The 112,646-nt window shown below is 65.2% G+C and carries 105 protein-coding genes, 2 tRNA genes and 1 pseudogene (1 of these 108 running past the window's edge); 50 read left to right on the top strand and 58 right to left on the bottom strand.

Annotation, left to right across the window (positions count from 1 at the left end; all coding sequences use genetic code 11):
* Together DFP89_RS10975 and DFP89_RS10970 are read right to left on the bottom strand one after the other, a co-directional pair.
* Positions 1-1,023, bottom strand: the 5' portion of a protein-coding gene (locus DFP89_RS10975) for a protein adenylyltransferase SelO (protein ID WP_114349429.1). The gene continues 393 nt to the left of window position 1, outside the view; only the first 1,023 of its 1,416 coding nucleotides appear in the window; it begins with the start codon at positions 1,021-1,023; its stop codon lies beyond the left edge, outside the window.
* A 63-nt stretch (positions 1,024-1,086) separates the two neighbouring features.
* Complete coding sequence (locus DFP89_RS10970; protein ID WP_114349428.1) at positions 1,087-1,425, bottom strand: DMT family transporter; 339 nt, start codon at positions 1,423-1,425, stop codon at positions 1,087-1,089.
* A 126-nt stretch (positions 1,426-1,551) separates the two neighbouring features.
* Between DFP89_RS10970 and obgE the strand changes: the two genes are divergently transcribed.
* Complete coding sequence (obgE, locus tag DFP89_RS10965; protein WP_114349427.1) at positions 1,552-2,583, top strand: GTPase ObgE; 1,032 nt, start codon at positions 1,552-1,554, stop codon at positions 2,581-2,583.
* Positions 2,571-3,683: a glutamate 5-kinase gene (gene proB / locus DFP89_RS10960; protein ID WP_114349426.1), complete on the top strand. Its 1,113-nt coding sequence runs from the start codon at positions 2,571-2,573 to the stop codon at positions 3,681-3,683. The genes obgE and proB overlap by 13 nt, the downstream gene beginning before the upstream one ends.
* 105 nt (positions 3,684-3,788) lie before the next feature.
* On the opposite strand, the gene DFP89_RS10955 is transcribed toward proB, so the two are convergent.
* Together DFP89_RS10955 and pepN are read right to left on the bottom strand one after the other, a co-directional pair.
* Positions 3,789-4,667 (bottom strand): 1-acyl-sn-glycerol-3-phosphate acyltransferase, encoded by an 879-nt coding sequence (locus DFP89_RS10955; protein ID WP_245948659.1) that lies wholly within the window; start codon positions 4,665-4,667, stop codon positions 3,789-3,791.
* A gap of 61 nt (positions 4,668-4,728) precedes the next feature.
* Positions 4,729-7,287, bottom strand: a complete 2,559-nt coding sequence (pepN, locus tag DFP89_RS10950) for an aminopeptidase N (protein WP_114349424.1) — start codon at positions 7,285-7,287, stop codon at positions 4,729-4,731.
* 153 nt (positions 7,288-7,440) lie between these two features.
* Between pepN and DFP89_RS10945 the strand changes: the two genes are divergently transcribed.
* From DFP89_RS10945 to DFP89_RS10920, 6 genes are all read left to right on the top strand, one after another.
* Positions 7,441-8,172: a hypothetical protein gene (locus DFP89_RS10945; protein WP_114349423.1), complete on the top strand. Its 732-nt coding sequence runs from the start codon at positions 7,441-7,443 to the stop codon at positions 8,170-8,172.
* 179 nt (positions 8,173-8,351) lie between these two features.
* On the top strand, positions 8,352-10,490 hold the full coding sequence (locus DFP89_RS10940; RefSeq protein ID WP_114349422.1) for a malate synthase G: 2,139 nt from the start codon (positions 8,352-8,354) through the stop codon (positions 10,488-10,490).
* Entirely contained in the window at positions 10,487-10,945 is a 459-nt protein-coding gene (locus DFP89_RS10935; protein ID WP_245948657.1) for a methyltransferase family protein, read from the top strand. The genes DFP89_RS10940 and DFP89_RS10935 overlap by 4 nt, the downstream gene beginning before the upstream one ends.
* Before the next feature lie 13 nt (positions 10,946-10,958).
* On the top strand, positions 10,959-11,639 hold the full coding sequence (locus DFP89_RS10930) for a D-lyxose/D-mannose family sugar isomerase (RefSeq protein WP_114349421.1): 681 nt from the start codon (positions 10,959-10,961) through the stop codon (positions 11,637-11,639).
* Between the two features lie 94 nt (positions 11,640-11,733).
* Positions 11,734-13,308: a Re/Si-specific NAD(P)(+) transhydrogenase subunit alpha gene (locus DFP89_RS10925; RefSeq protein WP_114349420.1), complete on the top strand. Its 1,575-nt coding sequence runs from the start codon at positions 11,734-11,736 to the stop codon at positions 13,306-13,308.
* Positions 13,309-13,318: 10 nt separating this feature from the next.
* Positions 13,319-14,758, top strand: a complete 1,440-nt coding sequence (locus tag DFP89_RS10920) for an NAD(P)(+) transhydrogenase (Re/Si-specific) subunit beta (RefSeq protein ID WP_114349419.1) — start codon at positions 13,319-13,321, stop codon at positions 14,756-14,758.
* 76 nt (positions 14,759-14,834) lie between these two features.
* Here the strand turns inward: DFP89_RS10920 and DFP89_RS10915 are convergent, their stop codons facing one another.
* Positions 14,835-15,104 carry a hypothetical protein gene (locus DFP89_RS10915; protein ID WP_114349418.1) on the bottom strand — a complete coding sequence of 90 codons (270 nt, stop codon included), beginning with the start codon at positions 15,102-15,104 and terminating at the stop codon, positions 14,835-14,837.
* 173 nt (positions 15,105-15,277) lie between these two features.
* On the bottom strand, positions 15,278-15,784 hold the full coding sequence (locus DFP89_RS10910; protein WP_114349417.1) for a L,D-transpeptidase family protein: 507 nt from the start codon (positions 15,782-15,784) through the stop codon (positions 15,278-15,280).
* Positions 15,785-15,969: 185 nt separating this feature from the next.
* On the opposite strand from DFP89_RS10910, the gene DFP89_RS10905 reads away from it, so the two are divergent.
* Both DFP89_RS10905 and DFP89_RS10900 read left to right on the top strand, forming a co-directional pair.
* Entirely contained in the window at positions 15,970-17,265 is a 1,296-nt protein-coding gene (locus DFP89_RS10905) for a DUF3422 family protein (protein WP_114349416.1), read from the top strand.
* 128 nt (positions 17,266-17,393) lie between these two features.
* Positions 17,394-17,738 (top strand): arsenate reductase family protein, encoded by a 345-nt coding sequence (locus DFP89_RS10900; RefSeq protein ID WP_245948655.1) that lies wholly within the window; start codon positions 17,394-17,396, stop codon positions 17,736-17,738.
* Positions 17,739-17,751: 13 nt separating this feature from the next.
* Here DFP89_RS10900 and DFP89_RS10895 read toward each other — a convergent pair whose 3' ends face one another.
* The 9 genes from DFP89_RS10895 to DFP89_RS10855 all read right to left on the bottom strand — a co-directional run bounded on the left by DFP89_RS10895 (position 17,752) and on the right by DFP89_RS10855 (position 27,525).
* Positions 17,752-18,369, bottom strand: coding sequence for a YitT family protein (locus DFP89_RS10895; RefSeq protein ID WP_114349415.1), 618 nt, complete (start codon positions 18,367-18,369; stop codon positions 17,752-17,754).
* A 52-nt stretch (positions 18,370-18,421) separates the two neighbouring features.
* Positions 18,422-19,393: an ABC transporter substrate-binding protein gene (locus tag DFP89_RS10890; protein ID WP_114349414.1), complete on the bottom strand. Its 972-nt coding sequence runs from the start codon at positions 19,391-19,393 to the stop codon at positions 18,422-18,424.
* 107 nt (positions 19,394-19,500) lie between these two features.
* On the bottom strand, positions 19,501-20,922 hold the full coding sequence (locus tag DFP89_RS10885; RefSeq protein WP_114349413.1) for a mannose-1-phosphate guanylyltransferase/mannose-6-phosphate isomerase: 1,422 nt from the start codon (positions 20,920-20,922) through the stop codon (positions 19,501-19,503).
* Between the two features lie 78 nt (positions 20,923-21,000).
* Positions 21,001-21,921, bottom strand: coding sequence for a 2-hydroxyacid dehydrogenase (locus DFP89_RS10880; RefSeq protein WP_114349412.1), 921 nt, complete (start codon positions 21,919-21,921; stop codon positions 21,001-21,003).
* Between the two features lie 3 nt (positions 21,922-21,924).
* Complete coding sequence (gene rodA, locus DFP89_RS10875; protein ID WP_114349411.1) at positions 21,925-23,067, bottom strand: rod shape-determining protein RodA; 1,143 nt, start codon at positions 23,065-23,067, stop codon at positions 21,925-21,927.
* A 1-nt stretch (position 23,068) separates the two neighbouring features.
* Complete coding sequence (gene mrdA / locus DFP89_RS10870; RefSeq protein ID WP_114349410.1) at positions 23,069-25,018, bottom strand: penicillin-binding protein 2; 1,950 nt, start codon at positions 25,016-25,018, stop codon at positions 23,069-23,071.
* Between the two features lie 3 nt (positions 25,019-25,021).
* Positions 25,022-25,552, bottom strand: coding sequence for a rod shape-determining protein MreD (locus tag DFP89_RS10865; protein WP_114349409.1), 531 nt, complete (start codon positions 25,550-25,552; stop codon positions 25,022-25,024).
* Entirely contained in the window at positions 25,545-26,480 is a 936-nt protein-coding gene (mreC, locus tag DFP89_RS10860; RefSeq protein ID WP_114349408.1) for a rod shape-determining protein MreC, read from the bottom strand. Before mreC ends, DFP89_RS10865 begins: the two co-directional genes overlap by 8 nt.
* 10 nt (positions 26,481-26,490) lie before the next feature.
* Positions 26,491-27,525 carry a rod shape-determining protein gene (locus DFP89_RS10855; RefSeq protein ID WP_114349407.1) on the bottom strand — a complete coding sequence of 345 codons (1,035 nt, stop codon included), beginning with the start codon at positions 27,523-27,525 and terminating at the stop codon, positions 26,491-26,493.
* Positions 27,526-27,773: 248 nt separating this feature from the next.
* Between DFP89_RS10855 and DFP89_RS10850 the strand changes: the two genes are divergently transcribed.
* Positions 27,774-28,613, top strand: a complete 840-nt coding sequence (locus DFP89_RS10850; RefSeq protein WP_114349478.1) for a glycosyltransferase — start codon at positions 27,774-27,776, stop codon at positions 28,611-28,613.
* A gap of 34 nt (positions 28,614-28,647) precedes the next feature.
* On the opposite strand, the gene DFP89_RS10845 is transcribed toward DFP89_RS10850, so the two are convergent.
* From DFP89_RS10845 to purD, 3 genes are all read right to left on the bottom strand, one after another.
* On the bottom strand, positions 28,648-30,210 hold the full coding sequence (locus DFP89_RS10845) for a 2-isopropylmalate synthase (RefSeq protein WP_114349406.1): 1,563 nt from the start codon (positions 30,208-30,210) through the stop codon (positions 28,648-28,650).
* Positions 30,211-30,293: 83 nt separating this feature from the next.
* Complete coding sequence (locus DFP89_RS10840) at positions 30,294-30,515, bottom strand: hypothetical protein (protein ID WP_114349405.1); 222 nt, start codon at positions 30,513-30,515, stop codon at positions 30,294-30,296.
* A 38-nt stretch (positions 30,516-30,553) separates the two neighbouring features.
* Positions 30,554-31,816, bottom strand: coding sequence for a phosphoribosylamine--glycine ligase (gene purD, locus DFP89_RS10835; RefSeq protein ID WP_114349404.1), 1,263 nt, complete (start codon positions 31,814-31,816; stop codon positions 30,554-30,556).
* A gap of 99 nt (positions 31,817-31,915) precedes the next feature.
* On the opposite strand from purD, the gene xseA reads away from it, so the two are divergent.
* Positions 31,916-33,487 carry an exodeoxyribonuclease VII large subunit gene (gene xseA, locus DFP89_RS10830; protein WP_114349477.1) on the top strand — a complete coding sequence of 524 codons (1,572 nt, stop codon included), beginning with the start codon at positions 31,916-31,918 and terminating at the stop codon, positions 33,485-33,487.
* A 99-nt stretch (positions 33,488-33,586) separates the two neighbouring features.
* Here xseA and DFP89_RS10825 read toward each other — a convergent pair whose 3' ends face one another.
* Positions 33,587-34,915, bottom strand: a complete 1,329-nt coding sequence (locus DFP89_RS10825; protein ID WP_114349403.1) for an anti-phage deoxyguanosine triphosphatase — start codon at positions 34,913-34,915, stop codon at positions 33,587-33,589.
* Positions 34,906-35,781, bottom strand: coding sequence for a glycosyltransferase family 2 protein (locus tag DFP89_RS10820; protein ID WP_114349402.1), 876 nt, complete (start codon positions 35,779-35,781; stop codon positions 34,906-34,908). Before DFP89_RS10820 ends, DFP89_RS10825 begins: the two co-directional genes overlap by 10 nt.
* A gap of 268 nt (positions 35,782-36,049) precedes the next feature.
* On the opposite strand from DFP89_RS10820, the gene infC reads away from it, so the two are divergent.
* Positions 36,050-36,589: a translation initiation factor IF-3 gene (gene infC / locus DFP89_RS10815; RefSeq protein ID WP_114349401.1), complete on the top strand. Its 540-nt coding sequence runs from the start codon at positions 36,050-36,052 to the stop codon at positions 36,587-36,589.
* A gap of 262 nt (positions 36,590-36,851) precedes the next feature.
* On the opposite strand, the gene DFP89_RS10810 is transcribed toward infC, so the two are convergent.
* Entirely contained in the window at positions 36,852-37,367 is a 516-nt protein-coding gene (locus DFP89_RS10810; protein WP_114349400.1) for a MarR family winged helix-turn-helix transcriptional regulator, read from the bottom strand.
* Between the two features lie 93 nt (positions 37,368-37,460).
* Positions 37,461-37,742, bottom strand: coding sequence for an FAD assembly factor SdhE (locus tag DFP89_RS10805; protein WP_181870312.1), 282 nt, complete (start codon positions 37,740-37,742; stop codon positions 37,461-37,463).
* 70 nt (positions 37,743-37,812) lie between these two features.
* Here DFP89_RS10805 and DFP89_RS10800 point away from each other — a divergent pair, with 70 nt between their 5' ends.
* On the top strand, positions 37,813-39,015 hold the full coding sequence (locus DFP89_RS10800; RefSeq protein WP_114349399.1) for a pyridoxal phosphate-dependent aminotransferase: 1,203 nt from the start codon (positions 37,813-37,815) through the stop codon (positions 39,013-39,015).
* Between the two features lie 21 nt (positions 39,016-39,036).
* On the opposite strand, the gene DFP89_RS10795 is transcribed toward DFP89_RS10800, so the two are convergent.
* Together DFP89_RS10795 and DFP89_RS10790 are read right to left on the bottom strand one after the other, a co-directional pair.
* Entirely contained in the window at positions 39,037-40,608 is a 1,572-nt protein-coding gene (locus DFP89_RS10795) for a phage tail sheath family protein (protein ID WP_114349398.1), read from the bottom strand.
* A gap of 331 nt (positions 40,609-40,939) precedes the next feature.
* Positions 40,940-41,200, bottom strand: a complete 261-nt coding sequence (locus DFP89_RS10790; protein ID WP_114349397.1) for a hypothetical protein — start codon at positions 41,198-41,200, stop codon at positions 40,940-40,942.
* Between the two features lie 103 nt (positions 41,201-41,303).
* Between DFP89_RS10790 and DFP89_RS10785 the strand changes: the two genes are divergently transcribed.
* Positions 41,304-42,188, top strand: coding sequence for a LysR substrate-binding domain-containing protein (locus DFP89_RS10785; RefSeq protein WP_114349396.1), 885 nt, complete (start codon positions 41,304-41,306; stop codon positions 42,186-42,188).
* A gap of 43 nt (positions 42,189-42,231) precedes the next feature.
* Here DFP89_RS10785 and aspA read toward each other — a convergent pair whose 3' ends face one another.
* On the bottom strand, positions 42,232-43,638 hold the full coding sequence (gene aspA, locus DFP89_RS10780) for an aspartate ammonia-lyase (RefSeq protein ID WP_114349475.1): 1,407 nt from the start codon (positions 43,636-43,638) through the stop codon (positions 42,232-42,234).
* Positions 43,639-43,798: 160 nt separating this feature from the next.
* Positions 43,799-44,695, bottom strand: coding sequence for a LysR family transcriptional regulator (locus DFP89_RS10775; protein ID WP_114349395.1), 897 nt, complete (start codon positions 44,693-44,695; stop codon positions 43,799-43,801).
* Positions 44,696-44,814: 119 nt separating this feature from the next.
* On the opposite strand from DFP89_RS10775, the gene zigA reads away from it, so the two are divergent.
* A complete protein-coding gene (gene zigA, locus DFP89_RS10770; protein WP_114349394.1) occupies positions 44,815-46,044 on the top strand; it encodes a zinc metallochaperone GTPase ZigA in 1,230 nt (409 codons plus the stop codon).
* Between the two features lie 14 nt (positions 46,045-46,058).
* Entirely contained in the window at positions 46,059-46,370 is a 312-nt protein-coding gene (locus tag DFP89_RS10765; RefSeq protein WP_220269830.1) for a DUF6525 family protein, read from the top strand.
* Here DFP89_RS10765 and DFP89_RS10760 read toward each other — a convergent pair.
* The gene (locus DFP89_RS10760) at positions 46,367-46,831 is read right to left on the bottom strand and encodes an Lrp/AsnC family transcriptional regulator (protein ID WP_114349393.1); all 465 of its coding nucleotides are present in this window, start codon (positions 46,829-46,831) and stop codon (positions 46,367-46,369) included. The genes DFP89_RS10765 and DFP89_RS10760 overlap by 4 nt on opposite strands.
* A 111-nt stretch (positions 46,832-46,942) precedes the next feature.
* Here DFP89_RS10760 and putA point away from each other — a divergent pair, with 111 nt between their 5' ends.
* Positions 46,943-50,347 (top strand): bifunctional proline dehydrogenase/L-glutamate gamma-semialdehyde dehydrogenase PutA, encoded by a 3,405-nt coding sequence (gene putA, locus DFP89_RS10755; RefSeq protein ID WP_181870311.1) that lies wholly within the window; start codon positions 46,943-46,945, stop codon positions 50,345-50,347.
* 505 nt (positions 50,348-50,852) lie between these two features.
* On the opposite strand, the gene DFP89_RS10750 is transcribed toward putA, so the two are convergent.
* The 5 genes from DFP89_RS10750 to DFP89_RS10730 all read right to left on the bottom strand — a co-directional run bounded on the left by DFP89_RS10750 (position 50,853) and on the right by DFP89_RS10730 (position 55,457).
* Entirely contained in the window at positions 50,853-51,680 is an 828-nt protein-coding gene (locus DFP89_RS10750) for an alpha/beta fold hydrolase (protein ID WP_114349392.1), read from the bottom strand.
* Positions 51,680-52,468: an enoyl-ACP reductase FabI gene (locus DFP89_RS10745; protein WP_114349391.1), complete on the bottom strand. Its 789-nt coding sequence runs from the start codon at positions 52,466-52,468 to the stop codon at positions 51,680-51,682. Before DFP89_RS10745 ends, DFP89_RS10750 begins: the two co-directional genes overlap by 1 nt.
* Before the next feature lie 19 nt (positions 52,469-52,487).
* Entirely contained in the window at positions 52,488-53,717 is a 1,230-nt protein-coding gene (gene fabB, locus DFP89_RS10740) for a beta-ketoacyl-ACP synthase I (RefSeq protein ID WP_114349390.1), read from the bottom strand.
* 21 nt (positions 53,718-53,738) lie between these two features.
* The gene (gene fabA, locus DFP89_RS10735; protein ID WP_114349472.1) at positions 53,739-54,248 is read right to left on the bottom strand and encodes a bifunctional 3-hydroxydecanoyl-ACP dehydratase/trans-2-decenoyl-ACP isomerase; all 510 of its coding nucleotides are present in this window, start codon (positions 54,246-54,248) and stop codon (positions 53,739-53,741) included.
* A gap of 543 nt (positions 54,249-54,791) precedes the next feature.
* Positions 54,792-55,457 carry a GntR family transcriptional regulator gene (locus DFP89_RS10730; RefSeq protein WP_114349389.1) on the bottom strand — a complete coding sequence of 222 codons (666 nt, stop codon included), beginning with the start codon at positions 55,455-55,457 and terminating at the stop codon, positions 54,792-54,794.
* Between the two features lie 127 nt (positions 55,458-55,584).
* Between DFP89_RS10730 and DFP89_RS10725 the strand changes: the two genes are divergently transcribed.
* The 4 genes from DFP89_RS10725 to madM all read left to right on the top strand — a co-directional run bounded on the left by DFP89_RS10725 (position 55,585) and on the right by madM (position 59,693).
* Positions 55,585-56,910 (top strand): malonyl-CoA decarboxylase, encoded by a 1,326-nt coding sequence (locus tag DFP89_RS10725; RefSeq protein WP_114349388.1) that lies wholly within the window; start codon positions 55,585-55,587, stop codon positions 56,908-56,910.
* A gap of 45 nt (positions 56,911-56,955) precedes the next feature.
* Positions 56,956-58,464, top strand: a complete 1,509-nt coding sequence (locus DFP89_RS10720; protein ID WP_114349387.1) for a malonate--CoA ligase — start codon at positions 56,956-56,958, stop codon at positions 58,462-58,464.
* A gap of 67 nt (positions 58,465-58,531) precedes the next feature.
* Positions 58,532-58,927, top strand: coding sequence for a malonate transporter subunit MadL (gene madL, locus DFP89_RS10715; RefSeq protein WP_114349386.1), 396 nt, complete (start codon positions 58,532-58,534; stop codon positions 58,925-58,927).
* Position 58,928: 1 nt separating this feature from the next.
* Positions 58,929-59,693 (top strand): malonate transporter subunit MadM, encoded by a 765-nt coding sequence (madM, locus tag DFP89_RS10710; protein WP_114349385.1) that lies wholly within the window; start codon positions 58,929-58,931, stop codon positions 59,691-59,693.
* 31 nt (positions 59,694-59,724) lie between these two features.
* On the opposite strand, the gene pdxR is transcribed toward madM, so the two are convergent.
* The 4 genes from pdxR to ssb all read right to left on the bottom strand — a co-directional run bounded on the left by pdxR (position 59,725) and on the right by ssb (position 63,806).
* On the bottom strand, positions 59,725-61,203 hold the full coding sequence (gene pdxR, locus DFP89_RS10705; RefSeq protein ID WP_114349384.1) for a MocR-like pyridoxine biosynthesis transcription factor PdxR: 1,479 nt from the start codon (positions 61,201-61,203) through the stop codon (positions 59,725-59,727).
* 59 nt (positions 61,204-61,262) lie between these two features.
* Positions 61,263-62,642, bottom strand: a complete 1,380-nt coding sequence (tpa, locus tag DFP89_RS10700) for a hypotaurine--pyruvate aminotransferase Tpa (RefSeq protein ID WP_114349383.1) — start codon at positions 62,640-62,642, stop codon at positions 61,263-61,265.
* A 171-nt stretch (positions 62,643-62,813) separates the two neighbouring features.
* Entirely contained in the window at positions 62,814-63,185 is a 372-nt protein-coding gene (locus tag DFP89_RS10695; protein ID WP_114349471.1) for a nuclear transport factor 2 family protein, read from the bottom strand.
* A 111-nt stretch (positions 63,186-63,296) separates the two neighbouring features.
* Positions 63,297-63,806 carry a single-stranded DNA-binding protein gene (gene ssb, locus DFP89_RS10690; protein ID WP_114349382.1) on the bottom strand — a complete coding sequence of 170 codons (510 nt, stop codon included), beginning with the start codon at positions 63,804-63,806 and terminating at the stop codon, positions 63,297-63,299.
* A 218-nt stretch (positions 63,807-64,024) separates the two neighbouring features.
* Here ssb and DFP89_RS10685 point away from each other — a divergent pair, with 218 nt between their 5' ends.
* Entirely contained in the window at positions 64,025-64,675 is a 651-nt protein-coding gene (locus DFP89_RS10685) for a lytic transglycosylase domain-containing protein (RefSeq protein WP_114349381.1), read from the top strand.
* A 214-nt stretch (positions 64,676-64,889) separates the two neighbouring features.
* Here the strand turns inward: DFP89_RS10685 and DFP89_RS20325 are convergent, their stop codons facing one another.
* Positions 64,890-65,057, bottom strand: a complete 168-nt coding sequence (locus DFP89_RS20325) for a hypothetical protein (RefSeq protein WP_181870310.1) — start codon at positions 65,055-65,057, stop codon at positions 64,890-64,892.
* A 153-nt stretch (positions 65,058-65,210) separates the two neighbouring features.
* On the opposite strand from DFP89_RS20325, the gene DFP89_RS10680 reads away from it, so the two are divergent.
* Positions 65,211-66,293 (top strand): PA0069 family radical SAM protein, encoded by a 1,083-nt coding sequence (locus tag DFP89_RS10680; RefSeq protein WP_114349380.1) that lies wholly within the window; start codon positions 65,211-65,213, stop codon positions 66,291-66,293.
* Here the strand turns inward: DFP89_RS10680 and bmt are convergent.
* Positions 66,290-67,261, bottom strand: a complete 972-nt coding sequence (gene bmt, locus DFP89_RS10675; RefSeq protein ID WP_114349379.1) for a betaine--homocysteine S-methyltransferase — start codon at positions 67,259-67,261, stop codon at positions 66,290-66,292. The two genes, DFP89_RS10680 and bmt, sit on opposite strands and share 4 nt — an antisense overlap.
* Before the next feature lie 76 nt (positions 67,262-67,337).
* The gene (gene trpS / locus DFP89_RS10670; protein WP_114349378.1) at positions 67,338-68,357 is read right to left on the bottom strand and encodes a tryptophan--tRNA ligase; all 1,020 of its coding nucleotides are present in this window, start codon (positions 68,355-68,357) and stop codon (positions 67,338-67,340) included.
* A gap of 99 nt (positions 68,358-68,456) precedes the next feature.
* On the opposite strand from trpS, the gene DFP89_RS10665 reads away from it, so the two are divergent.
* Entirely contained in the window at positions 68,457-69,170 is a 714-nt protein-coding gene (locus DFP89_RS10665; RefSeq protein WP_114349377.1) for a rhomboid family intramembrane serine protease, read from the top strand.
* Here DFP89_RS10665 and murJ read toward each other — a convergent pair.
* From murJ to DFP89_RS10650, 3 genes are all read right to left on the bottom strand, one after another.
* Positions 69,161-70,705: a murein biosynthesis integral membrane protein MurJ gene (gene murJ / locus DFP89_RS10660; protein ID WP_114349376.1), complete on the bottom strand. Its 1,545-nt coding sequence runs from the start codon at positions 70,703-70,705 to the stop codon at positions 69,161-69,163. The genes DFP89_RS10665 and murJ overlap by 10 nt on opposite strands.
* 19 nt (positions 70,706-70,724) lie before the next feature.
* Complete coding sequence (locus DFP89_RS10655) at positions 70,725-73,472, bottom strand: [protein-PII] uridylyltransferase (RefSeq protein ID WP_245948652.1); 2,748 nt, start codon at positions 73,470-73,472, stop codon at positions 70,725-70,727.
* A 65-nt stretch (positions 73,473-73,537) separates the two neighbouring features.
* Positions 73,538-74,740: a penicillin-binding protein activator gene (locus DFP89_RS10650; RefSeq protein WP_114349374.1), complete on the bottom strand. Its 1,203-nt coding sequence runs from the start codon at positions 74,738-74,740 to the stop codon at positions 73,538-73,540.
* Positions 74,741-74,851: 111 nt separating this feature from the next.
* On the opposite strand from DFP89_RS10650, the gene rsmI reads away from it, so the two are divergent.
* The 3 genes from rsmI to gshB all read left to right on the top strand — a co-directional run bounded on the left by rsmI (position 74,852) and on the right by gshB (position 77,188).
* On the top strand, positions 74,852-75,760 hold the full coding sequence (gene rsmI / locus DFP89_RS10645; protein ID WP_114349373.1) for a 16S rRNA (cytidine(1402)-2'-O)-methyltransferase: 909 nt from the start codon (positions 74,852-74,854) through the stop codon (positions 75,758-75,760).
* A 53-nt stretch (positions 75,761-75,813) separates the two neighbouring features.
* On the top strand, positions 75,814-76,170 hold the full coding sequence (locus DFP89_RS10640; protein WP_181870313.1) for a YraN family protein: 357 nt from the start codon (positions 75,814-75,816) through the stop codon (positions 76,168-76,170).
* Positions 76,171-76,237: 67 nt separating this feature from the next.
* Entirely contained in the window at positions 76,238-77,188 is a 951-nt protein-coding gene (gshB, locus tag DFP89_RS10635; RefSeq protein ID WP_114349371.1) for a glutathione synthase, read from the top strand.
* A gap of 47 nt (positions 77,189-77,235) precedes the next feature.
* Here gshB and DFP89_RS10630 read toward each other — a convergent pair whose 3' ends face one another.
* Positions 77,236-78,750: a YifB family Mg chelatase-like AAA ATPase gene (locus DFP89_RS10630; protein ID WP_114349370.1), complete on the bottom strand. Its 1,515-nt coding sequence runs from the start codon at positions 78,748-78,750 to the stop codon at positions 77,236-77,238.
* 166 nt (positions 78,751-78,916) lie between these two features.
* Here DFP89_RS10630 and coaBC point away from each other — a divergent pair, with 166 nt between their 5' ends.
* From coaBC to DFP89_RS20320, 11 genes are all read left to right on the top strand, one after another.
* Positions 78,917-80,176: a bifunctional phosphopantothenoylcysteine decarboxylase/phosphopantothenate--cysteine ligase CoaBC gene (gene coaBC / locus DFP89_RS10625; protein WP_181870309.1), complete on the top strand. Its 1,260-nt coding sequence runs from the start codon at positions 78,917-78,919 to the stop codon at positions 80,174-80,176.
* Positions 80,173-81,240: a cysteine desulfurase family protein gene (locus DFP89_RS10620; protein WP_114349368.1), complete on the top strand. Its 1,068-nt coding sequence runs from the start codon at positions 80,173-80,175 to the stop codon at positions 81,238-81,240. Before coaBC ends, DFP89_RS10620 begins: the two co-directional genes overlap by 4 nt.
* A gap of 1 nt (position 81,241) precedes the next feature.
* Positions 81,242-82,768 carry a Fe-S cluster assembly protein SufB gene (sufB, locus tag DFP89_RS10615; protein ID WP_114349367.1) on the top strand — a complete coding sequence of 509 codons (1,527 nt, stop codon included), beginning with the start codon at positions 81,242-81,244 and terminating at the stop codon, positions 82,766-82,768.
* A gap of 36 nt (positions 82,769-82,804) precedes the next feature.
* Entirely contained in the window at positions 82,805-83,587 is a 783-nt protein-coding gene (locus tag DFP89_RS10610) for an FkbM family methyltransferase (protein ID WP_181870308.1), read from the top strand.
* Complete coding sequence (gene sufC, locus DFP89_RS10605) at positions 83,584-84,342, top strand: Fe-S cluster assembly ATPase SufC (protein ID WP_114349365.1); 759 nt, start codon at positions 83,584-83,586, stop codon at positions 84,340-84,342. Before DFP89_RS10610 ends, sufC begins: the two co-directional genes overlap by 4 nt.
* Positions 84,342-85,673 (top strand): SufB/SufD family protein, encoded by a 1,332-nt coding sequence (locus DFP89_RS10600; RefSeq protein WP_114349364.1) that lies wholly within the window; start codon positions 84,342-84,344, stop codon positions 85,671-85,673. Before sufC ends, DFP89_RS10600 begins: the two co-directional genes overlap by 1 nt.
* An 18-nt stretch (positions 85,674-85,691) precedes the next feature.
* The gene (locus tag DFP89_RS10595; RefSeq protein WP_114349363.1) at positions 85,692-86,180 is read left to right on the top strand and encodes a hypothetical protein; all 489 of its coding nucleotides are present in this window, start codon (positions 85,692-85,694) and stop codon (positions 86,178-86,180) included.
* Positions 86,177-86,764 (top strand): YIP1 family protein, encoded by a 588-nt coding sequence (locus DFP89_RS10590; RefSeq protein ID WP_114349362.1) that lies wholly within the window; start codon positions 86,177-86,179, stop codon positions 86,762-86,764. Before DFP89_RS10595 ends, DFP89_RS10590 begins: the two co-directional genes overlap by 4 nt.
* Complete coding sequence (locus DFP89_RS10585; RefSeq protein ID WP_114349361.1) at positions 86,761-87,972, top strand: cysteine desulfurase; 1,212 nt, start codon at positions 86,761-86,763, stop codon at positions 87,970-87,972. The genes DFP89_RS10590 and DFP89_RS10585 overlap by 4 nt, the downstream gene beginning before the upstream one ends.
* A 69-nt stretch (positions 87,973-88,041) precedes the next feature.
* Positions 88,042-88,118, top strand: a tRNA-Arg gene (locus DFP89_RS10580).
* A 64-nt stretch (positions 88,119-88,182) separates the two neighbouring features.
* Complete coding sequence (locus DFP89_RS20320) at positions 88,183-88,347, top strand: hypothetical protein (RefSeq protein WP_181870307.1); 165 nt, start codon at positions 88,183-88,185, stop codon at positions 88,345-88,347.
* Positions 88,348-88,514: 167 nt separating this feature from the next.
* Here the strand turns inward: DFP89_RS20320 and DFP89_RS10575 are convergent, their stop codons facing one another.
* A complete protein-coding gene (locus DFP89_RS10575) occupies positions 88,515-89,087 on the bottom strand; it encodes a lipid-binding SYLF domain-containing protein (protein WP_114349360.1) in 573 nt (190 codons plus the stop codon).
* A gap of 70 nt (positions 89,088-89,157) precedes the next feature.
* Positions 89,158-90,156, bottom strand: a complete 999-nt coding sequence (gene hemB, locus DFP89_RS10570; protein WP_114349359.1) for a porphobilinogen synthase — start codon at positions 90,154-90,156, stop codon at positions 89,158-89,160.
* 169 nt (positions 90,157-90,325) lie between these two features.
* Here hemB and DFP89_RS21030 point away from each other — a divergent pair, with 169 nt between their 5' ends.
* Entirely contained in the window at positions 90,326-90,892 is a 567-nt protein-coding gene (locus DFP89_RS21030) for a hypothetical protein (protein WP_114349470.1), read from the top strand.
* Between the two features lie 45 nt (positions 90,893-90,937).
* Entirely contained in the window at positions 90,938-94,402 is a 3,465-nt protein-coding gene (gene mfd / locus DFP89_RS10560) for a transcription-repair coupling factor (RefSeq protein WP_114349358.1), read from the top strand.
* Positions 94,403-94,549: 147 nt separating this feature from the next.
* On the opposite strand, the gene clpA is transcribed toward mfd, so the two are convergent.
* A complete protein-coding gene (gene clpA / locus DFP89_RS10555) occupies positions 94,550-96,868 on the bottom strand; it encodes an ATP-dependent Clp protease ATP-binding subunit ClpA (protein WP_114349357.1) in 2,319 nt (772 codons plus the stop codon).
* A 262-nt stretch (positions 96,869-97,130) separates the two neighbouring features.
* Positions 97,131-97,877: a hydroxyacylglutathione hydrolase gene (gloB, locus tag DFP89_RS10550; RefSeq protein ID WP_114349356.1), complete on the bottom strand. Its 747-nt coding sequence runs from the start codon at positions 97,875-97,877 to the stop codon at positions 97,131-97,133.
* Between the two features lie 51 nt (positions 97,878-97,928).
* Here gloB and DFP89_RS10545 point away from each other — a divergent pair, with 51 nt between their 5' ends.
* From DFP89_RS10545 to DFP89_RS10515, 7 genes are all read left to right on the top strand, one after another.
* Positions 97,929-98,711 (top strand): methyltransferase domain-containing protein, encoded by a 783-nt coding sequence (locus DFP89_RS10545; RefSeq protein WP_114349355.1) that lies wholly within the window; start codon positions 97,929-97,931, stop codon positions 98,709-98,711.
* 317 nt (positions 98,712-99,028) lie between these two features.
* A complete protein-coding gene (locus DFP89_RS10540; RefSeq protein ID WP_181870306.1) occupies positions 99,029-99,589 on the top strand; it encodes a F0F1 ATP synthase subunit delta in 561 nt (186 codons plus the stop codon).
* Positions 99,589-101,124 carry a F0F1 ATP synthase subunit alpha gene (gene atpA, locus DFP89_RS10535; protein WP_114349353.1) on the top strand — a complete coding sequence of 512 codons (1,536 nt, stop codon included), beginning with the start codon at positions 99,589-99,591 and terminating at the stop codon, positions 101,122-101,124. Before DFP89_RS10540 ends, atpA begins: the two co-directional genes overlap by 1 nt.
* A gap of 12 nt (positions 101,125-101,136) precedes the next feature.
* On the top strand, positions 101,137-102,009 hold the full coding sequence (locus tag DFP89_RS10530) for a F0F1 ATP synthase subunit gamma (RefSeq protein ID WP_114349352.1): 873 nt from the start codon (positions 101,137-101,139) through the stop codon (positions 102,007-102,009).
* A 17-nt stretch (positions 102,010-102,026) separates the two neighbouring features.
* Complete coding sequence (gene atpD / locus DFP89_RS10525) at positions 102,027-103,451, top strand: F0F1 ATP synthase subunit beta (protein WP_114349351.1); 1,425 nt, start codon at positions 102,027-102,029, stop codon at positions 103,449-103,451.
* Positions 103,452-103,460: 9 nt separating this feature from the next.
* Positions 103,461-103,907, top strand: coding sequence for a F0F1 ATP synthase subunit epsilon (locus DFP89_RS10520; protein WP_114349350.1), 447 nt, complete (start codon positions 103,461-103,463; stop codon positions 103,905-103,907).
* Positions 103,908-104,004: 97 nt separating this feature from the next.
* A complete protein-coding gene (locus tag DFP89_RS10515; protein ID WP_245948651.1) occupies positions 104,005-104,355 on the top strand; it encodes an H-type lectin domain-containing protein in 351 nt (116 codons plus the stop codon).
* Between the two features lie 21 nt (positions 104,356-104,376).
* On the opposite strand, the gene DFP89_RS10510 is transcribed toward DFP89_RS10515, so the two are convergent.
* Entirely contained in the window at positions 104,377-105,078 is a 702-nt protein-coding gene (locus tag DFP89_RS10510; RefSeq protein ID WP_245948650.1) for an alpha/beta fold hydrolase, read from the bottom strand.
* 62 nt (positions 105,079-105,140) lie between these two features.
* Positions 105,141-105,740: a 2-hydroxychromene-2-carboxylate isomerase gene (locus tag DFP89_RS10505; RefSeq protein ID WP_114349347.1), complete on the bottom strand. Its 600-nt coding sequence runs from the start codon at positions 105,738-105,740 to the stop codon at positions 105,141-105,143.
* A gap of 80 nt (positions 105,741-105,820) precedes the next feature.
* Between DFP89_RS10505 and DFP89_RS10500 the strand changes: the two genes are divergently transcribed.
* Complete coding sequence (locus tag DFP89_RS10500; protein WP_114349346.1) at positions 105,821-106,840, top strand: ribose-phosphate pyrophosphokinase; 1,020 nt, start codon at positions 105,821-105,823, stop codon at positions 106,838-106,840.
* A gap of 70 nt (positions 106,841-106,910) precedes the next feature.
* On the opposite strand, the gene DFP89_RS10495 is transcribed toward DFP89_RS10500, so the two are convergent.
* From DFP89_RS10495 to rlmB, 3 genes are all read right to left on the bottom strand, one after another.
* Complete coding sequence (locus tag DFP89_RS10495) at positions 106,911-107,363, bottom strand: CoA-binding protein (RefSeq protein ID WP_114349345.1); 453 nt, start codon at positions 107,361-107,363, stop codon at positions 106,911-106,913.
* 186 nt (positions 107,364-107,549) lie between these two features.
* A complete protein-coding gene (locus DFP89_RS10490; protein ID WP_245948648.1) occupies positions 107,550-107,987 on the bottom strand; it encodes a YHS domain-containing (seleno)protein in 438 nt (145 codons plus the stop codon).
* A 75-nt stretch (positions 107,988-108,062) separates the two neighbouring features.
* Positions 108,063-108,860, bottom strand: coding sequence for a 23S rRNA (guanosine(2251)-2'-O)-methyltransferase RlmB (gene rlmB, locus DFP89_RS10485; RefSeq protein ID WP_114349344.1), 798 nt, complete (start codon positions 108,858-108,860; stop codon positions 108,063-108,065).
* A gap of 164 nt (positions 108,861-109,024) precedes the next feature.
* Between rlmB and DFP89_RS20315 the strand changes: the two genes are divergently transcribed.
* Positions 109,025-109,108 (top strand) — tRNA-Tyr (locus DFP89_RS20315).
* Between the two features lie 52 nt (positions 109,109-109,160).
* Here the strand turns inward: DFP89_RS20315 and DFP89_RS10480 are convergent.
* The 6 genes and pseudogenes from DFP89_RS10480 to DFP89_RS21155 all read right to left on the bottom strand — a co-directional run.
* The gene (locus DFP89_RS10480; protein ID WP_114349343.1) at positions 109,161-110,243 is read right to left on the bottom strand and encodes a tyrosine-type recombinase/integrase; all 1,083 of its coding nucleotides are present in this window, start codon (positions 110,241-110,243) and stop codon (positions 109,161-109,163) included.
* A gap of 4 nt (positions 110,244-110,247) precedes the next feature.
* Complete coding sequence (locus DFP89_RS10475) at positions 110,248-110,499, bottom strand: helix-turn-helix transcriptional regulator (protein ID WP_114349342.1); 252 nt, start codon at positions 110,497-110,499, stop codon at positions 110,248-110,250.
* Between the two features lie 10 nt (positions 110,500-110,509).
* Positions 110,510-110,845, bottom strand: a complete 336-nt coding sequence (locus tag DFP89_RS10470) for a DUF2190 family protein (RefSeq protein WP_114349341.1) — start codon at positions 110,843-110,845, stop codon at positions 110,510-110,512.
* 3 nt (positions 110,846-110,848) lie between these two features.
* Positions 110,849-111,070 (bottom strand): phage head-tail joining protein, encoded by a 222-nt coding sequence (locus DFP89_RS10465; RefSeq protein ID WP_114349340.1) that lies wholly within the window; start codon positions 111,068-111,070, stop codon positions 110,849-110,851.
* Complete coding sequence (locus tag DFP89_RS10460; RefSeq protein ID WP_245948647.1) at positions 111,070-112,314, bottom strand: phage major capsid protein; 1,245 nt, start codon at positions 112,312-112,314, stop codon at positions 111,070-111,072. The genes DFP89_RS10465 and DFP89_RS10460 overlap by 1 nt, the downstream gene beginning before the upstream one ends.
* Before the next feature lie 30 nt (positions 112,315-112,344).
* A pseudogene (locus DFP89_RS21155) lies at positions 112,345-112,536 on the bottom strand (HK97 family phage prohead protease); the annotation flags it as partial.
* Positions 112,537-112,646 lie beyond the last annotated feature (110 nt).

The raw sequence follows: 112,646 nt of genomic DNA, 5'->3' as shown, positions 1-112,646 counted from the left end.
GCGCGGGGCGGAAATTCCCAGCTTCGCGGCAAAGCGGCTCAGCCAGACACGCTGGTAACGCTCGGGGAAACTGTGGACGATGCGCGTGGCCTCTTCGACGGCGGCATCGTCATTGCCCATCAGGGGCACAAGGCAGCTTGCCAGCTGCGCCAGGTTCCAGACGGCGATATTGGGCTGTTCGTTCCAGGCATAGCGCCCGGTCGCGTCGATTGAGGAAAACACCTTGTCGGGCCGGAACTCGTCCATGAAGGCGCAGGGGCCGTAATCGATGGTCTCGCCCGAGACCGACATGTTGTCGGTGTTCATCACCCCATGGATAAAGCCAAGCGCCATCCAGCCGGCGATGGTTTCGGCCTGCGCATCGACGACGCGCTGCAACAGATCGCCGGGGGTCGTGGCATCGGGATAGTGCCGGGCGATGACGTGATCGGCCAGCAGTTGCAGCCGCGCCTTGTCGCCGCGCGCGGCATAGAATTCAAAGGTGCCGACGCGGATATGGCTGGCGGCCACGCGGGTCAGCACGGCACCGGGCAGCAGGGTCTCGCGGATGACCCTTTCGCCGGTGGCGACGGCGGCCAGCGCCCGCGTGGTCGGAATGCCGAATGCGGCCATGAATTCGCTGACCAGATATTCGCGCAGGACCGGACCCAGCCAGGCCCGCCCGTCGCCGCGCCGCGAAAAGGGCGTCGGTCCCGCGCCCTTCAACTGGATATCAAAGCGCGCGCCGTCCGGCGCCACCACCTCGCCCAAGAGCACGGCGCGGCCATCGCCCAGTTGCGGCACGAACCCGCCGAACTGATGCCCGGCATAGGCTTGCGCGATGGGCTCGGCCCCCTCGGGCAGGGTATTGCCGGCCAGCATGGCCAGCCCCTCGGGTCCGGTCAGCCAATCGGCATCCAGCCCCAGCCGTTCCGCCAGCGGGCGGTTCAGCGCGACAAGCTGCGGGTCGCGCACCGGCGTCGGCGCGGTGCGGGTGAAAAAGCCTTCCGGCAGTCGGGCATAGCTGTTGTCGAAACGGATCATCGCGGCCCTCCTTCTGCGCATTATCTAGAGGGCGGGACACGGCTTTTTAAGGGCGTGCGGAAATCAATGCGAAACGCTGGACGAGAACAGGTTCACGATGACGACACCGGCGACGATCAATCCCAGCCCCAGCGTGGCCGCGAAATCCAGCTTCTGGCCAAAGACGACCAGCCCGATCACGGATACAAGAACGATCCCCAGCCCGCTCCAGATCGCATAGGCGATGCCAAGGGGCATGCTGCGCAGCACCAGCGACAGGAAATAGAACGAGGCCGCATAGCACAGCCCGGTCATCAGCGTCGGCACCAGCCGGGTGAACTGCTCGCTGCGTTGCAGGAAGGTGGTGCCGATCACCTCAAGCACGATGGCGACAAGCAGGGTGGCATAGGTCAGGATGGGCATGGCGGGCTCCGCGCGTTTCGCCCTGCGGTCTAGCCGCGCGGCGGGGGAAAGTCACGCCGCCCTTGAACCGCGCGCCCCAAGCGCGTATCCGACAGTTTGCCCAACCCTGCCGCTAGGAATGCCGCCGTGAAATTTCTCGATCTTGCCAAGGTTTATGTCCGCTCGGGCGGCGGAGGCGCGGGCTGCGTGTCCTTTCGCCGCGAGAAGTTCATCGAATATGGCGGCCCCGACGGCGGCGATGGCGGGCGCGGCGGCGATGTCTGGGCCGAGGCGGTCGAGGGGCTGAACACGCTGATCGACTTCCGCTTTCAGCAGCATTTCTTTGCCAAATCCGGCCAGCACGGCATGGGCTCGCAGCGCACGGGCGCCTCGGGCGACGATGTGATCCTGCGCGTGCCGGTCGGGACCGAGATCCTTGACGAGGATCAGGAAACGGTGATCGCCGACCTGACCACGCCGGGTCAGCGCGTGCTGTTGGCCAAGGGTGGCAATGGCGGTTTCGGCAACCTGCATTTCAAAAGCTCGACCAACCGGGCGCCACGCAATGCCAATTCCGGCCTGCCGGGGATCGAGCGCACGCTGTGGCTGCGGCTCAAGCTGATCGCCGATGCGGGCCTGCTGGGCCTGCCCAATGCCGGGAAATCGACCTTTCTGGCCGCCGTCTCGAACGCGCGGCCCAAGATCGCGGATTACCCGTTCACGACGTTGCATCCCAATCTGGGCGTGGTCGGCGTCGACGGGCATGAATTCGTCATCGCCGATATCCCCGGCCTGATCGAAGGCGCCTCTGAGGGGCGCGGCCTGGGCGATCAGTTCCTGGGCCATGTCGAACGCTCGCGCGTGCTCTTGCATCTGGTCGATGGCACGGCCGAGGACGTGGCGGTCGATGCCCGCACTATCCTGACCGAGCTTGCCGCCTATTCCCCGGCTTTGGCCGAAAAGCCGCGCGTGACGGCGCTGAACAAGATCGACGCGCTCCTGCCCGAGGAAATCGCCGAGAAAAAGGCCGCGCTTGAGGCCGAGACCGGCGGCCCGGTGCTGCTGATGTCGGGCGTTTCGCGCGATGGCGTGACCGAGGTGCTGCGTGCGCTGTGGGGCCGGATTTCGCCCTCGCGCCAGCCTGCCCCCGAAAAGGACAGCGGATCGTGGCAGCCGTGACCCCGGATCTGGGCCGCGCAAGGCGGCTGGTGGTCAAGATCGGCTCGGCGCTGCTGGTTGGCCCGGACGGGTTGCGCGCCCAGTGGCTGCGTGCGCTCTGTGACGATGTGGCGTCAGCTCGGGCGCGGGGCACGGATATGGTGCTGGTCTCCTCGGGCGCGATCGCGCTGGGGCGGCAGGTGCTGGAACTGCCCGCAGGCCCCTTGCGGGTCGAGCAGTCGCAGGCGGCTGCGGCTGTCGGGCAGATCCGCCTTGCCCGCGCCTATGAAGAGGCGCTGGCCCCGCATGGCGTCAAGACCGCGCAGCTTTTGATGACGCTCGACGATACCAGCGATCGGCGCCGCTATCTGAACAGCCGCGCCACCATGCAGACGCTTCTGGGCATGGGCGCGGTGCCCATCGTCAATGAAAACGACACCGTCGCCACGGATGAAATCCGCTTTGGCGACAATGACCGGCTGGCGGCACAGATCGCGGTGACCTGCGGCGCCGATCAGCTGCTGCTGCTCTCTGATGTGGACGGGCTTTATACCGCGAACCCCAAGACCGACCCCGATGCCCGCCATTTGCCGGTGGTCGAACAGATCACTCCGGAGATCGAGGCTATGGGCGGCGATCCCGTCTCGGGCCTCAGCAAAGGGGGGATGAAGACCAAGCTGATGGCGGCGCGCACGGCGGTCGCGGGCGGTTGCGCCATGGCGATTGCCGAGGGTTCTGTCCTCAACCCGCTGTCGGCGGTGGCGGATGGCGCGCGGGTGACGTGGTTTCTGCCCGATACCGACCCGCAGGCGGCGCGCAAACGCTGGATCGCGGCGATGAAACCCAAGGGCGAGATCACTGTCGATGCCGGCGCGGCGCAGGCGCTGGGGCAGGGCAAATCGCTGCTGCCGGCGGGCGTGACCACGGTCACGGGCCGCTTTGGGCGCGGCGATCCGGTGGTGGTGCTCGACGGTCGGGGCGCACGGCTGGCCTCGGGCCTCGTGCGCTATTCCTCGACCGAGACCCGCGCCATTGCCGGCCATCGCAGCGACGCCATTCCGGCGATCCTGGGCTATCCCGGCCGCGCGGCGCTGATCCATCGCGACGACATGGTGCTGTGACCGGCGCGCCTTGCGCCTGCGTCACTGCCGCATGGATATTTATGTGAAGAAGAAAGAAGCAGGCCGGGCGCCATTCGGGTGCTTTCGTTGGTCTTTCTTCTTCATCTAAATATCCAATCCGGCCTTGCCGAAAGACGGGCGCTGCCAGTTCGGCGATTGCATGCGGCTGGCTCTTGCACCGGGCGGGGGCAGGGCCAGGACCTGCTCGCGCAGGACCGAGATCGCCTCGTCGCTGCGTGCAGGCAGGGTCGCGGGCTGGATGGCTGGGCCGATGGTGATGTGAAAGGGCTGGCTGGCCTTGTTCAGGACCTCGGCGAACAGGGTCACATCCCGCACCGTCGGATGGATCGCGTCAAGCAGATAGAACAGCGACGAGTTCCGTGCCCGGATGCGCAGGGGAATGATCGGCGCGTCGAACTTGCGCGCGATCATCGCCGCGCTTGCCATCCAGGGCCGTTCGTGGAGCTTTACCCCCCTGCGCTTGGCCAGCCGTCCGGACGGAAAGATCAGCCCGATCCGGCCACGCTGCAACGCCTCTCGGGTGTAATCCATCGTGGCGCGGGTCTTGGCATGGCTGCGCTTTTCGACCCGCCATTCCACCGGCGCGATCAGGCTGGAGAATTGCGGCAAGATCCGCAGGATGTCGTGATTGGCATAGATGAACAGATCGTCCCGGACGGCCGAGATCACCGCGCTGAGCACGATCCCGTCGGCGATCCCCGTCGGATGGTTCGAGACGATCAGCGCCGGTCCGCTGGCCGGGATATGTTCCAGCCCCTCGACGGTCAGGTCGTGCAGGATCAGCTGCGCGATGCGGCGCATGATCTCATCCGTGGGCAGGTCGCGATATTCGGCGGCAAGCTCCAGCGTGCGCGGATAGCGCAACAGCCGCATCAGTGCGCGGCGTGCCAGATCGTGATGCCACCGGCCTGAGAACAGCCATGGTGCCCGCTCTTCGATCAGCGGATCAAGACGGCGTTTCATGTCCTCATGGGGATCCATGCGGGCAGTATTGCCGTGCCCGCATGAGGGCCGCAAGGGCGCATCATTGCCCCTGATCGGGACCGGCAAGGATACGCGTCACCATCTCGGCGGTGTTGCGCGACAGGCCGGGCAGGGCGGCGATGCGCACCAGCGCGGCACGCGCCAGCGCCTGCCGGCCGCTGTCATAGCGGCTGATCGTCTCAAAGGCCGAGCACATGCGCGCCGTGGTCTGCGGGTTCACCGGATCCAGCCGCATCAGCCATTCGGCCAGAAAGTCGTAGCCCGAGCCATCGGCGGCGTGGAAAGCGGCATGATTGGCGGTCAGCCCGCCGATCAGGGCGCGGAAGCGGTTGGGGTTCTTCCAGTCGAAATCGGGACGCGCGGCCAGTTCGCGGGTGCGTGCCACCGCATTGCCCGGGGCGGTGCGCAGGGGCTGGACCATGAACCACTTGTCCATGACCAGCCGGTTGCCGCCGAACTCGGCGGCGAAATCCGCCAGCGCGTCCTTGTCGCGGCCAGTGGCGATCAGCTGCTCCAATGCACCCTGACGCTCGGTCATGTTGGTCGCGCTTTTGTAAAGCGCCTCGGCTCGGGCGCCCCCGTCCAGCCGGCTGAGATAAGCCAGGCAAGCCAGACGCAGGCTGCGCCGCGCGGCGCCCTCGGCATCCGGGCGATAGTCGCCGGTCTGGGTCATCGCGTCGTAGAGCCGCGCCAGCGCGCGCTCATGCGTGGTCGCGATGTCGAGCATCAGCGCCCGGCGCGCGGCATGGATGGCATCGGGGTCGGGAATGGCGCCCCGCGCGGCGATGGTGGTGGCGATTTCCTCTTCGCCGGGCAGGACAAGGCAAAGCGCGGCAAAGGCCGGGTCGGCCGTGGCGTCAGTCAGGACGCCGGCCAGCGCGCGGTTGAATTCCTCGCCGCCATCATGGCCGGTGGCGCGGGCGATCAGCCCGTCCAGCGCCAGATCGTGGCCGGCCTGCCAGCGCGCGTAAGGATCGGTGTCATGAGCCAGCAGCAGGGCCTGTTCGGTGGCACAAATCTCGCGCGAGACTGTCACCGGGGCCGAGAACCCCCGCAACAAGGATACCACCGGCCGCGCGCCAAGCCCGTCGAAGCTGAAGCTTTGCGAGGGTTCGGTCATTTCCAGCACCGTCGTTGGCAGCACCTCGTCGCCATTCGGACCGATCAGGCCAAGCGCGATGGGAATGACGCGGGCGGGCTTGTCGGCCTGTCCCGGCGTCGGAGCGGTGTCCTGGCTGAAGTTCAGCGTCAGACGGCCTTCCGCCCAATCCTCGGACAGGGTCAGGCGCGGGGTGCCGGCGTCGGTATACCAGCGCTTGAACTGCGTCAGATCACGCCCCGTGGCGTCCTGGAATACGGCGATCCAGTCCTCGATCGTGCAGGCCTGCCCGTCATGGCGGTCGAAATAGAGGTCCAGCGCCGCGCGATACCCCTCATCCCCGACCAGCCGCTTCAGCATGCCGATGACCTCGGCGCCCTTTTCATAGACGGTCGCGGTGTAGAAGTTGTTGATTTCCTGATAGTGATCGGGGCGCGGCGGATGCGCGAGCGGCCCCGCATCCTCGCGGAACTGGCGCGCGCGCAGGGTCTGGACGTCACGGATGCGCTTGACCGCGGCCGAGCGCATGTCGCTGGTGAACTGCTGGTCGCGGAACACCGTCAGCCCTTCCTTCAGGCACAGCTGAAACCAGTCGCGGCAGGTGATGCGGTTGCCGGTCCAGTTGTGGAAATACTCATGGCCGATGACGGCCTCGATGCGTTCGTAATCGTCATCTGTCGCGGTCTCGGCTGTGGCCAGAACCAGCTTGGAGTTGAAGATGTTCAGCCCCTTGTTCTCCATCGCGCCCATGTTGAAATCATCGACGGCGACGATGTTGAAGACGTCCAGATCATATTCGCGCCCATAGACCTCTTCGTCCCATTTCATCGAGCGGATCAGCGATTCCATCGCATAGCCGGCGCGCCCCTCGTCGCCGGGGCGCACCCAGACATTCAGCGCCACCTTGCGGCCAGACATGGTGGTGAAGCTGTCCGAAATCGCCCGCAAATCGCCGGCGACCAGCGCAAACAGATAGGCGGGCTTTTTCCACGGGTCCTGCCAGACGGCACGGCCCGGCGCCTGACTGACCGGATTGCCGTTCGAGAGCAGCACCGGCATGTCGGAGTTGATCGTCACCTGAAACGGCGCCATCACGTCCGGCCGGTCGGGATACCAGGTGATGTGGCGAAAGCCTTCGGCCTCGCATTGGGTGCAGAACATGCCGCCGGAAAGATAGAGCCCCTCCAGCGCGGTATTGGCCTCGGGGTTGATCTCGACCTCGGCGGCAAAGGTGAAGCTTGCGGGCAGGTCGGCGGCGGGGATAACCAGCCGCTCATCGTCTTCGCGGATCAGATCCAGGGGCAGGGCGCGCCCGTCGATGGTCAGGGACAGCGTGCGCAGCCCGGCCCCGTCCAGCACCAGATCGCCCGCACCGAAGCGGCGGAAATCGATCTGAGAGCGGACGCGCGTGGCCCTTGGCGCAATGTCGAATTCCAGCCGGGTCTGGGTGATCTCAAAGGGATAGGGGCGCCAGTCGGCGAGATATTGCGTCACGGTCATGGGACAGGGCTCGCAGCATGAAAAATTTGGCCGCACGGGGAACTTGTGCGAGAACCAAGTGTTAGACGCTGGACAGGCGGGTCGCAAGCCGGGGCTTCGGATCTTTGCTTGTCCCAGCGCAACGTGCTGATTTTAAATAAGAAGGAACGGCAAATGGCCAATTATGACCCGAACGATCCCCGTCGCACGGACGCGACCGACCCCCATCGCCCCGCCGCGCCCGAGACCTATGTCGAGCCGGTCGAGCGTCGCGCCTCGCCGCTGCCGCTGATCATCGGGATCCTGCTGGCCTTGGCGATCGCCTATTTCGTGCTGCAGTATTTCATGGGCCGCGACGAGGCCGCGACCACCACCGGCGAAGAGCCCGCCGTGACCACCACCGCACCGGCCGAGACCACCACCGCGCCCGCAGCGACCACCGAGGCCCCGGCCACCGCGGTCGAGAACGCGGCCAGCGAGGCCGCCGCCGCTGTCGAGGGTGCCGCCGGTGATGCCGCCGCCGCAGTCGAGAATGCCGCCGAGACCGCTGGCGCTGCCGCCGGGGCTGCGGCAAGCGATGCTGCCGCCGCTGCGGGCACCGCCGCCGATGCTGCGACCGAGGCCGCCGGCAATGCCGTGACCGCTGCCGAGAACGCCGCTGAAGCCGCTGGCACTGCTGCCGGCGCGGCTGTGCAGACCGCTGCCGACACCGCCGCGACCGTGGCCGGAGACGCCGCCAAAGCCGCAAGCGAGGCCGCCACCGCCGCCGAAAATGCCGCCAAAAGCGCGGTCGAGGCTGCGGGCGCCGCGGCCGAGAATGCCGAACAGGCGCTGGACAGCGCGATCACGGTCGAGGAAACCCCGGCACCCGCTGCGACGACGACGCCGCCGCCCGCAACCAACTGATCCCGCAGATGGGCTGACATCTCCGCCGTCCGGTTCGACCGGGCGGCGGATTTTCAATTTCTGATCGGCTCTGAATTCTGGATTCCGGAAAGATCGGGCCGGTTGAAACAGGCCGGGCTTTGGCATACCACCGTGTACAAATTTGGCCGGTCTTGGAATATCGAAAAAGGGGAAATGCCATGGGTCGTGTGGAAAAAGCTGGTTTGCGGGTCGATGAAACGCTGGCCGCCTTCATCAACCAGCAGGCGCTGCCGGGAAGCGGCGTCGATCCCCGCCGATTCTGGGAAGGGCTGTCGAAGCTGCTGCATGACTTCGGCCCGCGCAACCGCGCCCTGCTGGAAAAACGCGATGAGTTGCAGGCCGCCATTGACGCCTGGCACCTGGCCCATCGCGCCGCGCCCGACCGCGCGGCCTATCGCGATTTCCTGACCGAGATCGGCTATCTTCTGCCCGAAGGCCCGGATTTCGCCCTTGAGACCCCGGCCACTGATCCCGAATTTGCCAGCGTCGCCGGTCCGCAGCTGGTGGTGCCGATCACCAATGCACGCTATGCGCTGAATGCCGCGAATGCCCGCTGGGGCAGTCTTTACGATGCGCTTTACGGCACAGATGCCATGGGCGATCTGCCGCAGGGCAAGGGCTATGACGCCGAGCGCGGCGCCCGCGTGATCGCCTGGGGCCGCGATTTTCTGGATGCCGCCGTGCCCTTGGCGCAGGGCTCCTGGGCCGAGATCGATGCGCTTTCCGTCAATGCGAGCGCGCTGGTCCCGGCGCTGAAGGATGCGGCGAAATTCGCCGGTCATGATGGCGATGCCGCAACGCCTTCGGATATCTATTTGCGCAACAACGGGCTTTTGATCCGTATCGTGATCGACCGCTCGACCCCGGTGGGCGGGCAGGACAAGGCCGGGATTTCCGATGTCGTGCTGGAATCGGCGCTGTCGGCGATCATGGATTGCGAGGATTCGGTCGCCTGCGTCGATGGCGCCGACAAGGCGCAGGCTTACCGCAACTGGCTGGGCCTGATGGATGGCACCCTGACCGAAGAGGTCGCCAAGGGCGCAACCAGCTTCACCCGCCGCCTGAACCCGGATGTCAGCTTCACCGCCCCCGATGGCAGCCGCGTGACCCACAAGGGCCGCGCCCTGATGCTGATCCGCAACGTGGGCCATCTGATGACCACGCCCGCCATCCTCGACCGCGATGGCCACGAGGTCTATGAAGGGCTGATGGACGCCACGATCACCGCGCTTTGCGCCAAGCGCGATCTGGACCGCGAGGGGGCCGGAAACTCGGTCACCGGCTCGATCTATGTGGTGAAACCCAAGATGCACGGCCCCGAGGAAGTGGCCTTCGCCAGCGAAATCTTTGACCATGTCGAGGACGTGCTGGGCCTGCCGCGCCACACCGTCAAGCTGGGCATCATGGACGAAGAGCGCCGCACCAGCGTCAATCTCAAGGAATGCATCCGCGCCGCGAAACATCGCGTGGCCTTCATCAACACCGGGTTCCTGGACCGCACCGGCGACGAGATCCATACCTCTATGGAGGCGGGCGCGATGCTGGCCAAGGGCGAGATGAAGGTGCAGCCCTGGATTTCCGCCTATGAGGATCGCAACGTCGATATCGGTTTGGCCTGCGGTCTGGCCGGCAAGGCGCAGATCGGCAAGGGCATGTGGGCGATTCCCGACCGCATGGCCGACATGCTGACGCAAAAGATCGGCCATCCGATGTCGGGCGCCAATACCGCCTGGGTGCCCAGCCCGACCGCCGCGACCCTGCACGCGACCCATTATCACAAGGTCGATGTCCATGCCCGTCAGGCCGAGATCGCGGCGCTGGAGCGTCCGGCGCGGCTGGACGATCTGCTGACCGTGCCACTGGCTGGGGGGCGCAATTACAGCGATACCGAAATCACCCGCGAGCTGGAAAACAACTGCCAGGGCATCCTTGGCTATGTCGTGCGCTGGGTCGATCAGGGTGTCGGCTGCTCGAAAGTGCCCGATATCAACGATGTCGGCCTGATGGAGGACCGCGCCACGCTGCGCATCTCGGCGCAGTCGCTGGCCAATTGGCTGCATCACGGCATCATCACCGAAACCCAGGTCATGGACACCATGCGCAAGATGGCCGCCGTGGTCGATCGCCAGAACGCGGGCGATCCGGCCTATCGGCCGATGGCGCCGGGCTTTGACGGCGTGGCCTTCCAGGCCGCTTGCGATCTGGTGTTTCTGGGCCGCGTCCAGCCCTCGGGCTATACCGAGCCGGTGCTGCATGCCCGCCGCCTGCAAGCCAAGGCGGAACAGGCGCACGGGTGATCGCCCGATTTATTGCGGGACTGACGGCATTGCCGCAGGTCTGGCTGTTGCCCTTTGCGCTGGCTGGCCTTGCGCTGGGGCGGATCTTTCCCTTTGGGCCGTCCCCCCCGATGCGGGGGGGCGGCCTTTTTCTTGTCGCGCTGGCGCTTGGCCTGATGCTGTGGGCGGCGCTGACCATGCGGGCGGCGCGCACCACGGTGATGCCGGGCCGGCGCCCCGAGCATCTGGTCACAAACGGACCGTTCCGGTTTTCGCGCAATCCGATCTATCTGGGCGATCTGATCGGGCTGGCGGGGCTGATGCTGGCGCTGGATGCGCCCGCCGGGCTGCTGGTCGTGCCGGGCTTTGCGTTGCTTCTGGAACACCGCTTCATCCGCCAAGAGGAGGCTGTGATTGCCGCCGCCTTCGGCCCGGCCTATGAAGACTACAGATCGCGCGTCCGGCGCTGGATTTAAGGGGATAACGTTCATGCAAAGATCGCGCATCAACCGGATCATGGCCGAGGCGGCCGAGATGATCGCCAATGCGGGCTTTCACCTGCCGCCCTTTGCGCATTGGAGCCCCGAGGAGTTTCGCGCCCGCGCCACCCCCGCCATCCGCGAGGGCCGGCTTGGCTGGGACATCACCGATTACGGACAGGGCAATTTCGACAAGCTGGGCCTGTTCCTGTTCACGTTGAGGAACGGCAATCTGGCCGATCTGCAGGCCGGGCGCGGCATGGTCTATGCCGAAAAGCTGCTGATCAGCCAGGAAAACCAGATCAGCCCCATGCACACCCATGTCATCAAGACCGAGGACATCATCAACCGCAAGGGCGCGACGCTTGCGATCCGGCTGTGCGGCTCGGACGCGCAGGGGCGGATGGACCGCAATGCCCCGGTGCGGGTCGATTGCGACGGCATTGCGCGCGAGATCGCGCCGGGCGGCGTGCTGCGCCTGCAACCGGGCGAATCCGTCACCCTGCGTCCCGGCGACTGGCACGAATTCTGGGCCGAGGGCGGCCCGGTCCTGATCGGCGAGGTCTCGACCGTCAATGACGACCTGACCGACAATATCTTTGCCGCCCCCATCGGCCGCTTTGCCAATGTGATCGAAGATGAATCCCCGACTCATCTTTTGGTCAGCGACTACGATGCTGACGTCGCGTAAGTTTAACGCTTTGATCGTCGCGTCACAGCCTTGTGAAAGATTGTTGCGCGATGCTATGGAACGTCCTGATGCACGCTAATAAGGAGGTCGCCTCGTGAAGATCGGCGCTTTGAAAGAAAATTACGAGGGGGAGGCGCGGGTTGCCGTCACCCCATCCTCGGCGGCTCATCTGAAAAAGCTTGGCCACGAGGTCCATGTCGAATCCGGTGCGGGCGTCCGCGCGGGATTCTCGGATGCCGCCTATGAGGCTGCGGGCGTCGCGGTCGAAGCCAATGCCGGCGCGCTGATTGGCGCGGCCGACGTGGTGATCAAGGTCCGCCCGCCAAGCGATGCCGAGATCGGCCAGATGCGGCGCGGCCAGACGGTGATTTCCTATTTCTATCCGGCGCAGAACGCCGAACTGCTTGAAAAGGCGCGCGAACAGGGCGTCACCGCCATCGCCATGGACATGGTGCCGCGCATCTCGCGCGCGCAAAAGATGGATGCGCTGTCCTCGATGGCCAATATCGCCGGCTACCGCGCGGTGATCGAGGCTGCGAACAATTTCGGCCGCTTCTTCACCGGGCAGGTGACGGCGGCGGGCAAGGTGCCGCCGGCCAAGGTGCTGATCGTGGGCGCGGGCGTTGCGGGTCTGGCCGCCATCGGCGCCGCGACCAGTCTTGGCGCGCAGGTCTATGCCTTTGACGTACGCCCCGAGGTTGCCGAGCAGATCGAGTCGATGGGCGCCGAATTCGTCTATCTGGACTTCAAGGAACAGCAGACGGACGGGGCTGCGACCGGCGGCTATGCCGCGCCTTCAAGCCCCGAATTCCGCGAAGCGCAGCTGAAGAAATTCCGCGAACTCGCGCCGCAGATGGACATCGTCATCACCACGGCGCTGATCCCGGGCCGCGATGCGCCCAAGCTCTGGACCGCCGATATGGTCGAGGCGATGAAGACCGGCTCGGTCATCGTCGACCTTGCGGCCGAGCGCGGCGGCAACTGCGATCTGACCGTCCCCGACGAGCGGATCGTGACCGAAAACGGCGTGGTCATCATCGGCTATACCGATTTCCCCTCGCGCATGGGTGCGCAGGCCTCTGAACTTTACGGCAACAACGTCCGCCACATGCTGGCGGATCTGACCCCCGGCAAGGACGGCGTTCTGGTTCAGAACATGGAGGATGACGTCATCCGTGGCGCCACCGTCACCTATGACGGCGACGTGACCTGGCCGCCGCCGCCGCCGAAAATCGCCGCCATCGCGGCGCAGAAGCCCAAGGAAAAGGTCAAGGAACTGACGCCCGAGGAACGCCGGGCCAAGGAAGTGGCCGAGTTCAAGGCGCAGACCAAATCGCAGGTCACCCTGCTGGGCGTGGGCGCGGTGCTGATGCTGCTGGTCGGCATGTTCGCGCCGGCCTCGTTCCTGTCGCATTTCATCGTCTTCGTGCTGTCGGTCTTTGTCGGCTTCCAGGTGATCTGGAATGTCAGCCATTCGCTGCACACGCCGCTGATGGCGATCACCAATGCGATCTCGTCGATCATCATCGTCGGCGCACTGCTGCAGATCGGCTCGGGCTCGTGGCTCGTGGTGATCCTTGCGGCGCTGTCGGTGCTGATGGCCGGGGTCAACATCTTTGGCGGCTTCCTGGTCACGCGCCGGATGCTTGCCATGTTCCAGAAGTCGTAAGGAGGGGATGATGGAATACGGATTCACCACTGCCGCTTATGTGGTCGCCGCTGTCCTGTTCATCCTGTCCTTGGGCGGGCTTTCGGGGCAGGAAAGCGCCAAGCGCGCGGTCTGGTATGGCATCGCCGCCATGGCCTTGGCCGTCGTCGCCACGCTGATCGGGCCGGGCTATGGCAATTGGGGCATCACGCTGATCATGCTGGCCATCGGCGGCGCGGCGGGCTGGGTTGTCGCCAACCGCGTCCAGATGACCGAGATGCCGCAACTGGTCGCGGCCATGCACAGCCTTGTCGGCCTTGCCGCGGTGCTGATCGGCTTCAACGCCCAGTTCGAGCTGTCGCGCGTGCTGCGCGCCAAGGCCGCCGATGCCGCGGCCGAATTCCACGGCTTTGCCGCCGTTCTGGCCCATAAGACCCCCTCGGAAATCGCCATGCTCAAGGTCGAGGTGGCGCTGGGGATCTTCATCGGTGCGGTCACCTTTACCGGCTCGATCGTGGCCTTTGGCAAGCTTGCGGGCAAGATCGACGGCAAGCCGAAGAAACTGCCCGGCGGGCACATGCTTAACGCCGGCGCGGCGGCGCTGTCGCTGCTGGCGGTGATCCTTTATGCCACCACCGGTGCGCCGGTCCTGTGGCTGACGATCATCACGCTGGCCGCGTTCTTCATCGGCTATCACCTGATCATGGGCATTGGCGGCGCCGACATGCCGGTCGTCGTCTCGATGCTGAACAGCTATTCGGGCTGGGCGGCTGCAGCCATCGGCTTCACGCTGGGCAATGACCTGCTGATCGTGGTCGGTGCGCTGGTCGGCTCCTCCGGTGCGATCCTGAGCTATATCATGTGCAAGGCGATGAACCGCAATTTCGTGTCGGTCATCCTTGGCGGCTTCGGCGGCGAGGCGGGTCCGGCCATGGCCATCGAGGGCGAACAGATCGCCATCGATGCCGAAAGCGTGGCCGCGGCGCTGAACGATGCCGATGAGATCATCATCGTTCCGGGCTATGGCATGGCGGTGGCGCAGGCCCAGCAGTCGGTTTCCGAACTGACCCGCAAGCTGCGCGCCAAGGGCAAGAATGTGCGCTTTGCGATCCACCCGGTCGCGGGCCGTCTGCCGGGCCATATGAACGTGCTTCTGGCCGAGGCAAAGGTCCCCTATGACATCGTTCTGGAAATGGACGAGATCAACGAGGACTTCCCGAATACCGACGTGGCCATTGTCATCGGCTCGAACGACATCGTGAACCCGGCCGCGCAAGAGGACCCGAACAGCCCCATCGCCGGCATGCCGGTGCTCGAGGTCTGGAAGGCAAAGCAGGTCTTCGTGTCGAAACGCGGGCAGGGCACCGGCTATTCCGGGATCGAGAACCCGCTGTTTTACAAGGAAAACACCCGCATGTTCTATGGCGATGCCAAGAAATCCATCGACGCGCTGCTGCCGATGATCGACTGATCGGGCAGGGCGGGAATGCGAAAGGCGGGCCATCTGGCCCGCCTTTTACATTTGTGCGCAGCATGCCGCGCCGCGTTCAGATCGCGTTCAGCATGAATTTGATCACTTCGGTCGGCAGTTCGGGATGCAGGGCCAGCATGCGCACGCGCTTGCCCTTGCGCGGGATCAGCAGCGCGCAGCGTGTCGCCATGGCATGCGAGCGTTTGGCCGAGCTTTCGACGATGGCCCCGCCGCGCCAGCGCGAATGCGGTCCAAAACGAAGAACGCTCTCTATCGAACCCGGAACATAGCCCTCGGTCTCGATCGAATCGATCTGCGCATCGCTGATGATGGGCGGCAGATACATGGGCCAATGCACTCGGGAAGTTACCAGAATTAGTCAGATTTTTAGTCCCGAACGCGCTTTATTTACATATGCCATTTTGAACAGGTCTGCCCCGCCGGCCCCGCGAAGTTGGTCGGATTCAAGCCGGATGCCGTGGCGTTACCGGCAGAAAATGCCGGCTTTTGCAGGGGGAATCAGGGCTCGATCAGAATCGGCGTGCCGTCCCGGACCATGGCATAGACCTCTTCGGCCTCGGCATCGGTGACGGCGATGCAGCCGGCGGTCCAGTCCAGCTTCTGCTTTGACTGCACGCGCCCCTCGGGGCCCTGGCCATGAATGAAGATGTCGCTGCCGGCGCTGCGGCCCATCGATGCGGCCAGCGCCGAATCCTGCGGGTTCGGATAGGAGACACCGATGGACAGGTGATAGCGGCTTTCGGGGTTGCGGCGGTCGATGTAATACAGCCCTTCGGGCGTCTTGCCGTCGCCCTCGAACTGCTTGTGGCCGACGGGTTCGTTGCCCAGACCGATGCGATAGGCCTTCAGCACGGTGTTGCCGTGCAAAAGCAGCATCTGGCGGGCGCCCTTGTTGACCACGATCTGCGTGACCTGAGGCCCGGAATAGCTTTTGAACTTGCTGGGCGCGCAGGCCGCCAATCCCAGCAACAGCCCGATGGCAATGATCCGTCCCAGCCAAGTCATCCGTTCTGCCCCTTGCCATGTGCTTTTGCGCCATTCTGCCCGCTGTCGGTCGGGCGGGCAATGCGGCCCCCCTTCACGAATGTCTGATGCGCCGGAGGCACGCCCGGCGCCGGTTGCGCAAACAGCGCGCAGTTTCCGGTATTTGCAGTTGCGGGACGATCGGGGCAGGAGCTAATCATTCGGCCATGAACGACCAGAACGAACATCCGCAGCGCTATGCGCTGGTCAACGAACTGCATGCCCGGCCCTCGCCCCAGCTCGAGGCGCCGTGCACGGCCGTCTATCTGGCGCTGAAAGAGCGCGGCGACGCGGCCAATCGCGACCGCGCCAAGGATGTCGAGCATCTGGCCGAGCTGTGCGTCCGCCACGGCGCCGCGCGACCCGATCCCAGCGTCGGCCACCATGCCGCCCAGCTTGGCCGCTATCAGCTGCGCTGGGAAAGCCATACCGAATTCGTGACCTATGCGGCCTTCATGCCCGGCCTGCCGCCCCGGCCCTTTGACCCTTCGGCGGGGGCAATTTTCGCCGATGACTGGCAGCGCCAGTCGCATGGCAAGCGGGTTGCGGCGGTGATGATCCAGGTCGATTTCCTGCCCGACGACCCGGCCGAGATCATGCCGCGGCTTTCAGACTGGTTCGCCTCGGACAGCCTGACCTCGGTCTGGGTGCTGGAGGAGGCCGCCGTGGTCGCGGGCGATTTCCGCATCGACCCCGAGGGCTGGATGCGCTTTGCCGTCTTCGTCAAGCGCGGCACCGATTCCGGCCGCATCGGCCGCATCGTCCAGCGCCTGCTGGAGCTTGAGACCTATCGTGCCATGTCCATGCTGGGCTATGGCCGCGCCCGCATCGTCTCGGAACAGCTGAACGCGCTTGAGCCGCAGCTCAACGACATCGTGCAGGGCATGACCGACGAGGCACGGCCGGCAGACGCGGTGCTGCATGAGCTGCTTGCGGTTTCCGCCCAGCTGGAAAGTGCTGCGACCCAGCACGCCTTCCGCTTTGGCGCGACCGCCGCCTATGAGGCCATCGTGCGCGACCGCGTCACCGCGCTTCGGGAAAGCCGCTTTCTGCGCGGGCAGATGCTGACCGAGTTCATGACCCGGCGCTATCTGCCGGCGATGCGGACGGCGAAATCGGCCGAAAAGCGGCTTGCGACCATGCTGGATCGCAGCGAGCGCGCGGGCGATCTGCTGCGAACCCGCGTCGATGTCCAGCGCAGTGCCCAGAACCAGGAGCTGATGCAGCGCATGGACAAGCGCGCCGACCTGCAACTGCGGCTGCAACATACGGTCGAGGGGCTGTCGGTGGTGGCGATCAGTTATTACGCCGTCGGTCTGGCGGGCTATGCGCTATATCCGCTGGCCAGCGCGCTGGGGATCGACAAGGCGGTTCTGGTCGCCGGACTGACGCCCATCGTCATCGCTGGCGTCTGGCTGGCGATGCGCCGGATCAAGGCGCGGCTGCATGACGGCCACCCCTAGCCTTGCCCGACCCGACGGCGCATAAAGGTGACCTCTGACCGAAAGGAGCCTGAATTGAAACTGATCCTCTCTCTTGCCGCATTGCTGGCGCTGGCCGCCTGCAACGTGCCGTTGGTGCCGATCATCTGATGGCGGGGCAATTGCAGATGTATGGCCTTGGCCATTGTTCGACCTGCCAGAAGGCGCAGGCCGAGCTTGAGGCGGCGGGCTGGCAGGTCGAGTTCCGGGACGTGGCGAAAGCCCCGCTGTCGGATGCGGAATGGCAGCCCATGATCGCGGAATTCGGCGAGAAGCTGGTCAACCGCGCCAGCCTGACATGGCGCGCCATGTCCGAGGCGGAACGCGCGGGCACGCCTCTGCAGATGCTCAGCGCGAAGCCCTCTCTGATGAAGCGCCCGGCGATCCTTGAGGGCGAAAAGCGCCTGCTGGGCTGGACCGCGAATGTCAAACGCGCGCTGGGGGTGGCGGCCTGAGGGCCGCGCCGCCTTACACGATGTAACGGTCGCGCCGGTGGTTGATGGCGATCACCAGGTTCAGCACCAGCGCGCCCAGGAATGACCAGGCCACGGTCTGCCAGTCGCGCAGCATGAGCGCGCAGGCAAACAGCGCCGCGTCAAAGATCATCTGCGTCCAGCCGGCGCGAAACCCGGTCCTGTCCTGCAGATAGAGCGCCACGATCCCGATCCCGCCCAGCGAGGCGCCATGCCGGAACAGCGCCAGCAGCGCCGAGCCGGTCAGGAAACCGACAAGGATCGCGCCGACCAGCGGATGCACATGGCCGAATTCCAGCCCCTTGGGCAGGATGCCGACCAGCACCGACAGCAGGGTGACGGCGATCAGCGATTTCAGCATGAAGGCCAGCCCCAGCCGCTTGTAGCCCAGCCAGTAAAAGGGCAGGTTCACGGCGAAAAACACCGGACCGAAGCCCCAGCCCGTGGCATAGGAGATCAGGATCGCCAGCCCGGCGGTCTGGCCGGTGACAAAGCCCAGATGGGTCAGCAGCTGCACCCCCACGGCGGCCATGAAGCTGCCATAGGCAATGCCCTGCGCGTCCTCGATCAGGCTGTGGCGGGTCGGTTTTTCGGCGGTTTCGGTCTGTGACATGGCGCCTTCATGCCCGCGGTCGCGTGTCGGGGCAAGGGGCAAGCGCCGGGGTTCAGGGCCGGGGCCTTGCGGCTGCCGTCGCGTCGGTTCCCGGCGCTGCAGCCATGGCCATGTCGCTGATCTCATGGGTAAAGGCGTTTTCGGGGTCGTGTTTCAGCACGGCCGCCGCGCCGCCCGCCCGCAGGGTCTCGACGGTGCGGCGATAGGCCGCGTCCTCGAGCGCGCCCGAGGCAAGGATGGCCGGGATGCCGCTCAGCGCAGCACTCAGGCGTTGCAGGGCGCCCGGGTCGGGATCGGGGCCAATGAGCAGCCGGGCCGTGCCTTCGGGATCGGCGGCGGCGGCGCGCCAGCCCTCCATGCTGGCGCGCAGGAAATGCGCCATGCGCTCCTGCATCGCCGGATCGGTCAGCGCCCCATCCAGCGCGTATATCCCGTCCTCGAGGGTCGCCGCGTTCAGGGTCGCGGGATCAAGCAGGGTCGCGCCCTCAAGCCCCGCGACGGCAAAGCTGCGGGCGCTGACGCAATCGGCCTGTTTCTGGCGCAGCATTTCGGCGCCGTCGCCCTGCGGGACCAGCGTTATCGCATCCGCTGGAACCTGCGCCCGGTTCAGCCAGCCGGCCAGCGGAAACTCGGCGCCGGAGAACCAGTTCGCCACGCTCTTGCCGCGCAACTGGCTGGCATCGGTGACGCCAGCATCCGCGCGGCAAGCCAGCCGCAACGAGGGGCGGGCAAAGACCTGACCGATATTGACCACCGGCAAGCCGTTTTCCCGCGCGACCAGTGCCGTGGGCATCCATTCGACGCTGAGCGCCGCCTGCCCCCGCGCGAGCGACTCAAAGGCCGGCGCGTCGGATGCGGGCAGCAAGGTCACCGTGATCCCCGACCGCGCGTAAAGCCCCCGCGCCTCGGCCAGAAGATAGCCGGCATTCGCGGCCAGATCCGGCCCGCGAAGCTGCACGACCAGATCCTGAGCCTGTGCCGATGTCGCCAGCAGCGCCAGCGCGGCGGGGATCAGGTATTTCATATCAGCACCTTATGGCCGCTTATGGTCAGGAATGACTAAGCAGCCATGGACGGGCGCGCAAGAAACAAGCTTGCACAAAGCCGCGAGGAAAAGGGCAGACGCGGGGGTCAGCCGCGCGAATAGACATCCTCGTAGCGCACGATGTCATCCTCGCCCAGATAGACCCCGGTCTGCACCTCGATCAGCACCATCGGCACCTTGCCGGGGTTTTCCATGCGGTGGACAGCGCCCAGCGGCACATAGATCGACTGGTTTTCCGTCACCAGCGTCACCGTCTCATCGACGGTCACGCGGGCGGTGCCCGAGACCACGATCCAGTGCTCCGAGCGGTGGAAATGCGATTGCAGCGACAGCGCCGCGCCGGGGTTCACCACGATGCGCTTGACCTGAAAGCGGTCTGCCAAAGCCAGGGTCTCGAACCAGCCCCAGGGGCGGTGGTCGCGCAGAAAGGTCTCGGCCTGACGCGCGCCCTTGTCCTTGAGGGCGCTGACCGCCCTGCGGACCTCCTGCGCGCGGTCCATGCCCGCGACCAGCACCGCGTCATTGGTGGCGACGACCATCACGTCCTGCAAGCCGATGCCGACGACCTCGATACCCTCGTCCTGCGAGCGCAGCAGCACATTGTCGCAATCGATGGCGGTCGAGCGCGCATCCGTCACCGCGCCGCGCTCGGCTGGCGCGTCGGTCTGGGTTTCGCGCCAGACGGCATCCCAGCCGCCCAGATCCGACCAATGGCCGGAATAGCGCACGACCGACAGGTTCTTTGCCGCTTCCAGAACGGCATAGTCGATCGACAGGTCGGGCAGGCGGTCCCATGGCTCGGGCGCCAGGCGCAGGAAACCCAGATCAGCCCGCGCCTCGGTCAGCGCCGCCTGCACGGGGGCCAGATAGTCGGGGGCATGGGCCTTGAAGGCCTCGATCATGGTGCGGGCGGCAAACAGGAAGATGCCGCCATTCCACAGGTAATTGCCCTGCGCGATCATCCGCGCGGCATCCTCGGCTTTCGGTTTTTCGACAAAGCGTTTCAGGACCAGCGGCCCCTGACCCTCGCCCTCGGCCTCCATATAACCATAGCCGGTTTCCGGCCGTGTCGGAGTGATGCCGAAGGTGACGATGCGGCCCGCCTCTGCGGCCGAAAGGCCCAGATCGACAGCGCGGCCAAAGCCCTCGGCATCGGGGACGACGTGATCCGAGGGCGCGACCAGCAGCACCGCATCGGGGTCGCGCTCGGCCGCCAGTAGTGCGGCCGCAAGGATGGCGGGGGCGGTGTTGCGGCCTGCCGGCTCGATCAGGATCGCTTCGGGGTCGATCTGGATCTGGTCAAGCTGCTCGGCCACGATGAAGCGGAAATCGGCATTGGTCATCACCAAGGGCGCGCCGTAGCGCGGCCCTGCGAGACGCCGGGCCGAGGCCTGAAACAGGCTTTCCTCGCCGATCAGGGGGGCGAATTGCTTGGGAAAGCTCTTGCGCGAGACGGGCCAGAGCCGCGTCCCCGAGCCGCCAGCCAGAAGAACAGGGGTAATCGCCATATCAATACTCCGATCGGGGCTGGGCCGCGTTTGGGCCGATTATTCCCTGCATGGACGCCTTGCGCAAGTTATGCGGGGTCAGTAGCCGCGGCTGCGGTCGACAAGGTAAAGCAGCGGCTCACCCCGCATGGCGCGGCGCAGGTTCTCGGCGGCGACCGGGGCTGCGGTCGTGGGCCGGGTCTCGGCGGCGATATGGGGGGTGACGGTGACGCCGGGATGGCGCCAGAAGGGGTGGTCGGGGGGCAGGGGCTCATGGCGGAACACATCCAGCACCGCATGGGCGGGGCGGCCCTTGTCCAGGGCCGCGATCAGCGCTGTCTCATCGATCAGCGTGCCGCGCCCGGCATTGATGATCGTGGCGCCCGGGGGCAGCAGGGCCAGAGTGTCGGCATTCAGCAGATCTTGCGTCTGGGCCGTGTCGGGCAAAAGGCAGATCAGGATTTCGGCCCGTGCCAAGGCCTGATGCAGCGCCGGGCCGGGCAGGGTGGGGATGCCTGCGACCGGACGGCCCGATTGCGACCAGCCGGTGACGTCGAAACCAAGGCCGGTCAGGGCGGTGGCACAGGCGCGGCCCAGCTCGCCCATGCCCAGAATGGTGATGCGGCGGTTGGCGGCCAGCGGCGGCACGGCGCCATGCCGCCATGTCCCGTCCTGCGCATAGGCATCCATGCCCAGATGCGCCCGCATTGCCCAGCCGGTGCAATATTCCGCCATGCCGCGCGCCAGCCCCGGATCGACCATGCGGCACAGAGGCTGGGTCAGGGTTGGGTTGGTCACGATCCTTTCGACCCCGGCCCACAGGCTTTGCACAAGGCGGGCGCGGATAAAGGGGGTAAAGTCCAGCTCGCTTCCGTCCTCGGGGAAGCCGGGGGCGTAGATCAGCGCATCGAAACTGGCGGGATCGCCGGTGCGGGTCAGCTCGATTTCCGGGCAGGCGGCGCGCAGCGCGGGCGCCCATGCGTCCCAAAGCCCGGCGCGCGCGGCAAAGAACACCCGCATCCGCTAGCCCCTTGGCCGGTGGACATGGGCCGATTGCACGATACCAAAGGCCATCAGCAGGATCATCAGCGAGGTGCCGCCATAGCTGACCAGCGGCAGGGGGGAGCCCTTGGCCGGCAGCATCCCCATCACCGTCGCCATGTTGATCGAGAAATACAAAAAGAAGGTGCCCGCGATGCCGATGGTCATCAGGCTGGCGAACCGGTCGCGGTTGGTCAGCGCAGAATGCAGGCAAAAGCCCAGGATCAGCGTATACAGCATCAAAAGCGAAAAGGCGCCGACAAAGCCGAATTCCTCGGCCAGCGAGGTGAAGATGAAGTCGGTGTGCTTTTCGGGCAGAAAGTTCAGCCGCGACTGCGTGCCCTGCATGAAGCCGCGCCCCGACCAGCCCCCCGATCCCAGCGCGATCTGCGCCTGCGCGATGTTATAGCCCGCGCCCAAGGGGTCCGATGTCGGATCAAGGAAGGTGTCGATGCGCTTGAACTGATAGTCGTGCAAAAGCTGCCAGTCGGTGCCCCGGCTTTCCATCACGGCGGTGACCCCGGCGACGACGATGGCGATGACGGCGGCGAAATACCACAGGCTGACACCGGCCACGAACATCACGATCCCACCCCCCGCGATCAGCATGATCGAGGTGCCCAGGTCGGGCTGCATCAGCACCAGCCCCGTCGGCAACAATATCAGCAGGACCGGGATCAGCACCCAAAGCGGGCGCGAGACCTTTTCCACCGGCAGCCAGTCGTAATAAGCCGCCAGCGTCATCACGAAGGCGACCTTGGTCAGCTCGGATGGCTGGATGCGGATCGGCCCCAGCACCAGCCAGCGCTGCGCGCCCATGCCGACATGGCCCATCACCTCGACCAGGATCAGCAAGAGCACGCAGATCGCGTAAGACACGACCGAGATCGAGCGCCAGAACCAGATCGGCACGAAGGCCAGCCCGATCATCAGCACCATGCCGGCGGCAAAGCGCTCCATCTGCGGGCCAGCCCATTGGTCAAGGTTCCCGCCCGAGACGGAATAGAGCATCAGAAAGCCGATGCAGCAGACCGCCACGACCAGAAAGACCAAGGGCCAGTTCAGGAAAAAGACCTTGCGCCAGCCGGTCGGGGTCTGGGCGACCTGATAGTCAAGATAGCTCATGCTAGGCCTTGGCCCTTTCGGTGCCGGGGCTGGGTGCGGGCGTCGGCATCAGGTTCATCTTCGACCACATTTCCTCGACCTTGGCACGCTCGCCATCGGGATAGGCGGAAAGGGGCGGCAGCCCCCCCGCCAGCGCGTAAAGCAGGATGTCGCGCGCCACCGGCGCCGCCACGGCCGAGCCGCCGCCGCCATGCTCGACCACGACCGAGACCGCATAGCGCGGCATGTCAAAGGGCGCGAAGCAGACGAACAGCGCATGGTCGCGGCGGTCCCAAGGCAGCTGCTCGTTCTTGATGACGCCGCGGGCGCGTTCGGCGGCGGTGATGTTGCGCACCTGGCTGGTGCCGGTCTTGCCGGCCATCTGCCATTCGGGGGCAATGATGCGCATGCGCCGCGCGGTGCCGTGACTGCCATTCATCACCGCATCCATACCGGCGCGGGCGGTGCGCAGATGCAGCGGGTTGATGCCCAGTTCCGGCCATTCCGGCACCGGCTGCACCACCCCGTCGATCGAGCGCACCAGGCGCGGCTCGACCGCGCGGCCCGTCGCCAGCCGCGAGGCCATCACCGCCAGTTGCAGGGGCGAGGCCAGCACATAGCCCTGACCGATCGAGGCGTTCAGACTGTCACCGACCTGCCATTCCTGCTGATAGCGGGCCATTTTCCAGGCGCGGTCCGGGGCGATGCCTTCGGTAATGGCCGACATGGGCAGTTCATGGCGCACGCCGATGCCCAGCTTGCGCGCCATCTCGGCGATGCGGTCGATGCCGACGCGCTGCGCCAGCTCGTAATAATAGACGTCGCAGGACCGTTCGAGGCTCTGGACCGCGTCGACCGTGCCATGGCCGCCCCGGCTCCAGCAATGGAACTTGCGGCCGGCGACCTGCGTATAGCCCGGGCAGTAAAAGCGCGAGCCGGGATTGATGACGCCCGCCTCAAGCCCGGCCAGCAGCGTCACCATCTTGAAGGTCGAGCCGGGCGGATAGGCGCCCTGCACGGTCTTGTCGGCCAGCGGCCGGTGATCGTGCTGCATCAAGATGCGGTAATCGGGGCCGGAAATGCCGCGCACGAACATGTTCGGGTCAAAGACCGGCGACGAGGAAATCGCCAGGATGTCGCCATTGGTCACGTCCATGACCACGGCGGCGGCGCTTTCATTGCCCAGCCGCTGGGTGGCGAAATTCTGCAAACCCGCATCCAGCGTCGTCTGGACGGTGGCGCCCTGCTGGCCCTCGATCCGCGACAGCTCGCGCATCTCGCGCCCGGCGCTGTTCACCTCGACCCGGCGGGCGCCGGCCTTGCCGCGCAGCGCCTCCTCCAGCTTGGCCTCCATGCCGACCTTGCCCAGTTGGAATTCGGGCAGGCGCAGGACCGGGTCGGGGTTCTCGATCTTCGAGAGGTCGTAATCGGATACCGGCCCGACATAGCCCAGCACATGGGCGAAATCGCCAGCGCGCGGATAGCTGCGCGACAGGCCCGATTCCGGGGTGACGCCGGGCAGGGCGGGGGCGTTCAGCGCAATCGAGGAAAATTCCGGCCAGGTCAGGCGATCGGCGACCATGACCGGGGTGACGGCGCTGCGCTTGCGAATCTCCTCGAGGATCTCGGCGGCCTGACGGTCGCTCATCGGGATGATGCGGCGCAGCCGCGCGATCACGGCCGAGACATCGCCCGCCTCTTCGCGGGTCAGGGTGACGCGGTAATTCTGCTCATTGCCGGCGATGATGGTGCCGTTACGGTCCAGGATCAGCCCGCGCGCCGGCGGCAAAAGCCGGATATTGATCGAGTTGCCGTCCGACAGCAGGCGGTATTCGTCGGCATGCTCGATCTGCATCGAGCGCAGCTTGAGGCCCATGACCGAGACCACCGCCGCCTGGATCACCCCCAGCATCAGCCCGCGCCGCGAGATCGAGCGGCTGCTTTCGGCGATTTCCTTTTGTGATTTGCGCATCTTTCAGCGAAGCCTCGTGTCACTTTCGGCGCGGTTGCGGGGCAGGCCGAAAAGCCAGCCCGCAAGCCCCGCCACCAGCGGATAGGCGGCGATGGTGGCGATATACTGCAAGATCACCTGCCCCAGCGGCGGCAGCGGCAGAAAGAACACCGCCATCGGGAAACGATATCCCGCCATCATCACCGCCATCAGGATCGCCACGCGCAGCCATTCAACCATGAATGGAAGCTCGCGCCAACCGGCCTCACGCTTACGTGCGGCCTCGGTGCCGATGACCATGACCGCCGCCCATAGCCCGATGGGCCGCAGCAGGATGATGTCCTCGATGAGAAAGATCAGGCCGATGGTCAGCACCGGGACCTGATCGGGGCGGCGCAGCACCCAGACCATTGCCAGGCACAGCGACAGGTCCGGTCCGGGCCAGAAGACGCGCCCCGGCGCCATCGGCACCAGCCGCCAGAACAGGATCGCCAGAAACAGCAGGACGAACAGCGCCTGCCCAAGCATCCGCTGGCGGCGCAGCGGTTCAATCATCCGCGGCCCCGTCGATTTCGGACGTATCCCGGGCCAGCGCCTGCAGGGGCGGCATGGGCGGGCCGATGAATTCGGCCGCGGGCGGCGGGATCAGCAGGCCGGTGTCAGAGAGCCGCTCGGTCGGGTGGCTGCGTAGCACGCGCAGGAATTCCAGCCGCCCGTAATCGGCCGCCAGACGCACCCGCCACCGCCCGTCGCTGGCCTGCGCCAGCTGTCCGACCAGCAGACCGGGTGGAAACACCCCGCCATCGCCCGAGCTGACCACGCGGTCACCGGCGCGGATATTTTCCGGGCTTTCGATGAAATCCAGCGCCGGCAGGGCGGTATTGTCCCCCCCCAGCAGCGCATTCTGCCCTGAGGGCAGGATGGTGACCGGAATGCGGCTGGTCGGATCGGTCAGCAGCATGACCCGGCTGGTGCTTTCGCCCACGCCCGAGATGCGCCCGACCAGCCCCAGCCCGTCCATCGTCGCCCAGCCGTCCAGAATGCCGTCACGCGCGCCCACGTTCAGCAAGACTGATTGCCGAAAGGCCGTGCCGCTGTCGGTCAGCACCACCCCCGAAACCGAGGTCAGCGCCGGGTCGATGCGGACATTGTTCTGCGCCAGCAGCTTGGCGTTTTCCTGCTCCAGCTGGACGGCGGCCTCTTTCCAGGCCGACATCTTCTGCAACTCGCGTCGAAGTTCCTGATTTTGTTCGTAAAGGCGGGAATAGGATTGAAAGCCCGCGACCATGCGCGACAGTTTCGTCACCGGCGCCATCACCCATTCGAAACTGGGCACGAAACGGTCGATGATCGCGGCCCGCATGCGCTCGGCACGCGGGCTGTCGATCTGCCAGAACAGGAACACCGCCAGCAGCACCAGCACCAGCAGCGAGACGAGGATGCGGCGAACGGGCGCCGCGTAATCAGGGCCCTTGCGCGCCATGGGCCTGAGATCAGCTGTCGTAATCGATCACGTGGCGCAGCTGCTTTTCGAACTCGAGCGCCTTGCCGGTCCCCAGCGCGACGCAGCTCATCGGCTGGTCGGCCAGCGTGATCGACAGGCCCGTCTGCTCGCGCAGCGCCAGATCCAGATCGCCCAGCATCGCGCCGCCGCCGGTCAGCATGACGCCGCGGTCAACGATATCGGCGGCCAGATCGGGGGGCGTGGCCTCCAGCGCGACCATCACCGCCTCGCAGATCTGCTGCACCGGCTCGGCCAGCGCCTCGGCGACCATGGCCTGGGTGATTTCCATTTCCTTGGGGATGCCGTTCAGCAGATCGCGGCCGCGCACCATGATCGTGGCACCACGCCCGTCATCGGGCATGCGAGCGGTGCCGATCTGGGTCTTGACCCGCTCGGCGGTCGATTCGCCGATCAGCAGATTGTGGTTGCGGCGCAGGTAATTGATCAGCGCGTCATCCATGCGGTCGCCGCCGATCCGGACCGAGCGCGCATAGACCACGTCGCCAAGGGACAGCACCGCGACCTCGGTGGTGCCGCCGCCGATATCGACGACCATGGAGCCGGTCGGCTCGGTGATCGGCATGCCCGCGCCGATGGCTGCGGCGATGGGCTCGGCGATCAGGCCGGCCTTGCGGGCGCCTGCCGACAGGACCGACTGGCGGATCGCGCGTTTCTCGACCGGGGTTGCGCCATGGGGCACGCAGACGATGATCTTGGGCTTTGAAAACGTCGTGCGCCGGAACACCTTCTTGATGAAATGCTTGATCATTTCCTCGGCGCTGTCGAAATCGGCGATGACGCCTTCGCGCATCGGGCGGATGGCCTCGATCGAGCCGGGCGTGCGGCCCAGCATCAGTTTCGCGTCCTCGCCCACGGCCAGCACCTGCTTCTTGCCGTCCTTGACGTGATAGGCCACGACCGAGGGCTCGTTCAGGATGATGCCCTTGCCCTTGACATAGATCAGCGTATTCGCGGTCCCGAGGTCGATCGCGATATCGGTGGAAAACAGACCGCCAAAGGCCATGTGAGGATCCCTTCTGCCGCCCCTGCCATGACGACCGTTTCGCCGCTCTTAGCGAGCGGACATTGCCCGATTGCCCGGCGAGTCGCCCCGCCGAGGATGACGTCATATAGGCCCTGGCCCGGCGCGGGAAAACCCGAAAGTTGCATCTGCGCGCTGCGTCGCCGAGATGTGACCGCTTTGCCCGGCTTGACCCGGCCAGGCCCTATTCCTACCGTCGCAAGCGGCGGCTTTGACGGAAAGGCTATTTGTTGCGCGACGATATCGTGGGAATTTGCCGCTTTTCCTTTCTTGGAAAATGCGACTGGTACGAAACCAAAAATGCACGGGCCGACGTGGCGGAAATGCTGGCCCGGCGCGCCGGCCTGCTTTACGCGCCCGAGCGGCTGCAGCGCCGGTTCCAGGCATTCGAGACATTCTGCCTGCCCTCGGTCAAGGCGCAGACCGATGCGGATTTCAGCTTCTGGATCCTGACCTCGCCCGAGATGCCGCAGCTCTGGCTGGAACGGCTTTACGATCTTTGCGCGGATGTGCCGCAGATCCAGATCCTTCTCTCCGACGAGCGCGATACGCAGGCGGCATTGCGCATGCCGCTGCGCCGCGCGGCCGAGGCGGCGGGCCGGCCGGTGATCCAGTTCCGCGTCGATGACGACGATGCCTTCAGCCGCCATCACGTCGCGCGAATCCGCCACCATGCCCGCCGGTTTGCCGATCTGCCGGCATTCGCGATCAGCTATCCGCGCGGGCTGGTCGTGGGCAGCTATGACGCCGAGCCGGTCAGCTACTGGCAGACGCATCAGGCCTTTCTGGGCGCGGGTGCGGCGCTGCGCATGCGCGGCTCGGGGCGTGCGATCTATGCGGTGAACCATTTCGACCTGCCCAAGCATTTCCCGGCCTTCTCGGATAATGGCGGGTTCGGTTATGTGCAGACGCGCTGGGACGAGGGCGACTCGGTCGCGACCATCGTCGCGAATTTCCCGAAATGGTTCCTGCCGCTGAGCGCCGAGGATTTCCAGTCGGCGCTGGCCGAGGATTTTCCCTTTCTGCAAGGCGCCGACCTGAGCTTCGTGCAAAGGAAAGGGGCGGCCTGAGCGGCCGCCCCGATCCCGTGATCCCGTCCGGCGATCAGTGCGAATACATGCTGACCTGCTTGGTGTCGGTGCCTTCGCCGACCATTTCGCGGCGGACCTTCAGCCGGTTCAGCGCCCCGAGATAGGCCTTGACGCTCGCCAGGATCGTGTCGGTATCGGCGGCCTGCCCGGTGGCGATGCGGCCGTCCTCCTCCATCCGCACGCTGACGGTGGCCTGGGCGTCGGTGCCCTCGGTTACGGCATGGACCTGATAGAGCTGCAAGCGCGCCTGATGCGGCCAGATCGCCTTGACGGCGTTGAAGCAGGCATCCACCGGCCCGTCGCCGGTCGCGTGGACGGTCTTTTCCTCGTCCCCCACAACCAAGGTCAGGTCGGCCGATTGCCCGTCGCTGCCGCAGACCACCCGCAGATGCTTGACCTGCAGGAAATCGCTGTCGGTATTGGCGGAACTGTCCTGCATCAGCGCGACCAGATCGTCGTCGTAGATTTCCTTCTTGCGGTCGGCCAGCGCCTTGAAGCGCACGAAGACGTCCTTCAATTGATTGTCGCCCAGCTCATAGCCCAGATCGCGCAGCTTGGCGCGCAGGGCGGCGCGGCCCGAATGCTTGCCCATGGCGATATTGGCCTCATTGAGGCCGATATCGGCGGGGCGCATGATCTCGAAGGTCTCGACGTTTTTCAGCACGCCGTCCTGATGGATGCCGGACTCATGCAAGAACGCGTTCTTGCCGACGATGGCCTTGTTGAACTGCACCGGAAAGCCCGAGACGGCGGCGACACGGCGCGAGATCCCCATGATCTTCGTGGTGTCGATCCCGGTGCTGAAGGGCATGATGTCATGGCGCACCTTCAGCGCCATCACCACCTCTTCCAGCGCGGTATTTCCGGCACGCTCGCCCAGACCGTTGATGGTGCATTCGATCTGGCGGGCACCCGCCTCGACGGCGGCAAGGCTGTTGGCGGTCGCCATGCCCAGATCGTTATGGCAATGGGTGGCAAAGATCATCTCGTCCGCGCCCGGCACCCGCTCCAGCAGCATGCGGATCAGCTCGGCGCTTTCGCGCGGCGCGGTATAGCCGACGGTGTCGGGGATATTGATGGTGGTGGCGCCGGCCTTAATGGCGATCTCGACCACGCGGCACAGATAGTCATGCTCGGTCCGGGTGGCGTCCATGGGCGACCACTGCACATTGTCGCACAGGTTGCGGGCATGGCTGACGGTCTGCTGGATGCGCTCGGCCATCTGGTCCATGTCCAGATTGGGAATGGCGCGGTGCAGCGGCGAGGTGCCGATGAAGGTGTGGATGCGGGGGCGTTTCGCGTGTTTCACCGCCTCCCAGCAGCGGTCTATATCGGGAAACTGCGCCCGCGCCAGCCCGCAGATCACGGCATTCCTGGTCTGTTTTGCAATCTCGGAAACAGCGGCGAAATCGCCTTCCGAGGCGATGGGGAAACCGGCCTCGATAATATCGACACCCATCTCGTCCAGCATCTGGGCGATTTCCAGTTTTTCGGCATGGGTCATGGTGGCGCCGGGCGACTGCTCGCCATCGCGCAGCGTGGTATCAAAGATCAATACGCGGCTTTTATCGGTCATTTCGGGTCTTTCTTACGCAAATCATGGTCTGTCCGTGGTCTTGCCGGGCACGAACCTGACTGAGCGGTGGCCCGGAGACCCGCTCAGCGCAGCGTAAGAAGAAGCAGACCGCGGGGCAGCACGACGAAACGCGCGCCCATGGGCGCGTCCCTGTCAGTGGCGATGTGTCGCTTCCGTGTCATGGCCGGGACTATAAATGCGCGGCCAGCGGCTTGAAAAGACCGAAATCGCGCCCGCCCGAAATTTCCTGCCCGCACAAAAAAGCGGGCCGCGCCAATGATGCGCTGCCCGATCTTCTTCTTCATCCAAATATCCATGCGACCGTGCAGCAGGCGCGACCGGATCACAAGGCGCGCCAGCCGATATCGCGGCGATAGAACCCGCCCGGCCAGTCGATCGCATCGGCCAAGGCATAGGCGCGGCCATGCGCCTCGGTCAGCGTCGCACCGCGCCCGGTCGCGGCCAGCACGCGCCCGCCAGTCGCAACCAACTGCCCGTCCTTCAGCGCGGTTCCGGCATGAAAGACCATATGCGACGAATCCTCGGGCAGGGCGTCCATGCCCCCGATCACGCTGCCCTTCCGATAGTCGCCCGGATAGCCATTCGCGGCCAGAACCACGGTCAGGGCGTGATCCTCGGCCCAGGTGACGGCGGTTTCGGAAAGCTGCCCCTCGGCACAGGCCAGGATCAGGTCCAGCGCCTGCGCGCCCAGCCGCATCATCAGCACCTGACATTCCGGATCGCCGAAGCGGACATTGTATTCGACCAGCCGGGCATGGCCGTTCTCGATCATCAGCCCGGCATAAAGCACGCCCTGAAACGGCGTCCCACGCCGCGCCATCTCGACCACGGTCGGACGCACGATCTCGGCCATAACCTGATCCTGAATGGCCTGCGTCAGCACCGGCGCCGGGGAATAGGCACCCATGCCGCCGGTATTCGGCCCGGTATCGCCGTCGCCCACGCGCTTGTGGTCCTGCGCCGTGCCGACGGGCAGGCAATCGGTGCCGTCGCACAGGATGAAGAAGCTGGCCTCTTCGCCGGCCATGAATTCCTCGATCACCACCTCGGCGCCGGCCGCGCCGAATTCGCCGCCAAAGGCACGGTCGATGGCGTCGAGAGCCTCAGTCTCAGTCATGGCCACGGTCACGCCCTTGCCAGCGGCCAGACCGTCGGCCTTGATGACGATGGGGGCGCCTTGCGCGCGGATATAGGCGCGCGCGGGTTCTGCGGCATCAAAGCGCGCCCATGCAGCGGTCGGCGCCCCGCAGGCATCGCAGACCTCCTTGGTGAAGCTTTTCGAGGCCTCCAGCATCGCCGCCGCCTTGGACGGGCCAAAGGCCAGAATCCCCGCCGCGCGCAGATCATCGGCAACGCCAGCCGCCAAGGGCGCCTCGGGGCCGATCACCACCAGATCAATGGCATTTTCCTCGCAAAAGCCGATCACGGCGGGGCCGGACAGGATATCCAGCGCCGCCAGCCGCGCCATCGGCTCCATCCCGGGATTGCCGGGTGCGACAAACAGCCGGTCGCATTTCGGATTTTGCCGGATCGCCCAGGCCAGCGCATGTTCGCGCCCGCCGCTGCCAAGGATCAGGATGTTCATGGCGCAGGTCCCCTTTGCGACTGTTGCCGCCTTCTAGGAACTGGCTTGCGCGGGATCAATCCCCTTGATCCGGCCGCCCGCCCGCGCCAGAACCGGCGGATGGAGCTTTTCGACGACACGCCCGAACCGGGCCCCGGCAGCAACGCGCATGAATTCACCGTCTCCGAGATCTCGGGCGCGGTCAAACGCGTGCTCGAGGGCGAATTCGGCCGCGTCCGCGTCCGGGGTGAGATCGGCCGCGTCTCGCGCCCCTCCTCGGGCCATGTCTATTTCGACCTCAAGGACGACCGCTCGGTCATCGCGGCGGTCTCGTGGAAGGGGCAGGCCGCCCGTCTCTCGACCCGCCCCGAGGAAGGCATCGAGGTCATCGCCACCGGCCGCCTGACCACCTTTCCCGGCCAGTCCAAATACCAGCTGATCGTCGAGGAAATCGAACCGGCCGGCGCCGGCGCCCTGATGATGATGCTGGAAAAGCGCCGCAAGGCACTGGCCGCCGAGGGGCTTTTCGACGATGCCCGCAAACGCCCGCTGCCCTATCTGCCGCGTGTGATCGGGGTCGTGACTTCGCCCTCGGGGGCGGTCATCCGCGACATCCTGCACCGGCTGCGCGACCGCTTTCCGACCCGGGTGCTGATCTGGCCGGTGGCAGTTCAGGGCGAGGGCTGCGCCCCGCAGGTCAGCGCCGCCATTCAGGGTTTCAATGCCTTACCCAAGGACGGCCCGATCCCGCGTCCCGATCTGATCATTGTCGCGCGGGGCGGCGGCAGCCTTGAGGATCTTTGGGGCTTCAACGAAGAAATCGTTGTCCGCGTCGCTGCCGCAAGCGAAATTCCCCTGATCTCGGCGGTGGGCCATGAAACCGACACCACACTGATCGACTTCGCCTCGGACCGCCGCGCGCCGACGCCCACCGCCGCCGCCGAAATGGCGGTGCCGGTGCGCAGCGAGCTTGCCGCGCGCCTCTCCGAGATCGGCGCGCGCATGATCCGTGCCAGCCGCCAGCGGGGCGAGCGCCAGCGCCAGCGCCTGACCGATCTGGGCCGCGCGCTTGGCCGCCCGCAGGCACTGACCGACCCGGCGCGGCAACGCTTTGATCTGATCGCCGGGCGGCTGGAGCCTGCGCTCAGAGGCTTCGTGCGCGCGCGCCGCGACAGGCTCAGCGCACTGCCGCTGTCGCTTTCGGCACTGCGGGTCAGCCTGCGTAACCGCCGCGACCGGCTCATCGACCAAAGCCAGCGCCTGCCGCTGGCTATGATGCGCCAGCAGACCCGCCGCACCGAACGCCTGAACGATCTTGGCCCGCGCCTCATCCGCGCCCGCGCCCGGATGCTTGGCGATGCCACGCGCAACATCGCCCGCGACCGCGAGCGCACGGCACAGCTGGCCCGCCGCCTGATCGCCGCGATGGCCCGCCTGCTGCCCCCGCGGCGCGAAAGGCTCGACCGTCTCGACCGCCTGCGCCAGACCTTGGGCTACAAGGAAACCCTGAAACGCGGCTATGCCGTGGTCCATGGCCCCGCCGGCCTGATCACCCGCGCCGAGGACGCGGCCCAGACGCCGCGTTTCGAGATCGAGTTCCTTGATGGCCGCATCGCCGCTCGGCCCGAATCCCCGTCTCAGAAACCCGCCCGGAAACCCAAGCCCGAAAAAGACCAGAAATCGCTGTTCTGATCTGCTTTCCTGCCGATGGCTGCGCAAAGACGCAGTCCCGCCATCGCGGATGCGCGGCACCGATCGGATGGGTTCAGAGGCCGCGGCGCGTTGCGCCTTTCAGCCGCTTGTCAGATGGTCGAAGACCGAGCCCATGCGTGGTGCGAACAGCCGCTCATAGGTTTTCAGCAGATAGGTGTCGGTCATCCCGGCAACATGGTCGCAAATGACCCGGGGATCGCCATCGGCCTTGGCAAAGCGTGCGCGCCAGCCCAGGGGCAGCAGCCGTGCGGGGTCGGACTGCAGCGCCTCGAAGACGGCGATGACCATGGCCTGACCCTTGAACTCAAGTTGCTGCACCTCGGGGCTGCGGATCACCGCATCATAGATGAACCTCTTCAAAGCCTTGAGGAAGGCGCGCGGCTGTTCGTGCAGGGTGGCGCGATGGCGCAGCAGCGGCGTGTCGAAGCGGTCATCCGTTGTCACGCGGACGCTGGCGATGAAATGATGAACCAGAGCGCCGATCATCGCCTTGCGCTCATGGGCTGGGCCAAACAGCGCGGTGATGATCCGGTCATGCGGGTGCTGGAACGGGGCGCAGATGTCGGCCGGAACCGCCAGGCGGAAATCCTCGGCCCGGACCAGTCCAAGCGCGATGGCATCTTCTAGGTCATGGACGCCATAGGCGATGTCGTCGGCGACGTCCATGATCGAGCAGTCAAGCGATTTATGTATCGTTTCCGAATGGTTGCCGCCGATGTCCCGAACCTGCGTGAACAGGGTGCGATCGTCTTGCGGCAGCGGCGCAAGAATCCAGTCGACAATGCCCGCCTCGCTGTCGAGATAGCATTTCGGCGGGGTCGAGGCGGCAACGTCAAGAATGCGCAGGACCGATCCCCGATCCTGCAATGCCGGACGGATCGCCGGATTGGCGACGCGCGCATGGGCCGCCGGATATTTCAGCACGCCGAGCAAGCTGCGGCGGGTCAGGTTTACCCCGGCCTCAGGCAAGGCGTCGCTGCGGCGGGTGAGGATGCGCAGGGTCTGGCCATTCCCTTCAAAGCCACCGGCATCGCGCATGCAATAGTTCAGCGCGACCTCGCCGCCATGGCCAAAGGGCGGGTGGCCCAGATCATGCGCGCAGGCAACGGCCTGCATCAGGCTGTGGCCGGGCAGGGCAGCCGTGACCGGATGCTGCGGAAACGTGCCCGCAAGCTGCATCACCAATCCGCCGGCGATCTGCGCCACCTCCAGCGAATGGGTCAGGCGGGTCCGGTAAAAGTCGCTGTCGCCAAGGTTGAGGATCTGGGTCTTGCCCTGCAGGCGGCGAAACGGCGCCGAATGGATGACGCGCGCATAATCAACGTCGCCATCGTCGCGCAGATCGTCCGCGGCCCGGATGCGCGGTTCGCGCCGCGCAAGCCATGGCGAGGCCGAGCCTAGAACCACTGGCCCGGCTCCATCAGCCCGAAATCCATCAGCTGCTGCGAGTTCCAGCGGAACGGATGCGAGCTGCGCCAGGTGAAGCTGTTGATATGCACCCGCGAGCCGGGGTTGCGGACCAGCGCCTTGGCGACCCGGAACGAGGCCACCGCCGCTGTCAGGTTGTGGTGCCAGGGACAGGAATAGGTGTTGTATTCCTCGTCATTCATGCGGTGATCGGCCAGCAGCCGCAGCCCCGGCCGGGTGCGGAACAGCGCGATCCGGTCGATGCGGCGGCGGTCGCGCGGGATATGCTCCTCGAAGCGCCAGCGCAGCCCGCCGTGAAAGTCCAGCTGGCGCTCTTTATAGGTGCCGTCGCGATCGCGGCGCCCCAGCGAATAATAGCCGGCGCGGTCGAACATCGCCTCGTCAAGGCTGACCGCATCGGGATACCGCGTCAGGTCTGGCGCATAAAGGTCGACGACATAGGTCAGCATGGCGCTGCGCCGTTCCTCGGCGTGAAAGGCCAGCATCTCGCCCACGCTGCGGTTTTCCGAAAAGGGATAGAACAGGAATTCCGCATTGTAGCCGTAATACAGCCAGGTATCGGGCGGCACCGCATCGATGATCGCGTTCACTGCCGCGACATGCGCCGATGGCTGGCGGCAATCATGGATCAGATTGACGATGCGCCCCTCGGCGTCATCGGGCAGGGCATGAGCGGGCAGCGTCTCGGGCGAAAGCGCGAGGACCAGGCGGAATCCGGCCTGCAGATGATGGGCCAGCGTCTGGCGGACCGCGGATTCATCCTCGATGAGCAGCACCGCGATCGGACCCCGCGCCAGCCGCGCGCGGTCGGATCCCAGGAATGCGGCCAGCGAACCAGCCGTCATGGCGCCGCGGTCCCGATCCGGCAAGCGGCCTCGTCGTCGGGACTGGTGGCGAAAAGGGGCAGGCAAGGCATCGGCGGTTCTCGGGCAGCGCATCAATGCGTTCTTATGTCACGGCGCGGCAATGGGGGAAAGCGCCGCGCGCAATCACGGCGCGAACGGTATGCAAGCCGCGGCTTTCCCGCGCATCTTATTGCGAATCCGGTTGTATCTCGGGGCGGGCACGACTATTTAACCGGCCTGAACCCCCGGCCATGCAAGGAACACCGCCATAGCCCGCAGACCGCATAACGCTCCGCCCACCCGTGACACCGGCCCCCGCGTCAATGAACGCATCCGCGTCGCAGAAATCCGTCTGATCGGAGCTGACGGGGAAAACATCGGTGTCGTGACGCCCGCGCGCGGGCTGGAGCTTGCGCAGGATGCCGGGCTGGATCTGGTCGAGATCTCGCCCAATGCCGTGCCGCCGGTGTGCAAGATCATGGATCTTGGCAAGTTCAAATACGAACAGCAAAAGCGCGAAGCCGAGGCCCGCAAGAAGCAGAAGATCATCGAGATCAAGGAAATCAAGTTCCGTCCCGGGACCGATACCCATGATTACGACGTCAAGATGCGCTCGGTGATGAAATTCCTGGGCGAGGGCGACAAGGTCAAGGTGACCCTGCGCTTCCGCGGTCGCGAAATGGCCCACCAGCAGCTGGGGCTTGAGCTTCTGAACCGCGTCGCCGGCGATGTCGGTGATGCCGGCAAGATCGAATCGATGCCCAAGCTGGAAGGGCGCCAGATGGTGATGATGATCGCCCCGAAATAGGGGCGGTCCGTCATGCCACGATCCCGGCCATGCAGTGGATGCGTGCGCAAAGGATGTCCGTCGATATCGCACTCGGCGGCTGAACAGACAGGCGCTGAACAGACAGGCGTGGTTGCCCCGAAACTGTCAGGCCGTTCCGTCTGACTTTCAGGCCGTCCCATATGACCTTTTCGACGGTATATACCCGTTACGCCCGTCCGGTGCGGCTATCGAAGCCGCTGCCGCGAACATCACATGTCGGTGCGGGCGGCAGCTGGTGCGATCAGTAGATATAGCGTATCTGCTCGGCCCAGAAACGCTCGACCCGTCGCCATTGCAGGTTCACGGTTTCGATGGCGGGGTCATCCAGCACGCCGGAAAGCTCCAGCCCCTCGGCATGGCGAGCGAAGAGATCGCTGACACGGTCGCGCACCTCTTGCCCTTCGGGGGTCAGCCGCACCCGGACCGCGCGGCGGTCCATGTCACAGCGCTCGTGATGGACATAACCCAGCTCGACCAGCTTTTTCAGGTTATAGGACACGTTCGAGCCCTGATACATGCCGCGTGAGCGCAGCTCACCCGCCGTGACCTCGGCCGTGCCCAGATTATAGATCAGCAATGCCTGCACCGGGGTCAGGTCGGTGCGGCCCAGGCGTTCGAATTCGTCCTTGACCAGATCCAGCAGCAGGCGGTGCAGCCGCTCAAGGATCTGCAGGCTTTCAAGATAGGCTTCGGTCCGAGTGGTCCGCGGCAGCGGTCGCAGTGCGGGCGCCGAGTGGATGGGGCTGCGCTGGGGCATATGCGGTGTCCGTTTTCATGGCTTCGTTGTCGCCATCATGCCGCAAATTTCCCAAACTTCAGTTAATCCTGGCGGTGTTAGATAAAATTGCGCCTATTTCCCTGCCAGCCGCTGATGGGCAAAGCGCGCAACCCTGTCCAGCATGGGCAAAAGCGGGGTCGGACCGGGCCGTGCATTGCCCAGCCGGGCGGTGATCCAGGGGTAAAGATCCTGATCGTTCTCCTCCAGAAGCGCCTCATACTGGTCCAGATCGCTGTCGTTCAGCGATTCCAGCTCGTGATCCGCGAAGGGGCCGAGAATCAGGTCCATCTCTTTCATGCCGCGCCGCCAGCTGCGTATCCGCAGCCGCTTGAGCCTTGTCTCATGAGCTTCCATGCTTGTCCCCGGCTTGTCTGTCCGCAGCCGCGTGCCTATGGTCCGGGCACCCAGTCGCAGGATGAATTCGATGAGCTTTCTGTCCCAGACGCTTGCCCGCGTCAAACCCTCGCCCACCATCGCCATGACCGGCCGCGCCCAGCAGCTGGCCGCCGAGGGCAAGGATATCATCACCCTGTCGGCGGGAGAGCCGGATTTCGACACGCCCGAACATATCCGCGACGCCGCGAAAGCCGCCATCGATGCCGGCCATACCCGCTATACCGCCGTGGACGGGATGCCGGCGCTGAAACGCGCCATCTGCGACAAGTTCGCCCGTGAAAACGGCCTTGATTACAGCCCGGCGCAGGTCAGCGTCGGCACCGGCGGCAAGCAGATCCTGTATAATGCGCTGATGGCCACGCTGAACCCGGGCGATGATGTGATCATTCCCGCGCCCTATTGGGTCAGCTATCCCGACATGGTGCTGCTGGCCGGGGGCACGCCGGTGATCGTGCCGGCCGGGATGGAGGCGGGCTATCGCATCACCCCCGAACAGCTTGAGGCGGCGATCACGCCCCGGACGAAATGGCTGATCCTGAATTCGCCCTCGAACCCCTCGGGGGCGGGCTATGGCGCGGATCACATGCGGGCGCTGACCGATGTCCTGATGCGCCATCCCCATGTCTGGGTGCTCAGCGACGACATCTATGAACATCTGGTCTTTGACGATTTCCGCTTCGTCACCCCCGCACAGATCGAGCCGGGGCTCAAGGATCGCACGCTGACCATGAATGGCGTGTCGAAATCCTATGCCATGACCGGCTGGCGCATCGGCTATGGCGCCGGCCCCGAGGTGCTGATCCGCGCCATGGCCAAGCTGCAATCGCAATCGACCTCGAACCCGTCCTCGATCGGGCAATATGCGGCGCTGGCGGCGCTGAACGGCCCGCAGGATTATATCGAGACCAGCCGCGCCATCTTTCAGCGCCGTCGCGATCTGGTGGTCGCGGCGCTGAATGATTGCCCCGGCATTTCCTGCCCGGTGCCGCAGGGGGCGTTCTATGTCTATCCCTCGATCCATGCGCTGATCGGCAAGACCTCGGCCGGGGGCACCGTCATCAAGGATGACGAGGCCTTCGCCACCGCGCTGCTGGATGAAACCGGCGTCGCCGTGGTCTTTGGCGCGGCCTTTGGTCTCAGTCCGCATTTCCGCGTGTCCTATGCGACCTCGGAAGCGGTGCTGGCGGATGCCTGTGCCCGCATCAAGGCGTTTTGCGAGGAGATGCGCTGAGCCGGGCCGTGCCGGGTCCGCTCAGGCATTGCTCTGCATGCGTTTCTGGATGTGCAGGATGATGAATTCACCCGGCCGCAGCGCGGCAAAGCCGACAAGGATGTTCAGGACGCCCAGGTCGATATCGGCCTGGGACGTGGTCTCGGCGTCGCATTTCACCAGAAACGCGTCGCGCTCCGGGGCACCCTGAAACGCGCCCTGCCGGTGCAGCCGGCTCATGAAATCGGTGACCTGCAGCCGGACCGAGGCCCAGAGCGGTTCGTCATTGGGTTCAAACACCGCCCATTGCAGCCCGAGCAGCAGCGAGCTCTCGATGTAAAGCGCCAACCGGCGCACGGGAATGTACTTCCAGTCCGAGGCCAGCGCATCGGCGCCGTCCAGCGTCCGCGCGCCCCAGATCACGGTGCCGAGGGTCGGAAAGATGCGCAGCGCGTTGATGCCCTGTGCGTTCAGCAGGTCCTGCCGGGGGTCGGTCATGGGATCGACGGGCCGTCCGCCCGAGATCCCGGCCTCTGTGCCCGCCGGCGCCTGCCAGACGCCGCGCGCGGCATCGATGCGGGCATAGACCCCGGCCACCGCAGCCGAGGCGGCAAGGATGCGGTCCTGCGCCGGGTGCAGCGGGTGGGGGCCGATGAGCCGGGGATAGTAAAGCGCCGCATTGCGCCGGACCGTGCTGCCCAATGCGCTGGTCCATGCACCGATATTGGCGTCTGTGGTGTCGGCCAGACTGTCGACGATCAGAAAGGCCAGGTTTCGCTCGCAATAGCTGTTGGCGGCCCGATAGACCGCTGCGGCCGCCGCGCTGCGGGACTGGCCAAGGACCGACAGGTCGGGCAGGCACATCAGGTTGAAGATGTCGGGCGCGATCGCATCCAGCGCCGCAATTCCGGCCATATGGGCGGTGCCGGTCAGGGCGGCGAAGGCGTCGCTGTCGGCCGGCAGGATGCCCTCGGTGCCGCCGGACATGGCGCTTAGCCCGTCCGGGTGCAAAAGACGCAGCGCCTCCAGCGTGGCGAGACCGGCACCATCCGCCTGCGTCCTGTCGGGCAGGCTGTCCGAAAGCTGGGCGGCGGCGGTGACAAGCCGGCTTTCGGCGGCCAATACTCGGCCCGCATGGCGCGGATGGCCCGCGATCACGGAGAGCCCGATATGGCTTTCCTCGCGGATGAGGTCATTGCCGCGATATTCGCGGATGAGCAGATCGAAGGTCGTGATCCCGGTGCCGCCGGCATGCGCGATCCCGACGCGCAGGCTGTTGCCCCATGCGCCGGGCGAGCTTGCGGTCAGGGTGATGCCGCCATTCTCCGGCGGCAGCGCGACAAAGGCAGGTGTCGCGCCATTCGCCACCCGCACCACATAGGCGATGCCGCCGCCATTCAGGAAATAGGTGTGCAGGGCATAGCTGGTTTCGCAATCCGGGTGCAGCCCGCCGAAGTTGCGCTCATGGTCCGCCCATGAGGCGATGCGGATGGCGCGTCCGACCGGGCCGCGCGGCAAGACGCCGATGAAAGCGGTGTTCGAGGTGGAAACGCCCGGGATCGGCGCGCGGCCGCCTAGCGTTTCCTCGACATATACGCCCGGGGGGACGCGCATGGGTCGGCCCTCTCTGTCTGATCCCCGGTGGTTCGCGGGGCTGCGACGCGGGAGCAGCCTTCTTAGCGCAGACACGGCTCAGATGCCACCCGCTGCCGCTCGGGGCCGGCCGTCGTCACGGGCTTGGGAAGGACTGCCCGGGTGTAAGATGCGCTGACCGGAGCGGGCAGGCCCGATGACAGGAAATCTAGCAAATTCGGGTCCTCGTCGCAATGCGGCGGCAAGATTGCGTCCTGGTGAGTGGACCGTGCGAAAAACTGAAAACGCGGCGCCGGGGGCCGGTGCCGCGTTCGCGAGTTCCCGATGTGCCGGTCATCATGCCGGCCGCAGGTCACCACATATGGCGGCGCAGCGCATCCCCGTCGGGCAGCTCGGGCGTCGGCAGATGATGGCTCAGATCACGCACGCCGATATCCAGCAGCAGCTCCGGCGGCAGATCTGCCAGGGCGCGGCGGGTTGCCGGATCGTCCAGCGCGGTCATGCGATCGGCGCAGCGCGATAGGCTCTGCTTATCGACCGCATCAAAGCCGAGCAGGTTGGAAAGGCGCCGGAAAAGACCGGACGGAGCGCGTGTTGCAAGATCGCGGGACATGGCAGCCTCCTGTATCTGCTTGCTGTTGATCCATATCCCGATGATGATACTGTCGCGCCCGGATTGCCAACAAAGCCTCGGCACATGCCTATAAGGACGTCTTATGTCTATCCCGCCATTGGCGGCTCTGCGCGCCTTTGAGGCCGTCGCCCGCCACCTGAGTTTTACCCGCGCCGCCGAGGAACTGGGCATGACGCAGGCGGCGGTCAGCTATCAGATCCGCATGCTCGAGGAGCGCATGGGCGCGCCACTGTTCCTGCGCAAGCCGCGCGAGGTGGTGCTGACCGAAACCGGGGCGCTGTTCGCGCGCCCGACCATCGACGCCTTCGAGATCCTGCGCGAGGCCTATGCCGATCCGACGACCGATCTGGTCTCGACGCTGTCGATCTCGACCATGCCGACATTCGCCGGGGCGTGGCTGTCGCCGCGTCTGGGCAAGTTCCAGATGAACAACCCCGATCTGGCGGTGCGTCTGGAAACCAGTGACTCCATCGTCGATTTCGCGCGCGAGGATATCAGCGTGGCCATTCGCGGCGGCACCGGCAACTGGCCGGGCCTGACGGCGCAGCATCTGATGGAAATGGATTATTCGCCGATGCTGTCGCCGACGCTCGCCGCGAAATATGACATTCGTGAGCCGGCGGACCTGTTGAAGCTGCCGCTGCTGGATCGGGGTGATCGCAACTGGGCGGTCTGGATGCGCGAGGCGGGGGTGGATTTCTGGGAAACGCCGCCCAAACCCGGCCTGACGCTGACCACCGACCTGCACGAGGCACGGGCGGCGCTGGCGGGCTATGGCGTGGCGATGCTGACGCCGCGCTTCTTTCGCTTTGAGCTGGCGACGGGCAGCCTGATCCAGCCCTTTCCGCTGGCGGCCAAGAACGGGCGCAGCTATTGGCTGGTCTATCCGCCGGGGCGCCGGAACCGTCCGGCGATCCGCAAGTTCCGCGCGTTCCTTCTTGATGAAATCGCCTGCGACCCCGGCTAGGCGGGGCCGCAGGTTTGTCCTGCCTGGGGGACAGGATGGCGGATCAGTTGATGAAATGCTGGGGCTTGGTCAGGTTTTCCGGGCGCAGGATCGCATCCAGCCGGTCCTTGGCCAGCAGGCCCTTTTCCAGCACCAGATCATAGACGCCGCGCCCGGTCAGATGCGCCTCGGTCGCGACCTCGGTCGCCGCCGCATAGCCGATATAGGGGTTCAGCGCGGTGACAATCCCGATCGAGTTGCGCACGGTTTCCTTGAGCACGTCGCGATTGGCGGTGATGCCGCGCACGCAATTGTCCTCAAGCGTCTTGCAGGCGGCGATCAGGTGGCTGGTCGAGCGGTTGACGCTATAGGCGATCACCGGCTCGAATGCGTTCAGCTGCAACTGGCCGCCCTCGGCCGCCATGGTGATGGTGACGTCATTGCCGATCACCTCGAAGGCGACCTGATTGACCACTTCGGGGATGACCGGATTGACCTTGCCCGGCATGATCGACGAGCCGGCCTGTTTGGCGGGCAGGTTGATCTCGTTGAACCCCGCGCGCGGCCCCGAGGACAGAAGCCGCAGGTCGTTGCAGATCTTTGACAGCTTGACCGCGACCCGTTTCAGCACGCCCGAGACCTGCACGAAGGCGCCGGTATCCTGCGTCGCCTCGACCAGATCGAAAGCGGTGACGACCGGGATCGTGGTGATCTCGGCCAGACGGGCGCGGACGCGCTCGGCATATTCGGGGTGGGCGGTGATGCCGGTGCCGATGGCGGTGGCACCCAGGTTGATTTCGCACAAAAGCTGGGCGGCCTCGGCCAGACGCGCCTCGTCCTCGCCGATGGTGATGGCGAAGGCGTTGAATTCCTGTCCCAGCGTCATCGGCACCGCTTCCTGCAACTGGGTGCGGCCCATTTTCAGGATGTCGCCGAACTCCACGCCCTTGTCGGCGAATGCGCCGCGCAGCGATTCCAGCGCGATGATCAGGTTGTTCAGCCCCCGCCACGCGGCCAGACGCAGCGCCGTCGGATAGACGTCATTGGTCGACTGGCCCATGTTCACATGCTCGTTCGGGTGCAGGTATTTGTATTCACCCTTGGCATGGCCCATCAGTTCCAGCGCGCGGTTGGCGATGACCTCATTGGCGTTCATATTGGTCGAGGTGCCGGCGCCGCCCTGGATCTGGTCGACGACGAACTGCTCATGCAGCTTGCCGGCGCGCAGCTCCTCGCAGGCGGCGACGATGGCGTCGCGGCGCTCGGCCGAGAGCAGGCCCAGATCGGCATTGGCCATGGCGGCGGCGGCCTTGATCGATGCAAGCGCGCGCACCAGCTCGGGGACCTCGCCGATCGGGCGGCCCGAGATCGGGAAATTCTCGACGGCGCGAAGCGTGTGGACGCCCCAATAGGCGTCGAAAGGCACCTCGCGGTCGCCTAGCAGGTCATGTTCGATGCGCGTTTTCATCATCTTCACCTATCGCGCATGCGGCACCAATCACCCCTAGGGCGGTCCGGTGGCGTCATGCGCATTGCGTATGGAAATTGCTTGTGGTCAGGGGCGGCTTCAGCCCCGATGCCGCCCAGATATGCGGGTTTTGGCGAATCCGCCAATGCCAAGTCGCGCTGGGTTATTCCGTTTTTGCATAACCTTCACCAAGATCGCGCGCCGCCTGCCAGACCCGGCCGGTGATGCCGCGCCCGCGTGCGGCATTGCGGTAAAGCCGGATCTCCATCGGCAGTTCGGGGGCGACGATCTCCAGCCGGCCGGCGGCGATCTCGGCCTCGACCATCCGGCGCGGCAGCCAGACGACGCCATGGCCTGCGACTGCCATGCTTTTCATCGCCTCGGCCATCGAGGATTCGTCGGTATGGGCGACATAGACGCGCGGCGCGCCGGGCTGGGCCAAGGCGATGCGCGCCATCTTGTTCAGGAACGAGCCGCGCGAATATTGCAGCATCGGCATGCCGTCGCTCAGCCATTCCTGCGGCCAGCCGGGGCGGGCGACGGCGACCAGACTGTCATGGCCGACGACCAGATGCGGGTATCCCGCCGGGTCCAGCGGGATATTCACCAAAGGATGGGCGAAGGTCAGGAAAAAGTCATAGCCGCCCTCGGACAAGGCCTCGATGCAGCGGTCGAAATTCTCGGGTTTGACGCGGCTGGTCATCTGGCCCGTTGCCGCCTTCAGCCGCATCAGCCAGCCGGGCAGGAAGGTCACGGTCAGGCTGTGCAGCGACAGAAACGAAATCTCGCCGCCGCGGGCGCGGGCGTGGTCGCGGAATTCGGCCCGGCGGGCATGGATCATGCGCACGGTTTCCTCGGCGGTTTCCCGAAACAGCACGCCCTCGGGCGTCAGGGTCACCGGATAGCTGTCGCGCGACAAAAGATCGGTGCCCAGCCATTCCTCCAGCGCGCGGATCCGGCGGGAAAAGGCGCTTTGCGTGACGCCCCGCAGCTCGGCCGAACGCGAAAAGCTGTGCGTCTCGGCCAGCACCAGAAAATCCTCAAGCCATTTGAAATCCATGCGCGCCCCCTGAGGCCCGCTTTAGCCGAGGCGCGGGCGGGCTGCCACAGAAACCGGGTTGCGGGGTGAAGGGCGATCCGCTAACTATGAAATGTAATAACATAACATAAAGGTAAGCCATGCCAGCCAGCCCCCCTTTGGCCCCCTCAGCAGACGGGCGCCTGCCGGTCACGGTCCTGTCGGGTTTTCTGGGCGCGGGAAAGACCACGCTTTTGAACCACGTCCTGAACAATCGCGAGGGCCGCCGCGTCGCGGTCATCGTCAATGACATGTCCGAGGTGAATATCGACGCCGATCTGGTGCGCGAGGGCACATCGCTGTCGCGCGCCGACGAAAAGCTGGTCGAGATGACCAATGGCTGCATCTGCTGCACGCTGCGCGACGACCTTCTGACCGAGGTGCGGCGGCTGGCGGATGAGGGGCGCTTTGACTATCTGCTGATCGAATCGACCGGCATTGCCGAACCGCTGCCGGTCGCCGCCACATTTGATTTCCGCGATGCCGATGGTCACAGCCTGTCGGATATCGCGCGGCTTGATACCATGGTGACGGTGGTCGATGCGGTGAACCTGACGCAGGATTTCTCAAGCCACGACTTTCTGGCCGACCGTGGCGAGTCGCTGGGCGAGGGGGATACCCGCAATCTGGTCGACCTGCTGACCGACCAGATCGAATTCGCCGATGTGATCGTGCTGAACAAGGTCGGCGATGCCGGACCGCAGCGGCTGGATCAGGCCCGCAAGATCATCCGGGCGCTGAACCCGGTCGCCCGGCTGATCGAGACGGATCACAGCCGCGTCCCCGCCAGCACCATCTTTGACACTGGGCTGTTCGACTTTGACCGCGCCCATGAGCACCCGCTTTGGGCGCAAGAGCTTTACGGCTTTGCCCAGCACACCCCCGAGACCGAGGAATACGGCATTTCCTCATTCGTCTATCGCGCGCGCAGACCCTTTCATCCGCAGCGCCTGCACCGCGTCTTGAACGGCGATCTGCCGGGGGTGATCCGCGCCAAGGGGCATTTCTGGATCGGTTCGCGCCCGAACTGGGTGGCCGAATTCAGCCTTGCCGGCGCCATGTCCACGGTGACGCCGCTGGGCGGCTGGTGGGCAAGCGTGCCGCGCTCGCGCTGGCCGACCCATCCCGAGGCCCTGTCCGAAATGCGCCGCAACTGGCTTGACCCCTGGGGCGACCGCCGGCAGGAGCTGGTCTTTATCGGCGCCGGGCTCGACCGTCAGGCGATCACCGCCGCGCTGGACGCCGCCCTGCTGGAGGATGAGGATTTCCAGCCCTCGCGCTGGGTGGCGCTGTCCGATCCCTTTCCGAAATGGGAAAGCCGCACCGGATGATGCGAGGCGGCATGATGCGGGGGCGCGATAAGGCGGGCAACCTTGCCACCACCCTGCCGCGCGGCGGCAGCGGCCGGCCCATGGCGCAATATGACCGCCTGCCGGCCGAGCTGCGGCTTTGGTTGGCAGGCGCTGCGCTGCCATGGAGCGCGGCCTCGGCGCTGCGGCTTTGGCGGCGCGCGCTTCGCGAGGCGGGCGGCGACATTTCCCGTGCCCGCGCGCGGCTCGACCGGGCCGAGGCGCGGATGCTGACGCGCGAGGCGGCCCGCATCTGGGGCGCCGCGCATCCGCTGGCCACCCATGAAATGGCCGGGGCCGGGCCCTAGATCGCGGTCCAGCTTTGTTCGACCACCGCCTCCATGGCGACATAGCTGGTCGTGGCGTGGATATGGGGCAGGGCCGAGATGCTTTCGGCCATGATGCGCCGGTAATCGGCCATATCGCGTGAGCGCACCTTCATCAGATAATCGAAACCGCCGGCGATCATGTAGCACTCCTCGATCTCGGGGATGGCGCGGACGGCGGCGTTGAATTGCTCCAATGCCTTCTGGCGGGTGTCGGATAGCCGCGCCTCGACATAGGTGACATGGGTCAGGCCTAGTTGCAGCGGCGACAGGATGGCGCGATAGCCGGTGATCAGGCCCATCTCCTCCATCTGGCGGATGCGCAGGGCGACAGGGGTCTTGGACAGCCCGACCTTGCGCGCCAGTTCCGTGACCGGAATTCGGGCATTGGCGACCAGCTCATGCAGGATTTTGCGGTTGGTGGCGTCCAGAGCTTCGTCCATGGTCCAGAATTCCCGTCGATTTTGCTGTGATCGCCTATCGATTTGCCACATTATGGTCACATGGTCCACGGCTTTCCCGATATCAGACGCCCCAGACCGCAGGAGATTCCCATGCCCGCCATCCCCCTTTCCGCCCTTGATCTTGATATGAAATTCCAGCCCGAGGGCCCGCTTCTGGACCGTCTGGTGACCGAGGCCGCGCTGAGCCCCGGCGAGCGCGCCGCGATCACCGCCCGCGCCGCCGATCTGGTGCGCCGCATCCGTGCCGAGGCCAAGCCCACGCTGATGGAACATTTCCTGTCGGAATACGGGCTTTCGACCCGCGAGGGCGTCGCCCTGATGTGTCTGGCCGAGGCGATGCTGCGCGTCCCGGACCGCGAAACCATCGACGCGCTGATCGAGGACAAGATCGCCCCCTCGGACTGGGGCCGGCATCTGGGCGAGGCGTCCTCGTCGCTGGTCAATGCCTCGACCTGGGCCCTGATGCTGACGGGCAAGGTGCTGGACGACGATCAGGGCGGCATTGCGGGCACGCTGCGCGGCGCCATCCGCCGTCTGGGCGAGCCGGTGATCCGCGCCGCCGTCGGCCGCGCGATGAAGGAAATGGGCCGCCAGTTCGTGCTGGGCGAGACCATCCACAAGGCCTTGGACCGCGCCAAGACCCGCGAGGCGCAGGGCTTTACCTATAGCTATGACATGCTGGGCGAGGCGGCGATGACTGGGGCGGATGCCGCGCGCTATGCCCGCGATTATTCCGACGCCATCGCGGCGATCGCGAAGGCCTGTGACAAGGGCTCGGTCGAGCTGAACCCGGGCATCTCGATCAAGCTTTCGGCGCTGCATCCGCGCTATGAGGTCGCCCACGAATCCCGCGTGCTGGCTGAGCTGGTTCCGGTCGTGCTGTCCCTGGCGCGGCAGGCCAAGGCCGGCGGCATGGGCATGAATATCGACGCCGAGGAACAGGACCGGCTGGTCCTGTCGATGAAGGTGATCGAGGCGGTGCTGTCGGATCCCTCGCTTGCGGGTTGGGACGGGTTCGGCGTCGTGGTGCAGGCCTATGGCAAGCGCGCCGGCCAGATCATCGACTGGCTTTACGCGCTGGCCACGCGGCTTGACCGCAAGATCATGGTGCGTCTGGTCAAGGGCGCCTATTGGGACAGCGAGATCAAGCGCGCCCAGGTCGAAGGGCTGCCGGGCTTTTCGCTGTTCACCAGCAAGGTCGCGACCGATGTCAGCTATATCGCCAATGCCCGTAAGCTGATCGGCTATTCGGACCGCATCTATCCGCAATTCGCCACCCATAACGCCCAGACCGTCGCGGCGGTGCTGGAAATGGTCGATGGCATCCCGTTCGAGTTCCAGCGCCTGCATGGCATGGGCGAGCGGCTGCATGACATCGTGCTGAATGACACCAAGGGCCGCTGCCGCATCTATGCGCCGGTCGGGGCGCATCGCGACCTCTTGGCCTATCTGGTGCGCCGCCTGCTGGAAAACGGTGCGAACTCGTCCTTTGTCCATCAGATCGTGGACGAATCCGTGACCCCCGAACAGGTCGCCCGCGACCCGCTTGAGGCGCTGGCGGACGCCAAGGCCCCGGCAAGCCTGCTGGCCCCTCAGGCGATCTTTGGCGCCGGGCGCCCGAACTCGCAGGGCTTTGACCTGAGCGACGAGGGCACGCTGGCCCGGATCGAGAACGCCCGCAGCTGCGCCATTCCCGATGCCGAGCCGCTGACCGTCTCGGCCCCCACCGGCACCCGCGTCCCGGTCGTGAACCCTGCGAACCGCGAGCTGGTCGCCCATGTGCTGGAGGCCGATGCCGCCACCGTCGCCCGCGCCATCGAGGATGCCCGCATCTGGGACGCCCCGGCTGCCGAGCGCGCCGCCGTCCTGCGTCGCGCCGCCGATCTTTACGAGGCCGAATTCGGCCCGATCTTTGCGACGCTGGCGCGCGAGGCCGGAAAGATCCTGCCCGATGCCGTGGGCGAGCTGCGCGAAGCCGTGGATTTCCTGCGCTATTACGCCGCCGAGGGCGAGGCCGCGACCAATGCCCCGCGTGGCATCATCACCGCGATCAGCCCGTGGAACTTTCCGCTGGCCATCTTTACCGGCCAGATCGCGGCCGCGCTGATGGCCGGGAATGCGGTGCTGGCCAAGCCTGCCGAGCAGACCCCGCTGATCGCGGCCATTGCCGTCCGGCTGCTGCATCAGGCCGGCGTGCCCGCATCGGCGCTGCAACTGCTGCCGGGGCAGGGCGGCACGGTCGGTGCGGCGCTGACCTCGGACGCGCGCATCAAGGGCGTGGTCTTTACCGGCTCGACCGAGACCGCGCAGATCATCGCCCGCGCCATGGCCGACCATATGGAGCCGGGGACGCCCCTGATCGCCGAAACCGGCGGGCTGAACGCGATGATCGTCGATTCGACCGCGCTGCCCGAACAGGCGGTGCGCGATATCGTGGCCTCCAGCTTCCGCTCGGCCGGTCAGCGTTGCTCGGCCCTGCGCTGCCTTTATGTGCAGGAAGACATCGCCCCTCACCTGATCGCCATGATCAAGGGCGCCATGGACGAGCTGCGCGTGGGCGATCCCTGGAGCCTTGCGACCGATGTCGGCCCGGTGATCGACGCCGAGGCCCAGGACGGGATCGAGGGTTATACCGACGCCAATGCCGGTCGCATCCTGCACCGCGTCTGGGCGCCGAAACAGGGCCATTACATCGCCCCGGTCCTGCTGAAGGTCAGCGGTATCAAGGACATGGACCGCGAGGTCTTTGGCCCGGTGCTGCATGTCGCGACCTTCCGCGCCGACCAGCTTGAACGTGTCATCGCCGACATCAACGCGCGCGGCTATGGCCTGACCTTTGGCCTGCACACCCGGATCGATTCCCGCGTGCAAGAGGTCTCCGAGGCGATTCATGCCGGCAATATCTACGTCAACCGCAACCAGATCGGCGCGGTCGTGGGCAGCCAGCCCTTTGGCGGCGAGGGGCTTTCGGGCACCGGTCCCAAGGCGGGCGGTCCGCTTTATCTGGCGCGTTTCTTCGCGCCCGAGCCGGTCCCGGCGGGCACGGAATGGAGCAAGCATGCCGACAGCCGGGTGCTGAGCCGCGCCGCCGCCCATGGCGCCGAAAAGCCGGTATCCGAGCAGATCATGCCCGGCCCGACGGGTGAGCTGAACCGGCTGATGATCCTGCCGCGCTCGTCGGTGCTGTGCCTTGGTCCGGGACCCGAGACGGTCAAGGCGCAGGCCGCCGCGGTCGAAGCCCTTGGCGGGCTTGCGCTGTCGGTGGACGGTTACCTGACCCCCGAGGCGCTGGCCGCGATCAAGGATATCTCCGCCGCGATCTGGTGGGGTGATGCCGAGACTGGCCGCGCCTATATGCGGGCGCTGGCCACGCGCAAGGGGCCAATCACACCGCTGATCACCGCCGGGCCCGATCAGGCCCATGTCGCGCATGAGCGCCATCTCTGTGTCGACACCACGGCCGCTGGCGGTAACGCCGCGCTGCTGGCGGGGTGATTGGCTGATCTGCGGGGGATCAGTTTCCCCCGCATACAGAAACCGGGCAGGCGCAGATGGCTGCGTCTGCCCGTGTTTTGACTATACATTCAGTATTGGATCGCGGCTTTCTGCGCGGGCGATCCGATCTGGTTCAACGAGATCGCTTGATCGAATGTCGTACTTGGCAGAGTGAGATTGCTAGCGCGTCAAGCCGCGCGATTGCTCATACGGCGCGCAGCAATTGGATGACACGGTTAATCTGCATTCCGAGTGGTATTCGTGACCCGCTTGCTAAGGAGCGAACCGGAAGTAAGCGGCGAAATTCCTCATGCCACCACACGCATCCAACTGACATGACCTCCATGAGCATCGTGGCTTTTCTGGTCACGCCATTCGCCGGCTGGGAATGATCGCCCATCCCAGGTTCCATCTGCGTTGATGAAGGGTATGAGGGCCAGCGCTGTTTCGATGAACCGGGCAGCCATGGAAATGGGCGGGCTGTGCAGGATATCGCCTTAAAGCCTTAGCGCATTCGGGCCAGCCATGCCTCAATCGCGGCCAGAGCCTCCGGTTCGTCCAGATAGGGGATATGCGCCCGGTCGGGCACTTCGGCAAAGATCATGTCCGGGCGACGCTGCCGCATGCGCCCGGCTGCTTCGCGCGAGAAAAGATCCGAATTCGCCCCCCGGATTAGCGCGAATGGCAAGCCCTGCGCAGCATCGAACAGTGGCCACATATCCACCGCCGGCCCATCAAAAGCGGCCAGAAACGCCTCGCGCAGCGCCGGGTCGTAATTGATCCGCAGCCCGCCCTCGGGCGTCTCGACGTAATGTCGCTGCGCTTCCTCCAGCCAACGGCTTGCGGGCACATTGGCAAAGCCCGGCATAGCCGCAGGCAGTCGCTGGGCCAGTTCCTCAAGGCTGCGCGCGGCCGGGTTGCGCCCGACATAGTCGAAGATGCGCTCAAGCCCGGCGCGTTCCAATTCGGGACCGACATCGTTCAGGCACAGGCCCAGCACCCGGTCCCGGGCCACGGCGGCCAGCAGCATGCCGATCAACCCGCCGCGCGACGTGCCAAGCACCGCTGCCTTTTCGATGCCCAGATGGTCCAGCAGCGCTAACGCGTCCTTGCCCTCTTGCGGCACGGTATAAGTCGTGGCTCCGGTCCAGTCCGAGGCCCCGCGCCCCCGGTAATCCGGCCGGATCAGTCGCACGCCCCGCAGATGCGGCGCCAGATAGTCGAAATCCGTGCCGTTCCGGGTCAGCCCCGACAGCGCCAGAACGGGCAGCCCCTCACCCTCATCGCGATAGGCAAGGCGTGCGCCATCCTCGGCCCGGAAATGCCGGATCATCAAAGATTTTCCGTCTGCGGCATACCCAGAACATGATAGCCGCCATCGACGAGTACGATCTCGCCGGTGGTGCAGGCGCCCCAATCCGAGCACAACCAGACGGCCGTGCCCCCGATCGCTTCTAGCGTGGCATTGGCGCGCAAGGGCGCATTCGCCTCGGTATGACGATAGGTCTTGCGCGCGCCGCCGATGGCCGCGCCGGCCAGGGTTTTCATTGGGCCGGGGCTGATCGCATTCACCCGGATCCCGTCGGGACCCAGATCATTGGCGAGATAACGGACAGAGGATTCCAGTGCAGCTTTGGCCACCCCCATGACATTGTAGAACGGTGTAACCCGGTTCGACCCGCCATAGGTCAGCGTGATGATCGAGCCGCCATTCGTCATCAGAGGCTGCGCCCGCCGGGCGAGGTCGATCAGCGAATAGCAGGAAATCGTCAAGGAGTTCTTAAAGTTGTCGCGGCTTGTATGAATAAAGCGGCCGGTCAGCTCGTTCTTGTCCGAAAAGGCGATGGCATGGACCAGAAAATCCATGCCGCCCCAGCGTGTGCCGATCTGATCAAAGGCACGGCCCAGAGAATCGTCGTCCGTGACATCGACATCCATCAGGAAATCCGAACCCAGCGACTGGGCCAGCGGCTCGACGCGCTTGCCAAAGGCTTCGCCCTGATAGGAAAAGGCCAGCTCGGCACCCTGATCGGCCAGCGCCTTCGCGATCCCCCAGGCAATCGAGCGGTCATTCGCGACCCCCATCACAAGGCCGCGTTTTCCCTTCAACATATCGCCCATGGCTTAACCTTTTCTTCGTTTATTCGCGGTACTTCGACAAAAGCAGCGTCGCGTTGGTGCCACCAAAGCCGAAACTATTGGAAAGGATGCTATCAAAATCAACATTATCGACGCGCTGCATCGCGATTTCCTCGGGCCGGATCTCGGGATCAAGCTCGGTGATGTTGGCCGAGGCGGTGATGAAGCCGTTCTGCATCATCAGCAGCGAATAGATTGCCTCGTGGACGCCGGTCGCGCCCAGCGAATGGCCGGTCAGCGATTTGGTCGAGGAAACCGGCGGCACCGCGCCTTCGCCAAAGACGCGGCGCAGGGCCTTGATTTCACCGACGTCGCCGACGGGGGTCGAGGTGCCATGGGCGTTGACATAGCTGACACGCCGTCCCTCGGGCAGGGTGGACAGCGCCAGCCGCATCGAACGTTCGCCGCCCTCGCCCGACGGTGCCACCATGTCATAGCCGTCGCTGGTCGCGCCGTAGCCGGTCACTTCGGCATAGATCTTTGCGCCGCGCGCCAGTGCGTGGTTCAATTCCTCAAGTACGACGACGCCCGCGCCGCCAGCGATGACAAAGCCGTCGCGGGTCGCGTCAAACGGGCGCGAGGCGGTTTGCGGCGTATCGTTGTATTTCGAGGACATGGCGCCCATGGCGTCGAACAGGCAGGACAGCGTCCAGTCCAGTTCCTCGCCACCACCGGCAAAGACGATGTCCTGCTTGCCCATCTGGATCAGCTCGGTCCCGTTGCCCACGCAATGCGCCGAGGTCGAGCAGGCCGAGGTAATCGAATAGTTCACGCCCCGGATCTTGAACGGCGTGGCAAGACAGGCCGAATTGGTCGAGGACATGCAGCGCGTGACCATGAACGGCCCCATGCGCTTGGGCGCACCCTTTTCAATGACAATGCGATGCGCGTCGAAAAGATTTGCGGTCGAGGGGCCGCCCGAGCCCATGACCAGCCCGGTGCGGTCGTTCGAGACATCCTCGGCGGCAAGACCGGCATCGGCGATGGCTTGCTCCATCGCCAGGAAATTATAGGCCGCGCCAGCGCCCATGAAGCGCAGATTGCGCTTGTCGATGTGATCTTCCAGCACGATCTGGGGCATGCCATGGACCTGGCTGCGGAAGCCGTGCTCGGCATATTCAGGGGCAAAAACGATGCCCGAGCGCCCGACGCGCAGGCTTTCGGTGACTTCGGTGGCATTGTTGCCGATGGGAGAGACGATGCCCAGCCCGGTGATGACGACACGGCGCATGGCGTGCTCCTTGTGCATGGATCAGGCGGCCGAGAGGGCCACTTTCATGTCCTTGACTTCATAGATGGTTTCGCCGTCGGCCTCGACGCGGCCATCGGCGACGCCCATGGTCAGGCGACGGGTTTGAACAGCCTTTGTAAAGTCGACATAGTAGCGCAGCATCTTGCGGTCGGGGCGGACCATGCCGGTCAGCTTGACCTCGCCCACACCAAGCGCATAGCCGCGACCCTGCCAGCCGCGCCAGCCAAGGTTGAAGCCGGTCAGTTGCCACAGACCGTCAAGGCCCAGACAGCCAGGCATAATCGGGTTGCCGGGGAAGTGGCAGGGAAAGAACCACAGGTCGGGGTGGATGTCGAATTCGGCCACGACATGGCCCTTGCCGTGCAGTCCGGCGTCGCCCGAGATATCGGTGATGCGGTCCATCATCAGCATCGGCGGTTCGGGCAATTGCGCATTGCCGGGGCCGAAAAGTTCGCCACGGGCGCAGGCCAGCAGATCTTCCTTGTCAAAGCTGGTCCGTGTCATCGTCATGCGCGTGCTTTCCCCTTGAATCAACATGGTGTTGCTTGGCTGGTGCGGGCCAGCGACGTGCCTGCCCGCGAACTTGACGCCCGGTCTATCATTCCGGCCCGGCAGGGCGCAAGGGCGCAGGCTTTGCCTATAATATCACAGGAAACATCGCCGTTGTCGTTTCGTTTCGATACCGCCGGCAGGATCCTGCGGCTGGTCGTGGCGCGGCTGTGGCGCGGATCTGGGTCGAGAGGCTGAGTGCGCCGCGGGCATGTCCAAACGCGCTGGCTGCGGCGGGGGCGGTGCTGACGATCCTTGCTTGGGCTGATCGCCACGCGCCCTATCGGGGCGAAGCTGGTGCTGCGCGGAGGTGATCGGCGGCTCGGTCGTGATCTGCGGCACTTTGGCAGCCATCGCCATTGCCGCCGTCGCAATCGAGACGTCGCTGGTCCGGATGCTTGGCCTGAGCGGCGGTGCAGTCATGCTGATGGTCGCTGAGACGGTGTTCTGGGCGGCGTTCGTCATCGCCGGCCTGCATTTCCGGGGCCGAACGCCAGCCTGCGCTCAGGCGTCCGCCATGCGGATCGAGGCCACCAAATCGTGGAAACGGTCGCCCTGGATCACGACATGGTTGCGCATCTCGGCGGCGGCGGCGTCGGCCTCGCCCGCCGCAATCAGGTCCACGATGGTCTGATGCTCTTCCAGAGAGCGCTTCATCCGGCCGCGGGACTGCAATTGCCGCCGCCGATAGGGCTGCAGCATGGCTTGCAGGCGCAGTGCCTCGGCCTCGAGAAAGGCATTGCGCGACGCGGCATAGATCGCGTGATGGAAGGCGGTGTTTTCGTAATAATAGGCGTCGCTGTCGCCTGTGGTCACGGCGCGCATGCAGGCGGCTTGCGCGGCACGGATGGTTTCGATTTCGGGCGGCGAGGCGCGGCGGGCGGCCAGCCGGGCGCACATCGCTTCAAGCTCGGCCATGACCTCGAATCGCTCGGCCAGTTCGGGCACGCCCAGTTTTGTGACAAAAGTGCCGCGCTTGGCGCGCACGCTGACCAGTCCCGAGCCCTCGAGCGCCTGCAACGCCTCGCGGATGGGCGTGCGCGAACAGCCAAAACGCATGGCCAGCGCCTCGGGGTCCAGCCGCTCGCCGGGCAGAAACTTGCCGTCCACGATCGCGTTTTCCAGTGCATCACGGATGTGTTGCACAGTGGGTTTTTGCGCATGGGGCATGCTGCGGAACCTTTGAATTTATTCCTGATAGTTATCCATCAAGAAATAAAAAATGTCCATATCAAGTTTTGATGTATACAACATGTGATATTTGACGTACAACATTGCCCAGTAAGGAGGGAACGACATGGCAAAGGTCAATCTGGCATTCCTGAACGATCTGGTGCAGGCGATTACCCGTACCGAGCGTCGCGGGCGGGGCAAGGATCAGCTGACGGCGCAGACCCTGCTGATGCGCCCGCCGGCCGAGCGGCTGGCGGCGGCCTGCGACGTGCTGATGGGCCGCATCGGCGAGGCGGCGCGCGTCGCCGTGGCCGAACAGGCGCTGGCGGCCTATGCCGAGCTGGATGCCGAAAAGCAGCATGACTTCTTTGCCCTGCTGCGCGACCGTTTCGGGGCTGATCCCGAACCGATCCGCAAAGCCTATGCCGCCTATGACGCCGATCCTTCGGCCGCCAATCTGGCCAGCCTGTTCGAGGCGGTCGAGCCGCGCCGCCAGACCCTGCTGCGGCGGCTGAACATGGCGCCGGGCGCGACGCTGAAACTGGTCGCGATGCGTGCCGATCTGCTGAAGGCCATCGCCGCCAATCCCAGTCTTGCGCCCATCGACAGCGATTTTGCGCATCTGCTGGGCTCGTGGTTCAATCGCGGTTTCCTCTATCTTGAGCGGATCGACTGGTCGACGCCGGCGGCGATTCTGGAAAAGATCATCGCCTATGAATCGGTCCATCAGATCGCGGACTGGGACGATCTGCGCCGCCGTCTGGATCAGGCCGACCGCCGCTGTTATGCGTTTTTCCATCCTGCGACCGGGAATGAGCCGCTGATCTTTGTCGAGGTGGCGTTGACCCGTGCCATTCCCGACGCCATCGCGCCGATCCTGACCGCACCGCGCGTCGACGCCCCCGACGAGGCCGACACCGCGGTATTTTATTCGATCAACAACAGCCTGCCGGGGCTGAAGGGCGTCTCGTTCGGCAATCTGCTGATCAAGCAGGTGGTCGCGGTCCTGCAGGCCGAGCTGCCGCAGATCAAGACCTTCGTCACCCTGTCGCCGGCCCCGGGTTTCGCCGCCTGGCTGTCGGGTGAGACCGATTCCCGTGCGGTGGCACTGCGGACCGAGCTGGAAAAGGGCGGCTGGCAAAACGATCCTGCCGAGGTCGAGCGTCTGCGTCCCGAGGTCGAGGCCGCCGCCGCGCGCTATTTCACCGAAGCCAGGTCGCGCAAGGGCGCGCCCTATGATCCGGTGGCGCGCTTTCATCTGGGCAATGGCGCCGCCGCATGGCGGGTGAACTGGCCGGCCGATCTGGCACCGGGCGCCGTCAAGCGTGGCCACGGGCTGATGATCAACTATCTTTACGATCCCGTCGCCATCGAGACCCAGCACGAGGCTTTCATGCGCGACGGGACCATCGCGACCGGCGCGCCGCTGGCCTCGGTGCTGGCGCGCTGACAAGATGCGCTGACAGGATCAGGACATAAGGGGAGAGAGGGTACCATGCAGACGATTCATCAAAGCTTTATCGCCTCGGTCGAGGCCAATCCCGGCAAGGCGCTGTTCGAGCGTCCCGGCCAGCCCGACATCACCTATGCCGAGGCCCGCGTCTTGGTCGAGCGCTTCGCGGCGGTCCTGACGGGTGCCGGCGTTCAGCCCGGCGACCGCGTGGCCGTGCAGACCGACAAGAGCGCCGAGGCCATCTGCCTGTATCTGGCGACCTTGCAGGTGGGGGGCGTCTATCTGCCGCTGAACACCGCCTATACCGGGGCCGAGATCGACTATTTCCTGGGCGATGCCGCGCCGCGCGTGTTTGTCTGCACCCCGGCCACGCTGACCGAACACAAGGCTCGCGAAAGCGATGGCATGCGTGTCGAAAGCCTCGGCGGCAAGGGCGAGGGCAGCCTGATGGATCTGGCCGCAGCCGCCACGCCGCGCAAGGACAGCGTGGCGCGCGGCATGGATGATCCGGCGGCGATCCTTTACACCTCGGGGACGACGGGGCGCTCCAAGGGCGCGGTGCTGACCCATGGCAACCTTGCCTCGAACACCGCGGCGCTGCTGGAAAGCTGGCGCTATACCGGCGATGACCGGCTGATCCACGCGCTGCCAATCTTTCACACCCATGGCCTGTTCGTCGCCGCGAACATGTCCATCGTCACTGGCGCCACGATGATCTGGCTGACGAAATTCGACGGTGACGAGGTCGTCGGCCTGATGGCCAATGCGACGGTGCTGATGGGGGTGCCGACCTTTTATACCCGGCTGCTGAAATCCGACCGGCTGGGTCGCGACACCACCGCCGGGATGCGGCTTTTCGTCTCCGGCTCGGCGCCTTTGCTGGCCGAGGATCACCGCGCCTTCGAGGAACGCACCGGCCATGCCATTCTGGAGCGCTATGGCATGACCGAGACCTGCATGATCACCACCAACCCCTATGACGGCGCGCGCAAGCCCGGTGCCGTCGGTATGGCATTGCCCGGCATCGAGATCCGCGTGACCGAGCGCGAGACCGGCAGGCCGCTGCCGCAGGGCGAAATCGGCGCCATCGAGGTGCGCGGCCCAAACGTCTTTCAGGGCTATTGGCAGATGCCGGAAAAGACCGCGTCCGAGTTCCGCAAGGACGGCTTCTTCATCACCGGCGATCTGGGCCAGATCGGCGAGGATGGCTATCTGCGCATCGTCGGGCGCGACAAGGATCTGGTGATCTCGGGCGGCTATAACGTCTACCCGAAAGAGGTCGAAAGCCTGATCGACGACATTCCCGGCGTCGTGGAAAGCGCCGTGATCGGCCTTGCCCATCCCGATCTGGGTGAGGGCGTCACCGCCATCGTCGTGCCGCAAAAGGGCGCAAGCCTCGATGAACGTGCGGTCATCGCGGCCATCACCGACAAGCTGGCGCGCTACAAGCAGCCCAAGCGCGTCCTGTTCGTCGAGGAACTGCCGCGCAATGTCATGGGCAAGGTCCAGAAGGCCGAGCTGCGCAAAAGCTACGCCGACCTTTACCGCTGAACTTTCTGTCCGGGCGTGACGGGGCAGAGGAGGCCCCGCCCGGATATCCCCAAGGGAGGATTTCCAGATGATCATTTATGGCACCGCCGTTCTGGCGGGTTGTCTGATCGCGGGCATGATTGTCGGCGATGTTCTGGGCGCGCTTCTCGGCGTCGATTCCAATGTCGGCGGCGTGGGTTTCGCCATGCTGCTGCTGATCGTGCTGAGCGACTGGATGCGCCGCGTCGGGAAGTTCCCGCCGCTGAGCGAACAGGGCGTCCTTTACTGGAGCGCGATGTATATCCCCATCGTCGTCGCCATGGCGGCGACCCAGAATGTGGTCTCGGCCGTGACCGGCGGCCCGATCGCGCTTCTGGCCGGGGTCGGGGCGACGGTGGTCTGCTGGGCGCTGGTCCCGGCCGTCGCCCGCATCGGCGGCGTGTCCGAGCCCTTGCCCCCCACCACCGAAGAGGAGGCCGGCTGAGATGGAACTGATTTCCGAAGTCCTGATCAAGAACGGGTTGCTTTTCGCCTTTGTCATCGTCGGCCTGATGATGTGGGTCAGCTATTACGCCTCGCATCACCTGACCAATGGCCGGCTGCACGGCTCGGCAGTGGCGATCATCCTTGGGCTGGTGCTGGCCTATGTCGGCGGGGTGATGACCGGCGGCAAGAAGGGCATGGCCGATCTCGAGCTGTTTGCTGGCATGGGCATCATGGGCGGCGCCATGCTGCGCGACTTTGCCATCGTCTCGACCGCTTACGGTGTCGATCTGGGGCTGATCCGCAAGGCCGGGGTGACGGGCGTCGTCTCGCTGATCCTGGGGATCGTGCTGTCCTTCATCGTCGGCGGCGTGGTCGCGCTGATGTTTGGCTATAGCGATGCAGTCAGCATGACCACGCTGGGCGCGGGTGCGGCGACCTATATCGTCGGCCCGGTGACCGGCACGGCGCTGGGCGCCTCAAGCGAGATCATCGCGCTGTCGGTCGCGGCGGGCCTGATCAAGTCGGTTCTGGTGATGATCGGCACGCCCTTCATCGCGCCGCTGATCGGACTGAACAATCCGAAATCGGCCATGGCCTATGGCGGGCTGATGGGCACGACCAGCGGTGTCGCCGGAGGCCTCGCCGCGACCGACAAGCGGCTGGTGCCTTATGGCGCGATGACGGCGACCTTCTATACCGGGCTTGGCTGCCTGCTTGGACCGTCGCTGATGTATTTCATCTTCCGTGCCGTCATGGGCGGATAAGCGGATGGGCCGCCCCTCGGGGCGGCCTTTCTCATGGACGAAGGTCGCGGATGGTCCGGGCGATGCGGGCGATGCCTTCGGGGATGCGCTCGGCCGGGATCGAGGAATAGGCCAGCCGGTAAAAGCCGCGCCCCTGCGCCGGGTCGCTGAAAAATGCCGCGCCGGGTTCGATGAGCACGTCGCGGGTCTTGAGCACCTCGGTCAGGACCTTCGCGTCGATGCCGGGCGGCGTCGCCAGCCAGAAGCTGGAACCGCCGGTGGTGCCGGGCGAGGCCAACTCCATCCCCTCGGCGGCGATGGCCTCAAGCATGATCCGGCGACGCTGGGCAAAGGCGCGGCGCATGCGGTTCGCCTGCGCGTCGTAATGGCCCAGCGACAGGAAATGCGCCAGCGTGCGCTGCATGTGGCCGGGCGGATGGCGCAGCATCATGCCGCGCAGCGCGCGCGCCTCGGCGATGAAGCGGGGATCGGCGACCAGATAGCCCAGCCGCAGCCCCGGAAACACCGATTTCGAGAATGAGCCGACATAGATCACCGCCCCCGCCCGGTCGATGGCCTTGAGCGCGGGCGAGGGCGCACCGGCAAAGGACATCTCGAATTCATAGTCGTCCTCGACCACGGCGAAACCCTGCGCCTGCGCGCGCGCCAGCAGCGCCTTGCGGCGCGCGAGCGGCATGGTCGAATTGGTCGGGCATTGGTGGCTGGCGGTGGTGAAAACGGCTGCGATGCCGGGGGGCACAGCTTCGGGCGGCAGGCCCTGCGGGTCGACCGGCACCGGCAGGACGCGGGCGCCGCTGGCCGAAAGGATCTCGCGCTGACCGGGATATGAGGGGTCCTCGATGGCGCAGGAGGCGCCGGGGCGCAGCAGAAGCTGTGTCACCAGCCACAGCGCGTTCTGCGCCCCCATGGTCAGCAGGATTTCATCGGGGCCGGCGCTGATGCCGCGCCGGGGCAGGATCTGGCGGGCGATGTGATCGACCAGTTCGGCATCATCGGCGTCGTAAAGATCGCTGGTGACGGCGGCGAATTCGCGCCGGCCCAGCACGCGCATGGCGCAATCGCGCCAGGCGGCATGATCGACCAGCGCCGGATCGGCCTGCCCGTAGATGAAGGGATAGCCATAGCGTTGCCAGTCCCGCGTCCGGTCCGAACGCTGCGCGCGGCTGTAGCGGTGTTCAAGCTGGCGGTCCCAGTCGAAACGCCCGGTGGCGGGGGGGCTGTCGCCGGCCTCGATCCGGCGCTCGATCCGGTCCGAGATGAAATGCCCCGAACGGTCCCGGCTGGTCAGGTAATCGGTCGAGACAAGCTCGGCGAAGGCCTGCGCCACCGTCACCCGCGCCACCCCCAGATGATCGGCCAATGCGCGCGTCGAGGGCAGCTTCTCGCCGGCGCGAAACCGCCCCGCCGTCACCGCCGCGATGATCTGGCGGCGCAACTGGACCTGCAAGGGCAGGCCCGCGCCGCGCTCGGGGCTGCGGTCCAGAAAGAAGGCGTCGGGGGAAATGGGCATCAGGGGATCCGCGGCGGCGTCCGGGTCAATTTTTCCGGAATGCCGCCGCGGATCAAGCCTTAAGCAAAGACGCGGGTCAGCGCGACGTCGATGGCATTGGTGATGCGGTCGATGTCATCGGCGGTGGCGATCAGCGCCGGCGACAGGCAGAGCGTGTTGTTGAAGCCGGGAAGCGAGCGGTTGGTGGCGCCAATGATGACGTTTTGCGCCAGACATTCGGCGACCACGGCCTGCACCTTCTTCTCGTCCATCGGCTCGCGGGTCTTGCGGTCCGAGACCAGTTCGGCGCCGCAGAACAGGCCCTTGCCGCGCACATCGCCGATGACCGCGTGCTTGTCCATCAGCGTGGTCAGGTTGTCCATCACCCGGTTGCCCATGGCGACGGTGTTGGCCAGCAGGCCCTCATCCTCGATGATGCGCATGTTCTCGATGGCCGCGACCGGACCGGCGGTGCAGCCGCCAAAGGTCGAGATGTCGCGGAAAAAGCTCATGCCGTCCTGCGGCGCGTCCTTGAACATGTCAAAGACGCGCTCGGTGGTGACGGTGCAGGAAATCGCCGCATAGCCCGAGGCGACACCCTTGGCCATGGTGACGAAATCCGGCTCGATCCCGTATTGCTGATAGCCGAACCAGGTGCCGGTGCGGCCGATGCCGCAGACCACTTCGTCGATATGCAGAAGGATGTCGTATTTGCGGCAGATTTCCTGCACGCGCTGCCAGTAGCCCTCGGGAGGGGTGATGACGCCGCCGCCGGCGGTCACCGGCTCAAGCACGATGGCGCCGACGGTGTCGGGACCTTCGCGCAGGATGACTTCCTCGATCGCGTCCGCCGCGCGCTCGCCATAGTTTTCCACGTCCCATTGCTTGCGGTATTCAAGGCAATGCGGGACGCGCACGAAACCGTCGGGATAGGGGCCGTATTGCATCGCCCGCTGATCCTGACCCGAGGTCGCCAGCGTGCCGATGGTGGTGCCGTGATAGTCGCGATCGCGATACAGGATCTTCCATTTCTTGCCGCCGTGATGGCGGGCCGCGATCTGGCGCACCATCTTGTAGACCTTTTCATTCGCCTCGGAGCCCGAGTTCGAATAATAGACCCGGCTCAGCCCCGGCATCTTTTCGATCAGTTTTTGCGCAAAGATCGCGCCGGGCACGGTGCCGGCGGCGCCGGCGTAATAGTTCAGCTTGATGAGCTGGTCGCGCACCGCATTGGCGATGCTTTCGCGCCCGTAGCCCACATTGACCGTCCAGACCCCGCCCGAGACGGCGTCCAGAAACTCGCGTCCGGTGGCGTCCCATAGCCGCATCCCCTTGCCCTCGACATAGACGCGCGGGTCGATGGTTTCATACTGTTTGTGCTGGCTGAGATGGTGCCAGACATGCTCGCGGTCGGCGGCGATGACATGGGACATGTCATTGGGGTTCAGATCAAGCGTCATGGCGCCGTGCTCCTGCGGTCAATGGTTTCATCCTGATTGCGCCTGTTTGCCGCACAAGGATAGAGCCAGAATCATGCCACGGATGAGGCCAGATTGCGAGAGTTCCGACCAGAAACGCAAACGTCCCGGCATTTCGGCCGGGACGTGCAGGAGACAGTTTACAGGTTTGGCTTATCGGGCCGGGAACATCGGGTTGCCATTGGCCGCCTGATCCGCCGGAACTTCCTCTTGCATCACGTCCCAATGCTCGACGACCTTGCCATTTGCAAAGCGGAAGATGTCGACCGCCACCATCGTCTTTCCGAACCAGTTGGTGTAACGGCCATGCACCATGACCAGATTGCCATCCTCCATCGCGATGCCCGCCTCATAGCTGGGACCGGGTTCGGGATTGCTGATGAATGCGCGCAAAACGTCCAGACCATTGGGCAAGGCAGGGTTGTGCTGGATCATGTCGCCAGCCCAGAAGGTTTCGGCCGTAACCAGATCGCGCTGGTTGAATACGGCGTTCAGATAGGACAGTGCCGCGTCTTTGTTACTCATGATCTGCACCATTGATGGGCTGCCACAAGGCAGCGGGGAGCTGTCGGTCATCAGCCAGTGTCCCGGTGATGGGGTCCTGTATCTGTTTGTGAAGCCGTTACCGCTCTGGCCTCAGAACGGGATGTCGTCGTCGAAATCGGGACGTCCGCCTGCGGGCTGTCCGCCGCCCGAGGATTGCCCACCGCCAGAGCTGTATCCACCGCCCGAGCCGCCACCATAGCCGCCACCGCCATAGCTGTCATCGCCCCGGCCGCCGCCGCCACCGGCACCGCGACCGTCCAGCATGTGGAGTTCGCTGCGGAAGGGGCGCAGCGCCACTTCGGTCGAATAGCGGTCATTGCCCTGCTGGTCCTGCCATTTGCGGGTTTCCAGCTGGCCCTCGATATAGACCTTTGAGCCCTTTTTCAGGAATTGTTCGGCCACGCGGACCAGCGGCTCGGAATAGATGGCGACGGTGTGCCATTCGGTACGCTCACGCCGTTCGCCGGAATTGCGGTCCTTCCAGGTTTCGCTGGTGGCGATCCGCAGGCTGGCGATCTTGCCGCCATTCTGGAAGCTGCGGATTTCCGGGTCCTGCCCCAGGTTTCCGACCAGGATCACCTTGTTCACGCTGCCTGCCATCACTGCCGTCCTTGCTCTGAATCTCGTTGCGGCGGGTTTTACGCGGCGGAGGGGTTTCGGGCAAGCAGAATGGGGATCGTATCGATTGCGCGGAATTCCGCCGAAAAATCCAGCCGCGTCCAAAGGTTAAAATCCGCTTGCTGCGCGCCGCGAGCTTTGCGCTATAGTGCCAGGAAAAAATAACGATAACGATTTACGGCATGCATGAGGGATCAGAGATGTTTCCACGCAATCGGGCGGTGCTGCGCCAGCTTGGCCGGATGGCTGTTGCGCTGACGTTTTCGCTGGGCCTTGCCCTTCCTGCCGCGGCCGAGGGCCTGCGTCTGCAAGTCAAAAGCGGCAAGTCGCGGCTGGCTCAGTTCGAGCGTCAGACCCGGCTGATGGATTCGCGTCTGTCGGGCCAGTATCAGCAATCGGCCCGCCTGCGCCCCAAGGGCAGTTCGTCCAAAAGCGTGATCGAGCTGGATTTCGCCGGCGGCGCCATTCCCGCCTACAAGGGCAATCGCCGCAGCCAGTATCTGCCCCATGCCAAGGCCATGGCCCGCAAGCACGGCATCCCCGAGGATCTGTTCCTGCGCCTTGTGCAGCAGGAATCGGGCTGGAACCCCTCGGCGCGGTCGCATAAGGGCGCGCGGGGTCTGGCGCAACTGATGCCGGGCACGGCCGCGAAACTGGGCGTCGATGCCAGCGACCCGATCCAGAACCTGGAGGGCGGCGCGCGCTATCTCAAGATGATGTACAACACCTTCGGCAGCTGGCGGCTGGCCCTGGCGGCCTATAATGCCGGGCCGGGCGCGGTGCAGAAATATGGCGGCGTCCCGCCCTATCGCGAGACCCGCAACTACGTCCGCATCATCCACGGCAGCTAGGCCGGAGGCCGGGCCGAGCGATTGCGCGGGAAGCGGACCCGTTTCCCGCTTTGGCGCAGGAGATTGCTGCCGGCATTGGCCTGCTTGGGCGATCTCTTGTTCCTGTCGATTTCTTCGGAACGACCTTCACCGTTTTGCGACGCCGCCGCAATGCGATGCGGGAAAACGCTTCGGCAGTCTGTGTGCCAGGGGCGATCAGGTCAGGGGCGACGGCTCAGTGATGGCGGTGGTCGCGCGTCGTCAGATGCGCCAATGCGGCCCCGATCAGCGCCAGAATGCCAAGGGCGACCAGCGGAATCCCCACGGCATTCGCCACCCAGATCGTCAGCCCTGCGGCCAGGATCACGGCAAGCACCATCAACAGGAAATGTGGCAGCGGCATGTCATCCTCCGTTAGCCCCAATATGACTCTTCGGATCGAGCCGGAAAAGACCCGGAATCCGCTTTTGCACTCAAGAGCTGACAAAAGCGGATAAAAATCTCGCAATCCGTGCCGGTGCTGGTAAATGTTCACTTAATGTTCTAAAGTGGCGGCATGACCCTGCCGCCCCGAAACCCCGATGAGATCCTGCGCGCGCGTGGTGCCGACTCGCGCCCCGCCGCCCGGTTCGAGCCTTACCGGACCGAGCGCGAGCATGACGGCTGGGACATCCCCGAAGAGCAAAGCCTGCTCAGGACCGAAATCAGCCAGGAACGCGCCCGTTCGATCATCAGCCGTAACAGCTCGCCCGATGTGCCCTTCGACCGCTCGGTCAATCCTTATCGGGGCTGCGAGCATGGCTGTATTTATTGTTTCGCGCGCCCCAGCCATGCCTATCTGGGCCTGTCGCCGGGGCTGGACTTTGAGACGAAGATCACCGCCAAGCCCAATGCGCCCGAGCTGCTCGCGGCCGAGATCGGGCGGCGCAGCTATCGGGTGGCGGTGCTGGCCTTTGGCACCAATACAGATCCCTATCAACCCATCGAGTCGAAACTGGGCATCATGCGCGGCTGCCTGCAGGTCTTGCATGACTGGAACCATCCGGTGGCGCTGGTGACGCGCGGCGCGACGGTGATGCGCGACGCTGACCTGCTGGGGGCGATGGCCGCAAAGGGGCAGGCGGCGGTCGGCATCTCGATCACCACGCTGGATGCGGATCTGGCCCGGCAGATGGAGCCGCGCGCCCCCGCGCCCGCGACCCGGCTGCGGATGATCCGCTGTCTTGCGGATGCGGGCGTGCCGGTGCGGGTCATGGTCGCGCCGGTGATCCCGGTTCTGACCGGCCATGAGATCGAGCGCATCCTGCAGGCCGCCCGTGACGCCGGAGCGTTGGCCGCCAGCATGATCCCCCTGCGCCTGCCGCATGAGGTGGCGCCCTTGTTTCGCGACTGGCTGGAGCGCCACCATCCCGGCAAGGCCGCGCATGTCATGTCGCAGGTGCAGGCCATGCGCGGTGGCCGTGACAATGACCCTCGCTTTGGCAACCGCATGCGCGGCGAGGGGCATGAGGCCGAGCTGATGCACCAGCGCTTTCGGCTGGCGCGCAGGCGGCTGGGGCTGGAAAGCCGGCTTGAGGCTTTGGATTGCAGCCGTTTTGGAGCGCCGCCGCGCGCCGGGGATCAGCTTTCGCTGTTCTAGTCGTCTGTGCTGCCGCTCAGCGCCATGGCCTGCGCGATCCGGGCCGAGATGGTTTCGGCATTGGGGCGCGGGTTGCGGGGGGCCTCGATCAGCGCCTTGCGCATGGCGTCCAGATGCGCGGGCGTGGTGCCGCAGCAGCCGCCGATCAGCCGCACCCCCAGATCGCGGGCGAGCACCGCGAACTCCGCCATGACCGGCGGCGTCGCGTCATAGATCAGCCCGCCATCCTGATAGCGCGGCACCCCGGCATTGGGTTTGGCGATCAGCGGACGCTCATTCCCCGAGGCGACAAAGCCGGTCATCGCCATCAGCAATTCCGCCGGGCCAGTACCGCAATTGGCGCCGTAGGCGATGGGCGGGCAGGGCAGGCGGTCGATCAGCGAGGCAAGCTGCGGCGGCGTCACCCCCATCATGCTGCGCCCGCCCGGCTCAAAGCTCATGGTGCCGCACCAGGGCATGCCGACGGCCTGCGCGGCGCGGGCGGCGGCGCGCATTTCCTCGATGCTGCTGACGGTCTCGACCCAGAGGATATCGGCGCCGCCCTCTTTCAGCCCCTCGGCCTGTTCGGTGAAGATCGCCGCCGCCTCGGCCTCGGTCAGGCGGCCGATCGGGGCCATGATCTCGCCCGTGGGGCCGATCGAGCCTGCGATCACCACGGCGCGGCGGGCGGCCTGCGCGGCTTCGCGCGCAAGGCGTGCGGCGGTGCGGTTCAGCGCGTGGACGCGGTCCTGCGCGCCGGCCAGACGCAGCCGGGTGGCATTGGCGCCAAAGCTGTTGGTCAGGATGATGTCGGCGCCCGCCGCGATCATCTGGCTGTGCAGCGCCCGCACCTTGTCGGGCTGGCTTTCGTTCCACAGGTCCGGAGCCTGACCATGGACCAGCCCCATATTGTAGAGATTGGTCCCGGTCGCCCCGTCAGCAAGCAGCCAGGGCCTTTCGCCAAGCATTCTGGACAACTGGTCGCTCATCTTGCCGCCCGTCTTGGGCGGGGTATGGCCGAAATGCCGCCCCGCCGGGGTTTCGCCGCCGTGTCCGCCGCGCCGGTCAGCGCGAGCGGATCATGCCCATGATCTCCTTGGCGCGCTCGACGATGGGCTCGGCGATGGCGCGGGCCCGGTCGGCGCCATGGCCAAGGATGCGGTCGATTTCGGCGGGATCGGCCATGAACTGGGTCATCCGGGCGGTGATCGGGGCCAGCACCTCGACCGCGACCTCGGCCAAGGCCGGCTTGAAGGCGCCAAAGCCCTGACCCTCAAAGCGGGCCAGAACCTGATCGGCGCCTTCGCCCGACAGGGCCGCATAGATGTTGACGAGGTTTCTGGCCTCGGGCCGGTCCTTGAGACCTTCCATGGTGCCGGGCAGCGGCTCGGCATCGGTGCGCGCCTTGCGGATCTTTTGCGCGATGGCGTCGGCATCGTCGGTCAGGTTGATGCGCGTCGCGTCCGAGGGATCGGATTTCGACATCTTTTTGCTGCCGTCGCGCAGGGACATGACCCGGGTCGCGGTGCCCTCGATCAGCGGGTTGGTGATCGGGAAGAAATCCACGCCGTAATCGTGGTTGAACTTGGCGGCGATGTCGCGGGTCAGTTCCAGATGCTGCTTCTGATCCTCGCCCACCGGCACGGCGGTGGCGTGATAGGCCAGAATGTCGGCGGCCATCAGCGAGGGATAGGCCAGCAGGCCAAGGCTGGAATTCTCGCTGTTCTTGCCGGCCTTGTCCTTGAACTGGGTCATCCGGTACATCCAGCCGACGCGGGCGACGGTGTTGAAGAGCCACGCCAGTTCCGCGTGCTGCGCAACCTGGCTCTGGTTGAAGAGGACCGAGATCTCGGGGTCGACGCCCGCGGCCATGAAGGCCGCCGCCACCTCGCGCGTGTTGTGGCGCAGCTTTTCGGGATCCTGCCAGACGGTGATCGCATGCAGGTCCACGACGCAATAGATCGTCTCGGACCCGTTGCCCTGATATTCGGCAAAGCGTTTCAACGCGCCAAGATAATTCCCCAGCGTCAATCCGCCCGAGGGCTGGATGCCAGAGAAAATGCGCGGCGTGAAGCTCGTGGTCATGGCACTACCTGCTTGGAAATTTCCAATCGCTGCCTTACCCCTTGGCCCGTCCGGGCGCAACCGCCCTGCCAGTGCCGCCCTGTCATTGAAGGAACCAAGATGCGCCCCGGTTATGACGAATCGCCCCTGAACCCCGTGCCGCCCGTGATCTGGGCGCTGGTGCTGCCGATGATCGCCTTCGAGGCCTATTTCGGACTTGGCCAGCTTGGCTTTATCGGCGGCGGCCAGCCGGGCGCCGGCATGGCGCTGCGCCAGATCATGGCCGAGCGCACCGCCTATGTCCCCGAATTCGTGCTGCGGCTCTGGGAGATGGGGATATTCACGCTGGATCAAAGCTGGCGCATCCTGACCTATCCCTTTGTGCATCTGTCGATCACCCATGCGCTGTTCGTCATCGTCTTCACGCTGGCCTTGGGGAACCTGATCGCCCATCACTTCCGGGCCTGGGCGGTGATCGCGCTGTTCTTTGGCTCGGCCGTCGGCGGCGCGCTGATCTATACGCTGGTCGCCGGGCTTATGCCGCAGGTCCGCTTTCAGCCGCTGATCGGCGGCTATCCGGCGGTTTACGGCTTTGTCGGCGCCTTTACCTTTCTGCTGTGGACGCGGCTTGGGCAGGAAAACGCCAACCGGCTGCGCGCCTTCACGCTGATCGGCTTGCTGCTGGCATTCCAGCTGGTTTTTGGCATCCTGTTCCAGGATGGCAGCCTGACCTGGATCGCCGAGATCGCGGGCTTTGGCTGCGGGTTCCTGTTGTCCTTCGTGCTGGTGCCGGGCGGCATCACGCGGGTGATGCGCCAGATCCGTCAGCGCTGACGCCGGAACCCTGCTCGCAGGTCCGAGGGGCGGATGGCGCCAAGCGCCACCGCCGCCACGCCGTAAGCCGCGATGCCGCCAAAGACCAGCGCTGCCAGCGCCAGATAGCGCAGGCTGGGGGTTTCGAGCATCTCGCCCAGTCCCAGCCGCATCGCCCAGATCACCGCGCCCATCACCAGCGACGCCAGAACGATGCGGGGCAGGCGGTGGCGCAGCCGCGCATCCAGCGCCGCCGCCTCGCCAAAGGCGCGGGTGCCGCGCCAAAGCTGCGCCGCCATGATCCAGCCGGCGATGGTCGTGCCCCATGCCGCGGCCGAGAAGCCAATGAAGGGCGCAAGCCCCAGCGCCACCAGCGCATTCACCACCATCGACCAGACGGCAAAACGGAACGGGCTGCGCGTGTCCTCGCGCGCGAAATACAAGGGCTGCAGCACCTTTTGCAGCACAAAGGCCGGCAGGCCGACGCCATATATCGCCAGCGCCAAGGCGGTCGGGCCGACATCGGCCTGAAGAAATGCGCCGCGCTTGAACAGGACCGAGATCAGCGGATAGGCGGCGGCGACCAGCGCCACGGCGGCGGGCACGGTCAGGAACAGCGCGAATTCCGTGGCGCGGTTATAGGCGTGGCGGCCTCCATCCGTGTCGCCCGCCTTCAGCCGGCGCGAGATGTCGGGCAAAAGCACGATGCCGATGGCGATGCCAACCACGCCCAAGGGTAACTGATAAAGCCGGTCGGCATTGGTCAGCCAGGCGATGGCACCATCAAAGAACGAGCCGACCTGACGCCCGACCAGCAGGTTGATCTGCACGACCCCCCCGGCCAGCACGGCAGGCGCGGCCACGGCCAGCAGGCGCTTCATGTCGGGCGACAGGCGCGGGCGGCGCAGGCGCAGGGCAAAGCCCATGCGTTTCGCCGCCCACCAGACGCAGAAAAGCTGCGCAATGCCCGAGATCGGCGTGGACCATGCCATCGCCAGCCCCATGTCCCAGCCCCGCCAGTCGGCCAGCAGCATGGCGGCAATCAGGATGAAGTTCATCAGCACGGGGGCGGCGGCGGCGGCCATGAAGCGTCCGCCCGCATTCAAAAGCCCCGACAAGAGCGCCGTCAGCGAGATGAACAGGATATAGGGAAAGCAGATGCGGCCATAGGTGACCGCCAGATCGAAACGCTCATCCCCCCGAAAACCGGCGGCCTGCATCAGGACCAGCCATGGCATGGCGAAATTGGCGATGACCGAGACCACCAGCACGACGAAGGCCAGCCCCGAAAACGCCTCTTCGGCAAAGCCCCGGGCATTTTCGTCGGATTCAAGGCGCTTGGCGAACATCGGCACGAAGGCGGTGTTGAAGGCCCCCTCGGCGAAGAAACGGCGAAACATGTTGGGCAGGGTGAAGGCCACGATATAGGCCTGCGCCACCGGGCCGGTGCCCAGATAGGCCGCGATCATCACGTCGCGGACAAAGCCCACGATGCGACTGGCCAGCGTCCACGCGCCAACCGACAGAAAGCCGCGGATAAGTCTGATCGGTTGCATTGCCTGTCTTTCGTAAATCCTAGAACGATCCGCCCAAGGGGCGCTCGGCCTTTTCGGCGCGTTCGGTGCCGTCCTTGATCGCCTGCCGCAGTTTCTTTTCCAGCGCCTCGCGCTTGGCCTGCTGGTGCAGTTTCAACCCGAACATGTCCTTGACGTAAAACGTGTCGACGACCTGCGCGCCAAAGGTCGCAATCACCGCGCTGGCGATCTGGATATGGTTTTCCGCCAGGGTCCGGGTCAGGTCGTAAAGCAGGCCGGGGCGGTCGCGGGTATCGACCTCGATCACGGTATAGACGTCGCTGCCCTCGTTATCGAAGATGATATGGGTCGGAAAGCGGAAGGCCGAGTTGCGCTTCTTGGGCTTGTCGCGGCCGGCCAGCGCCTCGCGGGCGACGATCTCGCCCTTGAGCGTGCGTTCGATCATCTTGCGCAGGCGCGGCAGGCGGTCGGCGGAATAGGGGTGGCCGTCGCCGTCCTGCGCCCAGAACACCGCGGTCGCAAAGCCGTCCTTGGTGGTATAGGTGCGCGCATCGACGATATTGGCGCCGACCAGCGCCAGGGCGCCCGCCATGCGCGAGAAGATCCCCGGATGGTCGGCCAGCACAAAGGCCGCCCGCGTCGCGTCGCGGTCGGTATCGGGATGCAGGTCGATGCGGATCTCGTCGTCGCCGATCCCGTCCAGCATCTGCGAGAACACCGCCTGCGTGTCGGTGGGCAGGCCCGACCAATAGCTGTCGTAATGCCGGCCAAGTTCGGTCTTGATCGCCTTTGGCTCCCAGCCGCGGGCGGTCAGCAGGTGGCGCAGGGACCGCTTGGCCTCGCCGGTGCGCTGTTCGCGGTTCAGCTCTTCAAGGCCGTTTTCCAGCGCGGCGGCGGTTTCCTTGTGCAGCCGGCGCAGCAGCATGGCCTTCCAGTTGTTCCATGTGCCGGGGCCGACGCCGCGAATGTCGCAGACCGTCAGCACCAGGATCAGGTCCAGCCGTTTGCTGGTCTTGACCGCCTTGGCAAAGTCTCGCAGCACGCGCGGGTCGGCGATGTCGCGTTTCTGGGCCACATCCGACATCACCAGATGGCTGCGGATCAGCCATTCGATGGTCTCGATCTCGTCCGCCGGCAGGCCGAAACGGGTGCAGATGCGCCGAGCCAGCCGCGCGCCCAGGATCGAGTGATCCTCGGCCCGACCCTTGCCGATATCGTGCAAAAGCACCGCCAGATAGATGACGCGGCGGTTGATCTTGCCCTTCATGATGCCGCTGACGACGGGCAGGTCCTCGACCTCCTCACCGCGCTCGATCGAGGCCAGGGCGGCCACGCATTGGATCAGATGCTCGTCCACCGTGTAATGATGATAGACGTTGAACTGCATCATCGCCACGACCGGGGCGAACTCCGGAATGAAGGCCGCGAGGACCCCCAGTTCGTTCATGCGCCGCAAGGCACGTTCTGGGTTGCCGTGTTTCAACAGCAGGTCAAGGAAGATGCGCACCGCCTCGGGGTCCTGACGCACGCGGTCGTCGATCATGTCCAGATTGGCCGCGACCGCGCGCATGGCGTCGGGATGGATCAGGATGCCGGTGCGCAGTGCCTCCTCGAACAGGCGCAGGATGTTCAGCGGGTCCGACAGGAACTGCTTTTCATCGCTATAGGTCAGCCGGCCCCGGTCGACGCGAAAGCCCGCGCGGACCCGGCGGCGGCGCTGGAACAGGATGTTCATGATCGGCGCCTTGTAAAGGTGCCGGGCCTCGAGCGCGACAAGGAAGACGCGGGTCAGCTCGCCCACCTTGGTCGCGTGCAGGAAATAATCCTGCATGAAGATCTCGACCGCGCGGCGGCCGCCAAGATCGCGGTAGCCCATGCGCTTGGCGACCTCGACCTGCATGTCGAAGGTCAGCTGATCGACCGGGCGACCGGCGATCAGATGCAGATGGCAGCGCACCGCCCACAGGAAATCCTCGGCCTGCCAGAAGGTCAGATGCTCTTCGCGGGTGAAAAAGCCCAGGCTCACCAGCTCGACGGCGCGGTCGACGCGGTGGATGTATTTGGCGATCCAGTAAAGCGTCTGCAGGTCGCGCAGGCCCCCCTTGCCCTCTTTGACATTGGGTTCCAGCACATAGCGCTGGCCGCCCTGACGGCGGTGGCGCTCGGACCGTTCGGCAAGCTTTGCCTCGATGAATTCGGGGACCGAGCGGTCGAAAAGCTCGGACCAGAGCCGGTCGCGCAGGGTCTCGGCGGTCGAGGCATGGCCGCAGATCAGGCGGTGTTCCAGCAGGCTGGTGCGGATGGTGATGTCGCCCGCGCCCAGCCGCAGGCAATCGTCGATGCTGCGCGTGGCCTGGCCGATCTTCAGCTTGAGGTCCCACAGCATGTAAAGCATCGATTCGACGACGCTTTCAGCCCAGCCGGTGACCTTCCACGGGGTCAGGAACAGCAGGTCCACATCTGATTGCGGCGCCATCTCTGCCCGGCCATAGCCGCCGATCGCGAGCACGGCGAGGCGCTCGGCATCGGTGGGGTTGGTCAGCGGGTGCAGGATGGTGGTGGCGACGTGATGGATCGCGGTGACGGTGGCGTCGGTCAGCGTGGCGATGGCGCGCACGGTCTCGCGCGCGGCGCGGGGATGGGACATGAAGCCCGCCGCGATGTCGCTGATCGCCGAGGCGCGGGCCTTGGTCAGGATCTCGACGGTTTTCGCCCGGATCTCGCGCGGCTCGGTGATGTCGGCCAGCGCCTCGGTCAGGTCGGGCAGGAAGCTCTCGGGCGTGAACAATGAATGCGCCCCGGGCAGTGCCGGGGCGCTTTGTGGCAATTGGTCGGCGGGCTTTCCGATCAAGATCAGAACCCGAAACCGCCGAAGCTGCGCGGTGCGGGGTCCAGCACCACCAACTGGTTGTTGCGGATCGTCGCCACGGCCAGCGCGCGTTCATTGGTGCCGTCGCGGCGCAGCCGGAAGGCGCCGCCGACACCGGCAAAGCCCGAATTCTGCGTGAGCCCCGCCGTGGTCAGTGCATTGCGCTTGCCTGCCCGCACCAGCGCCGCGATGGCCGCGACACCGTCGTAACCCAGCGCGCCCAGATCATGCGGGGTCTCGCCATAGGCCTGACGGTAGCGCTGGTCGAACTGCGCCTTCATCGCGGTGTCGGGAATGGCGAACCAGCCGCCCTGCGTGCCGCGCAGCTGCAACCGGGCCGAGGGCTGGTCCCAGCGCGTCAGCCCCATCATCTGCACCGTGGCCGAGGTGACCCCGGCATCCGCCAGCTTGTCGGTCAGATAGGGCAGCACCGCGCCCTGGTTGGCGGTCAGGAAGACCGCATCGACATTCCCCGACAGCGCCGCCTGCGAGACATTCGGGATGATCCCGTCGATGCCCTGCTTGGACAGGGGATGGGTGACCGAACCGGCCAGCGTGCCGCCATTCTTCTGGATCGCGCGTTCGATGGCGCGGGCGCCGACCTGACCGGCGGCGTCGTCCTCGGCCACCATCATGATCCGGCGCTTGCCGTTCTGGACGCCGTATTTCACCAGCCGGTCGGCGACGTTGTCGAAGGTATTGCCCAGAACGAAAACATTGCCGCCGGCGATATCGGTGTTGTTCGAAAAGGACAGCACATTGATGCCCTGCGGCGCCATGGCATTGCCGACGGCATTGGCGCTGTCGGCAAACAGCGGGCCGAGGATGATCTTGGCGCCATCGGCGGCGGCCTTGTTGGCCTGTGCGACGGCCTGCGCCGGATCGGCACCGGCCTCATAGATGCGCAGGTCGATGGTGGCGCCGCGCGCATCCGCAGCCGCCATCTTGGCGGAATTGGTCAGTGAGCGCGCCAGCCAGTCCAGATCGGCGCTGCCGGCGCCTGCGGGCACCAGCATGGCCACCTGCACGGGCTGCGAGGGGTCGATCATCGGCCCGGTCTGCGGGCCCGTGGCTCCGATTCCGACCGGATCGCAGGCGGACAGCGCCAGGGCGGAAAGGACGGCTCCGATCCGCGCGAAGGGCCGGCGCAGGTCGAAAGCGCCGCGGATCGTTGTCAGGACGGTCATGGCGTGATTCCCTGTGGTCGAGGCTGGGGGTTTGTCGGGGGCAGGTTATTGGCATATGCCGGACATGGCAACTTGCCCGGTGGCGCCGGGCGACATGGACAGGAGACCCGCATGGAGGACAGCACAGGCTCAACCAGAACGGGTGCGCGGCCGCTTTCCGTGACCATCGGGACCACAGCCCCCGAAGCGGCGCTGCATCTGGTGGCGACGCCCATCGGCTCGGCCCGCGACATCACGCTGCGGGCACTGGATGTGCTGAATACCGCCGACGTTCTGGCGGCCGAGGACACGCGGAAATTGCGCCATCTGATGGATATTCATGGCATCCAGCTGCGAGGTCGGCGGATCATTGCCTATCACGATCACAATGCCGACCGGCAGCGCCCCGCGGTTCTGGCGGCCTTGGCCGAGGGGAAATCGGTCGCCTATGCCTCGGATGCGGGCACGCCTCTGGTTGCGGATCCGGGCTATCGGCTGGCGCGGGACGCGGCCGAGGCAGGTTTTCTCGTGCGCGCGCTGCCTGGCCCCTCGGCGGCACTGGCAGCATTGTCGGTTTCCGGCCTGCCCAGTGACCGTTTTCTTTTCGTGGGTTTTCCGCCCTCGGCTGGCGGCGCGCGGCGGAAATGGATCGACAGCTGGCGCGGGGTTGAGGCCACGGTCATCGTCTTTGAAAGCCCGAGGCGCGTTAAACAGTTGTTGGAGAATATCTGCGAGACTGAGGCGAATCGAGCTACGGTGATCTGCAGGGAACTGACCAAGAAATTCGAAGAGGTGATGCGCGGCACGGCAGAGGAATTGGCGGCACGGATTCCTGATGAGGGGCTTCGCGGGGAAATCGTGGTGCTGTTCGGGCATCCAGAACCGGCGGTTGCTGATGCCGATACCTTGCGCGCGGCACTCACGGGCTTGCTGGATAGCCTTCCCGTCAAGGAGGCGGCCGCGCAGGTTGCCAACCGCTTTGGCCTGCCACGGCGCGACGTCTATGCGCTGGCGCTGGAAATGAAGAAGGAACGGGAATGAAGCACGAGCGATATTTTGACGGCGCGCCGGTTCGTCCTGATCCGGCGCGGGTGATGCGCGGTCGTGTGGCCTATTCGGCGGGGTGTCTTGCCGAAGGTTCGGTGGCTCGCGCCTATGTCGATCTGAGGTATGAGGTCGTTGCCGAGCGCTGGCGCGGTAGGGGCGGAGAAATCGACCTGATCCTGCGCAAAGACGAAGAATATGTCTTTGTTGAGGTCAAGAAATCGGCCCGGCACGCATGGGCGGCCGAACGGATCTCGGCGCGCCAGATCGCGCGCATCTGCAATGCTGCACTGGAGTTTTGTGGAGGCCTGCCGAGTGGTCTTTTGACCGCGATGCGTTTCGATGCGGCGCTGGTCGATCAGTTCGGTCGCGTCGAGATCGTCGAGAATGCCTTCGGTATGAACTGATACCCGGCCTTGCAAAGCCCGCCGGGGCGGGCGAAAACTCCGCCTGAAACAGGCCGGAGCAGATCACATGAGTCTTTACGTCGCCCTCCAGATGGACCCGGTCGAACATGTCTCGATTCAGGGGGACAGCACGTTCAGGCTTGGGCTTGAGGCCGAAGCGCGGGGCCACCGGCTGTTCCAGTATACGGCTGACCGGCTGAGCTATTCCGAGGGGCGTGTGCTGGCATGGGGACGTCCGATCACCCTGCGGCGCGAGGTGGGCAACCACGTCACCTTCGGCGACTGGGCCGAGGTCGGTCTGGCGGAATTCGATGTCGTCTGGCTGCGTCAGGATCCGCCCTTTGACATGGCCTATATCACCAATACGCATCTTCTGGACCGCGTTCATCCGGAAACCTTTGTCGTCAACGATCCGTTTTGGGTCCGCAACAGTCCCGAAAAGCTGCTGGTGCTGGACTTTCCCGAGCTGACGCCCCCGACCCTGATCACCCGCGACCCTGGCCAGATCCGCGCCTTCCGCGAGCGGCATGGCGACATCATCGTCAAACCGCTTTACGGCAATGGCGGGGCGGGGATTTTCCATCTGCGCCCGGACGATGCCAACCTGTCCTCGTTGATCGAGACCTTTTCCAGCATCAGCCGTGAGCCGGTGATCGCGCAGAAATACCTGCCCGCCGTGGTCAAGGGCGACAAGCGCATCATTCTGGTCGACGGAGAGCCGGTCGGCGCTATCAATCGCGTGCCGGCTGCGGGGGAGGCGCGCTCGAACATGCATGTCGGCGGGCGCCCCGAAAAGATCGGCCTGACCGAGCGCGAGCACGAGATCTGCGCCGTCATCGGTCCGGTCCTGCGCGAAAAGGGCCTGCTGTTCACCGGTATCGACGTGATCGACGGCTGGCTGACGGAAATCAACGTGACCTCGCCGACCGGCATTCAGGAACTGGAGCGCTTCGATGGTGTGAATGCCGCCGCGCTGATCTGGGATGCGGTCGAACGCAAGCTGGCCGCGCGCGGTTAAGACGGGCATTTGATATAAGGGCGGTCCATCGGGCCGCCCTTGTGCCATCAGTCGGGCCGGCCGAAGGGCAGGCGATAGGACAGTGCCTCGCCCAGATGCGGTTGGCGGATATGCTCACTGGCGTCCAGATCGGCAATCGTGCGGGCCGCGCGTAGGATGCGGTGATAGCCGCGCGGCGTCAGGCCCAGCTTTTCCGCCGCCAAGGCCAGCAGCGCCCGGCATTCGCTGTCGAGCGGCGCGATTTCCTCAAGCAACCGTCCCGCCGCATCGGCGTTGACGCGGGCCTGCGGATGATCCGCGAAGCGCTGCGTCTGGATCGTGCGCGCTGCCGCAACCCGTTCGGCAACCATGGCCGAGCTTTCGCCCGAGGGCGGCAGGCCAAGTTCCTCGTAGCTCACTTGCGGCATGTCGATGCGCAGATCGAACCGGTCCATCATCGGTCCCGAGATGCGCCCCAGATATTCCGACTGACAGCGCGGCGCGCGGGGGCAGGGCTGGCCAGCATCCGCCGCCTCGCCGCAGCGGCAGGGATTGGCAGCGGCGACCAGCAGGAAGCGCGCCGGATAGCGGATATGGGCATTGGCGCGCGAGACGTGGATCTCGCCGGTTTCGATCGGTTCGCGCAGGGCGTCGATGACGCGGCGCTCGAATTCCGGCAATTCGTCCAGAAACAGCACGCCATTATGGGCCAGGCTGGCCTGACCGGGGCGGGCATTGCGCCCGCCGCCCACCATCGCTGCCATCGAGGCGGTGTGATGGGGCTGGCAAAAGGGCGCGCTGCGGGAAATGCCGCCCCCGGCCAGCATCCCGGCGACGGAATGGATGACCGATGTCTCAAGCGCCTCGACCGGGCTCAGGGGCGGCAGGATGCCGGGCAGGCGCGTGGCCAGCATGGATTTGCTGGCGCCGGGCGGTCCCATCATCAGCAGGTGATGGCGGCCTGCCGCCGCAATCTCGATGACACGGCGGGCGCGTTCCTGACCTCGCACCTCGTCCAGATCATTGCTGCGGGTGATGGGTGCGAGTTCGCCGGGCGTGGCGCGGGGTAGCGGCGCGCGGTCGGTCAGGTGGTCGACCGCCTCGCGCAGGTTGCGGGGCGCGAAGACCGGGACCGTCCCGACCCAGGCCGCCTCGGGGCCGCAGGCGCGGGGCACCATCAGTGCCCGGTCGTCCTCGGCGGCGGCCATGGCAGCGGGCAGGGCGCCCGCGACCGGCGAAAGCCGCCCGTCCAGGGCCAGCTCCCCCAGCGCGACGACCTGACCCAGCGCATCCGCTGGCACGATTTCCAGCGCTGCCAGCACCGCCAGCGCAATGGGCAGGTCGAAATGCGAGCCCTCTTTCGGCAGGTCGGCAGGCGAGAGATTCACCGTCACCCGGCGCGAGGGCATGGCGACGGCAAGTGCACCAAAGGCGGCCTTGACCCGCTCGCGCGCCTCGCTGACGGATTTGTCGGGCAGGCCGACAATGCCGAATCCCGGCAGGCCCGGCGTGACCGAGCATTGCACCTCGACCAGCCGCGCCTCGACCCCGTCGAAAGCCACCGTATAGGCGATCGCTGTCATGCCTGCCCCCAGTTCCCGATGCAGATTGGTTAACGGGACCGGCTTAAAAAACGGTTAACGAGGTTGCGGGCGGCTTGCTTGTTCCGGCGGGCGGTTCGGCCTATGTCCTTTCCAAGAGATAAGGCCCCAAGGACGGGGCCAAGAGACACGGGCAAGGGGAACCATCATGCAGGGCAATCGCATATTGCTGATCGTCGGCGGAGGCATCGCCGCCTTCAAGATTCCCGAGCTGATCCGGATGATCCGGCGTGAGGGGGCCTCGGTCGTGCCGGTCCTGACCAAGGCGGGGGCCGAGTTCGTGACGCCGCTGACGCTGTCGGCGCTGGCCGAATCCCCCTGTCACACCGAACTTTTCGACCTGACCCGCGAATCCGAGATGGGCCATATCCAGCTGTCGCGCGCCGCCGATCTGGTGGTGGTGGCGCCGGCGACGGCGAACCTGATGGCGCGGATGGCGGCGGGGATGGCGGACGATCTGGCCTCGACCCTGTTGCTCGCGACCGACAAGCCGGTACTGATCGCGCCGGCGATGAATGTGCGCATGTGGCAGCACCCGGCAACGCAGCGCAATCGCGACCTGCTGGAACAGGACGGCATCCGCTTTGTCGGCCCGGATGAGGGGGACATGGCCTGCGGCGAATACGGCCCCGGCCGCATGGCCGAGCCCGCGGAGATCCTGACCGCGATCCGCAGCGCGCTGAGCCGCGAAAAGCCCCTGCGCCTGCCGCCCGAGGCTGTGGTCTCAATGCCGGTGCGGCGACTGGCGGGGTGGCATGTGATCGTGACCTCGGGGCCGACGCATGAGCCGATCGACCCGGTGCGCTATATCGCCAACCGCTCAAGCGGGGCGCAGGGCACGGCGATTGCGGCGGCGCTGCGGGATCTGGGGGCGCGGGTCAGTTTTGTCACCGGCCCCGCCGATATCCCCCCGCCCGAAGGCGTCGAGATCATCGCCGTCGAGACCGCGCGCCAGATGCGCGAGGCGGTCGAGGCATTGCTGCCCGCCGATGCGGCGGTGATGGCGGCGGCAGTCGCCGACTGGCATGTCAGCAATGCCAGCGACAGCAAGATCAAGAAGGATGGTTCGGGCAAGTTTCCCAAGCTGCAATTTGCCGAAAACCCCGACATTCTGGCCTGGATCAGCCAGTTGCAGGCCGGGCGGCCGGGGCTGGTCGTGGGCTTTGCGGCGGAAACCGACAATGTGCTGGAAAACGCCAGCGCCAAGCGGCTGCGCAAGGGCTGCGACTGGATCGTCGCCAATGACGTGACCCCGGCGACCGGGATCATGGGCGGCTCGGAAAACGCGGTGACGCTGATTTCGGACGAGGGGGCCGAAAGCTGGCCGCGCCTGTCGAAAACCGAGGTTGCCCGCAGGCTGGCGGATCGCATCGCCGATGCGCTGACCGGCATGGAGGGGCTGGCATGAATCGCACCTATCTGGACTGGAACGCCACCGCCCCCCTGCGCCCCGAGGCGCGCGCGGCCATGCTTGAGGCCAGCGAGATCGTCGGCAACCCGTCCTCGGTTCATGCCGAGGGGCGGGCGGCGAAACTGGCGCTGGAGCGCGCCCGCGAAGAGATCGCCTCGGCGCTGGGGGCCGAGGGGGCGGATGTCATCTTTACCTCGGGCGCGACGGAATCGGCGGCGCTGATTCTGGGCGGGCGGGATCTGTCCTGCGCTCCGGTCGAACATGCCGCCGTGCTGGCCTGGTGCCGCGACGATCTGGCGGTCGATGCGGCGGGCCGTGTCACTGTGCCTGATCCGGCCCGCGCGACGCTGCAACTGGCCAATGCCGAAACCGGCGTGTTGCAGGATCTGCTGCAGGGGCTGGCCGCCAGCGACCTGACGCAGGCCTTTGGCAAGGTGCCCTTTGCCTTCAACTGGCTGGGGATCGAGGCCGGTTTCGTCAGCGCCCACAAGCTGGGCGGCCCGCGCGGGATCGGTGCGCTGATCGTCAGGCGCGGCACCGAGGTTGCGGCCCGGATCAGGGGCGGCGGGCAGGAACAGGGCCGCCGCGCCGGGACCGAGAACCTGATCGGCATTCTGGGCTTTGCTGCTGCCGCCAAAGCGGCGCAGAATGATCTGGATCAAGGAATCGCAGAAAAAATGTCGGAAATCCGCGATTCGCTGATGGCCGCTCTGGAATCCGGGTCAGAAATGGTTACATTTCCGGGGCGCGAATCCCGCCGCCTGCCCAATACATTGTCGATCCTGACGCCGGGCTGGCGCGGAGAGACGCAGGTGATGCAGATGGATCTGGCCGGTTTTGCCGTCTCGGCGGGTTCGGCCTGTTCTTCGGGCAAGGTCCGGCCCAGTTCTGTCCTGACGGCCATGGGAATCGCGCCGGAACGGGCGGGCGATGCGATCCGCGTCTCGATCGGTCCGGTGACGGAGCGTCGGGACGTGATGCGTTTTGCGGATGCCTGGCTGGCGGCCCATGACCGCTGGCGGCAAAGGAATGACACGCGGGTGACCGCAGGAAAGGTTTGAGATGGCTGTTGAAACCAGCGAAGCAATCGAAGTCCGCGAGGGCGTAGACCGCGAAACCGTCGAGACCGTCCAGAATATGGGGTCCTACAAATACGGCTGGGACACCGAGATCGAGATGGAATACGCCCCCAAGGGCGTGAACGAGGACATCGTCCGGCTGATCTCGAAAAAGAATGAAGAACCGGAATGGATGACCGAATGGCGCCTGCAGGCCTTTCGCCGCTGGCAGACCATGGTCGAGCCGAAATGGGCGATGCTGAACTATCCCGAGATCGACTATCAGGACCAGTATTACTATGCCCGTCCGAAAAGCATGGCCGAAAAGCCGAAATCGCTGGACGAGGTCGACCCCAAGCTGCTGGCGACCTATGAAAAGCTGGGCATCCCGCTGAAGGAGCAGATGATCCTCGCCGGGATCGAGGGCGCGGACGAGACGCCCGCCGATGCGCGCCGCGTCGCGGTGGACGCGGTTTTCGACAGCGTCAGCGTCGGCACCACCTTCAAGGATGAACTGGCCAAGGCCGGCGTGATCTTCTGCTCGATCAGCGAGGCGATCCGCGAGCATCCCGAACTGGTGAAGAAATATCTGGGCAGCGTCGTGCCGCAATCGGACAATTACTTCGCCACGCTGAATTCGGCGGTCTTCTCGGACGGGTCCTTTGTCTATATCCCGCCGAACACCCGCTGCCCGATGGAACTGTCGACCTATTTCCGCATCAATGCCGAAAACACCGGCCAGTTCGAGCGCACGCTGATCATCGCCGACAAGGGCTCTTACGTCAGCTATCTTGAAGGCTGCACCGCGCCCAAGCGTGACGTGGCCCAGCTTCATGCCGCCGTGGTGGAAATCGTCATTCTGGAAGATGCCGAGGTCAAATACTCGACCGTCCAGAACTGGTTCCCCGGCGACGAGGAAGGCAAGGGCGGCATCTACAACTTTGTCACCAAGCGCGCCGATTGCCGCGAGGCCCGCGCCAAGGTGATGTGGACGCAGGTCGAAACCGGCTCGGCGATCACCTGGAAATACCCGTCCTGCATCCTGCGCGGAGATGAAGCTCAGGGCGAGTTCTACTCCATCGCCATCGCCAACAACATGCAGCAGGCCGATACCGGCACCAAGATGATCCATCTTGGCAAGAACACCCGTTCGCGCATTGTTTCAAAAGGGATTTCTGCGGGCAAGGCGCAGAACACCTATCGCGGTCTGGTCAGCATGCACCCGCGCGCGACCAACAGCCGCAACTATACGCAATGCGACAGCCTGCTGATCGGCGACAAATGCGGCGCCCATACCGTGCCCTATATCGAGGTCAAGAACACCTCGTCGCGGGTCGAGCATGAGGCGACAACCAGCAAGGTCGATGACGACCAGCTGTTCTATTGCCGCTCGCGCGGGATGGATGAGGAACAGGCCGTGGCGGTGATCGTGAACGGTTTCGTGCGTGACGTCCTGCAGGCGCTGCCGATGGAATTTGCCATGGAGGCGCAAAGCCTTGTGGCAATCTCCCTTGAGGGGTCGGTGGGATGAAAATTTTATATGCCCAGAAATGCAAGGGGGCCGATTGTGACCGAGGCTGACGTTATCGAAGCTGCTCCGTTCGATGCGGCGCGTGCGCTGCGCACCTATACTCTGCGCGGGCGCATCAATATGCCGGCCGGTCAGGTGGCGGTGTTTCGCCACAATGACATCGAGGTCATGTTCGCCGTTGTCAATGACCATGACGTCGTGCAACGCGCGCACAGCAAGTCCAACTTCTACGAGCGCGACGATCTCGACGTGATCGCCCGATATTTCCCGCGCGATGGCGTTTTCGCGGATATCGGCGCAAATGTTGGAAATCACAGTGTTTTTGCTGGAATGATCATGGGGGCATCAAAGATCATCCCCTTTGAGCCTAACCCGATCGCGCAGGAAATCTTTGTCGCGAACATGATCCTGAACCGGATGATCGACCGCGTCGATTTCAGTTTCTTCACCTATGGCCTTTCGGACAAGATGGACGAGGGGCTGGCCATGCGCTGGAATCCCAACAATCTGGGCGGCGGGCGCATCGTGCGCTCGGATTCGGCGGTGGGCAATGTCGTGGTGATCCGCGGCGACGACGCCTTCAAGGACTTGCATGTCGATTTCCTCAAGATCGATGTCGAAGGGCTTGAGCTTGAGGTGCTGGATGGATTGCGCGAGACCATCACCCGGCTGCGGCCCACGATCTTCATCGAGATCGACAACCGCAACGCGGATGCCTTCCTGAAATGGGTCGAGGCAAATGGCTACCGCATTGCCGAGCGGATCCGCCACTACGCCGTCAACGAAAACTTTCTGATTATCCCGCAGGAGCAACAATGAGCCTGAACATCAACAACTTGCACGTCAAACTTGAGGACGAGGACAAGCAGATCCTCAAGGGCGTCACGCTTGAGGTTCCGGCCGGTGAGGTGCATGCGATCATGGGGCCGAACGGTTCGGGCAAGTCGACGCTCTCCTATGTGCTGTCGGGCCGCGACGGCTATGAGGTGACCGAGGGCAGCGCCACGCTGGACGGCGCCGACCTGCTGGCGATGGAGCCCGAGGAACGCGCCGCCGCCGGCCTGTTCCTCGCCTTCCAGTATCCGGTCGAGATCCCCGGCGTCGGCAACATGACCTTTCTGCGCACGGCGCTGAACGCGCAGCGCAAGGCGCGCGGCGAAGAGGAACTCAGCTCGGGCGATTTCCTGAAGCTGGTGCGCGAAAAGGCCAAGACGCTTAAGATCGACGCCGAGATGCTCAAGCGTCCGGTCAATGTCGGCTTTTCTGGCGGTGAGAAAAAGCGCAACGAAATCCTGCAGATGGCCATGCTTGAGCCGCGCATGTGCATTCTGGACGAGACTGATTCCGGCCTTGACGTCGATGCGATGCGGCTGGTGGCGGATGGCGTGAACGCGCTGCGCTCGCCCGAACGCAGCTTCCTTGTCATCACCCATTACCAGCGCCTTCTGGATCATATCCGCCCCGATGTCGTCCACATCATGTCCAATGGCCGCATCATCAAGACCGGCGGCCCGGAACTGGCCATCGAGGTCGAGCAGAACGGTTACGGCGATCTTCTGGCGGAGGTCGGCTGATGGCGGATACGGCTGTTCTGGCTGCCGGGGCGAAGCCTGCCGCCAAGACCGGCGCGGGCGACGCGGTGCTGGCGGCGCGGCTTGACGCGCTGGACCTGCCCGTGGGCGGCTTTACCGCCGCCGCGCGCAAGGATGCCGCGGCCCGGTTGCAGGCCATGGGCCTGCCCGGCGCGCGCGACGAATACTGGCGTTATACGAACCCTGCGCCCTTCAACGCCCCGCTGCCCGAGGCGCTGGCCTATACCTCGCGCGAATCCTCGCTGTTTGACGGCATTGACCGGCTGAAACTGGTCTTTGTCGATGGCGTCTTTGACGCGGCGGCCTCGGACCCGCTGACGGGCGAGGGGATGCAGATCGACATTCTCTCGACTGCCGATGCCGGGCCCGCGCATTGGGCCGGCGATCTTTACGGCAAGCTTGAGACCTCGGGCCAGACCCCGGTCAAGCGCCCCTTTGCAGTGCTGAACACGCTGGCGGCGCAGGATGGCGTGCTGATCCGCGTCACCGGCAAGGTCGCGCGTCCGGTCCATATCCTCTATCGCCGCGACGGGCAGGCCACCGATGTGCATGTCCATCATGTCATCCGGCTGGAGCCCGGGGCCGAGCTGACGCTGCTGGAAACCGGCGGCATCGGCGCGCGCTCGAACACCGTGACCGAGGTCGAGATCGGCAAGGGCGCCCGCTTCCACCACATCGCCAGCAAGCGCGCGGATGACGCGAAACTGGGCATCGGCCATATCTTTGCCCGCGTGGGCGAAGGCGCGCTGTTCAAGTCCTTCTCGCTGGCGGTCAATGGCCGCGTGATGCGCAACGAGGGCGTGATCGAAATCGTCGGCGACGATGCCGTCGCCCATATCGCCGCCGCCGTTCTGGGCGATGGCAATGAGGGTGCCTTCCATCACGACGACACCGTTTTCATCGCCCATGCCGCCGAGCGCTGCGAAAGCCGGCAGGTCTATAAGAAGGTGCTGAAGAACGGCGCCGAGGGCATCTTTCAGGGCAAGATCCTGGTCAAGCCCGGCGCGCAAAAGACCGATGGCTATCAGATCAGCCAGGGCCTTTTGCTGGACGAGGGCAGCCAGTTCCTCGCCAAGCCCGAGCTGGAAATCTATGCCGATGACGTGAAATGCTCGCATGGTTCGACCACCGGCGCGCTGGACGAGACGGCGCTGTTCTACCTGCGCTCGCGCGGGGTGCCGAAAGAGCAGGCGATTGTGCTGCTGGTCCTGTCCTTCCTTGCGGATGCGCTGGACGAGATCGAGGACGAGCGGCTGCGCGACGACATCCTGACCCGTCTGGACGAGTGGCTGACCAGCCGCGCCAAAGGTTAAGGCGGGGCCTTGGCGGTCATGGACCGGGCAGGGATCGTCCCGCGCATCGCGCAAAGCTGGTGGGCACCGGGCAGGGTGGTCACCGCCCTGCGCGGCACGCCTGAACGGGTGCTGATCGTCATCCTGATGGCGGCGATGCTGATCTTTCTGGTCGCGCAGGCGCCCGGCCATGCGCGGGCGGCGCATCTGGACCCCTCGGTCCCGCTTGAGGCGCGGATGGGCGGCGCGCTGCTGGCGGTCATGTTCATGATGCCGCTGCTGGCCTATGCGCTGGCCGAGTTGGTGGCGTTCCTGTCGCGGCTGACGCCCTGGCCGGTCGCCTCGCAGGATTCGCGGCTGGCGCTGTTCTGGGCGCTGCTGGCGGTGGCGCCGGCGATGCTGCTTTCTGGGCTGACCGAGGGCTTTGCCGGCCCGGGTGCGGCATTGACGCTGACACGGGTGGTGGCGGGGCTGGGCTTTCTCGTGATATGGGGCGCGGGATTGCGCGCATTGACGAGGAAAGCATGAAATTCGGCGATCTTGGCGAGCTGGCGGTCCTGACGCTTCGGGACCCCGATGCCGCGATGCGGATCCTGCGCGGGCTGGAACTGCCTTTGGTGGCGCGCTGGATGGCGCTGTTTCTGGCGGTGGTCCTGTCGCGCATGCTGGGCGTGGTGCTGCTGATCCTGCTGCCGGTCAGCGGCAACGACCCCTTGGCGGAACTGCTGTCCGACCCGATGACCATGGCCGGGATCGAGTTTTTCGGCATGGTGCTGACCGCCTTTCTGGTCACCCATATCGGGCGCATGTTCGGCGGCACCGGCACCTTTCCCGATGCGCTGCTGGCCGTCGCCTGGATCGAGCTGATGCTGGTCGCGCTGATGGCGGTGCAGGTCCTGATGCTGGTCCTTTTGCCGGGCACGGTCGATCTGCTGGGCATGATTGCGGGCGCGCTTTCGATCTATCTGACCGTGACCATGACCAAGGCGCTGCATGGTTTTTCCAGCGTGGCCAAGGTCGCGATGGTCTATTTCGGCCTCAGCCTGCTGCTTGGCGCGCTGGTGCTGACGGTCGCGCCGGGGCTGATCCCGCTGCCGGAGGTTGCGCAATGAGCTTTGACGTCGAACAGGTCCGCAAGGACTTTCCGATCCTGTCGCGGCAGGTGAACGGCCGGCCGCTGGTCTATCTGGACAATGGCGCCAGCGCCCAGAAGCCGCGTCAGGTGATCGAGGCGATCACCCGCGCCTATGAGGGCGAATATGCCAATGTCCACCGGGGCCTGCATTTCCTGTCGAACCTCGCGACCGACAATTACGAGCGCGTGCGCGCCATCATCGCCCGCTTTCTGAACGCCCCGCGCGAGGATGAGGTGATCTTCACCTCGGGCGCGACCGAGGCGATCAATCTGGTCAGCTATGGCTGGGCCGCCCCGAACCTACGCCCCGGCGACGAGATCGTGCTGTCGGTGATGGAACATCACGCCAATATCGTGCCCTGGAACTTCCTGCGCGAGCGGCAGGGGGTGGTGCTGAAATGGGTCGCGCCCGAGCCGGATGGCAGCCTGCCGCCCGAAAAGGTGCTGGCGGCGGTGGGGCCGAAAACCAGGCTGATCGCCGTCACCCATATGTCGAACGTGACCGGCACCGTGGTCGATATCGGCGCCATTGCGCGCGGCACCCATGTGCCGGTGCTGGCCGATGGCAGCCAGGCCTCGGTGCATATGCCGGTCGATCTGAAAACGCTGGGCGTCGATTTCTACTGCATCACCGGCCACAAGCTTTACGGCCCCTCGGGCTCGGGTGCGATCTGGATCCGGGCCGATCGTCAGGCCGAGATGCGCCCCTTCATGGGTGGCGGCGACATGATCCGCACCGTCACGCTGGACGAGGTGACCTATGCTGATCCACCGCTGAAATTCGAGGCCGGCACCCCCGGCATCGTCAACCAGATCGGGCTGGGCGCGGCGCTGGAATACATGATGGACCTGGGGATGGAGAACATCGCCGCGCATGAGCGCTCGTTGCGCGATCATGCCCGCGACCGGCTGCGCAGCCTGAACTGGCTGCAGGTTCAGGGCGATGCGCCCGACAAGGGCGCGATCTTTTCCATGACCATGCAGGGCGCGCATGCCCATGACATCTCGACCATCCTCGACAAGCGCGGAATCGCGGTGCGCGCGGGCACGCATTGCGCCATGCCGCTGATGGATTTCTATGGCGTGACCGCCTCGGCGCGGGCCAGTTTCGGCATGTACAACACCCATGCCGAGGTGGACGCGCTGATCGACGGCCTTGGTTTCTGCCGCGAGCTTTTCGCCTGACCCCCATTGCAGAGCCGCGCGTTTGGGGCTAATCAACGGGGGCTGCGGGTGATGCCCGCAACCTGATGCGGTCCCATAGCTCAGCTGGATAGAGCGCTACCCTCCGAAGGTAGAGGCCACACGTTCGAATCGTGTTGGGACCGCCATTTCTCACCCGATCCAAATAGGTTGTCCGATCAGGGACAGGCGCGCGGCGATTCAGCGCCCGGGATGAGCCAGCATCTCGACATGCCGCAGAATGCCGGCCTGATCCGCGCGTCCCGGTCGGGGCGGGCCAAGATCCACGCGATTGACCGCATGCCGCTGCGGGACGCGGTGCAGGTCTGGCTTCACAGACATCGTCAGGAAGGGTACGGTCCGCATGGCCGTTCTTGATGCCACCTGCGGAAACCCGATCAAGCTGGTCGAGAAGAAGGACAGGCAGGGCTGACGCCGATATCCTGAACTCCGCCATGCCGGATGCCAGACACCCGGACTGAACGACCGCCATTTGCGGCCTGCGGGCATCGCCGGGATTTCGATATCCCGGCGAGCTTGCCCCTTCAGAAGGTCGATGGGATGATGCGCGAATATTTCGTTCCCGCGATCGAGGCCCCGGCCATCAGCCCGGACTGGCCAAAGATCATCGCCAGCACCGGCTGCTGCGAGGTGATCGTATCGGTGCCCATCGACAGGCCGTGATCGGGCAGGGCGTAATAGGCCCCGGCTTCGGCCACCCAGCCCGGCGCGGCGCGGAACTGCGCCAGCGCGGCCTCGGTCTGGAAGATCAGCGCATGGGCATATTGCTGGGCGCCGATCTGGAACCCCACGCTGGCCTGCGCCGCCGAATAGTAATCCACCGTCACGTCATTGATGCGCAGCGCGCCCTGACCGTAGGCGCCGCCAAAGCCCAGGCCCGCCTCGGTCATCAGCGGCATGTAAAGAACGCCGCGCGCGCTTTGCACCAGCGGCGCCACGGCGGGATAGTTCTGCAGCAGGTAGTTGCGCGTCGCATCGACGCGCGCATCCAGCCGCGAAGGCGCATCCTGCCCGATCGCGTTCGAGCAGCCCGCAAGTCCCAGCGCCGCCCCGCCCAGCAGCAGGAGGCGCCGGTTGATCGCATTGGAATTCGTCATTGTTTCGCCTCGTTCCTGATTGGCGGTTGGCCCGCCTTTTCTGACCGCGATGATAGGGGAGTTCCCCCTTTCATGCCAGCCTTTCGGCCAGTTGCGGCGCGTAATAGGTCAGGATGCCGTCACATCCCGCGCGCCGGAAGGCCAGCAGGCTTTCCAGGACGACATCGCGCGACAGCCAGCCATTGCGGATCGCCCCCTCGAGCATCGCGTATTCGCCGCTGACCTGATAGGCATAGGTCGGTGCCGCGAACTGGTCCTTGACCATGCGGCAGATGTCCAGATAGGGCATGCCCGGCTTGACCATGACCATGTCGGCGCCCTCGGCCAGATCGCGGGCAACGCAGCGCATGGCCTCTTCGCGGTTGGCGGGGTTGATCTGATAGGTCTTCTTGTCGCCCACAAGCCGCCCCGAGGCGCCGACAGCATCGCGGAACGGGCCATAAAAGCCGCTGGCATATTTCGCCGCATAGCTGAGGATCGCGACGTCCTTGTGGCCATTGCCCTCAAGCGCCATGCGCAGCGCGCCGATGCGGCCATCCATCATGTCCGAGGGGCCAAGAATGTCCGCGCCGGCCTCGGCCTGCGCCAGGGCCATGCGCACCAGCGCCTCGACGGTTTCATCATTCAGGATCACGCCGTCCCGCACCAGCCCGTCATGGCCATTGGCGTTATAGGGGTCCAGCGCGATATCGGTCATGACCGCCAGATCCGGTGCCACCTCCTTGATGGCGCGAATGGCCTTGTTGCCGATATTCTCGGGGTCCCAGGCGCGTTCGCAGGTGTCGGTCTTAAGGTCCGGATCGGAATGGGGAAAAATGCAGACGGCGGGAATGTTCAGCCGCATCGCGGTTTCCGCAGCGCGTTTCGCGCCGTCCAGCGTCAGCCGCTCGACTCCCGGCATCGAGGGGATTTCACCCGCGCCGCCCGCGATCTCGGTCACGAAGATCGGCCAGATCAGGTTCGCGGCGCTCAGGCTGACCTCGGTTGTCAGGGCGCGCAGCGCGGGCGTGCGGCGCAGGCGGCGCAACCGGGTGGCGGGAAAAGGGGCGACGATGGGGGGGCTGGACATGGCTTGGCCTGTGCTTTTTCGCGGGGGTCGGGCCGAACCAGCATATTTGCCCCGGTTGCGCAACCCCTGCCGGGCAGCGGGGAAACCGCCCATATCCGGAAAAACCCGGTTTTCCTTTATGCGCGGCAAGGTTAGTTTGGCCTTCGCGCCAACCGATCTGGGAGAAGACGTGCTCCGACCCGAGGGAATCCTGACCTTGCTGGACAGCCGCTCATTCGGTTCGATCTGGTTCTGGGTGCTGCTGATGTTTGTCTGGACCGTGGCGGGGCGCCGCATCGCCGGCGTGCCTCTGGATGTGGTCCATGCCGCCGCCCGCGCCGAAGGGGCAGCGGCGAACGATCCGGCGGCGATCACGCTGCTGGATTGGCTGTCGCTGACCCTGCCGCGCTGGCGCGCCACCGGCCCCGAAAGCGTGATCCTGCTGGGCATTGCGGCGTTTTTTCTGACGACGCTGGCATTGCTGGGCTTTCTTTATAACCTTGAGATGGCGCGGGCGCTGGTCCTGCTGATCCTGCCCTTTGCGCTTGTCTTTGCACTGGAATTGCGGCTGGCGCACCGCCTGCGCGCGGTGCTGGTGCAGGCCGAACAGGGCGCCCCGATCGATCAGGCCGCCAGTCAGGCCGCCACGCTGATGCGCCGGCACCGGATGCTTTTCGTGCTGATCTCGATCCTGTCGGTGGCGCTGGCCGCCTTTCATGGTGCGCTGTGGACGTTGCAGCATCCCTTTGGCTTCTGAGCGGGCGGTCTTGACTCTGCCAGCGGCCCCTATACCTCGGCAATCATGTCAGCACATCCCGAACACCTGATCCTTTCCGGCGCGCCCGAGGGCATGGACGCGGCCCTGATCGCGCGTGAACTGGCGCGTGGCAAGCCTGTCATCCACACTGCCCGCGACGACCGCCGCATGGCGGCGATGCGCGCCGCGCTGGAGTTCTTTGCGCCCGCAGCCGTGGTGCTGGAGTTTCCGGCCTGGGATACGACGCCCTATGATCGGGTTTCGCCGGCCCCTTCGGTCATGGCCGCGCGCATGGCGGTGCTGACGGCATTGGCGCATGGCGCGATCAGGGGGCCGTTCATCCTGTTGACCACGCTCAGCGCCGCCATGCAGCGCGTCCCCGCGCGCGAGGCGCTGCGCGACGCCAGCTTCTCGGCCTCGGTCGGCTCGCGCATGGATGAGGGGGCCTTGCGCGCGTTCCTTGCCCGCATGGGTTTCGCGCAGGCCCCGACCGTCACCGAGCCGGGCGATTTCGCCGTCCGGGGCGGCATCATCGACATCTATCCGCCGGGCGATTCCGGCCCGATCCGGCTGGACATGTTCGGGGATGTTCTGGATGGCGCGCGAAGATTCGATGCAGAAACACAGCGTTCCATCGAAAAGCTTGATCATGTCGAGCTGGCGCCCATGTCCGAGGTCATTCTGGACGAGGCCGCGATCACCCGTTTTCGCCAGAACTACCGCGCCGAATATGGCGGCGGTGCCAATGACCCTCTGTATGAGGGGATCAGCGCTGGCCGCAAGATGGCGGGGATGGAGCATTGGCTGCCCTGGTTCCACGCCCGGCTGGAAAGCCTGTTCGACTATCTGCCCGAGGCCTCGCTGGTCCTGGATGATCATCTGGATCAGGTCCGCGATGCCCGCTGGCACACCATTGGCGAACAGTTCGACGCCCGGCGCGAGGCGCTGAAACGCAAGGGCGGCACCGACACCGTCTATCGCCCGGTTCCGCCCGGCGAGATGTTCCCCGATGAGTTGGAATGGAAACGCTGGCTGGCCGCGCATCGCCTGTTGCGGCTTTCGGTCCTGCCGCAGCCGCCCGGTCCCGGCGTTCTGGATGCGGGCGGGCGCATCGGCCGCAATTTCGCGCCTGAACGACAGGCAGAAAACGGAAACCTTTTCAAATCTCTGGCGGATTATCTTCAGGATATTCTGCGCAACCGCCGGGTGGTGATCGCCAGCTTTTCGGAAGGGGCGCGCGAACGCCTTGCCGGGCTGATCGCCGATGAGGGGATCGCGGGCGCCAAGCCCATCGCCGATCTGCGCGACCTGCCCGACCAGCCCGGTGCGCTGGGGCTGGCGGTCTGGCCGCTGGATGAGGGGTTCACCTCGGACGGTCAGGCGACCGGGCCCCTGGCGGTGATCTCGGAACAGGATGTGCTGGGCGACCGGCTGATCCGGGGGGCGAAAAAGCGCCGCAAGGCTGAAAACTTCCTGCGCGACACCACGACCCTGACCCCCGGCGATCTGGTCGTTCATGTCGAACATGGCATTGGCCGCTATACCGGGCTGGAAACGGTCAAGGCGCTTGGCGTGCCCCATGATTGCGTGGCGCTGGAATATGCCGGCGGCGACCGGCTTTACCTACCGGTCGAGAATATCGAGCTGCTCAGCCGCTATGGCCATGAGGAAGGGCTGTTGGACAAGCTGGGCGGCGGCGCCTGGCAGGCCCGCAAGGCGCGGCTCAAGGAACGCATTAAGCTGATCGCCGACCGGCTGATGCGGGTCGCGGCCGAGCGTCTTTTGCGCGCCGCCCCTGTGCTCGAGCCCGAACATCACGAGATCGAAAGCTTCGCCGCGCGTTTCCCCTATGCCGAGACCGAGGATCAGGCGAGCGCCATCGGCGATGTGACCGAGGATCTCGCCGCTGGCCGGCCGATGGACCGGCTGGTCGTCGGCGATGTCGGCTTCGGCAAGACCGAGGTCGCCATGCGCGCGGCTTTTATCGCCGCCTCGCAGGGGCGTCAGGTCGCAGTGGTCGCGCCGACGACCTTGCTGGCGCGGCAGCACTTCCGCACCTTTGCCGAGCGTTTTCGCGGCACCGCCATCAATGTCCGGCCGCTGTCGCGTTTCGTCAGCGCCAAGGACGCGGCCGAGACCCGCAAGGGGCTGGCGGACGGTTCGGTCGATATCGTCGTCGGCACCCATGCGGTGCTGTCAAAGCAGGTCCATTTCAAGAATCTGGGCCTGCTGATCGTCGACGAAGAGCAGCATTTCGGCGTCGCCCATAAGGAACGCCTGAAGGAGCTGCGCAGCGATATCCACGTCCTGACCCTGACCGCGACGCCGATCCCGCGCACGCTGCAGCTGTCGCTGACCGGCGTGCGGGATCTGTCGATCATCGGCACGCCGCCGGTCGATCGGCTGGCGATCCGCACCTATGTCAGCGAATTCGACGGCGTAACCATCCGCGAGGCCTTGTTGCGCGAAAAATATCGCGGCGGCCAAAGCTTTTTCGTCGTGCCGCGCCTGACCGACCTGCCCGAGGTCGAGGACTGGCTGAAGGAACACGTCCCCGAGGTCAGCTATATCGTCGCCCATGGCCAGTTGGCGGCGGGTGATCTGGATAGCCGCATGAACGCTTTTTACGACGGCAGTCATGATGTGCTGCTGGCGACCAGCATCGTGGAATCGGGGCTGGATATTCCGACGGCGAACACCATGGTCGTCTGGCGCGCCGACATGTTCGGGCTGGCGCAGCTTTACCAGATCCGGGGCCGGGTCGGGCGCTCCAAAACCCGGGCCTATTGCTATCTGACCACCAAGCCGCGCGTGCCCCTGACCCCGCAGGCGATGCGGCGGCTGAAATTCCTGGGCGCCATCGACAGTCTGGGGGCGGGCTTCAACCTGGCATCGCAGGATCTGGATCTGCGGGGGGCCGGGAACCTGTTGGGTGAGGAGCAGTCCGGCCATATCAAGGAGGTCGGGTTCGAGCTTTACCAGCAGATGCTGGAAGAAACGATCGCCAAGCTGAAATCCGGCGAGATCGAGGGCACCCCCGAAGATGAATGGGCGCCGCAGTTGAACCTGGGCGTGCCGGTGACGATCCCGGAAAGCTATGTCGCAGATCTGGACGTGCGGCTGGGGCTTTACCGGCGACTGGCTGAACTGACCACCAAGGTCGAACTGGAGGGCTTTGCCGCCGAGCTGATCGACCGCTTTGGTCCCTTGCCGCGCGAGGTGAACACGCTTTTGCTGGTCATTCGCATCAAGGCCATGGCCAAGCGCGCCAATATCTCCAGGCTGGATGCCGGACCCAAGGGGGCGACGATCCAGTTTCATGGCGACAAGTTTCCCAATCCGGCGGGTTTGGTCGAGTTCATCCACGATCAGCGCGGGCAGGCCAAGGTCAGCGACAACAAGATCGTCATCCTGCGCGACTGGCCGGGGGATGCGGACCGGATCAAGGGGGCCTTTGCCATTGCCAAGAATCTGGCGGCGAAGATCAAGGAGGGCAAGGTTAAGGGGTAGGGTCGTCGGCGGGGGGCGCTAATGGCGATGCAAGGACCGGGGGCGCTGCCCCCGGACCCCCGGGATATTTGGGCATGAAAGAAGCTGGGGTCTGGGCAAAGCAAAAGGCGGCGCCGGAGCGCCGCCCTTGCGTTTCCTGAGGCTTGATCAGTCCGCGGTCAGCAGCGGCGGTTTGCTGTTGCTGATCCGGGGCGTTTCAGGGCCGGTGATCTCGAAAACCGGCTTGTCGTCCTCGATATGCACGCGGACCAGACCGCCCTTGGTCAGGCGGCCGAACAGCAGCTCCTCGGCCAAGGGTTTCTTGATCGTTTCCTGAATGACTCGGCCCAGCGGGCGGGCACCCATCTTGTCGTCATAGCCTTTCTCGGCCAGCCATTCGGCGGCCTCCTGGCTGAGTTCGATATGCACGCCGCGGTCGATGAGCTGGGCTTCCAGTTGCAGGACGAATTTCTCGACCACCTGCACGATGATCTCGCGCGAGAGGGGGGCGAAGCTGATCACCGCATCCAGACGGTTGCGGAATTCCGGCGTGAAGATGCGCTCGATGGCGGCGGTGTCCTCGCCCTCGCGGCGGTCGCGACCAAAACCGAAGGCGGCCTTGGCCTGATCGGCGGCCCCGGCATTCGAGGTCATGATCAGGATCACGTTGCGGAAATCCACCTGCCGGCCGTTATGGTCGGTCAGCTTGCCGTTATCCATCACCTGCAGCAGGATGTTGTAGACATCCGGATGCGCCTTTTCGATCTCGTCCAGAAGCAGCACGCAATGCGGGTGCTGGTCCACGCCATCGGTCAGAAGTCCGCCCTGATCGAAGCCGACATAGCCCGGAGGGGCACCGATCAGACGGCTGACGGCATGTTTCTCCATGTATTCGGACATGTCAAAGCGCAGGAGCTCCACGCCCAGCGTCGAGGCGAGCTGCTTGGCCACCTCGGTCTTGCCGACGCCGGTGGGGCCGGCGAAGAGGTAGTTGCCGATGGGCTTTTCCGGCTCGCGCAGGCCCGCGCGGGCAAGCTTGATCGAGGAGGCCAGCGCCGAGATGGCGGCATCCTGACCAAAGACCAACCGCTTCAGCGTTGCTTCCAGATCCTTCAGCACGGCCGCATCGTCCTTGGAGACGCTTTTGGGCGGGATGCGGGCGATCTTGGCCACGACTGCCTCGATCTCTTTGGGGCCGATGGTCTTGCGGCGCTTGCTTTCCGCGACCAGATGCTGCGCGGCGCCGGCTTCGTCGATGACGTCGATGGCCTTGTCGGGCAGCTTGCGGTCGTGGATATAGCGCGCCGAAAGCTCGACCGCGGTCTTGATCGCGTCATTGGTGTAGCGCAGGTCGTGATGCTTTTCGAAGCTGGGTTTCAGCCCCATCAGGATCTTGATTGTGTCGGGCACGGTGGGTTCGTTCACGTCGATTTTCTGGAACCGGCGCGACAGGGCGCGGTCCTTTTCGAAGTGCTGACGGAACTCCTTGTAGGTGGTCGAACCCATGCAGCGCATCTTGCCGCCCGACAGCGCGGGCTTGAGCAGGTTCGAGGCATCCATCGCCCCGCCCGAAGTCGCGCCGGCGCCGATCACGGTATGGATCTCGTCGATGAAGAGGATGGCGTCGGGATGGTCCTCGAGTTCCTTGACGACTGCCTTCAGCCGTTCCTCGAAATCGCCGCGATAGCGGGTCCCGGCCAGAAGCGCGCCCATGTCGAGCGAGAAGATGGTGGACCCGGCCAGCACGTCCGGCGTCTCGCCACGGGTGATTTTCAGCGCCAGCCCCTCGGCGATGGCGGTCTTGCCCACGCCCGGGTCACCCACCAGAAGCGGGTTGTTCTTGCGCCGGCGGCACAGGACCTGAATGCAGCGCTCGACCTCGTCGGCGCGGCCGATCAGCGGGTCCACGTCGCCTTTCGACGCCTTCTTGTTCAGGTCCACGCAATATTTCGACAGCGCGGATTCGTCCTTGGCCTGCTCTTGCTCATGGCTTTGTTCGCCCGAGGGGTCGGCGCCCTGAACGGGGCGGTTTTCTGAAAAGGACGGGTTCTTGGCGACGCCATGGGCGATGAAATTCACCGCGTCATAGCGGGTCATATCCAGTTCCTGCAGGAAGAAGGCGGCGTTCGATTCGCGCTCGGCGAAGATCGCGACAAGGACATTGGCCCCGGTCACCTCGGTCCGGCCCGAGGATTGGACATGAATCGCCGCACGCTGGATCACGCGCTGGAAGGCGGCGGTCGGCACTGCCTCGGAGCCCTCGACATCGGTGATCAGCGTCGAGAGATCATCCTCGATGAATTCGACGAGCATGCGGCGCAATTCGTCCAGATCGACATTGCAGGCCCGCATGACCTTCACGGCATCTTCCTCCTCGGTCAGCGCCAGCAGCAGATGCTCGAGCGTGGCGAGTTCATGGTGATGTTCATTGGCCAGCGCAAGCGCAGCATGGATGGCCTGTTCCAGCGAGGTCGAAAAGGACGGCACTTCAAGCTCCTGTCAGTCGGCTGGCAGTTTGGTCCGCCAGATGTAGCGGTCCACATGACCAGACTGTCACGATACAGTTAAGATTTGGTGGATTTTCGCGCAATTCAAGCGGTAATCGCGTCTGCCATTGCCGAATTTCCTTCGGTTGAGGCAGATGTGATCACTGGTTGCGCCGTTTTCAAGCATTCGTGGGCATCGAGGCATCTGGCCTGAGGAAAAGATCCCCGGGGCCCGCGTATTTTCTTGCATGGCGTGCAGAAGGTCAGAAGTTGTCCTTCATGCTGCGCAAACGGGCGAAAACCTCGACATCCGGGGCGTCGGCCATCCCCAGAGCGGGGCGCAATTCGCTGATCCGCAGAAAGGGATTGGTGGCGCGCTCCTCGGCGAGCGTCGCGGGCGCGCAGGGGCGCAGACCGGCGGCGGTCTCGCTCAGGCGGGTCTTGAGGGCGGTGTTTTCGGGATCGACCGACAGGGCGAATGCGCCATTGCCGCGGCAATAATCGTGGCCAGAACAGATCAGTGTCCGGGCGGGCAGGGCGTTCAGGCGCGAAAGGCTTTGCCACATCATCGGGGCGTCGCCCTCGAACAGGCGGCCGCATCCCAAGGCCATCAGGCTGTCGGCGGTGACGGCCATGGCGGATTGGGGCAGGTAAAAGGCAACATGGCCGATGGTGTGGCCGGAGACATCGATGACCGAGGCCGGCTCGCCGCAGATATCGACCGTCTCGCCGGGGCGGACGGGAATGTCGAGGGGGGGCAGGCGGCCTGCGTCCAGCGCGTTCCCCATCACCTTTGCCCCGGTCATCGCCACCAGATCCGGCACCGCCTGAATGTGGTCGAAATGGTGATGGGTCAGCGCGATCAGGTCCAGCGACCAGCCGCGCGCGGCCAGTTCGGCCAGAATCGGCGCGGCCTCAGGGGCGTCGATCAGAGCGGTCCGGCCGTTGCCATGCAAAAGCCAGGCATAGTTGTCGGTCAGACAACGGACGGGGACAAGCTCCAGCGGCATTGGCAAACTCCTTGCTTTGCCGCAGTCTGGGCCGGCAATGGCGGAGGCGCAATGCATCACGACGTCTATGAGCTGCGCAAGTTCTACTACACCCGGGCGCTCGGGCGCGTGGTGCAAAAGGTGCTGCGCGACCGCCTGACCGCGATCTGGCCGCCCGAGCAGGTGCAGGGCATGACGGTCGCGGGCTATGGTTTCGCGGCACCCTTGCTGCGGCCCTATCTGGCACGGGCGCGGCGGGTGACCGCGCTGATGCCGGGACCGCAGGGCGTCATGGCCTGGCCCGCCGGCATGCCCAATTGCTCGGTCCTATGCGAGGAGACGGCATGGCCTCTGGACACGGGCAGCGTCGATCGGCTGGTCCTGCTGCACGCGCTTGAGACCGCCGACCATCCCGCCGCGCTGATGGAGGAGGCGCTGCGGGTGTTGGGCCCGGGGGGGCGGATGCTGATCATGGTGCCGAACCGGGCGGGGCTTTGGGCGCGCTCGGATGCGACGCCCTTTGGCTTTGGCCGCAGCTTTACCGCCAGCCAGCTCGAGGCGCAGGCGCGCGAGGCGGGATTCGTCACCGAGCGGACCGGCGCGGCGCTGTATATCCCGCCCTCGGACCGGCGTTTCTGGTTGAAAAGCGCGCAGATGTGGGAACGGACCGGGGCGCGCATCAGTCAGGTGCTGGTCGCGGGCGTGGTGCTGACCGAATTCAGCAAGCAGGTGCAGGCGCCGGCGGGGCGCGGCCAGCGTGTCCGCGTGCCAAGCCCGCTGGATGTGCTTGGGGGGATCTCGCGGCCGCAGCCGGCCGGGCAGCGCGCCGGGCGGACGGCACGTGACCCGCAGTAAAGGCCAAGTCCATGATTTTCGGGCGCCTTCGCCCGCGGCAGCGCATTTTCAACCCTGGGGTGTGCGGATGGGACGCCTTTCGGAGGCGCCTTTCCGCGTGTTTCGGCACAAACGGTTTCGAGAGGGCCGGAATGAGGCTTCCTACTCGCATTTCCGTGTTCAAGGCGGTTGCGGCAGCGAATTTCACCTGCTAGAGACGCCCCAGATTTCGGGGAGGTTCCAGCTAGCGCCAGGGCCGATCCATGTGACCCGCGCTCCGCGACTGACCGGCTGGCCGCCGGCCCGCCGTGGAGCTTGTGCTAAACGGAAGGATGACCGTGGCCAATTCCGCTTCGATTTCCGCTGACATCGCCGGGCGTTATGCCCAGGCATTGTTCGATCTGGTGAAGGATTCGGGCGGGATCGACGCCCTGTCGGCCCAGATCGACGCACTGGCCCAGGCCTATGACAGCAGCGCCGATCTGCGCGACATGACCGTCTCGCCGCTTTATGACCGCCAGCAACAGGAAGCCGCCATCGGCGCGCTAGCCAGCAAGATGAGCCTGTCGCCCGAACTGTCGAATACGCTGCGCCTGCTGGCCCGCAACCGTCGCCTGTTCACCCTGCCGCAATTCGTGGCCAAGCTGCGCGGGCTGATCGCCGATGCGCGCGGCGAGGTCACCGCCGATGTCGTCAGCGCCGCCGCGCTGAGCGATGATCAGAAAGCCCGTCTGGCCGAAACGCTGGCCGCCAAGTCGGGCAAGAAAGTCAAACTGAATGCGCGCGTCGATGAAACTCTCATCGGCGGCATGATCGTCAAACTGGGCTCGCAGATGATCGACAGCTCGATCAAATCGAAGCTCGCCTCCCTGCAGAATGTCATGAAAGAGGTCGGATAATGGGAATCCAGGCTGCCGAGATTTCGGCGATCCTCAAGGATCAGATCAAGAATTTCGGTCAGGACGCCGAAGTGGCCGAAGTCGGCCAGGTGCTGTCGGTCGGCGACGGCATTGCGCGCGTCTATGGTCTGGACAATGTCCAGGCCGGCGAGATGGTCGAATTCCCCGGCGGTATCCGCGGGATGGTGCTGAACCTTGAAACCGACAACGTCGGCGTCGTGATCTTCGGTGACGACCGTTCGATCAAGGAAGGCGACACCGTCAAGCGCACCGGCGCCATCGTGGAAGTTCCGACCGGCAAAGGCCTCTTGGGCCGTGTTGTCGACGCGCTTGGCAACCCGATCGACGGCAAGGGCCCGATCGTTGACCCGATCATGGCCATCGCCGATGTCAAAGCCCCCGGCATCATGCCGCGCAAATCGGTGCACGAGCCGATGGCGACCGGCCTGAAATCCGTCGACGCGATGATCCCCGTTGGCCGCGGCCAGCGCGAGCTGATCATCGGCGACCGTCAGACCGGCAAGACCGCCATCGCCATGGACACGATCCTGAACCAGGCGAACTACAACGGCCGCGAGGCCGATGGCATGAAGACCCTGCACTGCATTTATGTCGCCGTGGGTCAGAAGCGCTCGACCGTCGCCCAGCTGGTGAAGAAGCTGGAAGAGACCGGCGCCATGGCCTACACGACCATCGTGGCCGCGACCGCCTCGGACCCGGCGCCGATGCAGTACCTGGCGCCTTATTCGGCGACCGCCATGGGCGAGTATTTCCGCGACAACGGCATGGACGCGCTGATCATCTATGACGATCTGTCCAAACAGGCCGTGGCCTACCGCCAGATGTCGCTGCTGCTGCGCCGTCCGCCGGGACGCGAAGCCTATCCGGGCGACGTGTTCTACCTGCATTCGCGTCTGCTGGAGCGTTCGGCCAAGCTGAACGAAAACAACGGCGCCGGCTCGCTGACCGCGCTGCCGATCATCGAAACGCAAGCTGGTGACGTGTCGGCCTATATTCCGACCAACGTGATCTCGATCACCGATGGCCAGATCTTCCTGGAAACGGAACTGTTCTTCCAGGGCATCCGCCCGGCCGTGAACACCGGTCTGTCGGTGTCGCGCGTCGGATCGGCCGCCCAGACCAAGGCGATGAAATCGGTCGCCGGTCCGGTGAAACTGGAACTGGCGCAGTACCGCGAAATGGCGGCCTTTGCGCAGTTCGGCTCGGACCTCGACGCGGCGACGCAGAAACTGCTGAACCGCGGCGCCCGCCTGACCGAGCTGATGAAGCAGCCGCAATATTCGCCGCTGACCAACGCCGAGATCGTGATCGTCATCTATGCCGGCACCAAGGGCTATCTGGACAGCATCCCGGTCAAGGAAGTGACCAAATGGGAGCAGGGCCTGATCCAGTACCTGCGCAACCAGAAGGCTGAACTGCTTGACGACATGACCCGCAACGACCGCAAAGTGGCGGGCGAGCTGGAAGATGCGATCAAGGCAGCGCTGGACGGCTACGCCAAGACCTACGCCTGAGGGGAGGGATAGATGCCCAGCCTTAAGGACCTAAAAAACCGGATCGGCAGCGTCAAGAACACGCGCAAGATCACCAAGGCGATGCAAATGGTCGCTGCCGCGAAACTGCGCCGTGCGCAGGAATCGGCAGAGGCCGCGCGTCCCTATGCCGACCGCATGGCCGCCGTCATGGCAGGGCTGACCGCTTCTGCGGCCGGCTCGGACACGGCGCCGCGCCTTCTGGCGGGGACCGGCGAAGATCGCCGGCACCTGCTGGTGGTCATGACATCGGAGCGCGGGCTTGCGGGCGGGTTCAACTCGTCCATCGTCAAGCTTGCCCGCCAGCGCCTGCAGGACCTGCAGGCCCAGGGCAAAGAAGTCGCCATCCTGACCGTCGGCAAGAAGGGCCGCGAGCAGCTGAAACGCGATTTCGGCAAGCTTTTCGTGGCCCATGTCGACCTGAGCGAGGTCAAGCGCCTTGGCTATGAGAACGCGCGCGAGATCGCCGACCAGATCCTCGACCGCTTCGACAGCGGCGAGTTCGACGTGGCGACGCTGTTCTACAACCGCTTCGAATCGGTGATCAGCCAGGTGCCGACCGCGCGTCAGGTCATCCCGGCCGTGGTCGAGGAAGGCGCAGCCGAGGTCTCGTCGCTTTATGACTACGAGCCCGACGAAGGCGCGATCCTGAACGACCTGCTGCCGCGCTCGGTCGCGACGCAGGTCTTTGCGGCGCTGCTGGAAAACGCGGCCTCGGAACAGGGCGCGCGGATGACGGCCATGGACAACGCGACCCGCAACGCCGGCGACATGATCGACCGCCTTACGACCGTGTATAACCGCTCGCGTCAGGCTGCGATCACCAAGGAACTCATTGAAATCATCTCGGGCGCCGAGGCGCTCTGACACGTAGGGGTAAACACATGGCAGAGGCCAAAGGTAAAATCACGCAGGTGATCGGCGCCGTCGTGGACGTGCAGTTCGACGGCGAACTTCCCGCGATTCTGAACGCTCTGGAAACCCATAACAACGGCAAGCGCCTGATCCTGGAAGTTGCCCAGCATCTGGGCGAGAACACCGTGCGCACCATCGCCATGGACTCGACCGAAGGTCTGGTTCGCGGCGAGTCGGTCAAGGACACCGGTGCGCCGATCATGGTGCCGGTCGGCGAAGTGACGCTGGGCCGCATCCTGAACGTCATCGGCGAGCCGGTGGACGAAGGTGCCGCGATCGAGGTGACCGAAAAGCGTGCGATCCACCAGCCGGCGCCGGAATTCGCCGCGCAGGCGACGACGTCGGATATCCTTGTCACCGGCATCAAGGTCATCGACCTGCTGGCACCCTACGCCAAGGGCGGCAAGATCGGCCTGTTCGGCGGCGCCGGCGTGGGCAAGACCGTTCTGATCATGGAACTGATCAACAACATCGCCAAAGTGCACTCGGGCTACTCGGTGTTCGCGGGCGTTGGCGAACGGACCCGCGAGGGCAACGACCTCTACCATGAAATGGTGGAATCGGGCGTCATCAAGCCTGACGATCTGGCGAAGTCGCAGGTGGCGCTGGTTTACGGCCAGATGAACGAGCCTCCGGGGGCCCGTATGCGCGTGGCGCTGACCGGCCTGACCCTGGCCGAGCAGTTCCGTGACGCCACCGGCACCGACGTTCTGTTCTTCGTCGACAACATCTTCCGCTTCACTCAGGCGGGCTCGGAAGTGTCGGCGCTGCTGGGTCGTATCCCGTCCGCCGTGGGTTACCAGCCGACGCTGGCCACCGACATGGGCGCGATGCAGGAACGCATCACCTCGACCAAGAACGGCTCGATCACCTCGATCCAGGCCGTCTACGTTCCGGCCGACGACCTTACCGACCCGGCACCGGCGACGACCTTCGCCCACCTCGACGCCACGACCGTTCTGTCGCGTGCGATCTCGGAACTGGGGATTTACCCGGCCGTGGACCCGCTCGACTCGAACAGCCGTATCCTTGACCCGGCGGTTGTCGGCGAAGAGCATTACGGCGTGGCTCGCGACGTTCAGGGGATCTTGCAGAAATACAAGTCGCTGCAGGACATCATCGCCATTCTTGGCATGGACGAACTGTCGGAAGAGGACAAGCTGACCGTGGCCCGTGCCCGGAAAATCCAGCGTTTCCTGTCGCAGCCCTTCGACGTCGCCAAGGTCTTTACCGGCTCGGACGGCGTTCAGGTGCCGCTGGAAGACACGATCAAATCCTTCAAGGCGGTCGTCAACGGCGAATACGACCACCTGCCGGAAGCGGCCTTCTACATGGTCGGCGGCATCGAGGATGTGAAAGCCAAAGCCGCCAAGCTTGCCGCTGACGCGGCGTAAGGGGGCGACATGGCCGACACGATGCAGTTCGACCTCGTCTCGCCGGAACGGAACCTGATTTCCGTCCCGGTGCGCGAGGTGCGCCTGCCCGGATCCGAGGGCGACCTGACGGCGATGCCCGGCCACGCGCCGGCCATCGTCAACCTGCGCCCCGGTCTGGTGACGCTGGTCACCGCCGACGGGACGCAGATCGAGTTCGCGGTCACCGGCGGTTTCGTCGAGATCAACGGCGAATCCGTCAGCCTGCTGGCCGAACGTGGCCATCCGCGGGCGGAAATGACCCAGGCGCTGTATAACGAGATGATGGAGCAAGCCCATCGTCGCTTGAAAGCCGCCAAAGAGCGGGGCAGCGCCGGCGAGGAATTCGTCGCCGCCGCCGTCAAGCTTCTGGGCGATATGGAGGCCCTTGGCACCCATATCGGGCTGGACCCCAAACAGGCGAACTTCCCGGACTAAGCGCAACCCTGCCGAAAAAGACAGTAAGCCCCGGAGATTCCGGGGCTTTATTCATTTTGCGCTTTGGCTTCTCATAGAGCGGCGGGAGGGTGTCGTGGTGAGACGTTTTGGTCATTTCGCAGTCGGTGTCAGCAATGGCGAAACCGAGATATTTTCAGCCTTTGAAAGCGGTGGTCCGATGTGGACCGGACAGGGCGGACGTGTCGAGCGCAGCAACGTGGCCTTTGAGCAACCCTTCCTCGAACCGCCGATCGTCCATGTCGCACCCAGTATGTGGGATATCGATTGCGGCGCGAACCAGCGCGCCGAATTGCGGGCGGTGAACGTCACCACCGACGGGTTCGAGCTGCAATTCCGCACCTGGGGCGATACACGCGTGGCGCGGGTTCATGCCAGCTGGCTGGCCATCGGCCCCGTCGCCTTCGAGGAGGACTGGCAGGCCGAATGACCCGGGTCCTGCCAGCGTCCCTCAGGCGCGGTCGAGATTTAATCCGATCAGCTCGGTGACCTGCGCCGGATGGGTGATCGGCAGCATATGTGCCGCCCCCGGCACCCGTGCCCGGCCGACATCGGGCAACCGTGCCGCCAGCGCATCGGCAATATCGGCGATGACGGGGGGCGAGTCCTCGCCCATGACGATCAGCACCGGGGCGTCGATCCCCTCCAACCCGCCCTCGCGCAGGATATGGGCGTCGTCCCGCATCAATGCCTTGTTCCCCGCCACCACCAGCCGCATCTGTCGGGCCAGCCGCTCGCGTCCGGTTTCGGTCTGGGATGACCAGTCGAGCCCGCCCCAGATCGCCAGAAAGCGGCGTGCGGCCTCGGCATTCTGGCCGGTTTCGACCAGCATGTTCAGCTCCTCCATCACCGCGTCATTGGCGGGGTCGGGGGCGGCGGCGAACAGCACCGGCTCGATCAGGGTCAGGCTGCGCACGGCCTCGGGCGCGGCCACGGCGATGCGCAGCGCGACCGTGGCGCCAATGCTGTGGCCGATCAGATCCATGGGCCGGTCGATCAGCGGCGCCACGGCACGGGTGGTATGGGTGTGGAAATCCGGCGTGCCCGGCCAGTCCGGGCTTTGGCCGTGGCCGGGCAGGTCGGGCGCGCTCAGCCGGATCCGGTCCGCGAATTTCCGCGCCACTGGCCCCCAATAGCTGGCATTGCCCATCATGCAATGCAGGGCCAGGGCCGGACGATCCTGGTTCCCCGGCCATTGTCGAATATGCAGCGAACTCACAACGTCGCCAGATGGCGGTCAAGGAAATCCAGCCGGTCCTGACCCCAGAACCGCTCACCGCTTTCGCGCACCACATAGAAGGGCGCTCCAAAGGCGCCGGCCTCGATGGCCTGCTCCAGATTGCGGCCAAAGGTCTCGGCGCCGACGAACAGACCCTTGTCGGCCAGCGCCGGATCGAACCCCGCTGCCGACAGCTTGGCGCGGATGACCGCGTCATCGGCGATGTTTTCGTTCTCGGCCCAGACGGCGCGCAGAAAGGACTGCACCAGACCCGCCAGATCGCCGCCGCCTGCCGCCTGCGCCGCGATGATCGCATAGGAGGACGGTGCCGGGTTCACCGGCCAGAAGGCGGGTTTGAGGTTCAGCGGCAGGCCCAGATGCCCGGACCAGCGGCGCAGCTCCTGCGCGCGATATTCGCTGCGCGCGGGGTGGCGCTGATCGGGCCTCGTGCCGCCGGTGCGGTCGAAAAGCTGCATCAGGTCCAGAGGCTTATAGGTGATGGTCGCGCCATGGCGGGCGGCGATCTGCTCCAGCCGGTCACCCGCCAGATAGACCCAGGGGCTGGGCGTGCCAAAGTAATAGTCGATATGCGCCATGCGACCCTCCGTTTGGTTTGCGGGCAAGCTAGCCCGGTGCTAAGCGGGGTGCAATCGCACGAATCCAGACGGGGAAGCCCATGCCGGCCATGACCGAGCCCAAACTCATCGCGGGAAACGCCAATCGACCCTTGGCGAATGCCATCGCCCGCCGCATGTCCATGCATCGCGGCATGAACGTCGCCCCCATCGAGGTGCGGGTCGAGCGGTTCAACGATCAAGAGATCTTCATCGAGGTCTATGAGAATGTCCGTGGCGAGGACATGTATATCATCCAGCCGACCTCGAACCCGGCCAATGACAACCTGATGGAGCTGCTGATCATGACGGACGCGCTGAAGCGTTCGTCGGCATCGCGCATCACTGCCGTCATTCCCTATTTCGGCTATGCCCGTCAGGACCGCCGCACCAAGGCCCGCACGCCGATCAGCGCCAAGCTGGTCGCGAACCTGCTGACCGAGGCGGGCGTGGACCGGATCCTGACGCTCGACCTGCATGCCGCGCAGATCCAGGGCTTTTTCGACATTCCGGTGGACAACCTTTATGCCGCGCCGGTCTTTGCGCTGGACATCAAGCACCATTTCCGCAACCGGCTGTCGGATTTGATGGTGGTCTCGCCCGATGTGGGCGGGGTGGCGAGGGCGCGCGAGCTGGCGCAGCGCATCGGCGCGCCGCTGGCCATCGTCGACAAACGCCGCGAGAAACCCGGCGAGATCGCCGAAATGACGGTGATCGGCGAAGTGACCGGCAAGGCCTGCATCATCGTTGACGACATCTGCGACACTGCCGGGACGCTGTGCAAGGCCGCGCAGGTCCTGACCGAGCATGGCGCGACCGAGGTCCATGCCTATATCACCCATGGCGTTCTGTCCGGCCCGGCCGTCGAGCGGGTCGAGAATTCGGTGATGAAATCGCTGGTCATCACCGACTCGATCGAGCCGACCGAACTGGTCAAGGGGGCCAAGAACATCCGCATCGTGCCGACCGCGCCGATGTTCGCGCAGGCCATCCTGAACATCTGGAACGGCACCTCGGTCAGCTCGCTGTTCGAGGTCGATACGCTGGGGCCGATCTATGAGGGGCTTTATACCGGCAACTAAGGGCGTCCGCCCTGACGAAAAAGGCCCCGGTTCCTGCTGGACCGGGGCCTTATTGCTGCTGCGGACCGGCTTAGCGGAAACGCGGGAACTCGATCTTGGGGCAGCGGTCCTCGATCACGAACAGCCCCTGTGCACGGGCATGATTGGCCGCAATGGGATGGGTGACCCCAAGCTGCATCCAGATCGTGCGCAGCTGGGGCAGGCTGGCCATGGCGTCCTTGACGATGGCCGGAACCGCTTCGGGCTGGCGGAAGATATCCACCATGTCCACGCCGACCTCATGCGGGATGGCGTGAAGGTTGGGATAGACGATCTCGCCCAGAATCGTCTTGCCGGAATAGACCGGATTGACCGGCACGATGCGATAGCCTTGCGATTTCAGATAGCGGGCGACACCCCATGACGGCCGCGCCTCTTTGGGCGACAAACCGACGATGGCGATGCAGCGGGTCGTGCGGGCGATGCGTGAAATATCGGCATCAACCGGCGACGTGCCAAAGTCGCGAATGATTGCAACGTTCATCTGATCCTCCCCCAAGGTCTCAACCTAAAGTCGCATGGAAAAAGCGCCCGGTCCAGTGTTCTGGCCGGGCGCAAGTCGCGGAACGAGGGACAGTGATCTGAACATGGCCGTTCCGTGGTCATGTCCGCTAAATAAATGGGAAGCGTGGCTAAAAAGTTCCAGTCCCTTCGCGAAAATGTGAGTTTTTCAGGGATTCATGCGGGTCCAGACGGCTCTCGCCCGGGTCAGAATACCCCTTGGATCGGCGACAATCCGCCGATGTGCCTGTTCTGAACGCAGAAGATAGGTCCGCCCATCAATAACGATAAAATGCCGTGGATTGCCCGGTTCGGACCGTCCCTCGGACAGGGCGACGACGCAAAGACCACCCAACCCTGGCGCGTAAGCCTTGGGATTGGCCTCGAAGGTTGAGCGATTCTGTTCGCTGGCGAAATGCCAGGCCTTGCCGCGCCAGAAAGTGACCAGATCGGGCCGGCCCGGAATGGCGGCCCCGTCGCTGCGGTATGAGACCGGATCCATCCCGTCCAGCGCCCAGTCCTGCGCCTGCGCCAGCGGTGCGGACAGCACCAGCGCGAGGGCGGCAAGCAGGGCGCGAATCATGGCGAAGGGCGATCGGTCGGGCATGAGCCCTATCTGGAAGGCGGGGTCGCCGAACTCAACCGCAGGTCCCGGGAACTGTCGCTGTTGTGATCTTCGCGCTCAGCTTTGCGAGGTGGCGTAAAGCGCCACGGCCGCCGCATTCGAGACATTGAGCGAGCCGAAATCGGCGGCAAAGGGGATGCGCAGGATCCGGTCGCAGGTCTCGCGCGTGCGTTCGCGCAGGCCGGGCCCCTCGGCGCCCAGAACCAGGCAGATGGCGCGGCCCGACAGTTCGGCCAGCGCCTTGGGCAGGTCCTCGGTGCCGGTGCCGTCAAGGCCCAGGACGGTATAGCCCATGGATTGCAGCTCGATCAGGGTATCGGCCAAATTGGTCACGCGCAGATAGGGCTGGCGTTCCAGCGCGCCCGAGGCGGTCTTGGCCAGCGCCCCGGTTTCGGGCGCGGAATGACGCGTGGGCGCGATGACCGCGCGTGCGCCGAATACCTCGGCCGAGCGCAGGATGGCGCCCACGTTATGGGGATCAGTAACGCGGTCCAGCGCCACCAGCAGCGGCTTGCCCGGCCCCGACAGCGCCAGTTCGGACAGGCTGCCCCATTTCAGCGGCTTGACCTCCAGCGCGGCGCCCTGATGGACGCTTTCGGGGGGCAGGGGCACGGCGCGGTCAAAGACCCGCGCATCGGTGATTTCGGGCAGGGTCCCGTCGGGCAGGGGGCCCAGGCGGTCCAGCGCATTCTGGGTGACCACAAGGCGCAGCTTCTCGCGCTGGGGGTTGGCCAGCGCGTCGCGCACCGCATGCAGGCCGAAGAGCCACACCGTTTCCGCGGCGGCGGCGCGGCGGGCGCGTTCCTTGTCGAAGACCCAGGTGGGCTTCTTGGATTTCTGCGGTTTCTCGGCCATGGCACATCCTCGTCTTCGTCTTGGACTGCGCAGAAAACGACCGCGAATGCAACTGTCCTGAAGGGGGCGCTAACTTGTTCGTCCGGACGCAAGATTTCCCCTGTTCCCTGCTTGACGCCCGCCGCCGGGACGGATAATCACCCCGCACGCCGTAAGCGAACGGCGGGCGACGAGCTGCAAGGTGCGGCAGCGGACTGTAACTCCGCCGGGGAGACCCATGCCTGGTTCGATTCCAGGGTCGCCCACCATCTTCCTTTTCGATCCAATCAAATCAACGCCCTGCGGGGCGGTTTTGTAAACCTACTTGGCAGGTTTTACAGTTTTCGTTCGCGTTTCATTCAGTTCCATCGCCGCAACGGCCCGTTCGGCAAGGTGCAGTCGGTTCGCCGCGACGGTGTAACGGGTGACTTCGGCAAGCGTCTGGTGCCCGCTGATAGCCATGATCTCATGCGCGCTGCATCCGGCTTCCGCGAGTCTGCGGCACGTCGCCTTGCGCAGCCCATGCGGCGAAAGCCCATCCGGCAACAGCCGCTTGCCTTCATCGTCGACCACGGCTTCCACCATCTTGCGAAACCAGTTGGTGAACCCTTCGGGAGTCATCGGCTTGCCACGTTCCGACATGATGAAAGTCAGGTTGTCCTTGGGCAGAGCGTCCAGAGCCGCGCGAAGGTTCGGGTGAATGGGAATGCTGACTTCCTGCCCTGTCTTCTGTTGCACGATGGACAGGACGCCCGCCCGCACATGCTGCCGCCCCATGCGCACCACGTCGCCGCGCCGCTGGCCCGTGTAGAGCAAGAGCGAAAACGCCAGATGCGCCCGGCTGCCCGCGCCATGATGCGCAAGGAAGGCGTCAATGTGTTCTTCTTCCCATGTGGTGAAACCTTCGGTGCGGTGGCGCAGTTTTTTGACGCCCGCAGTCGGATCGTCGCGCCGCCAGCCCAGATCAATCGCATGAGCCATGAGGGTTCGCAGAAGGCGCAGAAGCCGGTTCGCCGCGTCGGGCGTTGCCGCCTTCTCTGCCATGATCTTCTGAATGTGCCGCTTTTCCAGATGCGCGACTCGCTTGTCCCCGTGTTCGGCGCGGAACCGTTCGAGGATGTTCCGAACCGCGCGCTTGGTGGACTCGGCCATTCCGGTGAATTCGGCGCTGCGATAGTAGCTGGCAATCAAGGCCGCGATGCTGCCCGGCAGAGTCTGCTTCTTGCCGATCTCTGCCTTGTCGCCTTCCATCGCAGCCGCGTATTCGGCCATGAATTGCGGGGACCAGGGCAGGCCCGGAAGGGCGCGGCGCGGGAAGCCCGGACGGCGGAAATACCATCGCGGCTTGCCGTGGCGGTCTATCATGCCTTGGCAGTATTTCGGTGGTCGTCGGAGTTGTTTCATACGGTCAATCCCAATCGTTCGCGTCTGCGTCGACGCAGTCGGGATTGTCGGTCGACAAACGGTCGAATGCCAAGTCGACTTCGAACCGATCCCAGACGTTTCGGACGCCGATCCGCTTGGGGCGGGGCATCTGCCCCGCTTCAACCATCTTGTCGAAAAGGGTTGTGCCAATGCCGATGTAGCCCGCTGCCTCACTGCGAGAGAGGCCGCGCTTGGCTGGCATCTGCATCATGGGGGAACGGGCTGCATCGGTCATCGGCTGCGCCTTAGAACGCGCCGTTCAGGCGCACTTTGACGGTGCCGGTCGACGCCGCGACGGACTCGATTGCAACGCCCAGCTTGGTATTGCCGCTGGCAGTCGAGGTGACGAGTCCGTTGCCCGAGTTGTAATAGACCGGGACGCCCGGCCCCGCGTATGCCTCAGAGGCAACCTTGGGCAGTTCCCAGACGCCGCCGCAGGCCACGTCGACCTTGCCGCCGATTTCCGCGCTGCCTTGCGCCACGCCGATGATGGAACCGGCTTTCACGATACCGCCCGATGCGACTGCGACAGGGGCGGCAATGGTGATCGTGTCACCCTTTTGAACGTAATTCTTGGCCATGTTTCAGAGACCTTTCGAGGTTTGGAATTGAACGGTGGACGGGCGATGACCGCCCGTCAGGTTGCGGATTTCAGCGTCCAGGCTGGCGAGTGCCGCCGCCAATTCGCTGTGCGAGCGGTAGCGGATCATTTCCCCGCTACTGTCCTGCACCATGAGCGCGCCCGAGAATTTGGCATCCATGAGCCGTTCCCGGTAAGCCTCAAGTTGGGCGAGGGTCACGGCCATCACGATTCCTCGGAACGGAACGCGCCGCGCCAGTCGAGCCAGCCGCAGCCGAAATCGAGGAAGGCCCGGTATTTCAGACCGAGAGTATCCCATGCCTCTTGCCGCTGAATCTGGACGCCTTGCGTCGCGCTCAGATAGGCATACTGGATCGAAGGCACGGAAGCCGGGTCTGCCAGCAGATACCACGCATCGCCAGTCAACCGGGGTTCGACAACCAGCGTCAGCTTGATCGGCTGCACGTCATCCGTGGTCGCGGCGTAGATCGTCGCCAGCATTTTTTCCGCGTCCGTTTCCAGATCGGGCGAAACCACCAGATACTTCGGCACGGCATTGATGATCGTCTTGCCGTCCAGCCCCTTCACGGTGCGCATATGCTTGCGGGCAGCGGTCAGGGCAGCTTCCGACAGGACCGGCAGAAGCGCCGCCGCCGTGTTGCCGCGCGAGGCATGGAAGACCGCCGTGCCGTCGCTGAGGTTCGGGTTGCCGGTGAACAGCTTCACCAGTTCTTCGGCTTCCGTCTGCGCAGCGGCCTGGCCCATTGCGGCGGTCATGTCGCCAAGGAGTCCAAGGTCATCGTCGATCAGCAGCTTGCGGCTGACGTTGATCGCGCGACCGAATGTTTTCAGGCTCATGGATTCGCCCGCTTCGGCGCGGTTCGTGTGGGTGAATTCGCCATCTTCGGTCATTTCCTCAAGACGGCCCATTTCCCCGATGCGGATCGAGGTCGACGTTTTGAAGTTCGGCAGGGCGCGTTGCCGCGCCAGCGCCTTGAGCGGGGACTCCGCTGCCTTGTAGGCTTGCGCCGCGACCTTGCCCATGGCGTTGCTGACCACCAGCGGGAAGTCAGAGGTGCCCAGCGAACGGTGGAACACTTCATCCGCGCTCATGCCACGGGTCGACACGCCCGAACGGGTCAGGCTTTCGGCTGCCAGATCGCGCATGCTCATACCCACGAATTCGCGCGAAGCGTCGGGCAGTTCGCCCCCGGCCATGCGATAGGCCAGCGCATCGGCAGCGCGGGTCTGGATTTGCGCCGGATCGTCATTCGAGCCGGTCACGCGGATCGTCGGGACGGTGCGCCCGCGCTTCTGGATTTCATCGAAGGCAGCCGCGCGCGCCTCGGTCACGGTGGCGTCAGCGTCAATCTGAGCGTCAGCCCATTCGGCGGGCAGCCCAGCCGCGCGGGCAATGGTGCGAATTTCGGCGCGGTGCTGCACCGAGTCATTCTGGTTTTCATCAAGCATAGGGGTTTGGCCTCGGAAGGTTGCGCCGGAATCGGCAGGGACAGGGACGGCGGAAACTTCAAAGATCGCCCACGCCGCCGCCGTGCGGGTGCGCGATTTCGTTTGCGGGTCCGTCCCCTCAGACCAGCGCGTGACTTTGTAACCCACGGAAACGCCTTTCAGGGTGCCTTCGCGGATGCGTTCAACAACGGGGGCAGCGTCAGCCGCGCCCGAAAGCCGGATCGAGGCGACAAGCTGTGTTGATTGCCACTGAGATTTGACCCGGCAACAGCGGAAATTGTCATTGAGAATTGACCCATGTGCAACCTTGCCCCGGCTTGAACCAGCTGGGG

Source organism: Paracoccus lutimaris (assembly GCF_003337565.1).
Taxonomy (GTDB): domain Bacteria; phylum Pseudomonadota; class Alphaproteobacteria; order Rhodobacterales; family Rhodobacteraceae; genus Paracoccus; species Paracoccus lutimaris.
This window is presented reverse-complemented; position numbering and strand designations above follow the sequence as displayed.

Excerpts from the sequence above, each read along its gene's own strand:
- DFP89_RS10970 (WP_114349428.1), bottom strand. The coding sequence starts at position 1,425 with ATGCCCATCCTGACCTATGCCACCCTGCTTGTCGCCATCGTGCTTGAG.
- DFP89_RS10955 (WP_245948659.1), bottom strand. The coding sequence starts at position 4,667 with ATGAAACGCCGTCTTGATCCGCTGATCGAAGAGCGGGCACCATGGCTG.
- pepN (WP_114349424.1), bottom strand. The coding sequence starts at position 7,287 with ATGACCGTGACGCAATATCTCGCCGACTGGCGCCCCTATCCCTTTGAG.
- DFP89_RS10945 (WP_114349423.1), top strand. The coding sequence starts at position 7,441 with ATGGCCAATTATGACCCGAACGATCCCCGTCGCACGGACGCGACCGAC.
- DFP89_RS10940 (WP_114349422.1), top strand. The coding sequence starts at position 8,352 with ATGGGTCGTGTGGAAAAAGCTGGTTTGCGGGTCGATGAAACGCTGGCC.
- DFP89_RS10930 (WP_114349421.1), top strand. The coding sequence starts at position 10,959 with ATGCAAAGATCGCGCATCAACCGGATCATGGCCGAGGCGGCCGAGATG.
- DFP89_RS10920 (WP_114349419.1), top strand. The coding sequence starts at position 13,319 with ATGGAATACGGATTCACCACTGCCGCTTATGTGGTCGCCGCTGTCCTG.
- DFP89_RS10915 (WP_114349418.1), bottom strand. The coding sequence starts at position 15,104 with ATGTATCTGCCGCCCATCATCAGCGATGCGCAGATCGATTCGATCGAG.
- DFP89_RS10910 (WP_114349417.1), bottom strand. The coding sequence starts at position 15,784 with ATGACTTGGCTGGGACGGATCATTGCCATCGGGCTGTTGCTGGGATTG.
- DFP89_RS10905 (WP_114349416.1), top strand. The coding sequence starts at position 15,970 with ATGAACGACCAGAACGAACATCCGCAGCGCTATGCGCTGGTCAACGAA.
- DFP89_RS10900 (WP_245948655.1), top strand. The coding sequence starts at position 17,394 with ATGGCGGGGCAATTGCAGATGTATGGCCTTGGCCATTGTTCGACCTGC.
- DFP89_RS10895 (WP_114349415.1), bottom strand. The coding sequence starts at position 18,369 with ATGTCACAGACCGAAACCGCCGAAAAACCGACCCGCCACAGCCTGATC.
- DFP89_RS10890 (WP_114349414.1), bottom strand. The coding sequence starts at position 19,393 with ATGAAATACCTGATCCCCGCCGCGCTGGCGCTGCTGGCGACATCGGCA.
- DFP89_RS10885 (WP_114349413.1), bottom strand. The coding sequence starts at position 20,922 with ATGGCGATTACCCCTGTTCTTCTGGCTGGCGGCTCGGGGACGCGGCTC.
- DFP89_RS10880 (WP_114349412.1), bottom strand. The coding sequence starts at position 21,921 with ATGCGGGTGTTCTTTGCCGCGCGCGCCGGGCTTTGGGACGCATGGGCG.
- rodA (WP_114349411.1), bottom strand. The coding sequence starts at position 23,067 with ATGAGCTATCTTGACTATCAGGTCGCCCAGACCCCGACCGGCTGGCGC.
- mrdA (WP_114349410.1), bottom strand. The coding sequence starts at position 25,018 with ATGCGCAAATCACAAAAGGAAATCGCCGAAAGCAGCCGCTCGATCTCG.
- DFP89_RS10865 (WP_114349409.1), bottom strand. The coding sequence starts at position 25,552 with ATGATTGAACCGCTGCGCCGCCAGCGGATGCTTGGGCAGGCGCTGTTC.
- mreC (WP_114349408.1), bottom strand. The coding sequence starts at position 26,480 with ATGGCGCGCAAGGGCCCTGATTACGCGGCGCCCGTTCGCCGCATCCTC.
- DFP89_RS10855 (WP_114349407.1), bottom strand. The coding sequence starts at position 27,525 with ATGGCCTTTGGCGGTCTGTTTTCCACCGATATCGCGATCGACCTCGGG.
- DFP89_RS10845 (WP_114349406.1), bottom strand. The coding sequence starts at position 30,210 with ATGACCGATAAAAGCCGCGTATTGATCTTTGATACCACGCTGCGCGAT.
- DFP89_RS10840 (WP_114349405.1), bottom strand. The coding sequence starts at position 30,515 with ATGAAGAAGAAGATCGGGCAGCGCATCATTGGCGCGGCCCGCTTTTTT.
- purD (WP_114349404.1), bottom strand. The coding sequence starts at position 31,816 with ATGAACATCCTGATCCTTGGCAGCGGCGGGCGCGAACATGCGCTGGCC.
- xseA (WP_114349477.1), top strand. The coding sequence starts at position 31,916 with ATGGAGCTTTTCGACGACACGCCCGAACCGGGCCCCGGCAGCAACGCG.
- DFP89_RS10820 (WP_114349402.1), bottom strand. The coding sequence starts at position 35,781 with ATGACGGCTGGTTCGCTGGCCGCATTCCTGGGATCCGACCGCGCGCGG.
- DFP89_RS10810 (WP_114349400.1), bottom strand. The coding sequence starts at position 37,367 with ATGCCCCAGCGCAGCCCCATCCACTCGGCGCCCGCACTGCGACCGCTG.
- DFP89_RS10805 (WP_181870312.1), bottom strand. The coding sequence starts at position 37,742 with ATGGAAGCTCATGAGACAAGGCTCAAGCGGCTGCGGATACGCAGCTGG.
- DFP89_RS10800 (WP_114349399.1), top strand. The coding sequence starts at position 37,813 with ATGAGCTTTCTGTCCCAGACGCTTGCCCGCGTCAAACCCTCGCCCACC.
- DFP89_RS10795 (WP_114349398.1), bottom strand. The coding sequence starts at position 40,608 with ATGCGCGTCCCCCCGGGCGTATATGTCGAGGAAACGCTAGGCGGCCGC.
- DFP89_RS10790 (WP_114349397.1), bottom strand. The coding sequence starts at position 41,200 with ATGTCCCGCGATCTTGCAACACGCGCTCCGTCCGGTCTTTTCCGGCGC.
- DFP89_RS10785 (WP_114349396.1), top strand. The coding sequence starts at position 41,304 with ATGTCTATCCCGCCATTGGCGGCTCTGCGCGCCTTTGAGGCCGTCGCC.
- aspA (WP_114349475.1), bottom strand. The coding sequence starts at position 43,638 with ATGATGAAAACGCGCATCGAACATGACCTGCTAGGCGACCGCGAGGTG.
- DFP89_RS10775 (WP_114349395.1), bottom strand. The coding sequence starts at position 44,695 with ATGGATTTCAAATGGCTTGAGGATTTTCTGGTGCTGGCCGAGACGCAC.
- zigA (WP_114349394.1), top strand. The coding sequence starts at position 44,815 with ATGCCAGCCAGCCCCCCTTTGGCCCCCTCAGCAGACGGGCGCCTGCCG.
- DFP89_RS10765 (WP_220269830.1), top strand. The coding sequence starts at position 46,059 with ATGCGGGGGCGCGATAAGGCGGGCAACCTTGCCACCACCCTGCCGCGC.
- DFP89_RS10760 (WP_114349393.1), bottom strand. The coding sequence starts at position 46,831 with ATGGACGAAGCTCTGGACGCCACCAACCGCAAAATCCTGCATGAGCTG.
- putA (WP_181870311.1), top strand. The coding sequence starts at position 46,943 with ATGCCCGCCATCCCCCTTTCCGCCCTTGATCTTGATATGAAATTCCAG.
- DFP89_RS10750 (WP_114349392.1), bottom strand. The coding sequence starts at position 51,680 with ATGATCCGGCATTTCCGGGCCGAGGATGGCGCACGCCTTGCCTATCGC.
- DFP89_RS10745 (WP_114349391.1), bottom strand. The coding sequence starts at position 52,468 with ATGGGCGATATGTTGAAGGGAAAACGCGGCCTTGTGATGGGGGTCGCG.
- fabB (WP_114349390.1), bottom strand. The coding sequence starts at position 53,717 with ATGCGCCGTGTCGTCATCACCGGGCTGGGCATCGTCTCTCCCATCGGC.
- fabA (WP_114349472.1), bottom strand. The coding sequence starts at position 54,248 with ATGACGATGACACGGACCAGCTTTGACAAGGAAGATCTGCTGGCCTGC.
- DFP89_RS10730 (WP_114349389.1), bottom strand. The coding sequence starts at position 55,457 with ATGCCCCATGCGCAAAAACCCACTGTGCAACACATCCGTGATGCACTG.
- DFP89_RS10725 (WP_114349388.1), top strand. The coding sequence starts at position 55,585 with ATGGCAAAGGTCAATCTGGCATTCCTGAACGATCTGGTGCAGGCGATT.
- DFP89_RS10720 (WP_114349387.1), top strand. The coding sequence starts at position 56,956 with ATGCAGACGATTCATCAAAGCTTTATCGCCTCGGTCGAGGCCAATCCC.
- madL (WP_114349386.1), top strand. The coding sequence starts at position 58,532 with ATGATCATTTATGGCACCGCCGTTCTGGCGGGTTGTCTGATCGCGGGC.
- madM (WP_114349385.1), top strand. The coding sequence starts at position 58,929 with ATGGAACTGATTTCCGAAGTCCTGATCAAGAACGGGTTGCTTTTCGCC.
- pdxR (WP_114349384.1), bottom strand. The coding sequence starts at position 61,203 with ATGCCCATTTCCCCCGACGCCTTCTTTCTGGACCGCAGCCCCGAGCGC.
- tpa (WP_114349383.1), bottom strand. The coding sequence starts at position 62,642 with ATGACGCTTGATCTGAACCCCAATGACATGTCCCATGTCATCGCCGCC.
- DFP89_RS10695 (WP_114349471.1), bottom strand. The coding sequence starts at position 63,185 with ATGAGTAACAAAGACGCGGCACTGTCCTATCTGAACGCCGTATTCAAC.
- ssb (WP_114349382.1), bottom strand. The coding sequence starts at position 63,806 with ATGGCAGGCAGCGTGAACAAGGTGATCCTGGTCGGAAACCTGGGGCAG.
- DFP89_RS10685 (WP_114349381.1), top strand. The coding sequence starts at position 64,025 with ATGTTTCCACGCAATCGGGCGGTGCTGCGCCAGCTTGGCCGGATGGCT.
- DFP89_RS20325 (WP_181870310.1), bottom strand. The coding sequence starts at position 65,057 with ATGCCGCTGCCACATTTCCTGTTGATGGTGCTTGCCGTGATCCTGGCC.
- DFP89_RS10680 (WP_114349380.1), top strand. The coding sequence starts at position 65,211 with ATGACCCTGCCGCCCCGAAACCCCGATGAGATCCTGCGCGCGCGTGGT.
- bmt (WP_114349379.1), bottom strand. The coding sequence starts at position 67,261 with ATGAGCGACCAGTTGTCCAGAATGCTTGGCGAAAGGCCCTGGCTGCTT.
- trpS (WP_114349378.1), bottom strand. The coding sequence starts at position 68,357 with ATGACCACGAGCTTCACGCCGCGCATTTTCTCTGGCATCCAGCCCTCG.
- DFP89_RS10665 (WP_114349377.1), top strand. The coding sequence starts at position 68,457 with ATGCGCCCCGGTTATGACGAATCGCCCCTGAACCCCGTGCCGCCCGTG.
- murJ (WP_114349376.1), bottom strand. The coding sequence starts at position 70,705 with ATGCAACCGATCAGACTTATCCGCGGCTTTCTGTCGGTTGGCGCGTGG.
- DFP89_RS10650 (WP_114349374.1), bottom strand. The coding sequence starts at position 74,740 with ATGACCGTCCTGACAACGATCCGCGGCGCTTTCGACCTGCGCCGGCCC.
- rsmI (WP_114349373.1), top strand. The coding sequence starts at position 74,852 with ATGGAGGACAGCACAGGCTCAACCAGAACGGGTGCGCGGCCGCTTTCC.
- DFP89_RS10640 (WP_181870313.1), top strand. The coding sequence starts at position 75,814 with ATGCGCGGTCGTGTGGCCTATTCGGCGGGGTGTCTTGCCGAAGGTTCG.
- gshB (WP_114349371.1), top strand. The coding sequence starts at position 76,238 with ATGAGTCTTTACGTCGCCCTCCAGATGGACCCGGTCGAACATGTCTCG.
- DFP89_RS10630 (WP_114349370.1), bottom strand. The coding sequence starts at position 78,750 with ATGACAGCGATCGCCTATACGGTGGCTTTCGACGGGGTCGAGGCGCGG.
- coaBC (WP_181870309.1), top strand. The coding sequence starts at position 78,917 with ATGCAGGGCAATCGCATATTGCTGATCGTCGGCGGAGGCATCGCCGCC.
- DFP89_RS10620 (WP_114349368.1), top strand. The coding sequence starts at position 80,173 with ATGAATCGCACCTATCTGGACTGGAACGCCACCGCCCCCCTGCGCCCC.
- sufB (WP_114349367.1), top strand. The coding sequence starts at position 81,242 with ATGGCTGTTGAAACCAGCGAAGCAATCGAAGTCCGCGAGGGCGTAGAC.
- sufC (WP_114349365.1), top strand. The coding sequence starts at position 83,584 with ATGAGCCTGAACATCAACAACTTGCACGTCAAACTTGAGGACGAGGAC.
- DFP89_RS10600 (WP_114349364.1), top strand. The coding sequence starts at position 84,342 with ATGGCGGATACGGCTGTTCTGGCTGCCGGGGCGAAGCCTGCCGCCAAG.
- DFP89_RS10595 (WP_114349363.1), top strand. The coding sequence starts at position 85,692 with ATGGACCGGGCAGGGATCGTCCCGCGCATCGCGCAAAGCTGGTGGGCA.
- DFP89_RS10590 (WP_114349362.1), top strand. The coding sequence starts at position 86,177 with ATGAAATTCGGCGATCTTGGCGAGCTGGCGGTCCTGACGCTTCGGGAC.
- DFP89_RS10585 (WP_114349361.1), top strand. The coding sequence starts at position 86,761 with ATGAGCTTTGACGTCGAACAGGTCCGCAAGGACTTTCCGATCCTGTCG.
- DFP89_RS20320 (WP_181870307.1), top strand. The coding sequence starts at position 88,183 with ATGAGCCAGCATCTCGACATGCCGCAGAATGCCGGCCTGATCCGCGCG.
- DFP89_RS10575 (WP_114349360.1), bottom strand. The coding sequence starts at position 89,087 with ATGACGAATTCCAATGCGATCAACCGGCGCCTCCTGCTGCTGGGCGGG.
- hemB (WP_114349359.1), bottom strand. The coding sequence starts at position 90,156 with ATGTCCAGCCCCCCCATCGTCGCCCCTTTTCCCGCCACCCGGTTGCGC.
- mfd (WP_114349358.1), top strand. The coding sequence starts at position 90,938 with ATGTCAGCACATCCCGAACACCTGATCCTTTCCGGCGCGCCCGAGGGC.
- gloB (WP_114349356.1), bottom strand. The coding sequence starts at position 97,877 with ATGCCGCTGGAGCTTGTCCCCGTCCGTTGTCTGACCGACAACTATGCC.
- DFP89_RS10545 (WP_114349355.1), top strand. The coding sequence starts at position 97,929 with ATGCATCACGACGTCTATGAGCTGCGCAAGTTCTACTACACCCGGGCG.
- atpA (WP_114349353.1), top strand. The coding sequence starts at position 99,589 with ATGGGAATCCAGGCTGCCGAGATTTCGGCGATCCTCAAGGATCAGATC.
- DFP89_RS10530 (WP_114349352.1), top strand. The coding sequence starts at position 101,137 with ATGCCCAGCCTTAAGGACCTAAAAAACCGGATCGGCAGCGTCAAGAAC.
- atpD (WP_114349351.1), top strand. The coding sequence starts at position 102,027 with ATGGCAGAGGCCAAAGGTAAAATCACGCAGGTGATCGGCGCCGTCGTG.
- DFP89_RS10520 (WP_114349350.1), top strand. The coding sequence starts at position 103,461 with ATGGCCGACACGATGCAGTTCGACCTCGTCTCGCCGGAACGGAACCTG.
- DFP89_RS10510 (WP_245948650.1), bottom strand. The coding sequence starts at position 105,078 with ATGATGGGCAATGCCAGCTATTGGGGGCCAGTGGCGCGGAAATTCGCG.
- DFP89_RS10505 (WP_114349347.1), bottom strand. The coding sequence starts at position 105,740 with ATGGCGCATATCGACTATTACTTTGGCACGCCCAGCCCCTGGGTCTAT.
- DFP89_RS10500 (WP_114349346.1), top strand. The coding sequence starts at position 105,821 with ATGCCGGCCATGACCGAGCCCAAACTCATCGCGGGAAACGCCAATCGA.
- DFP89_RS10495 (WP_114349345.1), bottom strand. The coding sequence starts at position 107,363 with ATGAACGTTGCAATCATTCGCGACTTTGGCACGTCGCCGGTTGATGCC.
- DFP89_RS10490 (WP_245948648.1), bottom strand. The coding sequence starts at position 107,987 with ATGCCCGACCGATCGCCCTTCGCCATGATTCGCGCCCTGCTTGCCGCC.
- rlmB (WP_114349344.1), bottom strand. The coding sequence starts at position 108,860 with ATGGCCGAGAAACCGCAGAAATCCAAGAAGCCCACCTGGGTCTTCGAC.
- DFP89_RS10480 (WP_114349343.1), bottom strand. The coding sequence starts at position 110,243 with ATGAAACAACTCCGACGACCACCGAAATACTGCCAAGGCATGATAGAC.
- DFP89_RS10475 (WP_114349342.1), bottom strand. The coding sequence starts at position 110,499 with ATGACCGATGCAGCCCGTTCCCCCATGATGCAGATGCCAGCCAAGCGC.
- DFP89_RS10470 (WP_114349341.1), bottom strand. The coding sequence starts at position 110,845 with ATGGCCAAGAATTACGTTCAAAAGGGTGACACGATCACCATTGCCGCC.
- DFP89_RS10465 (WP_114349340.1), bottom strand. The coding sequence starts at position 111,070 with ATGGCCGTGACCCTCGCCCAACTTGAGGCTTACCGGGAACGGCTCATG.
- DFP89_RS10460 (WP_245948647.1), bottom strand. The coding sequence starts at position 112,314 with ATGCTTGATGAAAACCAGAATGACTCGGTGCAGCACCGCGCCGAAATT.